Genomic DNA, 115,343 nt, shown 5'->3' with positions numbered 1-115,343 from the left:
CAAGCTTTAATCACTCAGGTGGCTCAGACTGCGGTGTGTAACCGACATCATTCGATTGATCAGCAACTTTGTCGCTGGCTTCTGCTGTCGATGGATCGTTTAACCCACAACAACTTGTCAATGACACAGGAGTTTATGGGCAATATGCTCGGTGTTCGCAGAGAAGGAGTGACTCATGCGGCAATAAAACTGCAACAACAAGGAGCTATTACGTATTCGCGTGGCAGTATCAAAGTGCTGGACAGAAACCAACTCGAAGCGCTGAGTTGTGAATGTTATGGCGTAGTTAAAAAAGAAACAGAAACCTTATTGCCTTACCTGCCTCAGCGGCAGGTGCTGACCAATCTAGCCGATATTCCTGTGGTGGTATTACCCACCACAAATGCCTGAATCGAAAAGCAGTGCCAGACTGTGGTGCTGTTTTTTACAAAAGGATGCCTGTATCGCCAAAATCAAATTCTATAGTTTCGCTGAAAAACTCTATGTAGCAAAAACTCAACTTCGCCGCATCACGGCGAGTATAACCTGAGCAGCAGTAACGTTTGACCTCTATCAAAACTCATACTCCAGCGCAAAACGTAAGGTGCGGTCTACTGTGTCGTTGTCGATGGCCACTATCACCGCAAATTCCCATTTCAGCTGCTCTTGTTTATCAAACTTATGCACGCCCATTAAGCTTGGGCCTGCACCTTTGTAGTTTTCGCCGGCATATAATTCAATGGCTGGCTGCACTGCCGGTAACCAGCGGTAGCGGTATTGGGCGCGGAACTCGCCTTCCCATTCGGCGTCCAGCGTCTGACCCCATTCATACACGGCCAAAGCGTTTAACGTCAGGCTGGTTGGGCCAAATTCTTTTTCCATTAAAAGGCCAGTGGTGAATTCGTAGTTGTCCTGATTATTTTGCCGCTCCAGTTCAAACAGCATACCCCAGTCGGCGCTGTACTGGCCTTGCTCTGTCAGCATCCAGCGTAGCTCCAGCTCATAACCTGTCAGTTTGTAATCTTCAGGGCTGATGCGATCTGCAATCACATAAATTTCCAATGCGGCACGTTCAGCGACTGAAAAGCCGTAACCTAGTTTCTGCCCCATGGTGTTGTTATCCGGGTGATCAGCCTGACGCTGATAAAAGTAGCGGTACTCAAATTCACGCTCCAGCGGCTGCACATAAGGATGGTAGACCTTATCCACCACGCGCCCATCCGCCAAAGCCGACATGCTGCTGCACAGACAAACAAAACACAAAGCCTTCACCACCGCTTTTTTGCTGTAAAGCTTCATCTTTTTTTCTCCATCAAGCTGCAACACCAGAACAACAACGTAAAACACAACACATACAACAGAACTTGCGACAGGCTGGGTGTGGCTTCATAACCCATCAGCGCCTGCAAAAAGAACCCCAATTCAGATTGCTCCGACAACAACTGTTCGGTTTGCCAAAGCTGCGGACCTGCCACAAGCCAGTCGGACTGAATAAGTAAAGCCGATGCCATCATCACCTGACGAGCACCTGATAAGGACAACAGCAAAGCAAAACTGCTGATACGCCACTGTTTCAGCTCGCTCAGCAAGTAATACCAAAGCACAGCTATGCTGGCCCCTATGCCTACACCTAAAGCTGAACCTAACACCAAATCGGCCGGTGTGTTTTCTGCCTGACCCGGTAACCAGATATATAACAATAAGTTACTGCCACCGATACTAAACAGACAAGCAGCAGCAAGCGCTGATCTCAACAGCGCCCACTGAGCTTTCAGGGCCGACAAACAGAGCAACACAAAACAGCTCAGATATAAAAAACTGTATAAAAGCTCCAGCCCAAGACCATCCAGTTGCTCTGAGATCCATACCATCTGCAGGCTGATCAGGCTTAACATCAGCACTGAAGGTAAAGCGAAATACAACACTAAACTACGCCAGACACTTCTGTGCCATACCAGCAAAGTCGCCAGCAGCAAACAAAGCGGTAACAGCTCGCGTAAAAACATCAGCACCGTATTAATAAGCATGATTAGCCTTATGCTGTAGCCACTCTGCTTCAGGCAGAGCTATTAACACCCCCTGCGCGCTGTCCGGATTATATTCGCCAAAAAATTCGTACTTGCCTGGTTCTAAAGGCCCAACAAATAAAGTGGCTTTGCCTTTGCCTAAAATCACTTTTTCGCGATTTAAGCTAAAGCTTTCGAACTCTTCAGGCGAAGGGTCCTGATTCAGCACCAGCAACTTCACTTTTTCGCCAGCGGGCACGTACAGCACGGACGGCTGAAACAGATGATCTTTAATTTGCAGCTCAAATACGCTTTGCTCCGCAACAACAGGCAGAGTCAGCACTAACAATGCGGTAATGGGCAATGCTTTTTTACTGTTTTTTCTCAACTGTCTTTTTTCAACTCTATGTTTTTCAAAGGGGCAGTTCCACTGTCACTTTTAATCCGCTGCTAAAATCAGAGGCCCCAAGGCTGATGCGGCCCTGATGCAAAACTACTATATCCCGTACTATAGCCAGGCCCAAACCTGAACCTATAGTGCCGGATTGGTGCCTGTCGCCTCCCACCCGATAAAAACGGTCAAACACTCTGGTGTATTCTTCCGGCGCTATACCAGGGCCATTATCCTGCACCACCAGTATGGCTTGCTGTTGTTCATTAGATTGCTCAATAGACAGCTCCAGCTGGATAGAACCACCTACCGCACTGTATTTACTGGCATTACCCACCAGATTGCTGACTAATAAACGCAACGCAAAAGCGTCCCCTTTCAGTGACAAATGCTCAAGCCCCAATAGCTCAATTTGTTGCTGTTTACTGTCAATTTGTGGATACCAGTCGGCCACCACCTGGCGGCATAACCCAGCTAAATCCAGCTGTTCAGTGCGGGCCTGAAAATGCTCGGGGTTGGTGCGGTTCAAAAGCATAATTTGTTCGATCAGCGCGCTCATACGCTCAACACCAGCCTGCAAGGCCAACATAGAACCTTCAGGGTCGCTGATGCCAGAGCGCTGCCACTGCTGAGAAGCATTGTGTAAATTCACCTGCAATACGCTTAGAGGGGTGCGCAGCTCGTGCGCCACGTCAGAGGCAAAACGTTTCTCCCGCTCAAAAGCATCGGCTAAACGGGCAAATAACTGATTGGTAGTTTTGAGCATCTGATCCAGCTCTGCCGGCACCTGGTCCAACTCGACCGGGCTTAAATCATTGGCTTTTTTAGACGACAACTGCGCAGAGAAACGTTTTATCGGCGACAAAGCTTTACTGACGACTAACCAAATCAATAAGGCTTGCAGCGGTAAACTCAGCACTACAGGATAAATAGAGGCCGTTATCACTTCATCCGCCAGTTGCTGCCGCTGTTTCAGCGGTTGTGCCACTATCACAGTCAGCAGATCGGTTGGCGTCTGACGAAACACCCGCCATCTTTTACCCGCAAAATTATGCTCACTAAAACCTTCAGCTTCCGACATCGAAGTTTCTGGCGCCAAAGCACTGCGATACACGAGCTCGCCTTTTTGCCAGACTTGCAGCGCCAGCCCCAGCTCCTGCTGTGAACCGGCCTGATACTGCTGCGACAAACTGGACGCCAGCACCTGCAAATCCTGATCAAACAAAGCTTCGGCCCTGATAGCGCTTTGTTTATAGCTTTGTAAAGCCGCAACAAAGCTTATCAGCGTAAAAAGCGCGATCAGCACTGTGACTAAGTAGCGGCGCAAAGATCTCATAGCAGACTCATAGCTGGTTCATATAGTTAGGCTCATGCCACATTCACACTCACGCTATAACCAACCCCTCGCAGGGTTTTAATAAAATCTTTTGGCAACTTTTTACGCAAATTGGAGATATGCACTTCCAGCGCGTTGCTGGCCACTTCTTCACCCCAGGCGTACAAACTGGCTTCAAGTTGCTCCCGGGTTTTTATCCGCCCAGCCGACTCCATCAATTCTTTTAGCAACATATATTCGCGGCGGGACAAGCCGACAGATTCACCTTCAACCCGCACTAAATGCGCGCTGGTATCCAATTCTACTTGTTGTAACTTAATTAGGTGCGTAGCCGCTGTGCCAAGCCGCCGCTCAATCACCCGCAAACGGGCGAACAATTCAGGCATAGCAAAAGGTTTGACTAAATAGTCGTCGGCACCTAAATCCAGTCCACGGATCCTGTCATCAACCCCATCTCGGGCAGTCAGTACGAGGACTGGTAAATGGCCTTCTCTTTGACGACTTTGTTTGAGGACATCCAGACCGTCCATGTCGGGCAGACCTAAATCGAGGATCACAGCATCACAGTCTTTGGCTTTGATGCTGCTTAAGGCATGTTGACCTGTACTTACGTGATTGACCGCAAACCCCTGACTGGACAACGCCAGCACCAGGCCTTTTGCTAAATCCAGATCATCTTCGACTAACAATAGCCGCATAACATCACCTGTTTATTTGTCCACACCAAGTCTTAGATACCAATTAACGTTTTAGCTTTTTCGCTACTTTGGCTTCCAGCGCAGCGATGTCCTGCAACCGGCCTTGATCGGCAGTTGGACGATCCGGACGAGGTGCTGCCTGTTTTGCCTTTTCAATGTAACTCATGGCTGCTTTATAGTCGCGCTCTTCAGTTAAAAATTCTGCATAAAAATAATTAGGATCAATACCTTGAGGATTAATGCTCAGCGCTTTTTCCAGCATCTTTTTGGCATTTTTGTCGCTACCAAAACCAATAGGCCAGCCTGGTACTTTGTAGTACAGCACACCTAAACTGGTGTAAGCCGAACCTTGTAAGGCATGGCTGTCAATTTTAAGCGCAGCTTCGAGGTCGGCTTTGGATTCTTCTGCCAGCGACATAGCGCCCAAACCACCTTTGACACCGGCATAACTGGATTTAATAATGCCACGCCAAATCAAGGCTTCGGCTTTCTCTGGATTAGCAGCAACCACTGCATTGGCTTGTTTGACCAGCTCTGGAAAGGCTTTTTCTTTCTGGTCTTCGCTCATACTGTAATTCACTTCAGCCCAGCGGTCCTGCAAAGGTTTAATATCCTGCAGTACATCGGCCTGAGCAACCAGACTCAGCAGTAACAGCGGAACCAATGCTAATTTTTTCGATAATATGTTCATCTTTACCTCGTTAGTGGTTTTTGCCCACAGCAAATAATTCGATCAGTGTTAATTTACTTTTTAAACCCATATCCACCAATGCCGGGAACACCCCATTCAGGCGAACAAAAATCCGTTCAGGCCAACCGAGAAAACGGCGAAGCTCGTTCGACTTCAGCTGCTTAACAAGCTGCTCTGCGACCCACTTTGGGCTATCCATGCTGTTGCCAAGCTGTTGATTTAACTGCACTACATCGCTGGAGTTAATACTGGTTTCTGTAGCTCGTGGTGCAAAGTACTTTACCTGCACACCACTATCGGCCAGTTCACGTTGCAAGGCTTCAGTGAAACCACGTAAACCAAACTTGGTCGCGCAGTAACCGGTAAAACCAGGATGACCAATACTGCCAAAGGCAGATCCCACGTTGACAATTTGGCCTTGATGCTTACGCAACATGGGCAGAAAAATCTGGCACAGTTGCATAGGCACCAGCAGATTAATGCTGACCAAGTCACTAAATTGCTGTTGCTGACACAAGCCAAATTGACTGATCCCCGCATTGTTAATCAGCACATCAATGCCACCCTGCTGCTGGCAATACTGCAGCAAGCCCTGTTGCTCTGCTGTATTGGTTAAATCACAGCAATACACCAAAGTTTCTGCAGCCAACTGGTTTTGCAGCGCACGCAGTTTTTCAATAGAACGACCGGTTAAAATCAACCGTGCGCCCTCGCCGCTTAATTGCCTGGCGACTTCAGCACCTATGCCACCCGTCGCACCAGTCAGCAGCACAGTTTTGCCTGCTAACAAGCTCATGCTATCGCCTCCTCAACCACAACTTTTTTAGTCAGACCATGCGGCTGTTCCAGGCTACGAAATACATCGCCGTATAAGTGGAAAAAGCGTTTAGCGCTATGGATGATCAGCACCTGATCGGCAGGATCTGTGATCTTATCCATCAGGCTTTCGAAGAACTTGATATGGTCCTGATCCAAAGCACCGTGTGAATTCAGGTAGCTAAATGCTTTACGGGGTAACTGCAAGGTGCCGGCAATTTTGCTGGCTGCTTGTTCTGCCAGGGCTATAGAGGTGCCTTCCAGCACCAGCACCATGCCAAAGAAGCACAAAGGATTCACACGACGCACCGAATCATAGGCGTAAGACACCATCAGCTCAGTGGCAAAAGCCGGAGTGCTGGCACGAGCCTGCTCTTTATCATAACCACAAGCTGCAATGTCGTTTAATACCCATTCCTGATGGCCTAATTCCTCTTCAATATATTCAGCTACAGCTTCACGTAACCATTCTTTGGATTCTGGTAACAAAGCGCCCACCGACATCAACAGTGGTATTGTGTGTTTGACGTGATGATAGGCCTGAGTTAAAAAAGCCACATAATGGTCCAGCGTAAAGTCGCCGGCGAAAGTACGGCGGATCATCGGAGCTTCCAGTAAATAAGCACGCTCTTGTTCGGTGGCATTAACCAGCGTCTGATAAAAACTCATAGGATTCTCCAGTTAGAACATTAGAAACAAATAAATCATTGATTTCGCTTTGGTATTTTTTAACTACTTCAGCACGGCGCGGCCGGCCATTGGCCGTTAAAGTGCCTTCGGCTACAGACAAAGGTTGAGTTAACAACTGATAAGCTTTGATTTGCGCGTAATCAGGTAACTGCTGGTTGACCTGGGCCAGATAAGCAGGCAACTGCGCTGCTGCTTTAGGATCCGCGAGATACAACAAGGCGGCACAATAAGGTTGAGCATCGCCCACCAGCACCGCCTGACGGATTAAACCGCTTTGGGTTAACAAAGCCTCTGGCCATTCAGGCGAGATGTTGCGTCCCAAACTTGAGATCAGTAAGTTTTTGCGACGGCCCAGAATACGTAACCGACCTTGTGCATCCAGTTCGCCTAAATCACCGGTAAAGACTTTATCGCTTAGCGACGCCGCATCGCCCAAATAGCCGAGAAATGGCTGTTTCACTACTATTTCGCCATCGACAATCTCGATATCACGATGGGCTAAAGGCATGCCGACCAACTCCAGTTCTGCAGTCGTACTTTGACGTGCATCCACACTGGATAAAGCCACCACAGAAGCACATTCGCTCAGGCCGTAGCCCTGATACACAGGTAAGCCAAGACGTGCAGCCTGTTGCAATAAAGCTGCGGATACATGAGCACCACCTACAGCAATAAACTCCAGTGATTCTGGTGCTTGCCAGCCTTGAGTTCGCGCCATCACCAGTAATTGCAGCAGCTCAGGCACTAAAATCAGACTTTTTGGGGCTGTGCTGCTGATAAGCGCCAGCAAAGCCTGTGGATTGCTCAACTGACTACCACTAAAACCACGCAAAGAGTCCGGAGCGATCAGCACTTCGCCACCTGCCAATAAAGGCGCATAAATACCAGCGATATTTTCCAGCAAGGTGCTTAAAGGCAATAAACACAGATGTTTAGGCGCATTTTGGTTGATGCGTTCCAGCAGGCTGTGCGCAACATCAAGCTGACTTTGCACTGATAAACAGACACCTTTTGGTTGGCCCGTAGACCCAGAGGTAAAAGTAATTTTCTGGCAAGTCGCAGGGATAACAGCACCAGGGCTTTGTAACTCGCGCCTATACAACAATAAATCGCCCACTTGTTCCAATAAGGTAAATTCTGCTGCGTTTTGTTCCTGATCTGAGATGTAAAAATCAGGCTCCAGCTGCATCATGATATGAGCGAGCTGGCTTCCAGATAAATAAGTGGGCAGCGGCACCAAGAGTAAATCCGCATCCAGACAAGCTAAGTCCAGCAAGGCCCACTGCGCTGAACTATTGGCCGCCAAGGCAATGCGCTGTGCGCCATACCCCAGCAATAGTTCCTGCCATATCGCCATTTGCTTTTTGATTTGAGCTTGTGAATAAGCCAAACCTGTCGCTAGATCTTTTAATACCGCTGTGGTTGGTAATTCAATACGCATCAGCAGTCTCCTTGTGGTAAACGAGCCACTAACTGATGCAACTGCGGCCAGTGCTGATGCGCTAAAGCTGTTAATTTTTCATCGCTGTGAATAAGGCGGGTCACGGCGGCTAAATCCATCACACAAACTTTTGGATTGGTGTCGTAGTAGCTACCCCAACTGGCAGCCTCTTCACCTAAAGCTTCAGCTTTTGCTGCGCCAAGCTCAGTCAGCTCAATACCATGGCGGCTTAAAATACCGCGCACTTGAGTGGTCGCTGCGCATAACAAATAACGATAATTCAGCTGATCCAACGCATAAGCCATCAGTACAAACAGCTGCAATAAACTTTGTCTGTTGATGGCATATAAGTGACCAATTTCAATCAGTTGAGTGCGCTCAGCCTGCATGCCATAAGTAGCTAGTAACTGCTCTACAGGAGCTGGCAGGTAGTGTTCGATAAACAAATCTGTATGAGCAGCACAACGTAATCCAAGCACAGCCTGCCATTCACCTGCACGGCTTACGCCTAACAAATTTGGCATAAAACTATGTACATCGGCCTGATAAGCTTTGGCAAAACCTGAAGCAATAAACTGCTCAATAGAAGCACGCTGCAGATCTGATGCTTTCACCAACTGCAGCAGCGCTTTGGTGTCAGCGTCTGATTGCGCTGGCAATCGAACCGCAACAGACTGGTCGAACTGATAAGAAGACAACATAAGCACACTCCTGCATACCGATTTAGCATGCAGTGTGCGTGAGGAAGCTTAAAGAAAGCTTAAGGAAAAGAGGGTTTCAAATTTTATTAAAATCGTATTAAAGCCAAGGGGTTTAGCCGAAGGTTAATCGCTACGCCGTTTAACAACCAAAAGTACAGCACCAAACACCAACTCTATAGCTGCACCAGTTAATGCTGTGACATAAGGCGGAAGGGCAAGCTGATAGGTGATCACAGCTGCAGCGCCAAGACTGCCCCCCAACAGCCAATACAAAGGAGTGCCATAGACGCTGGCAAAAATTAAATAGCGACCGCCAATAATCATCAATACAGCAGGGAAAAACCATTCCATCCGGAATAACGACAAGCCATAAGCCAGTGGCAGACACATCAGCATAAAGACTGTGCTTTCCATTGCCAGTGGTGCGAGCTTGTTTCCGGCCGAGTGTTTGCCTGCGGCTCCCAAAGCACGGTCTATTAAGTTCGCCACAGGAACTATAAAAGAAGCACCAATAAATAATGTCCAGATCCCATGCTGTGGCAAACTAAAACAGGCCACCAAACCAGCTGTTAGCCAGACCAAACCTGAAGTGATAATACCGGTTGCGCCCCATAAATAACCACGACGCATATCTTGTTGAAAGTCAGTCAGAGTGTTCATGCAAAACCTCATGTGCGGTAAGAAGGGCGCTGCCGAACCTGATGCAGCAGTCTTATTGTTTTAAGCTAGCCATAAATCTAATCTTGGGATTAAGGCTTAACCCCGCCAATCTCTATCCAGCCAGTCGTACATCAATATGCTGTAACTTGCGGCTATCATAAGCGCCTGCTCCGCGTCAGCCGCCTGTTGGTTAATCCAAAGTCTTGGCACTTTACCATCAAAGGCTAACGCGGCCTGTTGAAGTTGATCGGCACTGATCATGACGCCGGTTATTTGTCTGCTCCAGCTGGGACCTGGGATCCACTGATTATTAATAAGCTCCAGCCTATCGGTTACAGCATTAATCTGAAGGCTCTGTTTGTCAGTTCGTAATTGGATTCGGGCCGGACTATTGTTTTTTGTTTCGACGACAAGCTGCCAGTTCTGACTGGTCGTACTTAAACTGCAGCCAAGGTAGCTGTGTTCTCGTTGTTGCTCAGTGGAAACCACCTCTTCTGAGTGTTCAGCATCACGAAATTCTGTCACTGCATTTAAATACATAATACGGCATTGGGAGTGCACCAAAACCTGACCTGTGAAGTTCAGGTCAAAAGCAAAATCGCGCTTTCCTGATTCCTCTAACTGCTTCACAAAGTCACTTTGGTTGTTGGTCAAATCGTCCAGAATAAAGTTCAACAGTCCATTTGACTGCTGTTGCTGACCTGGAATTTCTGATTTGACAAGGCCAGGGCTGGAGGTGGTGCTATTTTGCCAGCTCACCTGGGTGGAAGTGATACTAAATGGTCCTAACTGCTGTTGATAGGCTTTGTCAGTCAATTGCCAGACCGGCCGTTTCAGCTCATATCTGTCGCTGTTTTTTTCGAAGTCAGGGTCCAGCCGGATCTTGCTGTCCTGCACATTCTGGCAGGCAGCTAACAGAACAAAACTGATTAGAGTAAAAACAAACCTGAAGCGACCAATGAACAGTTGAACGGCCATATAGAATTCTCAGCACCAATGCTTTTTATTAAAGTACTTCGATTCTAAGTGATTGATCATAAAAATTCATTTGTTTGATTCAGGCTTCAGAAAATTTCTTCAAAACCCACTAAGGTTTAGCTCACCAACTCATAATAGTGATCTTTATGCGCCAGATAATGGCGCCAGATACTGTCCAGTTGCGCCTGATATAAAGCCGGTATGTCTTTATGCTGCAGACCATGTTCAATCAGTAAATCGGCCAGTTGCATAGCTGTTGCCATAGCGTTAAAGATGCCTTGCGAAGACAGTGGGTCAAAACTCATAGCTGCATCACCAATAGCAAACCAGCCCTCTCCACAGCCTTGCTCCAGTTTCGAAGAATTCGCAGCGACTACGCCATGCAAAGTTTCAGTACCCGGAATAATCTGTTGCACCAGGGTATTCAATCCGGGAGCATTCGCCGCTGCCTGTAAAAATGCAGCGCTGGACAGACTTAAGTTTTTATCGAACTTCCCTGCTTGCATCTGTAAAGCAAAAAGCCGGGCCTGACCTTCTGATTGCTCTGTATCTAACAGATCTGCGTCTATCAGAGCTGTGTCAATCAGAGGTAATTCAGGCAAAGGAGCGCTATACCACCAGCCTTCTGGCACAGAGCTTAATACACTGATATGTTTTCGTACTTTCACCAAAGCCGTCAGCCAGACCGACAGTTGTTGATCCAGATTCTGCCGACGAACACCAAGAGCACGGGCAAAGCGGCTGTGACGACCCGTCGCATCGATCATCAATTGACTGTGCAGTTGCATCGGTTTGTTTTTGTGCTGTATATCCAGCACCCAGCCATTCGGTTTTTGTTCGCATTTGCTAAAAGACGCAGGCCAAAGACAACGAATGCCTCGTCTTTGCACTCTATCCCTTAACTGTTGTTCAAATAATTGTCTGTTTAAATGCCAGCCATGACCATCAGGGTTTGTTAATTGATCAACCAGTGTTGGGGTCTCAGTGCCCCAATAGGACAACAGGCCATGAGAGCTTATATGCCCCTCCGTTAATAGATCCAACAGCCCCAGCTTATGCAAAATGCGACCTGCAGCAGGAGCCAGACACTCACCCACTCTGGCTTGTGGTTCAGTCTGTTGATCAACCAGCACCACTGAATAAAAAGGCGCCAAAGCAAGGGCGGCAATACAGCCGCCAATGCCAGCGCCCAGGATCACAATTTGTGTGTTGTAATCCGTCACTGTTAACGCCTGCCTAACCTGTTGGCTTTGTCGGTCTGACTTAGATCCGGTCTGCGCTGCGCCCGGGTAAGCCCTTGTAAATCTGCCTGTTGATTGGCTTTGGTTTTTAGCAACTGCGCAGGTTTTTCCGGTGTGATACCCACTTGCATCACAGTGGGAAAATGACTGACACCCGCTTTCGTTTGTGGCAACACCACAGCTAAATCGGCAAAATGATCAATCATGCTGTTAATTTGCGCCAAATAATCTGTGGTTGGGCCTATAGGTAAATCATCCAGCCAGAATTCACGTTCATTAAAGGCTTTCTCTCGCTCAGTTAAAGGCAAACTCTCGTTAATCACTTTGGCGTAGTTGGCCTGATTCAGCATATTGTTTGGCACACGGGCTGGCCAGAAGGTTGGTAAATAAGGGTCGTAAGCAAGGTTATACCCATCACGGCAACTTGCGGTGTCGGTCTGCCACGGAATTGCCATCCAACGCGTAATACCACCAGCCACCTGACCACTGCAGATAGGCCCGTTGATTTGTAGCGCAATTTGCGAAGTCATTTCAGGGCCATAGTTAATGCCATGAGTGGGCGCTGTATCTTCCGCATGGCGTAAGCGAAACGCCTCCGAATATAGACCTGCGGTGCGCATAGGCCAGGTCATTTCACAGCCTGGGTGAAAAGCATCCGCCAGACAAAACTCCATAGCGGCCCGGGTTAACATATCGGGTTGTTCGCAAAGTGGCACTTGTTCCAGTGTCTGTGGAGGCAGCTTGTGGGGTTCATAATCAGCAATAAAGTTGCCATTGACCCAATCTGCTAAAGCACGTAGCTGCAACGAGGTTAAAGATACAAACTGACGTGGCGACGCACTGGCGCTGACGCCCATCGCATCACCATACAACCAGGGCCATAACTGAGGCGACGCTGCCGCATAAGTTGGATCCCAGCTTTGTTTACTGCCCTGACCATTGGGCGCACTAAATACGGTATCCAGAGAACGGAAATTATGCGCCAAAGTACGGCGGGCTTCCTGCCAGGTGCTGGACGGATCAGACAAACGCTTCAGCCACTGTTCTGACGTAAAATCAAAAGCACTGTTCCAGCCAAAGCCTGCAGCATAACCGGCGTTGACCCACTGTAAATCCGTTAAACGTTGAAAAATTGGCAAAATATCATTGCTAAAAGAAGGACGACCCGGTAAAGGCAGTTGACCAGCGCTGACGGCCACATCACGCATTAAATCCCACATGGTACGCACCGACTTTTGCATAGGCGCATAGTCAGGCGGCGCACAAACGACCCATGCCGGCTTCACCGCCAGCGTTTTTCCGCCGTATTGCACCTGCGCAGTAATCGGACCATCGGATGTATCATCGTACCAGCCTTCGTTATTGCCAAAGGTGATGGCGGGTTTACCTTCGGGGTTGGCCGATTTGCCATGGCCACCTAACATCAGTAAACGCCCTTCCTCATCAGTGCGCATTTCGCCTAAATAAACGGACACTCCGGTAAAAGTACCAACAAACTGACTGCTGGCACCATCCACATTTTTGCCTGAAACGCTGTTTGCCCCACCATCAATCAATAAAGTACTGCGATCCGCAACTTTGGCATTACGCAGCAACGAAGGATCAGCTTCTGCCGCTTCAGGAATATCCAAAGCCAGCTGAAACTCGTACCAGGAGGCTTTTTGATTCGCCAGTCGCGCAGACCACTCTATAGTGGCATTATTGGCAGTTAATTCTTTAACTACTTGACCTGATGCATCTAAACCATAAACCCGAAACCGTGCGGCCTGACGTTTCAGCGCCCCTGTTGCATCCCGATAAAACGCAGGATTGGCCGCTACAGGCTGATTGACCTCAGGGCCAATAAAAAACTCTTTCGGGCTATTCCCTACCCGCATCACACCTATAGGTGGATAAATAGCGGCGCTGACAATTTCGGCTTCTGGTTCGTTGCAGGACGAAGAAAAAAGCTGGCTCATAACGATATTCCTTTCACTGGGCTAGTTAGATTCAGGCTGCTGCGTACGGCTGATGCAGTGCTTTGTTTGGATGATGGAAACACGAAAACCAGCCTAGCCCAATAAGGAACAGATGTAAATGCAAGGTGATATTTTTAAAACATTCTCTGTCGAGAGAGCAGAAGATCTATAAGCATTTCAATGTACTGAGCAGCAAACCGCCATGCTGAAGATAATCTTTTACAGCAAGCTGCTGTGCTGCCCCTGCCGGACTGTGGGTTGTATGAGTTGCAGTCACCACGACCAAAGTACCACCAGAAGACAAAGCTGCAGCTATACCTATTTCTGCATCTTCAAAAATCAGACAGTCGCTGCAATTCACACCAAGCCGTTGTGCTGCCAGTAAATAACAATCAGGTTTGGGTTTACCCTGTTCAACATCTTCGGCCGTGATTAATAGGTGTGGAATTGGCAAGCCAGCTGCTTTAAGCCGGGTTAAGGCCAGTTCGCGTGGAGCCGAAGTCACTACAGCCCATTTGGACGGCGGAATTTGCTTTAAAAATGCCGCTGCGCCTGGTATTTCCTCAATACCCTCCACTTCAGCTATTTCGGCCTGGGTGATATAAGCCGCTTCTCTAACTGCATCCACTCCGGGCAGATTTAAACTGGCGATAGTGTCTATGGCTCTTCTGCCATGAATAGTAGGCAAAAAGGTTTCAACATCAATACCATGAGATCTGGCCCACTTGGCCCAGACGTTTTCTGCAGCGGCAATAGAATTGATGATAGTGCCGTCCATATCAAACAACATAGCGGCAAAACCTTTACCCGAAAGCAAATCAAAATTCATAAGGCTGCATCCCTTGTCAAAATGGTTTAAAACTCAGCGAGTTACTTTGCCATAAAACGAAGATGAACGGACAAAAAAGTCACAGCAATACGGCTGCTCACCGTGACTTAAATTCACTGTTTTAAGCCATAGATAAAGCCAGTGCGTCGGCACCAGCAGGAAAACGGTGTTGACCCGACGGATCATTAGCAGCACGGAACACAGCTTCAGCCACATCAAGCTCTTTGGTAAATTGCTGCGCCTGCGTAAAGTTAGCAAATACACTGTGGGCATAGCCAGCATAATCCGCTGTGATCAACCCTTGCATACGCTCAGCCCCATTGCTGGTAAAGCTGGTGGTTGGGCCATAACCTGGCTGCACCAATTTCACCTCAATACCAAAGGGCTTTAACTCCAGCGCCAAAGACGAGCTAAAACCTTCAATAGCGGTTTTACTGGCGGTGTAAACAGCCACCAATGGCATGGGCATTAATACAGCGCTTGAAGTCAGATTAATAATAAGACCAGATTTTTGCGCCCGAAATTGTGGGATCACAGCCTGAGCCATAGCGATCATTCCAAAGGTGTTAGTTTCAAATACCTCACGCACTGTCGTCATGGGCGTGGCTTCACAAGCTCCAAACAACCCTATTCCGGCATTATTCACCAATACATCTATAGGACCAGCCTCTTTCAGTGCGGCCTTGATACTTTCGGCCTGAGTCACATCCAGAGCTAAAACTTTTAAGTATTCCGACTGAGGAAAACCATCAGTTGTTGGCGTGCGCATTGTTGCCACGACCTTCCAGCCTTTTGCCAAAAAATACAAGGCGGTTTCCCGGCCATAACCAGATGAGCAACCCGTGATCAGTACAGTTTTCATAGCATCTCCATAAGTTAGTTTCGCTGTGGTAAAAGTAGCGAATAATGACTGTACTATCTATAATCGATAGTTCACATTTCATTACTTAGAGTTCAAATCTTATGGATCCGCTGACGGAAGTGATCAGCTTGCTACAACCCCGCACTGTATTCTCAAAAGGCATCAGTGGTGCCGGAGCTTGGGCTGTACGTTATTCTGATTTTGGTTTTCCAAGCTTTTGCGCTGTGCTGGAAGGCGGTTGTTTGCTTGCCGTAGATGGCCAGGACCCCGTTACTTTACAAGCAGGTGACTTTATCCTGCTGCCCACAACTCCGGGTTTTACCATGTCGGGTTTTGATAAAGTTACGCCACAACTGATTGACTCCAAAGCTGCTGCTTTAGCTACAGGAGAAATTCGTCACGGCCGCACAGAAGGGCCTGCCGATGTGCGCTTATTAGGGGGATATTTTGAGTTTAATTCGCCCGACTCCGCTTTATTAGTTTCTCTGATGCCAGGCATAGTGCATCTGCGCCAAAGTAAAAGCCTGCCTGTGCTGGTGAGTTTAATTAATGACGAATGCCAAAGTGTTCTGGCTGGTCAGGATCTGGTGTTAAGCAGGCTGGTGGAAGTCTTGTTGATTGAGGCATTGCGCTCCACAGCCACAGAGCATGCACCACCTGGTTTATTGCGGGGTCTGGCAGATGAGCGCGTTGCTTTGGCGATTCGGGAAATTCACCGCGATCCTGCTCGCTCCTGGACTGTTGCAGCCATGGCACAGTTATCGGCTTTATCGCGTACTGCATTTTTTCAGCGTTTTTCCCACACCGTGGGTGTATTGCCGATGGAATACCTGCTGCGCTGGAGAATGGCACTGGCCAAAGATTTATTAAGACGCCTGGATTTAGGCTTAACAGAAGTGGCAGACCGCACCGGATATCAGTCAGCCAGCGCATTCAGCACTGCCTTCAGTCGCTATACGGGCCAATCTCCCAGCAGTTACGCTAAGGAAAACAGGCTGGTAAAAACACAATAACAGCTGCTATCAGCGCAGAATTTTTTCCATGTTTTTCCCCTTAGCCAGTTCATCAATCAGCTTGTCTAAATAACGGATTTTTTGCATCAAAGGATCTGCAACTTCTTCCACCCGAACACCACAGACCACACCTTTAATCAAAGCAATCCTGGGGTTTATCGCAGGAGCCATATTAAAAAAGCTTCTAAAATCAGTGCCCTGATCCAATTGCTGCTGTAATTCGGCAGCACTATAGCCTGTCAGCCAACTGATAATTTGATCCACTTCTGTTTTAGTTCGGCCTTTGCGCTCAGCCTTTTGCACGTAAAGCGGATAAACAGAGCAAAATTTCATGCTGAAAATGCGGTGTTCTGACATGCTGAATCCTGCCATAGATGTAATTTACAACTCTTCCACCAGCTTAATATTCTTTTGGTGCTACTTCGAGCAAATGTTCAATCAGCAAACGTAAGCGCAACGGCTGATTGTCACGGTCGCGGTATAACAAGTATGTGTCGCGTTTTGGTCCTTGCCAGTCAGTGGCAAGCGCAACCAGCCGGCCTTGTTGCATATATTCCTGCACTACCCTGCGAGGCAAATAGCCAATACCTACACCAGCTTCAATGGCCTGCATCGCTATATTCATATCATCCACCGAAAGCCGGATATTGCCCTGCGGACTATAGTCGATCTGCTGCTGATCCTGCTGATGAATAAAGCGCCATACATTGATAGGGCTGCTGACGACCAGAGGGTAATTGATTAGCTCTGAGGGATGCTGAATATGATGCCATTGTGTTGCCTGACTACTGGCGCAAAGCAAAGATTGCACCAGGGTCAAAGGCCTCGCTATCCATCCCTGCAAAGTGGGTTCGCCAACCCGGATCGCTAAATCTATCGCATGTTCGCCCACATCAATCACCCAGTTCGACATACGTATATCTAAATCAATTTTGGGATAACGTAACTGAAATTGATTTAATGCAGTCGCCAGCCAGCGGTACATGGTATTGACAGGCACTGCAATTCTGAGCACACCAGCTGGCTGGTGTTTTTCGGCATGGAGCTCACCGGAAATATCATTCAGTTCACTAAAAAGCGGCCCACAACGCTCAAAATACTGACGGCCGGTTCCGGTTAAATTAATACGATGGGCGTCACGATGCAGCAGCCGCAAACCCAAAGCTTGTTCTAAAGCGTTAATACGACGACTTAAAGTAGAAGGCGGAATGCCAAGCACAATCGCAGCCTGACGAAAGCTGCCCGCCTCTGCCACAACCCAAAACAGCCGCATATCATCAAGAGAGTAACTAGGTTTCATTTTTGGAATTTAACCTGCTAATTGTCATTATTTATTTTGTTTATGAAATATATAAACTGTAAGGCAAGTTCACCTGCTAAATCAATCTTATGAAACAGCAATCCACTTTTATTACTATTTTATTGTTATTAATCAGCGTCTTTTGTTGGGGAAGTGTGTTTCCTGTGTCAAAAGTAGTACTGGAGCATATGTCGCAAAACTCACTAGTGGTGTGGCGCTTCAGCATTGCTGCATTTTGTCTGGTGCTGTATTTACTACTCAAAGCCGAACGCTGGCCCAAACTGACCTTACAGCAATACGCCTGGTTGATTGGGATCAGCCTGATAGGTGTCGGCGGTTTTAATTTGCTGCTATTTACCGGAGTGAAACATACAACAGCCACCAATGGTGCTTTGGTGATGGCGCTAAGCCCACTGGTGACGCTATTGATGGTTTCCGCCATGTCCCGCAAGTGGATCAGCCGGGCTCAGGCTTTTAGTTTGATGATTGGTTTAGCCGGTGTATTGCTGGTGATCACTAAAGGTAGCTGGCAGGCGCTGCTGCAGTTTGAATTTAACCAGGGCGATATCACTATTATCACGGCCATGCTGCTATGGTCGGCTTACACCACGGCGTCGCAAAAAATGAGCCACTGGTTACCTGTGCTGCCTTTTACTTTGATCAGCATGTTATCCGGAGACGCTTTTATTTTGGCTGCCAATAGCTTGCAAGGAGATATTCACCCTATCACCGAACTGCTCAATCTTTCTCTGAACGAGCTTTTGGCGATGCTTTACATAGGTGTATTTGGCACTGTGGTTGGGTATCTGTTTTTCTTAAATGGCGTGCAAAAACTGGGCTCTGCTTCTGCTGCATTGTTCTTTAATTTAATTCCGGTGTTTGCCGCCTTAACCGCAGTAATGATGGGGCAAGAAGTTACAGCTATTCAGCTGACAGGTATGGCGATCGTTATGCTTGGTCTGATGTTACCGCAACTGCTGAAAATGATTCGTCAGCGCTCTGAGCCTCAAGGCTGTGGGGCATAGGGCTAGTTTGTATATATCTGCTTAAGTTTTATCCTGCTGTAAACATAAGGAACGTTTAAGCTGTTTAGGACTAGAACCGGAGGGCACTGCGCACAGTGCCCTTATATCTCTATAGTGCATTCGCAACGCACGACGGGTAAAGCCGCTATCTCCGGGCTCCAGGCTTTCTACTTTGAAAAAGCAGAGGCAGCCGCAAAAAGTACCTTATATTCCTCCTCCAACAAGCTATGCACCCGCCAGAACGCCGCTGGGGTTTTGCCTTCCAGCACATCACGTAATATGTTGAGGTGGGTGTGCCAACCACCAGCTACGCTCAATCGGTCGTCCGGATTGGTCAGCAGACGGTGGACCACTGTAAGTTTCACCTGTTCGCCCTGCTCTTCCAGAGTAAAGCTGACTTCAGACTCAGCACCAGAGCCCTCGTTCCATATGTAACTGAGCTGATGCATTGGATCCCAGGTCGTCACCTTACCCAGCATGGACACAGCTCCGGCGCAATCCGCGTATTTAGGCGGAGGAAGATCATGCTCAGGGCTAAGTTCTGAATTGCGAAAGGTATGTTCCACTTTGCCGCCAATACAAGGTTCAACCTGACCTTCGGCTAACCATTTCGCACGTTTATCGGATTCAGTCAGGTACTGCCATACACGTTCAAGCGGGCCTGGCAGCAAACGCTCCAACTTGAGTACATCGGGAGCAAGGAGTACACCATAGTCAGACATTTCGAACATCCTTCTGTGAAGTGGCTCAAGCCCTGTTGCCTGAACCAAGGGGTGACAAACTAACCAAAATGCTCGCGTCTACTAAGCTAAACCCATGATAAACAGCCAGATTTTATGCTGTTGTATCTTCGGTATTCAGCACTGTAACAAGAGCGTCCAGCCGTTGATTCCAGAACTTCTCATAATGACGCAACCATTCCATACCACCGTGCATAGGCGCAGTGTTTAACTGGCAGGTGTGATTACGCCCTTCAATACTGCGCACCAGCAAGCCTGCGCCCTCCAGCACTTTGATATGCTTGGAGATAGCAGCAAGTGTCATGTCAAAAGGTGCTGCCAGCTCGCTGATACCACAAGGCGCTTGAGCTAACCTGGCGATAATAGCCCTTCGTGTTGGATCAGCCAGAGCATGAAACACGGCATCCAGTTGTGTACTTTTATTGTTTACCATATGGTTAAGTATCCTCGTGTTATCATTAATTGTCAACCATTTGGTTAAGTATAATGCATAGGCCAGAGATAAGCTGCGTCATTTCAGAATTGAGTATTTGAAGACGTAAACTCGCAGAGGAAAGAACACGAGAGATTTTAAATATTTAAGGGGTTGGGAGCAAAGTAAGACTTGACCCCTTCAGCCGCTTTTTATTTGTGAAAATGATGCAGTGGTTCTATCGCTCGAAGTACGAATCTAAGATTGAGAATTACAAGGTGTTGCCCATGATTCTGCGAGCATCACGTTCTTTCTCTGTCATATAAATAGACACAGAAAAATCTGCGAAACTCGCATCTCTCGTCATCTGTTTCAGTTCCTCAATCAGCAGTGATACAGTATTTACCAAGTGCCGTTGATGAATGATAGATCTAGACCCACCATCCTCTACATGTGCTATGGCTTGGTCCCGTGCAACCTTGAAGGTATTTCGAACAAATATCCACTTCTCTTCGCCACCGACTGAATTAAAGAGCTTTTGTTTAAAACCATCTACGTCGACAACTGATTTCTTCCAATGGAACTCATTAGTATGCGATCCGAACAGTTCACACCACTTTAATATCGCCACACTCAATAGGCTAGTTGCTGTGAAATTTACAAAATGGCTACTGTCACAAAGGTTCAGACAGTCATCTTCGGAGTAATAAGCTCTGCGATATGCACAGGACTCCAAGACCAGCTTACATAATGAAAAAGTTACTTCTATTTTCTTGCTCATTGAGTCTCCAAACCAAACGCAACAAAGCCAGTGAGTTGTAGTTTAAAAATACTTGTACAGAACAATATAGAGCAGAACAAGATAAAAAAACCCGTCACAAGGACGGGTTTTTTAGCAGAAATTACTAAAGGTTGGATTACCAGCCAGTCAGTTCTTTCAGTGCTTTACCGATATCGGCTAAGCTTTTCACTGTTTTCACGCCTGCGTCTTCCAGTGCAGCGAACTTCTCGTCAGCTGTACCTTTACCACCAGAGATGATAGCGCCTGCGTGGCCCATGCGCTTACCAGCTGGTGCAGTTACACCGGCAATGTAAGACACAACTGGCTTAGTCACGTGTTGCTTGATATAAGCAGCAGCTTCTTCTTCAGCTGAACCACCGATTTCACCGATCATTACGATGGCTTCAGTTTGTGGATCGTCCTGGAATAATTTCAGGATGTCGATGAAGTTAGAACCTGGGATTGGGTCACCACCGATGCCTACACAAGTAGACTGGCCGAAACCGTAGTCCGTAGTTTGTTTTACTGCTTCATACGTCAGAGTGCCTGAACGTGAAACAATACCAACTTTACCTGGTAAGTGAATGTGGCCTGGCATGATACCAATTTTACATTCGCCTGGAGTGATTACGCCTGGGCAGTTAGGGCCAATTAAGCGTACGCCTAATTCGTCACAACGTACTTTAGCATCCAGCATATCCAGTGTAGGAATGCCTTCAGTGATACAAACGATCAGCTTGATGCCACCGTTTGCAGCTTCCAGGATAGAATCTTTACAGAAAGCTGCAGGTACGTAAATGACTGATGCTTCTGCACCAGTCGCTTCTACTGCTTCTTTAACTGTATTGAATACTGGTAAACCTAAGTGAGTTTGACCGCCTTTACCAGGAGTCACACCACCAACCATTTTAGTGCCGTAAGCAATGGCTTGTTCAGAGTGGAAAGTACCCTGAGCACCAGTGAAGCCCTGACAAATTACTTTGGTATCTTTATTAATTAAAACGCTCATGGATTACCCCTTATGCCTTAGCCGCTGCAGCAGCAACTACTTGCTTGGCAGCACTAGTCAGGTCTGTGTCAGCGATAATATTCAGGCCGCTTTCAGACAGCACTTTAGCACCCAGTTCTGCATTGTTACCTTGCAGACGAACAACAACTGGTACTTTCACGCCGACTTCTTTCACTGCGCCGATAACACCTTCAGCAATCATATCGCAACGAACGATACCGCCGAAAATGTTGATGAATACCGCTTTAACAGCGTCATCAGACAGGATAATTTTGAAGGCTTCAACTACACGTTCTTTAGTCGCACCGCCGCCAACGTCCAGGAAGTTAGCTGGTTGGCCACCGTGTAATTTAACGATGTCCATTGTACCCATAGCTAAACCAGCACCGTTAACCATACAGCCGATGTCGCCACCTAAAGCTACGTAGTTCAATTCCCATGAAGCAGCATGTGCTTCACGTGGATCTTCCTGTGAAGGATCCTGCATAGCTTTTAAATCAGGGTGACGGTACAGAGCGTTGCCGTCGATAACCAGTTTGGCATCTAAGCAGTGCAGATCGCCAGCAGGAGTGATAACCAGAGGGTTCACTTCCAGCAGAGCTAAATCTTTGTCTTTAAACAGTTGAGCCAGACCCATGAAGATTTTCACGAATTGGTTCACTTGCTTGCCTTCCAGGCCTAATTTGAATGCTAATTCACGACCCTGGAATGGCTGAGCGCCTACCAGTGGATCGATTGCAGCTTTCAGAATTTTTTCCGGAGTTTCGTGGGCAACAGTTTCAATTTCCACGCCGCCTTCAGTAGACGCCATAAACACGATACGACGTGAAGAACGGTCTACTACTGCACCTAAATACAGTTCTTTAGCGATGTCAGTACAAGGTTCAACCAGGATACGACTTACAGGCTGACCTTTTTCGTCTGTCTGGTAAGTAACCAGTTGCTTACCAAGCCATTTTTCAGCAAAAGCTCTGATGTCTTCTTTGCTCTTAACCAGTTTAACGCCGCCCGCTTTACCGCGACCACCAGCGTGAACCTGAGCCTTGACAACAAACATGTCGCCGCCGATTTTATCTGCAGCTTCTACCGCTTCTTCAACAGTTGCTGCGGCGATGCCTTTCGATACAGGCAAACCATATTGGGCAAACAGTTGTTTACCCTGATACTCGTGCAAATTCATGGCTATTTTCCGTTCATTTTGACATTGAAGGCTACACCGGAGGTGCAACCTGACCTTTAGATCGGCGCGTATTATAGTGCCAATCAGTCTGATAAAAAATGCTGTTGCTATAAAACAACAGCATTTTTAGTTACTTTTTCCAGATATTAGATATCCAGCAGAATACGGGTTGGATCTTCCAGTAATTCTTTGATAGTCACCAGGAAGCCTACTGACTCTTTACCATCGATGATACGGTGGTCGTATGACAGGGCTAAGTACATCATCGGCAGAATTTCCATCTTGCCGTCAACAACCATAACGCGGTCCTGGATTTTGTGCATACCCAGAATAGCGGATTGTGGCGGGTTGATGATTGGAGTAGACATCAGAGAGCCAAACACACCACCGTTAGTGATAGTGAAGTTACCGCCCGTTAAGTCGTCCATAGACAGCTTACCGTCACGGCCTTTTAAGGCTAAGTCTTTGATAGCTTTTTCGATTTCAGCCAGGTTCATTTTGTCACAGTCACGCAGAACTGGTGTAACCAGACCACGAGGTGTAGACACAGCGATGCTGACGTCGAAGTAGTTGTGATACACGATGTCATCGCCATCGATAGCAGCGTTCACTTCAGGGAAACGTTTCAGCGCTTCTGTTACGGCTTTCACGTAGAAAGACATAAAACCTAAACGGATACCGTGACGCTTTTCAAACACGTCCTGATACTGCTTACGCAGTTCCATAATTGGTTTCATGTTCACTTCGTTGAAGGTCGTTAACATGGCTGTAGAGTTTTTCGCTTCTAACAGACGGTTCGCGATGGTTTTACGTAAACGTGTCATAGGCACACGTTTTTGTGAACGGTCACCTTGTACCGGAGCAGGAGCTGCAACAGCTGCAGCTTTAGCAGGAGCAGCTGGTGCACTGCTTAAGAATTTCTCTACGTCTTCTTTAGTGACACGGCCATTTTTACCAGAACCCTGGATTTTAGCAGCGTCTAAGCCTTTTTCAGCGATCAGGCGACGAACAGATGGAGTTAACACGTCATCTGATTCTGCAGCAGGAGCAGCAGCGGCCGGAGCAGCGTCAGCTTTAGCAGCAGGTGCGGCGGCAGGAGCTGCAGCGCCAGCGTTCATGTGACCAATCACTTGTTCAGCTAATACAGTTGCACCTTCAGCGTGAACGATTTCACCCATGACGCCATCGGCCTGAGCCACGACTTCAAGTACAACTTTATCGGTTTCAATGTCAACCAGGACTTGATCACGGCTAACGGCTTCACCTGTTTTTACATGCCAGGTGGCGATTGTTGCGTCTGCAACTGATTCTGGTAGTACCGGGACTTTAATTTCCACTTTGTCACCTTTTTTTTAAAAATTGGGTTCTGGTTCTTTACTTAAACTAAAGTCAGAGCGCCTTGCGGCAGCACTGACTGAATACAAAGCGGCACAACCGAAGTTGTGCCAAATTATTAAGCAATAGTTAAAGCTGCGTTGACTAAAGCCTGTTGCTGTTTGTTGTGCACAGACAAGTAACCTACTGCAGGTGAAGACGAAGCTTCACGGCCGGCATACGTCAGTTTTCCAGTTGCTGGTATTGAAGACCAGAAATGGTGTTGACTGCAGTACCAGGCGCCCTGGTTCTGAGGTTCTTCCTGACACCAGACAAAATCTTTTACATGCTGGTAGTCTTTCATGATGGTTGCCATCTCTTCCGCCGGGAAAGGATACAACTGTTCAATACGGACAATAGCAATGTCAGTGATATTACGTTTGCGGCGTTCTTCCAACAGATCGTAGTACACTTTACCGCTACACATCACCACACGCTTCACATCAGCTGGCTTGATTGGATCAATTTCAGCGATAGCGTTCTGGAATACACCAGAAGCGATTTCTTCTAATGAAGAGGTGGCTAACGGGTGACGTAATAACGACTTCGGTGACATCACAATCAGAGGACGACGCATTGGGCGTACCATCTGACGGCGGATCATCGCATAAACCTGAGCCGGAGTGGTTGGAACCACAACCTGCATATTGTGATCAGCACAAAGTTGCAGGAAACGCTCTAAACGGGCTGAGGAGTGCTCCGGGCCCTGACCTTCATAGCCATGAGGCAACAATAATGTCAGACCACATAAACGACCCCACTTCTGCTCGCCTGAGCTTAAGAACTGGTCAATCACAACTTGAGCGCCGTTGGCGAAGTCGCCAAACTGACCTTCCCAAATGACTAAAGCACGAGGTTCAGCTGTGGCATAACCGTATTCAAAAGCTAATACCGCTTCTTCAGACAAGGCTGAGTCGTACACCTGGAAAGGACCTTGTGAGTCGCTGATATGTTCCAGTGGCGTATAGGTGCTTGCATCGTTTTGATTGTGCAGTACAGCATGGCGGTGGAAGAAAGTACCACGGCCTGAATCCTGACCTACGATACGGATACGACTGCCGGCTTCAACAATAGAAGCGTACGCCAGAATTTCAGCGAAACCCCAGTCGATCTTTTTCTCGCCTTTGAGCATTAAAGCGCGGTCTTCATACACTTTACCAACCTGACGTTGCAAAGTATGAGATTCCGGCACAGCAATGGCTTTTTCACCTAAAGTGACTAAATCCGCTACTTTCATGCTGGCATCGTAAGCTGCATCCCAATCATGGCCAATGTATGGAGTCCAATCGACTGACACTTCAGTCATAGGACGCCACTCTTCAACCACGCAGTCGCCTTTATCTAAGGCATCACGGTAACCGTCAATCATCTGCTGCACTTGTTCAGCAGTCACCACGCCTTCAGCAATCAGCTTCTGAGCGTATAACTCACGTGGAGTTGGGTGTTTTTTGATTTTCTGGTACATCAGCGGCTGAGTTGCATTTGGCTCGTCCGCTTCGTTGTGACCGTTACGACGGTAACAAACTAAGTCAATCACCACATCACGTTTGAAGGTGTTGCGGTAGTCTACAGCCAGCTGAGCAACAAAAATCACAGCCTCCGGATCATCACCATTGACGTGGAAAATTGGTGCCTGAACCATCTTAGCAATGTCAGTACAGTATGGCGTAGAACGGGTGTCTTCAGGGTTAGACGTGGTGAAACCGACCTGGTTGTTAATGACCAGACGGATAGAACCACCTACTTTGAAAGCACGGGTTTGAGAGATGTTAAAGGTTTCAGCTACAACGCCCTGGCCAGCAAAAGCTGAGTCACCGTGAATGGTGATAGGCAGAGCTAAAGTCCCGTCAGTGCTGCCACGGCGGTCTAAACGGGCACGTACAGAGCCCATCACCACAGGGTTAACAATTTCTAAGTGTGACGGGTTGAAGGCTAACGCTAAGTGAACATTGCCACCTTTGGTTTCGAAGTCTGATGAGAAACCCATATGGTATTTCACATCACCTGCGCCAACTACTTCATATTTACCGGCAAATTCATCAAACAGCTTGCCCGGGTTTTTACCCAGTACGTTGATCAGTGTATTTAAACGACCACGGTGCGCCATACCGATAATACAGTCTTTTGCTCCCTGCTCGCCTGCACGGTGGATCATGGCTTTAAGCATTGGCACCATAGCGTCACCGCCTTCTAAACCGAAGCGCTTGGCGCCAGGGAATTTAGAAGCCAGATATTTTTCCAGACCGTCTGCAGCCACTAAACCTTGTAACAGTTTGGTTTTTTCTTCTTTTCCGAACGCACGTGAAGCCTGTTGGCTTTCTAAACGTTGTTGGATCCAACGCTTTTCGTCCGTCGAAACAATGTGCATATACTCAGCACCGATAGAACCACAATAAGTGGACTCCAGCGCTTTGTATAAGTCGCCTAACTTCATACTGGTTTCGCCACCAGCAAAAGAGCCGACATTAAATTCGGTATCAAAATCTGCCTGAGTCAGGTCGTGAAAGGACAACTCCAAATCACGTACACGAGGCTGCTTCCACAGGTTCAGCGGGTCAAGATTAGCTTGCTGATGACCACGGAAACGGAAGGCATTGATTAATTGCAGAACTTTCACCTGGCGCTGATCTGAACCACCTGCATTCACCGTAATGACTTCACGGTGTTTGTTTTTGGCGAGTTCAGCGAATTGCTGGCGAATGTCGCTGTGACGGGATTCGAGTTCTACGCCGTCAATTTTGGGCAGACTGGCAAAAAATTCACGCCACTCATCACTGACGCTGGTCGATTCAGCTAAGTAGGATTCATAGAGTTCGTCTACATAGGCCATGTTGCCACCGCCTAAATGAGAAGACTCTAACCACGCCTTCATTACACCTTCGTGCATTTAGTTTCCCTTATTCGAAGCACCTGGAAAAAATTAGCAAAAAGCGCCCCAGGTTTTGGGCGCGCTTCATTTTATACCAATCAGCGCCTTTTAGCTCTGACAAAGGGCGCTTAAAGCGCCCGGTTTAACAGCATAGATTTGATCTGACCTATGGCTTTGGTCGGGTTCAAACCTTTTGGACATACGTTGACACAGTTCATGATGCCATGGCAGCGGAACACGCTGAATGCATCATCTAAATCGTTTAAACGCTGTTCAGTGGCAGTATCACGGCTATCTGCTAAGAAGCGGTAAGCGTGTAATAAACCAGCTGGTCCGATAAATTTATCCGGGTTCCACCAGAATGAAGGGCAAGAAGTTGAACAACATGCACATAAAATACATTCGTACAGGCCGTCTAACTTTTCACGTTCTTCAGGGGATTGCAGGTATTCGCCTGCAGGTGGTAACTCGTCATTGATCAGGTAAGGTTTCACCTTTTCATACTGAGTGTAGAACTGAGTCATATCAACAACTAAGTCACGCACTACAGGTAAACCTGGTAATGGACGGATCACCAGCTTGCCGCCTTTCCCCTTGCCAAGAGCCGACAATGGAGTAATACAGGCTAAACCGTTTTTACCGTTCATATTCACACCGTCTGAACCACAGACACCTTCACGGCAGCTGCGACGGAATGATAAGGTTGGGTCTTGTTCTTTTAATTTCAACAGTGCGTCTAACACCATCATGTCACGACCCTCTGGATTATCCAGAGTATAGTCCTGCATACGTGGCGCTTTATCAACGTCAGGGTTGTAACGATAGACAGAGAATACTAACTTCTTCATTCTGCATCCCTCTTAGTACGTACGTGCTTTAGGCGGGAAAGCTTCACGGAACTTAGGTTCCATATTCACTTTACGCTTAAACATTGATTCAGTATCAGGCGTGTAGACGCTATGGCATAACCAGTTTTCGTCGTCACGGTCCGGGAAGTCAAAACGAGCGTGGGCACCACGGCTTTCTGTTCTGTAGTTGGCAGCAACTGCAGTAGAGAATGCGGTTTCCATCAGATTGTCCAGTTCTAAACATTCAATACGCATGGTATTGAAGTCTGAGCTCTTGTCATCCAGACGTGCATATTTCAGACGTTCACGGATTTCTTTCAGCTCTGCTAAACCTTCAGCCATAGCAGCACCTTCACGGAATACCGAGAAGTTCAGTTGCATACATTGCTGTAAGTCTTTTTTGATTTGAACCGGATCTTCACCCTGACCTGGCTTAGTCGCTTCCCAACGTTGAGTACGAGCTAAGGCAGCTTGCAGATCGGAATCAGAGGCAGCACGGTATTCAGAAGTTGCAGACAGAGCTTCACCCAGGTGTAAACCTGTAGCACGGCCGAATACAACTAAGTCTAACAAGGAGTTACCACCCAGGCGGTTGGCACCATGTACAGATACACAAGCGATTTCACCACAAGCGAATAAACCTGGAACCACAACTTCAGAACCATCGGCTTTCGGATGAATCACCTGGCCATGAACGTTCGTTGGAATACCACCCATCATATAGTGACAAGTTGGGATGACAGGAATTGGCTCTTTCACCGGGTCAACGTGAGCGAATGTCTTCGACAGTTCACAGACACCTGGTAAACGGCTTTCTAAAACTTCAGCACCTAAGTGATCCAGTTTCAGTTTGATGTGTGGACCCCAAGGACCATCACAACCACGACCTTCACGGATTTCAGTCATCATAGAACGAGCTACAACGTCACGACCCGCTAAGTCTTTGGCGTTTGGCGCATAACGCTCCATGAAACGCTCGCCGTCTTTATTTAATAAGTAACCACCTTCACCACGACAACCTTCAGTCACCAGCGTACCGGCACCTGCAATACCTGTCGGGTGGAATTGCCACATTTCCATATCCTGCAGCGGCACACCGGCACGTAAGGCCATACCTACACCGTCACCAGTGTTGATGTGCGCGTTTGTGGTAGAGGCGAAGATACGACCTGCACCACCAGTAGCTAAAACTACTGCACGGGATTTGAAGTAAACAATTTCACCGGTTTCGATTTCAATGGCAGTACAACCTACCACCGCGCCGTCCTGGTTTTTCACCAGATCCAGTGCATACCACTCAGAGAAGACCTGAGTTTTGTTTTTTACGTTTTGCTGGTACAGCAGGTGCAATAAGGCATGACCAGTACGGTCTGCAGCAGCTGCGGTACGGGCGGCCTGTTCGCCACCAAAGTTTTTAGACTGACCACCAAAAGGACGCTGATAAACACGGCCGTTCTCAAAACGAGAGAAAGGTAAACCCATGTTTTCCAGTTCAGTAATGGCTTCAGGGCCAGTTTTACACATGTATTCGATAGCGTCCTGGTCACCGATATAATCGGAACCTTTGACGGTATCAAACATGTGCCATTCCCAGTTGTCCGGGTGAGAGTTACCTAACGCAACAGTGATACCACCTTGCGCAGATACAGTGTGAGAACGGGTTGGGAATACTTTGGATAACAAAGCACAGGTTAAACCTGATTCAGTAATTTGCAGAGCGGCACGCATACCCGCACCACCTGCGCCTATTACCACGGCATCAAATTCGCGTACTGGAATATTCACTTAAACACCCCACAGAACAAAGAGACCAACAGCCACATAGCCAAAAGCTAAGGTGTATAACAGGAACTGTAAAACGCCACGCAATGCTGCGTTTTTGACGTAGTCAGTTAATACCTGCCACAGACCAATTTTGGTGTGAACTGCGATACAAGCTAAGGTTAATAAAGTGAAGGCTTTCATCAGCAGACTGGAAAACAGTGCTTTCCAGACATCGTAGGTTACTTCAGGAGTAACCAGAAAGAATCCCAGAATAAACAGAGTGTACAGCGTCAGAATAACAGCTGTGGCACGTAACGAGACGTAGTCCTGGACACCGTCGCGCTTTAAACTGGCTTGATTCAGAACCATAACCAAACTCCTGCTAAAACAGCTAATACAATCCACAGTGCGATAGTGACGACTGCGCTGGTGTTACCGGACTTAAGTTCTTCCCAGTGGCCCATGTCCATAATTAAGTGACGGATGCCACCAATCATGTGATACAGCAACACTGTAATAGTACCCCAGGCGATAAACTTGGCGATGAAGGATTGTAATACCAGTCTGACTTGCTCAAAGCCTTCCGGAGAAGACAAAGAGACTGCCCAAGCCCAGATCACAAACACCAGAGCGAAAAACATGGCGACGCCAGTTACGCGGTGCAGGATCGACGCTAACGCAGGAGCAGGAAAAGATATTGTTGTAAGGTCTAGATTTACAGGTCTTTGCTTTTTCACAGTTTCTTGCCCATCGACGCTCTTTATAGAGCTTTGTTGTCATTATTTGTTGCTGAATAATCAGTCAACGCCCAATGGATATACAGGCTACAGCTAAGTGTGGTTCAGCCTATTTTTTTATCTATCAAACGCTGAACAGGTTTAAAACCCGCGACAGTATATAATTCACCACTTCGGATTACAATTTATGTTTGATTTGGTTATCGAATTTCTGCGAACTCTACCCTACAGCATTCCTCTTTGATGACAATACGACCAGAGTCGAATACTTATTATCCAATCGCGCATTAAAATTGACTTTTAGGCAGCACTTGACGTTAGAATAGGTGCGATGAAGGTTTAACCCAATTAAAACAACAGGAGAAATCCAATGGCAGATAAAAAAGCTGTCGTGCAGATCGAAGGACAGGCACCATTTGAACTTCCTATCTATTCTGGCACTGCAGGCACTGATGTTATTGATGTTCGTGCTTTAGGTCAGCAAGGATACTTCACCTTCGATCCGGGCTTTATGGCTACGGGTTCATGCGAATCAAAAATCACCTATATCGATGGTGACAATGGCGTGTTGTTACACCGGGGTTATCCAATTGAGCAATTAGCAGAACATTCAGATTATCTGGAAACCTGTTACCTGCTCCTGGAAGGCGAATTGCCTGCTAAAGCTAAATACGATGAGTTTGTGCATACCATCACGCGCCACACTATGGTGCATGAAAAAATTGCCTCATTTTTCCAGGGCTTCCGTGTTGATGCTCACCCTATGGCAATGCTCTGTGGTGTGGTTGGCGCTCTGTCTTCTTTCTACCATTCAGACCTGGACATTAACGACCCTGAGCAGCGTAAACGCAGCGCTCACCGCTTAATTGCCAAGTTACCAACTATCTCTGCCATGGCGTATAAATACACTGTAGGTCAGCCTTTTGTGTATCCGCGCAATGACTTAACTTATGCAGAAAACTTCCTGCATATGATGTTCTCTGTGCCAGCTGAAGATTACAAAGTCAGTCCAATTGTTGCCAAAGCAATGGACCGTATATTTATGCTGCATGCTGACCATGAGCAAAACGCTTCAACTTCTACAGTACGTTTAGCCGGTTCTTCAGGCGCAAATCCTTACGCTTGTATCGCTGCTGGCGTAGCGTCTTTATGGGGCCCAGCACATGGCGGCGCCAACGAAGCTTGCTTAAAAATGTTACAGGAAATCGGCTCTGTTGATCGTATTCCTGAGTTCGTAGCTCGTGCTAAAGACAAAAACGATAGTTTCCGTCTGATGGGCTTTGGTCACCGTGTGTACAAAAACTTTGACCCTCGTGCCAAAGTGATGCGTGAAACCTGCCACGATGTATTAAAAGAGCTGAACATCAAGGATCCTCTGCTGGATGTCGCTATGGAACTGGAGCGTATTGCGCTGTCAGACCCGTACTTCATCGAGAAGAAATTGTATCCAAACGTTGATTTCTACTCAGGCATCATTTTAAAAGCCATTGGTATTCCAACCAGCATGTTTACTGTGATTTTCGCAATGTCACGTACTGTCGGCTGGATCTCTCACTGGGACGAAATGCTGTCAGACAAAGGCCACAAAATTGGTCGTCCGCGTCAGCTGTACACCGGCTACACCAAACGCGACTACAAAAAAGCCTAACCTGCTGATGAGGCCGGATGTTATGATCCGGCCTCATTTGTTTTTGCTTTAGGTTGGCAACCTTGAACTTCAGTCTCCCCTCTTTACGTCAGCAATTCCCGTTTTTTGGCGCTCATCCGGATTGGATCTATCTGGATAACGCAGCCACTTTGCATAAGCCCCAGGCAGTGCTTGATGCAATGAATGTGTTTTACAGCCAACAAAACAGCAATGTACACCGCTCTGCCCATGGCTTAAGCCAACAAGCCACAGCTGCTTTTGAAGCGGCCAGAACCACTGTAGCTCAATTTTTAAATGCCCGTTTTTCGCATGAAATCATCTGGACCAGTGGTACCACAGCAGGTTTTAATCAGCTGGTATTTGGGCTAATGGGTTCTGTGTTGCAGTCCGGTGATCGGGTATTAATTTCAACTATGGAACATCACGCAAATATAGTGCCCTGGCATATTCATGCCCTGCCTTTTGGCGTGGAGCTGGACGTAGTGCCTTTGACAGCCGAACATCGATTTGATCTCGCCGCCTTCACAGAATTATTAAAGCTCAAGCCAAAAGTAGTGAGTATCAGCCATGTCTCTAATGCGCTGGGCCATATTCAGCCAATAGCAGACATAGTGCGTCTGGCTAAGGCTGCAGGCGCTATAGTGGTGCTGGATGGCGCACAGGGCATTGTTTGGGAGAAGGTCGACGTACAGGCTCTGGACCTGGATTTTTACTTATTTTCTGGCCACAAGCTTTATGGTCCAACAGGTATTGGCGTTTTGTATGGCAAAACACAGTATTTAGAGCTGCTGCGCCCGCTGCTGGGCGGTGGTGAAATGATTAAAACCGTCAGTTTTTCGGCCAGCAGTTGGAACGATTTACCTTACAGATTAGAGGCCGGAACGCCCAATATGGCGGGAGCTATTGGCCTTGCTGCCGCTATTTTATGGCTACAACAGCAGGATTTGGCTGCTTTTCAGCAACATAAAAAAGCCCTGGTTCGCCGCTTTTATGACGGTTGTCAGCAAATTCCGGCTTTAGAGCTGCTATCTGGTCCGACAACTAACGCAGGAATTGTTGCACTCAACCTGAAAAATGAGCACCCTGCCGACCTCGCAACCTTGCTCGACCAACAAAAAATCGCAGTTCGGGCAGGAACCCACTGTGCTATGCCTTTATTCCAGGCCATCAATAGCAAAGGTTCAGTGCGTTTTTCTTTTGCCTGTTATAACAGTTTCGACGAAATTGACCGAACTTTGACCGCTTTAGCTACAGCAGTGGAGTTACTTGCTGAATGATCCGACCAGATATCTTTACAGAAACCGCTACTGCGCTAAAAAATATTTACGATAAACAACTGCCCCAGTTGCTTCAGCTGAAAGATTGGCAAAGTAAATACAGAATTTTAATGACACTGGGCAAAGAATTACCGGCTTTTGACGCACAGTGGCACAAAGATGAGTTTCTGGTGCAAGGCTGTGAAAGCAAAGCCTGGCTGCTGCATTATCAGGATCCTGTCACAGCGCAGCATTTCTGGGCTTTTGACAGTGATGCCCGTATTGTAAAGGGACTGATTATTTTGATCTTAGTGCAGCTGAATGGACTGACTGCAGAACAGCTGGCAGAAGCTACACCAGAGTCATTATTGACTGAATTACAGCTGCAACAAAATATCAGCCAGTCCCGTAGCAATGGTTTGCTGGCTGTACTAAATAAAATAAAAGCCGTAATTTAAAGTTATAGATCAGACTTTATTAGCTTTTTCAGCAAGCTTTTTCAGCACTCTTGATACAGCAACAAAAGCAAAAGATCCTGTCACTACGGTGACAGCACCAAAACCACCGCTGCAATCTAAACGCATAGGGCCTTCCAGTTCAGGTTTGGTCTGACAGACTGTGCCATCACCTTTTGGATACACCAACTGCTCAGTTGAATACACAGCATCTATGCCAAAACGTCTTTTGGTATTGCGGCTGTAATTGTAGTCACGACGCAGGGTGTTACGAACCTTAGATAACAAAGGGTCATACACCGTCTGGCTTAAGTCAGCCAACTGAATTTGCGTCGGATCTACCTGCCCGCCGGCACCACCTACTGTGACTATCGCAATTTTATTGCGCTTGCAGTGTGCAATCAGCGCCACTTTGGCTTTGATAGAGTCGATGCAATCCACCACGTAATCAAAGTCTGTGCTCATCAGCTCAAATAAATTATCGTGCGTGACAAAATCTTCGACCTGATGCACTTTGCAATCCGGGTTAATGGCTTTAATGCGTTCAGCCATCACCGCCACTTTGTCCTGACCTATGCTGCCCGATAAAGCATGCAGCTGCCTGTTGGTGTTGCTGATACAAATATCGTCCAGGTCTATCAGGGTTATTTCGCCTATGCCGGAGCGCGCTAAAGCTTCAGCCGCCCAGCTACCGACACCACCAATACCCACCACACAGACATGAGCCTTCTGAAACGCATCCAGCGCTTTAGTACCATATAAACGGCCTATGCCGGCAAAACGTAATAAATAATCGGACACTTAGGTTACTCAACTTTTAAACTTGTTGGTTTTTGATAGGAAGGCCACTCCAGCAAAGCAGGTTCTGCCCAATTCTGATTGAGATGCTGTTGCAACGGCTCAGCCAAAAACTCCTCGCCATCAGAGGGCGGCAACACCAGTTTAATATCAGTACCACCCCAGCTAAAATACAATGCATAAGCGTGCAGGTAGAGACGATCTGCTGCTGTCCCCTGATACAACTCATCACCCAAAATCGCAGCACTGACACTTTTTAAGGCAACACGCACTTGATGGGTTTTACCGGTAAAAGGCTTGACGAGAAAAGCTCTACGCCCTTCCACTTCATAAAAAGCCGATACAAAATAACTGACAGCAGGATTCGTTAACGTACTGGTCAGCTTCCAGGCCGAGCGGCGCGCCTGCACCATGTCGCCTTTGACCCAGCCTTGTTTTTTCTTCGGTTTTTGATCGGTCAGTGCCAGATAAAACTTTTGGATCTGCTGGTTTTGAAACAACTGTGACAGTAATGCAGCTGCTTCGCTGCTTTTGGCCAGAAGTAATAAACCAGACGTGCCTTTATCCAAGCGATGCACGGCATAAAGCTTCAGCCCAAACTGAATTTCGGCCAAAGCCACCACACCAGGCTCAAACTCAGAATGAAAACTCAAGCCGGACGGTTTATCCAGCAACAGAAAATCAGCATGCTCAAACACCAGCTTCAAAACCACTGTCATTTATAAAGCGGCCATTTATAAAGCAGCCGCAACCAGACGGGCACGTTCTAAATCTTCTGGCGTATCAACGCCCACAGCCGGAACCTCAAGCGCCGTAGCGACATGAATAGCTTCGCCTTGCCATAACACTCTAAGCTGCTCCAAGCATTCAATCTGCTCGAGCTGAGATGCTGGCCAACTGACGTACTCTTTAATAAAACCAGCACGGTAGGCGTAAATACCTATATGACGACGATAGATATCAGCCAGTTGTGTTGTAAAAGCTTTATCTCTATCAAATGGGATCACAGAGCGGCTGAAATAGAGTGCATAACCATTTTTGTCGCTTTGTACTTTCACCACATTGGGGTTTTGTACTTCATCGTTATGTTCAATAGGCACAGATAAAGTCGCCATCCGCGCTTTACTTTGGCTGGCTAAGTTTTCAGCGACCTGACGAATAATGGCTGGCGGAATAAAAGGCTCGTCGCCTTGCACGTTCACTACCACTGTATCGTTCGCCAGCCCCAATAAAGACACGACTTCGGCCAGACGCTCAGTGCCTGAATTATGGGCAGGGCTTGTCATACAGACTTCAGCACCAAAACCTTCGCAAACCTGTTGCACCCGGGCATCGTCTGTGGCGATGACAACACGCTCTGCACCACTTTTAATAGCCTGACGGTACACCCGTTCAATCATGGTGAAACCTGCAATATCAGCCAGGGGTTTACCTGGCAGACGGCTGCTGGCGTAACGGGCCGGAATAACAACCAGAAACCCCGTTTTAACTAACGCCGCTTCTACTAACGCCATTTGTCAGCCTCATCCAGACTTAAAGTACGGGCTTCAGAGGTTAATAACACTGGAATATGTTGTTTGACCGGATAAGCCAGACGATCCGCAGTGCAAATCAATTCCTGCTTTTCTTTGTCCAGTTTCAGTTTGTTTTTACATAGTGGACAAGCAATGATGTCCAGTAAGGCGATATTTAAAGCCATTATTCATCTCTCCATTGACGCAGCTGTTGCTGCAGCCAGAATTTAAATTCGTCCGACAGGTCGGCTTCGACTGGCAGGTAGTACCAATTGGATTTAGCAAAAGCGCGGCATTTGACCGCATCTTTTTCTGTCATCAGTACTGGGCCTTCGATATCAGCCAGACTATGTTCATCAAAAGCAAAATGATCGCGGAAAAAAGCTGTGGCTTTAATCTCAATACCGACACTTTTTACCGTATCAACAAAACGTTGTGGATTGCCTATAGCTGCCACTAAAGTTACAGCCTGTGCTTGCTCTGACCATTGGCTTTGGCCATCTAATGCCAGAGGCTTAACAGCTTTTAATTGCATCTTGTGTTGAGCCAGAGCAAAATCACCGCTATTCACAATCACCGCATCAACAGATTGTAAGCGTGATATCGGCTCACGTAATGGCCCTGCGGGCAATAATTGCTGATTACCTAAACCGCGCTGACCGTCAATTAGTACCAGCTCCAAATCGCGTTGTAATCTGTAGTGCTGCAAGCCATCGTCGCTGATCACTATATCGCAGTCTGTGGTATCAAGCAGATACTGCGCAGCTGCTACTCTGTCCGGACAGACCACTACAGGGCAATGACTTTTGCTGGCGAGCAGTAAAGGTTCATCCCCGACATCACAAGCCTGATGCAAAGAGGTCACCCGCACAGGTTCTGTGATACGGGCACCATAACCCCGGCTGACAATACCTGGGGTAAAGCCTTGCTCTGTTAAAAACTTACAGAGCCACAAGGTAAAAGGCGTTTTGCCTGTACCACCTACTGAAATATTGCCGACAATAACAACTGGCTTTTCCACAGCAAAAGATGAAAACCAGCCACGCTGATAGCCAAAACGACGGATCACAGCGACCAGCCGGTACAGCAGACTCAGCGGCCAAAATAGCAATGTAAAAGGGTGCTGTCGGTACCAGCCTTTCTCCCACCAGTTCATCAGACTTCGCTAAATTGCATTTTATACAGCTGAGCATAGTAGCCATTTTGTGCCAGCAAGGACTGATGGTTACCCTGCTCTACAATCTGGCCCTGATCCATCACTAAAATCTGATCGGCATTTTCAATAGTGGATAAACGGTGAGCTATGACAATACTGGTGCGGCCTTTAAATAATTCATCCAAAGCCCCCTGAATTTTACGTTCTGATTCGGTATCCAGCGCCGAAGTGGCTTCATCCAGAATAAGTACCGGTGCCTGGCGTAATAAAGCCCGTGCTATCGCAATACGCTGGCGCTGACCACCGGATAAAGTCACACCGTTTTCGCCAATTTCAGTGTCGAGTCCATCTGGCATCTGATGAACAAACTCCATCACATGGGCTTTTTCTGCCACTTCCAATAAACGTTCAGGGCTTAATTTGCCGCGGTAACCATAAGCAATGTTGTTGGCGATAGTGTCGTTAAACAGCACCACATGCTGTGACACCACAGCCATTTGTGAGCGCAATGAGTCCAGCGTACAGTCTTTGGTATTGATACCGTCCAGTAAAATTTCACCTTGCTCTGTTTCGTAAAAACGTGGCAATAAACTGGAAATGGTGGTTTTACCACTGCCGGAGCGGCCGACTAAAGCGACAGTCTGGCCTGGTTCGACTTTGATATTAATATGCTTTAACACCTGCTTTTGATGGCCTGGATAGTTAAAACTTAAGTCTTTAATTTCAATAGCGCCTGTGACCTGTTTCAGTTCAATAGTACCAGTGTCCTGCTCTGGTTTTTCATCCAGCACCATAAAGACATTGGTAGCTGCGGCCATACCACGCTGAAAATCACTGTTAACAGTGGTCAGCTGCTTCAAAGGTTTTAATAACAACATCATGGCGGTGATCATTTCACTGAAAGTGCCAGGTGTTAAGGTGTCCAGCATAGCCGGGAAGCTCGCCAGATAAATCACAAAAGCCAAGGCAAAAGAAGCAATCAGCTGGATCAGCGAAACGCTGATGGCGCGGGTCGCTTCCATTTTGACATCCAGCTGACGGTTGCGGTTATTCACCGCTTTAAATCTGTTGTTTTCCAGCTCGCCTGCGCCAAAGGATAAAATCACTTTGTGGCCATTCAGCATCTGCTCTGAGCTGGTGGTGACATCGCCCATCGCATTTTGCATATTGCTGCTGATTTTACGGAAACGTTTAGACACCTGCGCCACTATGATGGCAATCAGCGGAGCTATGACTAAAAAAATCAGCGACAAATGCCAGCTGTTGTAAAACATCAGACCTAAGCAACCTAAAACAAACACACCTTCGTGGATAAGTACCACCAACGCTTTGCTGGACGCTTGTTTAATTTGTTCTGCATCATAAGTAATTTTGGAAATCAGCTCGCCAGTCGAATGTTTGTCATGGTAACTGACAGGCAAAGCAATCATCTGACGGAACAGTTGCTGGCGTAAGTCTTTGACTATATGAGTACCAGCCCAGTTCAGGCAGTAGCTGGAGATAAAATGAAACACACCACGCAGGAAAAACATACCGACGACAAAAACCGGAGCCCAGGCTAAATAAGCTGTATCTTTTTGCGTGATACCACGGTCAATAAAGCTGGAAAACTGAGAAATAAAGTAAATATCCACACAGGCGTAACCCGCCATACCAAACATCGCCAGAGCAAAACCCGCTTTGTAGGGTTTTAAATACCGCATCAGACGCTTAAAGGTGCTAATTGAACCCGTTGTTTGTGAAGACAAATTTAACCTCAAAGAATAAGAAAACCGCCGCCATTCTACCTTGTTGTTCAGGCGCTTTCAGCAATTGTTCACTGCTTTTGCAGCCAAAATGGCAAAGGCTGCTGCCGATAGGGCCAGATATGGAGCTGTTGCTCTGTTATTTCAATCCGCACAGCGCCCTGCTCTGCAGTATTGAGTAGTGGAATTTGCAGCAATGCCAGTCGCCCCAACACCTCTGCACTTGGATGACCGTAGGCATTATTGGCGGCGGCACTGTTCAGCGCCAGCAGAGGTTGTACCCTGCTTAAGAAATTCAGCTGACTGGAGCTTTTACTGCCATGATGGCCCAGCAATAGCAGGTCAGTCTTGAGGTTGGGCTGATCAATTAATAATTCAGCTTCTACACTATGGCCTATATCGCCGGTCAACAGCGTTTGCCATCCGGCGGTTTTTATTGCCAGCACACAAGAGCTATCGTTGCCCTCCTTCAGCTGGTTTTTACTTCTAAACGACCAAAGCTCTGCATCCAGATAACGATCAGGTAAATATAAACAGGGTCGCTGCGAAAAGCCGGTTTCAAAATCGGCTATCAATTGCACTTTAGGATATGCCTTCAGTACTTCGGCAAAAGCACCTGTATGATCGGTATCCGCATGACTTAACACTAAATAATCCAGTTGGCGTATGCCCTGATAATGCAAATAAGGCAACACATAAGCTTCGGTGGCATTAAAACTGCCATACACTGGGCCAACATCGTACAACAGCCCTCTATCGCCTTTTTGCAACAGCACGGCCGTGCCCTGCCCGACATCAATCAAATGCAATTGCCACTGCGGCGTTTTAGGCCATAACAAAACGGTAAAAGGCAGCAACAACAGCGCAATTCTGTGTTTTGGTGCGGCAGCGGGCAGAAAAAACAGCGCGAGCAATAATGAGGCAACACAAAGAGCAGAAAATACCGTTTGGGCGGGTAACAACCACCAGTAATCCATTGCCGCGCCGTATAGCAACCAATGATGAAGGGGCGCTAATAACAAGTCCGCCAGTTGCCAGTGCCACAGCATTTCTGCAGGTAAAACCAGCTCCAGCAGCAAAGCAATCAGCAGATAAGGGATCACCAAAAGCGAGCACCAGGGCACAAAAATCAGGTTCGACAGCAAAGCCAAAGGTGCTATACCGTGAAAAAACAACAAGGTGGGGGCACTCATTAACAACGTCATCACCGCCTGAAATTTCAGCCCCTGTTTTATCAGGCCCCGGTAACTGCGGTCTGTCAGTGGATAAGACCAGACAAATAAAAAGATCAAAGCCACAGCATAAAGCGTCAGCCAAAAACTGATGCTCATCACCCATAGGGGATTGAGCAATAACAAGAGCCCACAGACTAAGAGCCAGCTTTGGCTATAACTTAAACGTCTATGCTGCTGCATCAAATAAACGGCTAAAGCCAAAGCGAGCAAAGCCCGTAACGTGGGAATGGCAAAACCTGCTAATAAGCTGTAATACCAGGCTGCAGTGAAGGCGACAAAAGGGGCTGCTTTTCTGCACCACAGCAGATTGATATGAAGTTTGGCGAAGCACAGCATCAGGCCATAGACCCAACCAAACAGCAGACCAATATGAAAACCGGATATCGAAATTAAATGCCCTAAAGCTGTGGCTTGTAAACCTAACCACAGCTCGTCACTAAAAGGCCGTTCGCCTAAGGTAAAGGCGGTGATCAGTGAAAACGATGGCTGGTCACCAATTTTTTGCTGCAAGCGCTGATACAACTGCTGACGATGATCCCAAACTGAGTCCAACACCAGTGCGTCTTTCACCACACAATTGCCAATAATACCCACCACATAAGCATTAGCTTCAATATGCACTGAGCCAGGATTGGCTGGCGCCCGAACAGCTTTACAGCGTACTTTAAGCCACCAGTCTTGTCCTTGACCTAAAAGCTCTGGCGCGTCCTGCCAACGTAGCCTTAATAAGTAACCTTGCTGTGGCCCTTCATTTATTTGCCATAAAAATCTGCTGAAGTCCTGATCCTGTTGTCTGATACTGACGACTTGCCCTTTCAGCCATGGATCGGACAAGCCAAGTAACTGCGCTGTATGCAACTGATGCTGCTGCACTTGCCAAAGCCAGAGGCTTAAAGCACAACAAAGACCAGTGAAAAATAACAAACGGTAATAAATACAGATCAAGATCAAACACAGCAGGAAAATAAGCCACAAAAGGGCTGGCACTATTGGTGAAAATAATGACAATAGGCATCCGCTGATCACACCGATGAAAAAACGGTTCACGTTAATTTTTCATTAATGAGTTGTAATGGCAAAGAATCTAATTAAGAAATATCTACCAGATACAGAAAAAATCAAGCAGCACCCTTCGCTAAAGATCTTTGGCACTTTGTTGCATGACAACAATTTGTGGCACTTTAACCGTCGTTCTGCCCGTGGTGCTTTTGCAGTGGGTTTGTTTGTTGCCTTGATCCCTATGCCATTTCAGATGGTATTAGCCGCCGCTTTGGCCATTTTATTCAGAGTAAACTTACCTTTGTCAGCCGCTTTAGTCTGGTTGACCAATCCACTGACCATGGGACCGATATTTTTTATCTGTTACCAGTTGGGGGCGTTGATTTTGGGCCATCCTGGTCATCATGTAGAACCACAGGTCAGTTTAAGCTGGTTGATTGATAGCCTGGATACCATAGGTAAACCTTTCCTGCTCGGTAGCCTGATCGTAGGCTGTACCTTGTCGGCCTTAGGTTATGTGCTGGTGGATTATTTCTGGTGTTTGTCGGCGAAAAAAGCCTGGCAGAACCGCATTAAAAAACGCCAGAGTGAGACAGAACCCGACTAACTCTGACGTGTTTTCCAATTCAGATGTACTGGCTTAGCGTTGACCTAATACAAAAGCAGGCTGCACTTTGCTGGCGCTAAGAGCAGGATAAATAGTTGCCAGTAAGCTCATGATCAAAGCTATACCTATGGTCATCACCACTTGCATAGGCTCGATGTGGGAAGGCACATAATCGACAAAGTAGATACTGGAATCGAGCAAGCTAAAGCCAGTTAAGCTGGTGATCAAACGAAACAGCGGCTCTATTTGCCAGGCCAATAACAACCCCACAACACCACCGACCAAAGTACCGGTTAAACCGTTTAGCCAACCGAGCCACATAAAAGCTTTAACAATGCGACGTCTGGGCATGCCCATGGTCAATAAAATAGCGATATCACCTTGTTTTTCCCGCACCGCCATCACTAAAGTCGCGACAATATTAAAACAAGCGACGGCCAGTACCAGTACTAACACCAGATACAAAATACTGCGCACCATCTGAATATCATTGTATAAATGGCCCTGAGTGCGAAACCAGTCCAGCATATAAACATAATCAGTGGCCATATTGCCTAATTCACGGGATAGCGTAGGCGCTGTAAAAATATCGGCAATTTTAAAGGCAAAACCCTGCACTGCACCTTGTGGATAATTCAGCCATTGGCCTAAAGCTGCAATATCAACCCAGGCTTGCTGATAATCCAGCTGACCGCCAATACTGACGATGGCAACCACTGTTAAGCTGACATGTTTGTGGCTGGCGAGTTTACCGTCTGCTGTCACTTGTGGCAGCATCAGTTGCACTTCATCCCCGACTTTGGCTTGCACTTCGTCAGCTATGCCTTTGCCCAACACAATCTGATGTTCGCTGATTTGGCTTAAATCTCCAGCTACCACAAAAGAGCCTAAAGCACTGATGCCTTGCTCAAGCTGCAGATCAATACCCCGTAAACTGGCTGCTTTGACTTTAGCGCCACTGCGGATCATGGTATTGGTTTTGATATAAGGTGCGCCAGCTACGACGCCAGGATGCTGTTGCAACGGCTTAATTTTTTTCTGCCAGTTGCCAATAGGATCAGACACCGCCTGCAACTCGACATGAGGGATCACAGACAATAGCTTGTCTTTTAATGCCAGCTCAAAGCCATTCATCACTGACAAAGCCAGAATAAGAATAGCGACCCCCAGGCCTATACCTATAGTGGAAGAAGCCGCGATAAAACGAATAAAAGCGTTGCTGTTACGGCTTTTGCGATAACGCTGCGCCAGTTGCCAGGACAAACTAGCCATGACTTAAGCCATCCATCGTTTTGCCTAAATGGCCATCACGCATCCAATACTGCTGATCCAGCTTCTTCGCCAGTGCCAAATCATGGGTCACCACAATAAAGCTGGTTTTGAGCTCACGGTTTAATTCACGCAGCAGCTTATAAATACTTTCAGCGGTTTGATGATCCAGATTACCTGTAGGCTCATCCGCCAAAACAAGTGCAGGCTCCCCCACTAAAGCCCGGGCAATAGCGACACGTTGACGTTCACCACCACTCAACTCAGCAGGTCTGTGTTTGATACGATGCGCAAGACCCACACGAGTCAGCATAGCGGCGGCTTTTTGCTCGGCCTTTTCATTGGATTCGCCCCGGATAAGCAACGGCATAGCCACGTTTTCCAGCGCGGTAAAATCCATCAATAAATGGTGAAACTGATAAATAAAACCCAGTTTTTCATTACGCAGTTTGGCTTTGGCATTTGCAGATAACTTAGCGACAGATTGCCCTAACAGCATCATTTCACCGCTGTCTGGCTGATCCAAAGTACCCAGTATATGCAACAACGTACTTTTACCAGAGCCTGAGCTACCCACTATCGCCAGCATATCGCCAGCTTTGACTTCCAGACTGACCTGATGCAACACCGGAGTGACATTAGCGCCATCTGTGTAACTTTTACTGATTTGACGGGCCGTTAAAATACTGGTCATTGTAATACTGTCATCCTACTATTATTCGTCACGGAGAACTTCTGCTGGTTGTACTTGCACTGCACGCCAGGCTGGATACACCACAGCCAAGGCGGTCAGCACTAAAGCACAGACTACGATAAAGAAAATTTGCACTGGCTGAATATCCACAGGCAAAGCCACACCAGCGACTACACTAATGCCCAAAAGCGATAAAATACCGTTCAGCTGCCACGCGATAAGAATACCTGCCACAGCACCAGTTAATGTACCGAGCAAGCCGTTATTCATGCCTTGCACGGCAAAAACGGTAAAAAGCTGTGCATCTGTCATGCCCTGAGTTTTTAAAATGGCCACTTCACGTTGTTTTTCAGTCACCATCATTACCAGCGCAGAGACAATATTAAAAGCTGCCACTGCCACTATCAGTAATAACATCAGCCACATCATGGCTTTTTCCATCGCCACTGCAGAAAATAATTTGCCATGACTGTCGCGCCAGTCTGTCACTTTAGCAACAGCCGGGAATTCAGCAATTTCATTGGCTAAAGCCGGTGCAGCAAAAGGCTCAATCAGACTTAAACGCCACTGCGGTGCATCTTTGGCTTTGCTGCCAAGACGTTGTAAATCAGGCAAATGCAATAAAGCCACGCCGTTATCCACTTCTGAGCCGGTATTAATTAAGCCCGCTACGGTAAAGAGTCGTTGGCGTGGTAACCAGCCCATAGGCGTAAAACTGCCGCCTTCGGCCAGCAATAAACGGATTTGCTGACCAGGCCCTACTTTTAATTCATCCGCAAGGCCAGCACCTAAAATCACTGAATAAGGTTGTTTTGTTAAATCAGACCAATCACCCGCCACCAAAGACTGCTGCAAAAAAGCCGGGATTTGGGTTGGTTCAATGCCTTGCAATAACACAGCCGTCAGTTGACCTGGGCTTTGCGCTAAGGCTTCAAGCTGTAAATAAGGGGTAGCCTGCAGAATTTGTGGGTACTGCTGCTGCAAAGCCGCTATATCAAGTTGGTGAGTAGGCTCACTTTGCACTATTAAATGTGGGATCACGCCGAGAATGCGTTTTTTAAGCTCAGCTTCAAAACCGTTCATTACGGAGCTGACAATAGTCAGAGCCATCACACCTAAAAAAATACCTGTGACAGAAAACAGCGTAATAAAGGATAAAAAGCCATGGCCTTTCCGGCTTTGGCTATACCGCAAACCAATACGGACACTCAGGGGGAATTGCAGGCTTTTCACAGACTTCCACTTGGGTTTGAAGAAATTGCTGCGATAATAGTGATTATCCGTTAAGGTTACAAGCTTGCTACCCGAGGTATCCTTATGCAACAGCCAGGCAATACAACCATAGCCGCAGATTTAGCAGACGAATTTGCGGACTACTTTCAGATTGAGCATCAGACGACTGTGAATTTAGTGCCATTTTCCGGGCCTCTGCCGGATCAGGATGGATTTTTACGCCTTATTCCAGACGCCTTTAAAATGACCAGCGAATTAAGTCAGTTGAATAACTCCTCTATTCGTACTTTTAATGCAGTTAAAGATTTATCTAGCGACTTAGCTCTGTATTTGCAACAACAAGCCCGTAAACTGGACGCTTTAACCCATTACGTGCTGCGATCGCAAGACGACCCGAAACAACGTTTTCATACATTCAGCTATGGTGGTTCAGGCATACAGGTTTGGATGGACGAGACCGTAGCACAAGGCCAGGTTTACGAAGTAAAACTCTTTCTGGATAATAATGACGGTGCTTTATATTGCTTAGGCCAGGTACTGGAAGTGATAGAGCAACAGCGGTCAGAGCCTGAACAAAAGCCCGGTTATCTGGTAAAAATATTGTTTCGCCGCATTCGCGATGAAGACAGAGATATGGTGGTCAGAGCCAGTTTGCATGAGCAGTCCAGACAACTGAAACGTAAGGCTGAACAACGTCAGCAGCAAGCACAGCAAAGCCAGCAATAAATAAGATGTGCCGGTGCTAAACCTAAATCAAACAACAGACCGTACTAACAGACGGTCTTTTTATAACGAGTAAAGAATTTCCCTGATGATCCGCATTGAAGCATTACCAGTCCCCATCTCCAGCACCGATCAAAAACAATGGGGCCGCCTGTCCGGCGCTGCCTTGCCCTGGGCTATTTATCAGCTGTATCAACGCCAGAAAGGCCTTTATGTTGTCATAGTACCGGACACGACCACAGCGCTGCGCTTAGAGCAAGAGCTGATGGTGTTTTTCCATGAAAACGCTGCGGATGTCTGGACTTTCCCTGACTGGGAAACCTTGCCTTATGATGTATTTTCACCCCATCAGGATATTATTTCCCAGCGCATAAAAACCTTGTACAGCCTGCCACGTTTGCAACACGGCATAGTGATAGTGCCACTCAATACTGCGCTGCTGCGTTTAACAGATGCCAGCTATTTGCAGCAATACAGTCTGGTATTAAAAAAAGGCCAGCAACTGGATTTAACAGCGCTGCGCCAACAATTGGCCGCAGTGGGTTATCGTGCTGTGGATCAGGTGATGGAACATGGCGAATTTTCGGTGCGTGGATCCTTACTGGATCTCTATCCTATGGGCAGCACCCTGCCTTATCGCATTGACTTTCTAGACGATGAAATTGACGGCATTCGCCTCTTTGATCCGGATAATCAGCGCACTGTGCAACAAGTTCATGAAATTGAACTGCTGCCTGCCCACGAATTCCCACAGGATAAAGCAGCGATAGAACGCTTCCGTATTCGTTATCGTGAACGTTTTCCGGCGCGTAGCGAAAAAGAATCGCTCTATATGCAGGTCAGCCAAGGCCTGATGCCTGCTGGTATCGAATATTACCTGCCGCTGTTTGCTGAGCAAACAATGCCGTTATTTTCGATGTTACCCAAACAAACAATGATGCTGGCTGTGGGTGATTTGGAAGCTGCAGCTGAACGTTTCTGGCATGACTTACAACGTCGTTACCAGGACAGAGCTATTGATTTACTGAAACCTATTTTAAAACCTCAGGAATTGTATTTAGCGGTTGATGAGTTTTTCGCTCAGTTAAAACAGTGGCCACGCTTGCGTTTAAGCCGCGCTGAATTGCCGGAACGTGCCGGACAATCCAATGCCGCTGTGGCTGATTTACCAGAGCTTACGGTTAATCATCAGCTGAAAAACCCGCTGGAAAAGCTGCAGCAATTTATTGTCGATATCAAAAAGCAGCAAGGCCGAGTGCTGTTTTTCGTAGAATCCGAAGGCCGGCGCGAAAGCTTATTGCAGCTGATGCAGCGTAATCAAATTCGCTTGCAGCAATTTGCCTCGGTTGAAGAGTTTTTAACAGACCAGGTTGATTTAGGCATAGTTATAGGCTCGTTGGAACAAGGCTGCTTATTGCAAGGCAAAGCCAAGGCCAAAGCAGGTGAAGAGCCTTTAGCTTTAGTCAGTGAAAACGAGTTATTTGGTCAAAAAGTTACCCAAAGACGTAAACGTAAACACAGCCAACAAATCTCCGGCGATACCATCATCCGCAATCTGGCCGAACTCTCAGTCGGTCAGCCTGTGGTGCATTTACAGCATGGTATAGGCCGTTATCAGGGTTTGCAGGTGCTGGATGCCGCTGGTATCAGCGCTGAGTTTGTGACCATTGAGTACGCAGGAGGCAGTAAGTTGTATGTGCCTGTGTCGTCCTTGCATTTAATCAGCCGTTACACCGGTTCTGATCAGGACAATGCACCGCTGCATAAGCTTGGCAACGACAGCTGGGAAAAAGCCCGGCGTAAAGCAGCGGAAAAAGTACGGGATGTCGCGGCAGAACTGCTGGACGTGTATGCGCAGCGTGCCGCCCAGACAGGCTATGGCTTTAAAATCGAAGCCGACCAATACGAAATTTTTGCCGATGGTTTTCCTTATCAGGAAACTGTCGACCAGCTGGATGCTATAGCAGCAGTACTTGCCGATATGCAGGCCGAGCGTGCTATGGATAGACTTGTTTGTGGTGATGTAGGTTTTGGTAAAACTGAAGTCGCGATGCGCGCTGCTTTTGTCGCTGTGAATGACAATAAACAAGTAGCGGTTTTAGTACCGACCACACTTTTGGCACAACAGCATTTTGAAAACTTCCGTGACCGTTTTGCCAACTGGCCAGTCAAAGTCGCTGTGTTGTCGCGTTTTATCAGCGCCAAAGAGCAAAAGGTGATTCTGGAAGAAGCCGAACAAGGCAAAGTGGATATTTTAATAGGCACCCATAAATTGCTACAGGACGATATTCGTTTTAAAGACCTCGGCCTATTAATTGTTGATGAAGAACACCGTTTTGGCGTGCGGCAAAAAGATAAAATCAAAGCCTTGCGTGCCAATATCGATATTCTGACCTTAACAGCCACTCCTATCCCACGAACTTTAAATATGTCGATGTCGGGTATGCGCGATCTGTCCATTATCGCCACTCCGCCAGCCAAACGTTTAGCCGTAAAAACCTTTGTGCGTGAGCATGAAGAAGGCTTAATTCGTGAAGCTGTACTGCGGGAAATCTCCCGTGGGGGTCAGGTGTATTTCCTGCACAATGACGTAGCGACTATAGAAAAAGCCGCTGCTGACTTAGCTCTGCTGCTACCAGAAGCCCTAATTGGCATAGCCCATGGCCAGATGCGTGAGCGGGATCTGGAACAGATCATGGCAGACTTTTACCATCAGCGTTTTAACCTACTGCTCTGTTCGACCATTATCGAAACAGGCATAGACGTGCCTACCGCCAATACCATTATTATCAACAGAGCGGATAACTTTGGTCTGGCGCAGTTGCACCAGTTGCGAGGCCGTGTTGGTCGCTCGCACCATCAGGCTTATGCCTATTTATTAACTCCGCCGCCAAAACGCCTGAGCAAAGATGCTGAAAAACGCCTGGAAGCCATTTCAGCCTTAGAAGATTTAGGTGCTGGTTTTGCACTGGCCAGTCAGGATATGGAAATTCGTGGTGCAGGCGAGCTGTTGGGGGATGAGCAAAGTGGCCAGATTGAGTCTGTCGGCTTTAGTTTGTATATGGAAATGCTGGAACAAGCAGTTGAAGCGTTAAAAGCGGGTAAAGAGCCAAGCCTGGATGCGTTACTGAATCAACAAACCGAACTGGATATGAAACTGCCTGCCCTGCTACCAGATTCTTATATTCCGGATGTAAGCTTACGTTTGTCCTTTTACAAACGCTTAGCCTCCTGTCGCGACGAGCAGGAACTGGATGATGTACAGGTAGAATTAATCGACCGTTTTGGCTTATTACCGGATGCTGCGAAAAACTTAGTCAAAATCACAGAGTTAAAAATGCAGGCGCAGCAGCTTGGAATTAAACGACTGGAAGCCAACAGCAAAGGTGGTGTGCTAGAATTCGCCGAACGGACTTCAGTGAACCCGTCTTATATTATTCAGCTTATTCAGACTCAGTCGAAAGTCTTTAAGCTCGAAGGTGGTAGTAAGCTGAAATTTATCAAAGATTTACCTGATACTAATAGCAGATTCGCCTTTGTCAGCTTAATGCTGGATGACTTTGCTAAACATCAGACAGGAGCATCATGAAACATCTGCGTTTAACATCGCTGGGATTGGCTTTAGTGGCATTGTTTACCACAGCTCCAACCTTCGCCAATAGTTGGTATGAAATTGAACTAATAGCTTTTAGCCGCACTACGGATAAAACTTTAAAAGAGCAGTTTGAAGCGCCGACAGCGCCGTTAAAAACCAGCAATGCAATGGATTTAATGCGCCCGCTGGTGCAACCTGCAGTTGCTGACTTAATTAAAGCTATTCCAGCTTGCGCACCAACACCAGCTGCATCAGATGCAACAGCGCCTGCAGCTGTTTCCGCACCTGTTTCGACAACAACACAGCAACAAATTCAGCAACTGTTAAGCGAGCATCAACAAACTATGCAACCAGTTGCAGCAGCTCCGGCAGATTCATTGGATGTGCAATTAGACGCAGAACCTGTAGTAGCGTCTTTGTACCAGCTGAATTTTCAGAACTGTCAGATGGAACAATGGGATGCGGATGGTCAGTTGATAAGCAGGGCTTTAAGTGCACAAGAGCTGGCTTTACAATTGCCTGCACCAGCACAAATTCCGGCCACTTTTACTGGCGATGGCGTGGAGAAAGACAATGCCTATTTGGTCGGTCCTGATGGTCTGCAACTGAAAAATCTGGCGTACCAGTTACAACGTGAAGCAGGCAAACAACTTTTATTGCATACAGCATGGCGTCAGCCTTTGGTATCAGGCAGAAATAGCCGTAGCCATTGGTACGCAGGGGTGTATCAGAATGAAGCGGCAACAGAGACTGAGCAAAGTATAGATTTGATGCAACAAGTGCAACAACAGTTAGCCGCGGTACAGCAAGGTCAGAGCAGCCTGCAATTATGGTACAGTCCGTGGCAATTTGATTCTTTAGTTCAATTACGTTTGGGTCGCTTTATCCAGTTTGACGGTACTTTTTATCTGCGCCAGCTTGACGATGCCAACCAGCCTGCACAAATTGCAGTGAAACAAAGTGCACGCTTAACTTTAGGCCAAATTCATTACCTGGATCACCCGCGTTTAGGGGTAATTATTCAGGTAAAACGTTTTACCCCGCCACAAGAAACACTGGCGGAAACACTTTAAACAGTTAAATAACACAAGGAATCTGTTATGAAAAAAATCGTGGTTTTGTTAGCAGCTTTGGCGTTAGTAGGCGCCTGCAGCAAACTAACACAAGACAATTACAACCAGGTCAAAGCTGGTATGACGTACGACGAAGTGACCAGCATTTTAGGCACTGCGACTCATTGTGACGAAGCTGTGGGCACTAAAAGCTGCCGCTGGGGTGATGATGCTAAAAATATCAAAATCACTTTCTTAGCCGACCGCGCTACCGTTTTCTCCAACCACGGTATTCAGTAATAACCAGCTTAAATAATCAAGGGGGCTGTTTTGGCCCCCTTCTTCCTGCGTAAACCATCCTTATGCTGCAACTTCGAGACTATCAACAACAGGCGGTTAAATCCGTTTTAGTGCATTTTCGCCAGAAGCCAGATGCAGCAGTGTTGGTATTGCCCACAGGTGCAGGCAAAAGTTTGGTGATAGCCGAACTGGCACGATTGGCCCGTGGCCGGGTTTTGGTATTGGCTCATGTCAAAGAGCTGGTGGAACAAAACCATGCGAAGTACCAAAGTTATGGTTTAGAAGCCGCCATTTTTTCTGCCAGCCTCGGTCGTAAAGAAACCGCAGCCAAAGTGGTATTTGCCTCAGTACAATCAGTGGCAAGAAACCTGGCTGAATTTACTGAACACTACAGCTTATTAGTCATTGATGAATGCCACAGAGTGGGTGACGACGAAGACAGCAGTTACTTAAAAGTCATTCGCTCACTGCAATCACAAAACCCGGATCTAAAAGTGCTGGGCTTAACAGCAACGCCTTACCGTTTAGGTTCAGGTTGGATTTATCAGTATCACAGCCGTGGCCTTATCCGCACCACAGAACCCCGCTTTTTTAAATACTGTATTTTTGATTTGCCCATCCGTTTTTTATTAGGTGAAGGGTATTTAACTCCAGCCGTATTGATGGATGCGCCGGTATTAAGTTACGACTTTGCCGGCTTAAAACCAACGGCCAGTGGCTATTTTAAAGAAGCTGATCTGGATTTACGTATTAATCAGCAACAGCGCGCCACACCTCAAATTATTCAACAAGTGATACAGCAGGCACAAAGCCGCTCTGGTGTGATGATTTTTGCCGCCACCACAGCCCACGCCCGCGAGATTTTAGGTTATCTCCCCGCCAGTCAAACCGCTTTGATTTTAGGCGACACGCCACAAAAAGAGCGGGATGCACTGATCCACAGTTTTAAGCAAAAACAGCTGAAGTACCTGGTGAATGTGGCTGTATTAACTACTGGCTTCGATTCGCCGCATATCGATTTAATAGCTATTTTACGCCCGACAGAATCTGTCACTTTGTATCAGCAGATTGTGGGGCGTGGGCTTCGATTAAGTCCTGGAAAAACCGATTGTCTGGTTTTAGATTATGCCGGGAACCGCTTTAATCTGGAGCAACCTGATATAGGCGAACTGCGGCCAGAGCCAGGCACAGAACTGGTGACTGTACCCTGCCCCTTGTGTGGTTTTTTTAATAACTTTTGGGGTAAAACAGACGACAGAGGCCTGGTGCTGGAACACTATGGCCGCCGTTGTCAGGGCTATAAAGAGGATGAACAGGCCAAACCGCTAGCCTGTGGTTATCGCTTTAAAGCCAAATTTTGCCCGGACTGTGGTGCAGAGAATGACATTGCCGCCCGTAACTGCGGTGACTGTGGTCTGGTGTTAGTCGACCCGGATAAAAAACTCAAAGAAGCTTTAAGCTTAAAAGATGCTTTAGTCCTTTATGTCACTCGAATGCAACTGCAAAGCCATCAAAGTAAAGAAGGCAAAACCTCACTCAAAGTCAGTTACTTTTCAGCTGATGGCGCAGAAATAGCCGAATACTGGAGCCTGCAAACTAAAGCGCAAAAACAAAAGTTTTTAACTTTGTTTGTGCCACCTCATCTGGTCGACAGACACCGACCCTTCACTGAAGCCACAGTCAATAAAGTGCTGCAACAAGCCCACAGATTTTTACCGCCGGAGGCCATCATAGCGCGCAAGGATGGTCGTTTTTGGCAAATTCGTGACAAGTTGTTTCAAATTCAGGGTAAAGAAGCCGAATAATTCCCAGCATCTGGACAAAATGAAAAATTCTTTTGTTTTACTACTGGGCAAAGCCAGTGGAATTCGCTAATAATCAAGATGTTCGTCTACAACAAAATAAAAAGACACCACACACAGATAGTTCTCCTTTTTTGTCACAGGGTTGCAGTTTATGTCAAACGAAAACGCGTTATTAAGCTTGCTGGTTGAAAAAATCCAGAATGATACCTTGGTGCTGCCAAGTCTTCCTGAAATTGCCTTACGAATTCGTAAAATGGCGGAAGATCCAAATGTTAATTTAAACCAGATGGCAGACATTATTTCTCACGATCCGGCCATGTCGGCCCGTATGATGAAAATCGCCAACAGCGCCTTTTTAGGCCGCTCTGTTCATGTGAATTCATTGCATCAGGCGGTGACACGTATTGGTTTGCGTTATATCAAAAACATAGTGACAGCTATGGCGGTTGAGCAGTTGTTTGTCTCTCATTCCAGTTTAATCAAAGGCATGATGAGCAAAGTCTGGCAAGACACTTTAGAAGTAGCGGCTATAGCGCTTGCCGCTATGCAGCTTTACAACAGCAACTTAAAAGTCAGCCCGGTGAATTTCGACACCATGACCCTCGCTGGTTTAATTCATAATATCGGCGCTTTGCCTATTTTGACTGAAGCCGAAAAACATCTGGATCAGTTTGGTGACAAAGACTTTATCGCTGGATGCATCACAGATTTAGCTGGTGGTATAGGTGGAAGCATTTTACGTAAGTGGGAATTCCCGGATGAACTGATTGAAGTGGCAGAGCAATGGAACACCAAATTGCCTCACACTGATAAAGTGAATTATCTGGACTTTATCCGTATTGCCACTATTCAAAAAGGCCACTGCAAAGACAAAACAGAACCTCGTCTGGCATTAAAACCTTTTGCTGACCGCGGCTTAATCACAGGTGTTGATTTCTACCGCTCTCCTGAATTCACTGTGATTTATCAGGATATGAAACAGCTGTTTGTGTAATTGAAAAAGGGGTCAGATCACATTGTTAACAGTTAACAATGTGATCTGACCCCTTTTTAGTTTTTAATTAAATAACTTCTGGTGCAGCTCTTTCACTACTGCAGCAGCCGACGCATCCTGTACTAAAAAGCACAGGTTATGACGTGAAGCGCCGTGACAAATCAGTCGCATATTAATTTGCTCCAAAGCACTAAATAGCTCACCTGTTACGCCTTTGGTGCTGTGCAGATGATTGCCTATCACAGCCACCAGACTTAAGCCCTGCTCTACTGATACTTCACAGAATACTTTCAACTCAGCAATAGCAGGTTCTGTTGATGTGCTGAACGCGCTGCCAGCAGATTCGTCCAGAGTTAAAGCCACTGAAATTTCTGACGTCGTCACTAAATCTACTGATATTTGATGACGGCTTAAAATATCAAAGACCCGGGCTAAAAAGCCTGCAGCGTGTAACATTTCCGGGCTTTTCACAGTGATCAGGGTTTGAGATTTACGCAATGCTATGGCGCGGTACGCTGGTTTATGTTCCACAGTTTTTGCAATCCAGGTGCCACCGGCTTCAGGTTCACGACTGGAGCCGACAAAAACTTTGATATTGCGGCGCATCGCCGGAATTAAGGTGGCAGGATGCAATACTTTGGCGCCAAAAGTGGCCATTTCGGCTGCTTCATCAAAGCTGATTTCATTGATACAACGGGCATCTGATGTCAGGCGTGGGTCTGTGGTAAAGATCCCCACCACATCTGTCCAGATTTGTACTATATGAGCGTTTAAAGCTTCACCTAACAAGGCTGCGCTGTAATCCGAGCCACCACGGCCTAGAGTCGTAGTTTGCCCTGCTTCATCAGCACCAATAAAACCCTGAGTGACCACAATACGTTCTGATAGCAAAGGCTGCAGATGGCTTTGCGCTAATTCAGCAATCAGATGAATTTGCGGCTCGCCTTTACCAAAACGGCTGTCGGTGCGAAGCACACGACGCACATCAAAACACTCTGCTGCTGCGCCTCGCTCCACTAACACCTGGGTAAACAACACCGAACTTAAACGCTCACCAAAGGACTGGATCAGGTCTTTGTGCGCGCCAGAATACACAGCGCCACCTGTCTCAATCAGGTTACGTAAATCAGCCAATAAGGTATTGATTTGGGCAGCCACAGCTTCTGGTTGCTGCAGAGCATTCAGCACAGCCAAAGTAATACGCTCTATGCCTTCAAAGGATGCGTAACGGGCCTGAACTTCGGTTTGTTTGGTGATATCGACCAATAAATTAGTCACACCTGAACTGGCGCTCACAGCCACCAGACGGATATTTGGATCGGCTAACACAATATCAGCACAACGGGACATAGCCTGGAAATCGGCCACTGAAGTTCCGCCAAATTTGGCGACGATAAGTTGATTAGACATTCGAGTCTCTCCTTATTCAAAAAGTCATAAGGCAGAGCATGGCATTTGCAGGCAGTAAATAAAGTTGTAAAGCAGGCACGATGCTGCAAACAACTGATCACAGACACACAAAGGCCAGAAGCTCTCCACCACAAAAAACAGGTGACAGTCGTAAGGATTCAGCCTTAACAACCGGACCATCTGCCGCTACAGCATCTGGTCCTCGGCGTTAATCCCCCTCAAACATCCTGCGGCTTGTAGCAGCCTGAGATGTTCTACCTGGTTAACGCTCCTCTTCTGGTCTATACCCGTCGTACTTGAAGCTGCAGCTTTGTTGACTGCGTGCCCTCGCCCCAGTCACATAGGACTACTATGCTCCTGGGGACTCACACACTTGTCGTCGCGCTGCAACTCCAATTACTTAGGGTAGATACCCGCCGTACTTGAAACTGCAGTATACGGGCGGGGATAAACCCAGCCCCTACGTTCCAATTACGTAAGGTATCTCATAATCACGTATGATTGACGGCGCTGAGCTTAAGTGACTTTTTTACAAAAGGCAACAGCCGTTTAGCCGTCTTTTCAAAAAAGCTGTAATTTAATTACAGCTTTTTGCCGTTAAGCCAGTGCAAACTGGCCAACAAAATAGACACCAACATAACCCAGGCTGTAACAGCCCAGCAGGTAACCGGCCATTTTAAAGTAAGTGCCAAAGGTGAGCTCTTTTACTTTACTCATGGCGATAATACCGGCTGCTGAACCTATGATCAGAATAGAACCACCTACACCAGTGGCATAAGTTAAGGTAAGCCATTCAGCAGTCGTCATGGTTAAATCCGCTTTTAATAAAGCAGCAGTTAAAGGCACGTTATCAATCAGGGCTGACATTAAGCCCATCAGATAGTTGGCTTGTACCGGCTCTAAATACTGATAAAGATGCGTAATATTGGTCAGCACACCAATTTCTTTCATAATGCCAACCAGCAGTAAAACACCTAAGAAAAACAGCAAGGTATCAAACTCGACTTCGCGGATATAACTTAAAATATTGACGCCGGTTTTCTTACGCAGCAGGTACTGAGCGGCCAGAAACATCACACCTAAACCAAACAGGAAAGTCAGCACTGGCGGGATCTGGAACAGAATATTAAACAGCAGTGTAGAACCTATAGTGGATGCAAAAATAATAGCGATAATTACGTCCGCTTTTTCAATCGGCTTAGGGGACTTTTCAAGAACTATACGGCCTTTCATTTTGCGGGATAACAAAATAGCCAGTACAGCGACTGCAAATAACGAAGGCAGAATGAGCAATAACAAATTAGTGATTGTCACTTTACCGGCTAAAAAGAACATTAGTGTCGTCACGTCACCTGTGATGAGCGATACACCACCACTGTTCACAGCAAAAATAATCAAAGTGGCGTACTGAATACGTTTTTTCACCTCCAGTTTGATACTGCTAATCACAGCAATAGCCACCAGAGTGGCTGTGACGTTGTCGGCAAAAGACGAGAAAATAAAAGCAAACACAGCGATAATAAACATCAGACGGCGCTCTGATAATTCAGCAGGCAATAAACGTTGTACCACCTGAGAGATAAAGCCTTTGCTATTGAGATAAGCGACAAAAGTCATAGTTGACATCAAAAACAACCACAAAGTGGCTATTTCTAGTAGGTTATGATTCAGCTGCTCGCTGATGTCGCTACTTGTAGCGCCGTGCATAGGAAAAATAAAAGCGAGGATCCAGCAAAGAGTACCGAAAAAAAGTGTCGTTTTTGCCTTGTTTACGTGGATAATATCCTCTATAACGATCATCACAAAGGCTATTGCCACCAGAGCCAAAATTACTGCGCTTAACATGATGTAGTACCAGCTTTAATGTTGTGGAAAAGGAAGGAATTTGCGGGGTCGTATTCTACCAGCCCCCGCCAGATGCCACTACCCACCCAAGTCACATTTGTGAAATATTTATGATAAGCATGAAAAGAAAGGACAAATGATAGCGCCACGTAAAATTATCCGCTGCTTAGATGAGCACTGGACTGTCATTGAGCAGTTAGTTGAACGAAGTGTCAGCGGTAACTTCAGTTTTCAGGATGTACAGCATCTGATCCTGCGCCACAATAGTGGCATGAGCAGTGAACAGGTGTTCCGTGAAGCCCAACGTTTTCTGCAACTGGAAATTCTGATCCCATTAGCTAAATCCAGCCAGTTGGAGCTGAATCGTTCCGTGCTGGAATTTGCTCAGCAACTGATGCAGGAACAGCAATTAGGCCTCGCTACCGATATTGAAAGCCGTATTCTGGAGCTGAAGCGTTTATCCGAACGTATGCAGGAGGCAGCTCAAAGCCGTGACAGTAGCGAACTGCGTCGTTTCTCCCGGGTGATGGACGAACGTATCCGTGAAGTACTAAAACACTTTGGTCAAAATGAAAGTGCCATTTTATCACTTGTCGAACGCGCCAAAGCAGACGAAGGCAAGCTGAGCTTAGCTCGACGTTATGCGGCTGTGATGGATGCTTTTGATGACTACATAGACCCGGTATTAGCGCTGGTCGATATCAATGGTCCTTTCCAGCTCACCGTCTCTGCAGTTGAGGCTATGCTCAGCGATTTACTACAAATCATTGAAGTGACGGGCACACTGAACACCGAAAAAGAAACACTTATCCAGTTACGCACCCGTTTGATTGAAATGAATCAGGTGGGCCGTGAGAGTTTAAGCCGTTGTGCCGACTTACTGATGCCACTTAGGGATGAGCTGCGCCGTAATACGCTGCTGTCCCGTAACGCCAGTTTCTTGTTAGGGCAGATGCGTAAAAAAGGCATAGATTTAACCTTAGAGCCTTTAGTGCCAGCCATCAGTTCTGATAGCCAGCGTTTCTCCTTAGGCTCGGCCAATCAAATCACCAGTTATATGGCTGAACTTTGTCAGTACGAACACGATGCCTATCAGTTGCCTGAGGAAATACTCAGCAATCACAGCATGTTGATGCAGGTGCCTGAACTCAAAGATGTAGTACACAAAGCCAAAGCGCTGAAAAAGCTGCCGGATTTAAGCCGTTGGCTAGCCGACAGTTATCCTGAATTACCAGTAGATGAGTTGCTGTTTTTATATCAGGAGTTGTCACGCTCGGATGAGCTGACATTGCAGCACAGCGAACACAACACAGAATTGACACTCAATGGCTATAAGCTGACCTTACACCCTTTTCAAAGCAGCGAAGCTGGGACTTTATAAATGCAATTAAACTTAGATGAACTGACCCAACTGGCTGAAATCAGCAAAAAGCTGTCGAACGGTTACCATATCAGCGAACAGGATTTTGCCTTGTGGCAGGAACTGGATCAGCAGGAAGACTCCTACACAGCTTTGTTTGGCGCTTTAGGCAATAGCTTAAAACGCGACAGCCGTGGTTTCTTTTATTTTGAAGTAGATGACGCCACCGCCAGCATGGGTAAAATTTCCAGGCTTTTTGCTTTGACCCTCTTTGCCTTGGTCGAGTTTTATGCCGATAAAGGTCAGGACCCGCTGCGGGCTTTGTTTGAACATGAAATCACCACAGAAATCTGGGGCCAGTTGCTGCAGCAGCAATACCACTTATTCGAACAATTGGAAATTTTCTCAGTCACCGATATGAAACGCGAAATTGCCAACCGCTTATTACGTTATGGCCTGGCACGGCCAAGCGGCGATCAGATCAAATTATTATCCCCTGTGTATCGTTATTTAGACGCGCTGATGGATGTGGATCACAGTGCTGTAACAGAGGAGAATGCAGATGTCTGAGCAGCTTAATTCAACAAAATCAGAGCTGTATGGCTTAACCAAACTGGCACTGCTGAACACAGCTGGCTACGCCAAATGCGTGATCCCACTGGATGATTCATCCTCTATTTGCGCCCCCAATAATACGGGCAAAAGTTCGGTGATAAACGCCCTGCAGTTCCCACTGATTAACGATTTGCGTTTAACTGAATGGGACGGCCACGACTTAGACGAAACCCGTAAGTTTTACTTCGGCACAGACCAAAGCTACATACTGCTGGAAGCTAATTTGCCAGACGGTCCTGTGGTCATTGGGGTAGCTGGCCGCGGTAAAATTGCAGGTTACGCTTTTCAGTATTTTTGCTACAAAGGCAAACTGGATCTAAACCATTATTTAGATGGCAAAAGTTATGTGCGTTACAACAAGCTGGACCATCATTTACGCAGTTTAGGTTTTGATCCTATTGAATTAAAACAGTCTGAACTGAATGCCATGCTAACAGGTGGTGCAACACCTTTTGACAGCCGCATTAATCTTCGCATGATCCCTCTTGCGAACGTCTCTGATGCACCAGTCTATAAAGATATTTTCCGTCGTATTCTGAACCTGCACCGCCTGACAGCTCAGGATGTCAAACGTCTGTTATTGCCTGTATTTGCACGGCATTTAGGCGACCCTAAGGTCGATTTTTATCAGGTCTGGCACAACGCCTTTGAAAAGGTCAATAAAGACAGACGTGAACTAAAAGCTTTGGAAAACCAACAGGAAGCTGTCACAGCTTTAGAGAGTCTGTTGGAAAACCGTTCTGTGCTCAAAGGCCGTTTAGCGACTTATGCTCCTAAGCTGGATGTGGCTTTAACTGAATTTCATAGCTACTTTGACGATCAGCAGGAGCTTCTGAACGAGCAACTGACCGGCTTATTGGCAGAGAAAAGCCAGCTGGAAGAACGTCAGCGTTTGTATGTTGGCCAAATTAAAGAACTGTCAGGCCGTCAGCAGCAGTTACAGCAATGGTTTGGCGAATTTGATGGTCTGTCACAAAAATTCAGCTTAAGTAACGAAGCAACCTTGCAGACGAACTTAAGCAATATACGCGCAGCCTACGAGCAGTTAAGCCATAGCTTACAAGGTGCCAGTCAGGTCAATGCCACTACTTTGGCGCATCAGAAAAGCCAGAGTGCCAAACAACTGCAGAGCTTAAAGCTACAGCTGAAAAACCTCGAATTTAACCTGTATTCCCGTCTGCGCGAAGATTTAAGCCTGCCGGAAGTACAGCAAATTACCCGCATTCTGAACCCGGATTTGTTGTCGCTTTCTACGACTGGTGGCGGTGACATTGAAATTCTGGACGATGCTTTGTTTTCAGAGCAACTTGAAAAAATTGCCGATTGCTTTAAACAAGGCAAATTGCATTTACCTGGCGTCGTTATTGACCTACACCATTTACAACCTGTTGAGCAAAATAGCTTAGAGAACAAAATCCAGCTAAAAGAGCAGATTGATGCACTACAGCAAACTTTACATACGCTGGAGCAGCAATTGGCTGTTGCAGGCGATTTAGCCGGTAAAACCCGCGAAAAAGACCGCTTGTATCAGGATCTGTTACAAGCCGAAGAAGACATTAAGAAGTTTGGCCGTTACCAGCAAATGCTGGAGTTCAGTGACGAGCAACAGGCCTTGCAATCAGAGCTTGAAATCGAAGAAGACAAGCTGCAGGAGCAGTTGGCTGAAGTGCAGCACAAGGCCTCTACCCTGTCTGATCGCCGCAACTTAGTCGGCAATAAGCAGGAACAGATTAAGCGTCAGGCTGAACGTATTGAGCAGGAGAAAAAAGAACGTATCGACTTCCAGCTCGATTTCTACTCAGGCAAAGTCACACCTTATCCTATTGAAGTGACGTTGGATTTTGATAATTTAGCCGACGTATTACGCGATTTTAATAAGCAGTGTAATGAGCTCAAACTAATCGACGTCAATATCAAAAATACCTACCTGTTTATCTTTAACGCCGGTATTACCAAGTTTGAAGTTGAATCTGATGAAGAGCTGAAATTCCAGAAACTAATAAGCGCCTTCCATCACCTGGACAAAGAGCGTGAAGCCATTGAACGTCGTGCCCGCGTCGCTTTGACAGAAGTCGCCTCCACACTCAAAGGCTTACGCGATGACTTAAACCGTCTGCATCGCGAGCTGAATAGTTTTAACCGCGGCATTTGGCGTCATCAGATCTCCAACCTGCAGGATTTTAAAATTGAAATTGTTGACCGCGCTTTATTGGTTGGCCATATCGATACCATTCTGACGACATCAGAATCTTATCAGCAAGGCGATACACTGGACTTATTAGCCCCCAACGCCAGCAGCAACGAGCGTGAAGTGCAGGCCGCGAAAGACTATTTAATTCAGGCGGCCAGCGAAAAAGGTGGTTTAACTTTATCTGACTTGTTTGATATCCGCTTTAAAGTGGTCAACCGTGCCGGTGAAATAGAGTTCTTCGACAAAATTGACTCAGCAGGCTCCAACGGTACCCGTATTACCATTAAGTTATTGTGCGGTATGTTGTTTATCCGCCAGTTATTGTCTGAGCGTGAACGCGGTAAATACCGTATTCCAATTTATATCGACGAAGCGGCCGATATTGACCCGCATAACCAGCAGGCTCTGATCGAAACCGCGCTGAACTTTGGTTTTGTGCCGATCTTTGCTTCGGTTAAACCTCAGACGTCATGTCGTTATATAGTGCCGATCCGCACTGTAGCTGGTGGTGCGCAAAACTGGGTCGATGAAAAAGACTGGATTTTATGTGAAAAAATCCCGGTAGCTGGTGATGAAACTACCGAAGTGACAGCAGCGGATTTAGCTGAAGCTGAAGCTTGATCTACCTATCAAAAAGATACGGTATTAACTCCAGAGCTTGCCAACTGGAGTTGATACCGAAAGATGCCGTGCCACCTGAGCCTGAAATAATTCAGCGCAGGCAATGGCATCTGTCACCGCATGATGAGGTTGATAAGCCGGTAGCTGATAACGCTGCCGGCAGTCTGCGAGTCGTAACGATGGCTTGGCTTGTGCTGTCATACTTCGCCACCAGCCTTTTAATCCAGACTGACTAAATCCCCGTTCTAACGCCAAAGTATCAATCATTGGAAAAACGATGCCTTCTTTTATCCGGCTCATGAATCCATGATACAAAAAGGCGCGCTCTATAGGCAGATGATGCACCAGCACCACGTTTCCTGCTAAGGCCCGTAATAAAGGCTCAATATACTGTTCTAAATCAGGAGCCTGGGCTATGGCGCTGTCGGTAATACCGTGCACTATCACTGAACTGTCTTTCAGCTGTATTCTGGGTTTTACCAGATAACTTTGCGCTTTACTGCTATGAATACGACCTAATGTAAGCGGCACCAAGCCTATACTGACAATGCCATCCCGTACCGGATCCAAGCCTGTGGTTTCAAAATCCAGAGCAACAAAAGACATGTCTTGCAGAGCTGTCTCAGCAGCTACTGATCCGGCCTGATAAAAGGTTTTTAACCTGGGATCTTTTGCATTTAATTCCAACTGCTGCATGGTTTTTTGCCAGTTGTTGCTCAGTAGTTGCAGCGGATCTGTTTTTAATTCCTGCTTTTTCAGATAAAACATAACACCTCTGTTACTGTCGCCCGCCGGGGTAACGAAACTTCAGAAACTTTTGCGCGAAGCTTAGAATTTGAAAGGCTTCTTTTAAGGTTTTACGCTCAAATGCAGAGAGTTCTTCAGGTTTGACTTTGTTATCCGCCGCTCTGCCCGCTTGTATAGCTTTGGCTTGCTGGCGAATTCGCACCATAGCTATCACTTCCAGCGCATCCAATAAATCGTCGGCCCGGCCTTTAGGTAAAATTCCGGCCGCTTTGACCGCCAACAATCGCTCATAGGTATTGGTTGCAGCGCAGCCAATAGATAAAGCATGCACCCTGACCAGGTCGGCCAAAGGCGCTGTACCTCTGCGTTTGATATCCAGTGAGTTGTTTTGCTGACCGTCATTTTCCAGCACAAAATCTTTAAAGAAACCTAATGGTGGCGTCCGGCTGATGGCATTGCGCGCCATACAGGCTAAAAAATCCGGATTGGCTTTGACCTGACGTCTGATTTGCTGATTCAGTTGATCGGCCCAACGAACCTGACCCCAGACCCCTTCTAAATCAAAAAATATACCGCTGTTCAGCAATCGCTGCGCATCAGGTTTTTCAATCCAGTCGGTGAAATACTGCTGCCAGACTCGCAGCGGCTGCCGCCATTGGCTGTTGGTGGCCATAATATCGCCGCTGCAATAGCTGTAACCACAAGCGGCCAGACCATCACACACAAACTGAGCCAGCGCAGCAAAATAATCCTGATGCAACACAGGGTCGTAGTCATTGTGCAGCACCAGCGCATTGTCCTGATCCGTCACTATCAGCTGCTCATCCCGCGCCATAGAGCCCAAGGCCAGAAAACAATAAGGCACAGGCGGTGGCCCCAATTGTTGCTCCGCCAGCTCGAGTAAACGTTGTTTAAAACTACGGCCTGTGACCGCCATAGCAGCGCCAATCATTCTGGAGTTGGCATCTTCATTGACCATGCGGACAAAACAGGAGGCTAATTCAGTGCTCAGGCTTTGCAGCTCAGCTACAGTCTGCTGGCGGAAAATGCTGCTGACAATGTACAGGCTGTTTTGCGATTCATAGCGGATCACATCGGCGATAGAGATAATGCCAAGCACCTTGCCGTCTTCCAGCACAGGTAAATGATGCACATTGTGGCGCAGCATCAATAACATGGCCTCAAACACAAACTGGTGCTGTTCAATGCACACCAGTTCGGTCGTCATCACCACTGCGACTTTTTGCTGATAATCCAATCCTGCTGCTATTAGTCTGTTGCGTAGATCCCGGTCTGTGACTATGCCAACCAAAGCCGCATTCGGTGATTGGTCCGCCACAATTAACAAGCACGACACCGACTCTTGCTGCATCAATTGTGCAGCCTGCTGCACAGAGGCATCTGCGGCTAAAGTCACAGCAGGCCTGCTAATCAACTGACGAACTTCGGAACTCATCAACTCATTATTGCTTTTGTCAGCAAGAACCCCGCCTTTTTTTCGTTGGGTGTCGCCAATCTCAACATAATCGGCAAAGACTTCATCAGATTGATACAGCAGTTCAAAGCAGTCCACAGGGATAAAGTAGATCAAACTGTCTTCTATGGCTGTAGCAGGGAAAATAACGCTTTTATCACGCAACAAACCCTGCTCAGCAAAAATGCCACCTTCACTGAGTCTGTTGTACAACACACCATTACGTCTGTAGGTTTCGACTGCGCCGCTGCGCACCAAATGCAAAGCCTGTAACGGCTCACCAAAACGCAAAATTGGCGTACCGGCTTTAAAATAGCCAATATCTACCTGCATTGCAGTGTGGTGCAACAGGTCATCCGGCAACTCTTTAAAAGGGCTAAAGCGTTTTAAAAAATTCAGGATCTCTATTTGTTCTATCTGCATCCGCTTGCCTTAAAACTTAAATGGGGAGGCTAAGCCCTCCCCTTATTTAGTTGTTAACCTCGAGGCTCTGATCGAAGCCCGATAACGACAGAGACACACGAAGCCAGCAATACCAAGGCAAAAGGAAAGCCAGTCGATACAGCCATGGCTTGTAATGCGACTAAGCCACCACCCAATACTAGTGCTATGGCGACCAGTCCTTCGAAAGTACACCAGAACACCCGCTGTGCTACAGGTACATCGACTTTACCTCCTGCCGCTATGGTATCTATCACCAGTGAGCCAGAATCAGAGGACGTGACAAAAAACACCACCACCAACACTATGGCAACAAAGGAGGTGATATTAGCCAGCGGCAACGCCTGCAGCATCTGAAACAATTGCAGTGGCAATTCAGCCGACGCTGCGGCCTGATAACCGTCTTGCACCAATTGATGGATAGCCGTAGAACCAAAAACAGTCATCCAGAGTACACAAGCTAAAGAAGGCACCAGCAGCACCGAAATTAAAAACTCGCGCACTGTACGACCTCTGGATACACGGGCGATAAACATGCCAACAAAAGGCGACCAGCTGATCCACCAGGCCCAATAAAAGGCCGTCCAGCCTTGCAGAAAATTGCTGTCCTCGCGCCCGACCGGGTTGGCAAGAGCAGGTAAATACTGCAGATAAGCGCCCAGGTTATCCAGCACACCACTTAAGATCACTAACGTTGGCCCTAACACAATCACCGACAACAGCAGCAATGCTGCAAGTGCCATATTGATTTCAGATAAACGTTTTACGCCTGCATCCAAACCTGCAACTACTGAAACTAATGCAATCAGCGTAATCACTACCACCAATACTATTTGGGTAGTCTGACCTTCAGGCACACCAAACAGCAGATGCAAACCGGCCGCAGCCTGAGCAGAACCCAGCCCAAGCGACGTAGCCAGACCAAATAAAGTGGCAAATACCGCAAGAATATCAATGCAATGGCCCGGCCAGCCCCATACACGCTCCCCTAACAAGGGATAAAACACTGACCTGATGGTCAGTGGCAAACCTTTGTTAAAGGAAAACAGCGCGAGGCCTAACGCTAAAATGGCGTAAATAGCCCAGGGATGCAGCGCCCAGTGGTAAATAGTAGCAGCCATGCCCAAACGTGCAGCTTCGACAGGATCGCCTGCAGCACCAGCAAGCGGCGCCCAATCGGTGCGACTGCCGTTTTCCAGCACTGGTCCGCTTAAGGCACTGCTGAAATGGGATAAAGGTTCTGACACGCCATAAAACATCAGCCCTATGCCCATACCGGCGGCAAATAACATCGAAAACCAGCCTACGTAGCTGTAGTCGGGTTTTGCTTCAGTGCCGCCCAGTCGTACTTTGCCCAAAGGCGATACAATAAGCGCCAGACAAAGCAGCACAAAGATATTGGCGACACTGATAAAAAACCAGTCCAGATTGCTGGTCAGCCAGCCACGCATGGTAGAAAACACAGGTGCTGTCTGGCTCTGAAATAACAAAGTAATAATGACAAAAGCCACAATACTCAAGCCTGAAATCAAAAATACTCTGTTATGAATATCCAGACCAAAAGGGCCAAGTTTCACCAGTATATTGTCCTGCCCAACCTGGTAGTCGGTGTCGATGGCATTGACTTTGCCATCTGGGATCATTGGATCTTTTTGTTCGTTCATTCTGTACCTGCTGTAATTTTAGTTTGCGCTAATGCGGTTAAAAATGTCGGGAAAAAAGACCGGCTAAAAGTAATAGCCAATATTGATATTAAAGCGTTGTTCCTCCTCCACACTGTCGCCGGCCATACTGCCACCGACAAAAGGTTGGTTGCGGGCATGCACATAGTCCACGTAAGTAAAAAGTGAACCTGCAGCAATAGAAAAGCCTGTGACATTCATCAAAGTGGTGCGGCTTTGATCCGATTTGTCATACACCAGACTGTAGTTGTTATAAAACTGCAAATCAGTGACAGGGCCCCACTGCACTGGTACATCATAGGCCAGGTTGGCTGTGGCTGATTTTGCTTCTGCAGCTATCGAGTCATAAAAACCATAAGCCCCGACAGCGATACGCTCTATACCGTCCAGATCATACTGATATTGACTATGTTGCAGCTGCAGCTGCCAGCGCTGATAACGGCTGTTCAGATGTAAAGCATAGGCCTGGTAATCACCGGCATTACGCACACCATCGTGCAGCTTGCCGGACAACACGGAAAAACCAAGTTCGGTATTTAACTGGCCTTGTGTCAGGTGATAGCCAAAACGACTGACCAAGGTATTGGTTTCGGCCAGCGCTTGAGTGGGTTCGCCGTAAATATCTTCAGTAGCGCTGCGAGCGCCGACTATATCGTAGGAATAGCGGTCGGTTTTATCTGAGACATAACCATCTATGCCACCGAGTTCATCGTTTTTGAAAAATCCTATATCTAATTGCCACTGATCAGAAATCTGCCTTTTAAACAGCAGGCCCAAATCGTGGTCGTCTTCTAAACCCAGGTAATAATTACTGCTGAAAAAGTAGTTATTTGAATTGTAAGGCCAGTTACCAAAAGGCACCTGTGTAATACCTAACTGGGCTTGCCACAGCTCGTCTAGCTGATAAGCCACATAAGCTTTTTTTACTGCCGTCATGTAATCAAAAAACCGGATTTCTGCATTTAAGCTGACATCCCCTACAGTGCCGCGGAAATCCAAGCGCAGCAGGTCGAAGTCAAAATCACCACCGCGGTTTTTATTGCCTTCATCATAGGAGGTGTAGCTAAAGTTTGTCCGTACAGCACCACCGACTTCGATACCATTTGTCGGTGTTTCAGCTGCCGGTTTTTCAGATGCAGCTGCTATGGTATTTTGCTGAATTTCCGCTTCAGGTTTTTGTTTAGCCTGCTCTGCTAAACGGCTTTCCAAAGCCTCAACCTGAAGTTTAAGTTGTTGTAGCTGTGTCGCTAAGTCCTGCTGCTCTGCAGTATTTAAACTATCCATTGCATACACAATAGAAGGACAGGCCGCTGCAATAGACAGAGCCAGAAGTGTGGGCTTAACCATTGAATAACCTTTGGTAAGTGGTGAGAAGAAACACCCAGGTACAGAAACAGCCGAGTTGACCAAGCCGTTATTGTTTGCTTTAAACAAACATTACTTTGGGCATAAAACGCTTTTAAAGGGTAACGCAACACAAAGCTCAGGCCAAACTGGAATCGGGAAAACGGGATAAAAGGGTAACTCAGCAGGATAGATGGCTAATTAGAGAATTATTGTTTATGGAAATTAACTCTTAAATTTAAAAAAATTCAGCAGTTTTGATGCTGTTCGTTGCAAAAAGCACTAAGGGGTCAGAGCCAAAGCTCTGACCCCATCACTTACAAACCCAACACAGCTTTGCCCTGATTAAAGATAATATCCACCGGGATATTAGCGCTGGTTAAACGAGCCAAATCATCAGCCAGCTGAGCTTTGATCACGCCTTTATCCGCCATCAATGACGCCACACCTTCGTAGTTACCGTCACCTTGTAACGTCAGGATCAGTTGCGATAACGAGGTCATGGCTTCTTTCATTTTGACGTAATCGACCTGATAGGTACCATCGTCATTACGGACAAAAGCGCCCTGCTCGGCAAAATAGTTAAAACAGACCATATTGGCTTTACCATGTGCGCTGGACGCGCCAAAACGTACTGAGCGGAAAATACCGGCCATAAAGGTGGTATAAAAATCTTCCATTTTGGCATCAGGCAATAACCCCTGCTCCGACAACTGAGAAATCATATACAAACCTAAAATATCGGCTTTACCTTCTTCCAGCCCACCCGACAGCTCTTTTAAGCTCTGACGCACTGTGCCTTTGTTATTGATAGTGTTTTTAATACCTAAACCATGCGCCACTTCGTGGAACATTACGTTGTTAAAAAAGGCATCAAAAGTGACATGCTGGCGCTGCGAAGGCGCGATCAGTAAGTCCGCGATAGGCGACATAATATGTTCAAACTTGGCCTGCATCGCATTTTTTAACTGCAAACGGCGGGTGCCTTTTTCCAATTGAACCTGCTCATCGTTTGGCAGGTTAATGGCGATAGTTTTACCACCTGAGTTGGAATGACCAGCGTAATAAATCACATCATAAGCGTTTAAGTCCGCATCCGAACCCGGGCTTTCAGTTTTGTATTGCTCTGGCACCGGTAGGCCTTTTTGCAGCGCAGGCAAAGTGGCAGCGTATTTGGCCAACCGCTCACTCCAGGCTAAATCTTTCACCAGTACATAAGCTTCAAAAGCGGCGCGGTAACCAAATAATTGATCTTCATAGGTTTCGATAGGACCAATCACCAGATCTATAGGATTGGTTTTCATCGCCATCCAGGCAAAATCTGACGGCTGATAGTTGTCGTTTAAAAAGGCTTCAGCGCGCATCGTCAGGTAGTTCGCAAAGTCTTTATCTTCCGATAAAGCCGCCGCTTGTTTTAACAACTCAGCTGCTGCTGTCAGTTCAGTTTTGTAGACTTGTGAATAAGGCACGGCCACTAACTTGCCGTCTTTGTCGCGCTGCACTATCGAATAAAGGCCGTCTTTATCGGCAAAGTCGGCTTTTTCAAACTCTTCTTTGCTCATATCAGCTGGGTAAAACTGAGCGCCCAGAGGCTTGGCTGCATAACCAGTTAAAAACACCTCATCGCCTTGCAATCTGTCCCATGGGCCATAGTTTACATCGGCAAAAGCTTTGGTTTTAGCGTCCGTTATTTTGCCTAAAAAGCTGTGTTTATCCTCTGAAAAGGCTTGTTTCCAGAATAACTGATCCATGATTTCTGCTGCTTCAATCAGCTTGACCAGCATTTGTTTATGTTGGGCTGATACAGCGGATAAATCTGCGGTTAAATCTACAGTGCGGTAGATATCCAGGCGTTTTTCAAAACCTGCCACTAATGCAGACGCTGCTGCCTGTTCTGCAACTGGGGCTGCAATTTGTTGTTCTGTCTTTTGCTCAGGCGCAGGCTTACAGGCCGTTAAAGCCAAAGCGCCGCCAAGGCTTAACGCCAGCATTATTTTGTTGTAGTTCATCCGAAGTCCTCTCTGGGTTGGTTCACTTGATATTTTTATAGTTGTTCTGCTATCCGCACTACTTTTACAGACAAGTAGTGGATTAACACTGTGGTGATGATACTTCAGTTCGGGCTTGGTCTGTAGGCCAAAAACTGATGTTTTTACCTGGATTCAAAGCTGTTAACGCCGTCAATATCCACATCACCTTCGTCTATTTGAAGCTTAACCTGAAGACAAAACACCTTACAAAGGCACAAAAATGACCAGCGCTGTCATAAAAATCATCTTTTTTTGAAATTAAAAAATGACATCAAATATTTGATTATTAATAACTTAATAAAACCATCATAAATATATCATTATTTTGTAAAGATCATAAATTGACAGCGATGTCATTTAAATCAACTGTTATAGGCGCTGATAACGCACTGGGAACAGGATGGTCCGTAGTCGGTGTTTTTTAGCAAAACAACAGGGTATTGCTTACAACACAGAACCGGAGATTTCATGTTGACAACATTCATCACTCAGGCCGATCGACCATCGCGCCGCAGCGCTTTGCAAACCAAATTACGCCATCCTGCTTTTGTAGTGGCTCTGACCAGCCTGTTATGCTCAATGCATCTAAGTGCAGCCCCGGCAGCTCCTGGCAAGCCTCAGATCGCATGGCAGGAAAGCAATGTCAGTCTGGTCAATGGCCAGTTTAGCATCCCAGTGCAATGGGATATGTGGTGGGGTACCAACGGCAACGAGTGGAGCCTAACCCGCAATGGAACCGTAGTTTACAACTCCACCCTAACGCCAAATGGCCAGAATGCACAAAGTGGCAGTACAAGTTCAGTGGTCACCAGCGCGGGCAGTTATGAATTTGTCGTGCAACTCTGTAATCAACAAGGTGCCGAAAAAACCTGTACCGCCAGCGATAAACGAGTGATCACAGTGACAGGCGCCGGAGGTGGCGACACAGGCGGTGGTGATACCGGAGGGGGTGACGATGGTTTTGATCCCTGGACAGATATCAATGCCAGTAACTACCCTCAACCCCTGAAACAAAACAACATCGCACACACCAATAGCACAGGCAAAATGGTTGGTGGTTATTTTGTCGAATGGGGTATTTATGGCCGCAACTACCATGTCGCTGATATACCAGCAAAAAACCTGACCCACCTGTTTTATGGATTTATTCCGGTCTGTGGCCCAAATAGTTCGCTCAATGATGCCAATCCACAAGGTTACGCCGCATTAATGGCGCAATGTGCTGGCAAACCTGACTACACAGTAGTAGTGCATGACAAATTTGCAGCTTTGGAAAAATCCTATCCGGGTGATACCTGGGATCAGCCAGTACGGGGCATTTTTGCCGAACTGTACCGGCTGAAAAAAACGCATCCTAATCTGAAAATCTTACCTTCAGTAGGCGGCTGGACCTTGTCTGATCCGCTGTACACCATAGGGGTAAATCCGCAGGCCCGCGCTACTTTTGTGGCCTCTATTGTCAATATGATTAAAACCTACGACTTCTTTGACGGCGTTGATATCGACTGGGAATTCCCGGGCGGTGGTGGCGCTCACCCTACGCTTGGTTCAGCTCAGGACGGTGCAGGTTTTGCGCTCCTGATGCGTGATTTACGTCTGGCAATGGATGCGTTAAGTGTGGAAACAGGCCGCACCTACCAGCTGACCGCAGCCATGAGTGGTGGTGTACAAAAACTGCAACTGGTCGACTGGGAAGCCGCTCATCCTTACATGGACTACATCAACCTGATGACGTACGACTACTACGGTGCCTGGAACGGTACTTTAGGCCACCAAGCCACGTTGTATCCTAATCCAAATTCACCTATGACAGGCTTTAGTACCCATGAAGCAGTGCAGCACTTACTGGCCCGTCAGGTGCCTGCAGGCAAAATCAGTATAGGCGCTGCTATGTATGGCAGAGGCTGGAAAAATGTCAGCAATGTAACTAACAACAACCCTTTCACCGGCACCGGCGGTGCAGGCATCAACGGCAGTTGGGAAGCTGGTATTGAAGATTACAAAAAAATCGAAACCAACTATATGGGTGGTGTCAATGGCACAGGAACCAATGGCTACAGCTTGTTATGGGATGACACAGCCAAAGCCAGCTATGTCTGGAATTCAGCAATAGGCACCTTAATCAGCTTCGATACCAAACGTTCTGTGCAGGCCAAAGGCAACTATGTGCTGCAGTACAACTTAGGTGGCATTTTCGCCTGGGAACTGGATGCGGACAACGGCCATATCCTCAATGCCATGCATGAAGGTTTGGGCCATCCGGCGCAATAACTGTCTGTCAGCAGCGGCCCTGCCCTTTAAAAGTCAGGAGCCGCTGCTTTTCACTGCATTCTTCAGGACCAAAAATAAGAGAATCATTATGCAACAAGTACAAAAACTATATCTGTCCGGCCTGCTGAGCCTGAGCAGTTTCAGTAGTCTGGCCATAGACTGCGCTCCGCTCGCCGCTTGGGATGCTGGCGGCACCTATGTCGCCAACGCTCAGGTCAAGCAACAAAACAAGGCTTACAAAGCCAACTGGTGGAACCAAAACCGCGACCCGGCTTTGTATTCAAATCCTTATCAGGAGTGGACTTTACTCGGCAACTGCGATGGCGTTACCCAAAATCAATTACCCAGTGCAACCATCACCAGCCCTGCTGCGAGTGCCAGCTTTAGCACTGGTACAGCAGTCAGCTTCGCCGCCAATGCCACAGACTCAGACGGCAGTATCACTAAAGTCGATTTTTATCTGAATAATCAGCTGTTAAGTTCTGATACCAGCAGCCCTTATCAGTCGCCATGGACTGCAGTAGCAGGTAATCATCAGCTGTATGCTGTGGCTTTTGATAATCAAAATGCCAGCAGCCAAAGCAGCGTTGTCGCCTTTAGTGTGACAGCTTCACCTGGTAATCAGGCTCCGGTGGTGAGTCTGTCCTCTCCTGCCAATAACAGCCAATACAGAACAGGCGAAACTATTTTAATCAGTGCCTCAGCCAGTGACAGCGATGGCAGTATCGCTAAAGTGCAGTTTTATCTTGGCAGCACTTTATTGGCAGAGCAGACAGCCGCCCCTTTTGCCACCAGTTGGACAGCTGTTGCAGGCCAACAGCAACTGAAAGTCATAGCCACTGATAATCTGGGTGCGACCAGCCAGGTATCAGCTTTAGTTAATGTGACAGATGAACAAAGTGGCCACGCTGCTTGTCGTCCTGATGGTTTGTATGCCACGCCAAATCTGGATGTGCCTTATTGCACAGTGTACGACAGCAATGGTCGCGAGCTGATGGGGGCCGATCATAAACGCCGCATCATTGGTTATTTCACCAGTTGGCGTAATGGTGCTAATGGCCAGCCGACCTATTTAGTGCCCAATATTCCATGGAGTAAAATCAGCCATATTAACTATGCCTTTGCCCATGTAAATGCCAGTAATCAGATTGGGATAGGCAATACACAAAGTGCCGGCAATCCGGCCACTGGGATGGAATGGCCTGCTGTGACAGGTGCCGAAATGGATCCGGAGTTTAATTACAAAGGCCACTTTAACCTGCTGAATAAATACAAAAAACAGTATCCCCATGTCAAAACCCTGATCTCCATTGGCGGTTGGGCAGAAACGGGTGGTTTCTTTAATGATGCAGGTGAACGTGTTGCCAGCGGTGGTTTTTACAGCATGACCACCAATAGCGATAACAGCATTAATTACAGCGGTATCAATACCTTTGCCGACTCAGTGGTCAGCTTCCTGCGAACTTATGGTTTTGATGGCGCAGATATCGATTACGAATACCCTTCCACCATGAAAGACTCGGGCAACCCGGATGATTTTGTTTTATCCAACGCCCGCCGCGCTGGCTTAATGGCCTCCTATGCGGTGCTAATGAAAACCTTAAGAGAAAAGCTGGATGCTGCAGCAGTGGCGGACGGTAAACACTATTTACTGACCATAGCCTCGCCTTCATCCGGTTATCTGCTGCGTGGTATGGAAGCCTTTCCTGTCACTCAGTATCTGGATTACGTCAATATCATGAGTTACGACCTGCATGGTGCCTGGAACCAGTATGTTGGCCCTAATGCGGCTCTGTTTGACGATGGACAAGACAACGAGCTGGCGACCTGGAACTACTACAACTCAGCGCAGTACCAGAACATTGGCTACTTAAATACCGACTGGGCTTACCATTATTTCCGTGGTGCTATGCAAGCGGGTCGGATCAATATTGGCGTGCCTTATTACAGCCGCGGCTGGAATAATGTGACAGGCGGAACCAACGGTTTATGGGGTAAAGCCCCCTTACCAAACCAGAATCAATGTCCCGCGGGTACTGGTGGCTCGGCGCAAAACCAATGTGGCAGTGGCGCTGTCGGCATAGACAACCTCTGGCATGATTTGGGCAAAGATGGCGATGAAATGCCAGCTGGCTCCAATCCACTCTGGCATACCAAAAACCTGCAGGCTGGCATCTTAGGTAGCTATGCCGCTATTTATGGTCTGGATCCGGTCAACCAACCAGCGGATCAACTGATTGGCACCTATCAGCACCACTACGACAGCACGCTGGTCGCGCCGTGGCTGTGGAACAATACCAAAAAAGTCTTCCTGTCGATTGAAGATGAAACCAGTATTGCCGCCAAAGCCGATTACATTATCGAACGAGGCATAGGCGGCGTAATGTTCTGGGAGTTGGCCGGTGATTACAGCTACAACAGCAGCACAGGCGAATATGGTTTTGGTGATGACTTAACCAGTATCTTCTACAACAAATTTAAAACCGCATCCTTGTATGGCAATCAGCGAGATCCACGGTCTTTACCAGCCAGCAGTCTGGATCTGAAAGTCAGCCTTGGCGGCTTTAAATTAGGTGATTCAAACTACCCGCTTAATCCTAAACTGACCTTGGTCAATAACAGCGGCCAAACCTTACCTGGTGGCACAAAAATCAGCTTTGATGTGCCTACTGCAACGGGCAATAACGTCACAGACCAAAGTGGTTTAGGCACCACTGTGATTGAAAATGGCTCCAATAGCTCAGGTAATAATATTGGCGGGCTGGACAATGATTTCCACAGAGTGGAATTTACTTTGCCAGGCCACAGTCCTTTAGATGCAGGTGCGACATTGGAAGTCACATTGAATTACTACTTACCCATTCCTATGCCATCGAACTGGCGTGTCACTGTAGGTACAGAATCCTTTGCGCTGAAACAGGATTATCCACAATTACCGGCTGGCACCATCAGTGGCGGTACAGGTGGTGACGGTGGCGGTAGTTGTGCTGGCGTCCCTGCAACTGTAGTGACCTACCCTGCATGGCCTCAAGGCAATCACGCTGCAGGTGGGAACTATATCCGCTATCAGAACCTGATTTACAAAGCCAATTGGTGGACTAACTCAGTGCCGGGTTCAGACAGCAGCTGGACCTTGGTCTGCACCGCATCCTAACAGCAGTACCTCTTTGTTCTCTGCCCTGGTTTGCGCCGGATCTATTCCGGCGCCTTTTTAAGGAGATGTCTTATGAAGACTTCAAAACTCTTGTTTAGCAGCGGCCTCACTCTGCTGAGTCTATTTTGCTCTTTTGCGACTCATGCCCATGGTTATGTGGAATACCCCAAAGCCCGCCAGCAGATTTGCAAAGAAGATGGCGGCTACTGGTGGCCCGCAGATGGCTCAGGCATACCCAATCTGGCTTGTCGTGCCGCTTTTGTGCAGTCCGGTGAGTACCCCTTGAGTCAGCACCATGAATTTTCCAGTAATGTCGCCAATTATCAGGATATCAACGCCGTCAAAGCCAAGCTGACAACAGGTTTACTCTGTGCTGGTGGCGATGCCCGCAAAGCTGGTATGGATACACCTTCAACACATTGGCAATACAGCACTGTCGATTTAAGCCAGCAAAACAGCCTGCAACTGAAATTTAAAGCCACCACACCCCATAACCCCAGCTACTGGCAAGTGTATTTATCCAATGCTGATTTTGATCCGACCACAGAGCCATTAAGCTGGGATAAATTACAGCTTATTCATCAGCAAGCTGATGTTACTGCACAAGCCGGGTATTACTTACTGAACATCAGCTTGCCTGCGGATCGTCAGGGTAAAGCCGTGCTCTATACCCGCTGGCAACGCGAAGACGCAGCTGGGGAAGGTTTTTATAACTGTTCTGATCTTTTATTAGTGGATGGCGGCACTGAACCACAGCCAGACCCTGTCTGGTTTGATAAAGGTGGCTATTTAACTTCAGGTCAGCTTGGATCAGCAGGCGAAACTGCGGTACTACGAGTGTTTGATATCTCTGGTCTGGAACTGCTGGAGCAAAGCCTGTTGATCACAGAGGCCTCAGCACTCAATCAACAATGGGCACTGGATTTAGCTACGCAAGTGAATAACCAACAGAGCAACCTGCTGCGCATTGGTTTGTTAGAAAATGCGCAGATCACAGTGCAGCCAAATGCCAGCCAAAACCGCTTTTATCTGAGTAATAACACCTATTTTGTTAATCTGGATTTAAAACCTGCAGACACCACAACTCCGGGGTGTGGTGGTGTAGATAAAGCTCAGATTTTTGCCTACCCCAACTGGCCACAAAAAGACTGGAGTGGCCAAGCCAGCCATGCCAGTGAAGGCGACTACCTGTCTTATCAGAACAACCTCTATCGCGCTAACTGGTGGACCCAATCTGTACCTGGTTCAGACAGCAGTTGGACTTTGATTTGCAGCTTCTAAAAACAAAGGCCCTGAACTAACACCCAGGGCCTCTTTTCTTTTATCGATACAGCAAAAGTTAAACCAGCAAACCCCAATCGTCATAAGCTGCTTTTGCCAAGGGCTCGCGAAATTGTGGAGCAGCTATCTCAATTAAAGCTCTGGCTCGTTCGGTTAAACTACGTGCACGCAAATTCGCCACACCATATTCAGTCACCACATAATGCACATGAGCACGGGTGGTCACCACGCCTGCACCAGGCGCCAATAAAGAACTGATACGGGACACTGTGCCACCAGCAGCTGTGGCAGGTAATGCAATCACTGAACGGCCGCCTTCAGATAAAGCCGCGCCACGCACAAAATCCATCTGACCACCTACGCCTGAATAAATACGGGTACCAAGCGAATCAGCACAAACCTGCCCGGATAAATCCACCTGCAGAGCGCTATTGATCGCCATCACCTGCGGATTTTGCCGGATCACAGCGGTGTCGTTGGTATAAGCCACATCCAAAAATACCACTTCCGGATTGTCATCAACAAAGTTATACAACGCCTGGCTGCCCATTGCAAAGGTCGTCACTATTTTGCCCGGATGTTTTTTCTTATTACGATTGGTGAACACGCCTTTTTCCAGCAGTGGCAATACGCCATCGGAAAACATCTCGGTGTGAATACCTAAATGTTGTCGGTCGCCAAGGCAAGCTAAAGTCGCGTCAGGAATAGCGCCTATGCCCATCTGTAGGCAATCGCCGTCCCGCACTAAACTTGCGACATGACGGCCAATTTGCGCAGTGACCGGATCCTGCGCTGCAGGCAGATGCAAAGGAATTGGACTCTCAAGTTCAACATAAGCAGCAAAGTCAGACAGATGCACAAAGGAATCGCCATGAGTGCGGGGCATATTCGGATTGATCTGCGCTATGATTTTTTTCGCCGATTGCAAAGCAGCTCTGGTCGCTTCCACTGAAATACCAAGGCTGCATAAACCATGTTTATCGGGTGGCGACACCTGAATAATAGCGGTATCGAGCTTTTGTTCGCCGCTGCGGAATAACTTAGGAATTTCCGATAAAAAGGCCGGCACATAATCGGCCAATCCGGCATTGACCGCAGGACGGCTGGGCCTGCCAACAAAAAACACCCGCTGGCGTAAATGCCCTTGCAGTTCCGCCTGGCACAACACTTCACTATGTTCTGTATGTAAACTGAGCAAAGTTAAATTCTGCTTATCAAGCGCAACTCTGGCAAGACTGCCAAGCATGGCATAAGGGGTTGCAGCCATCGAATGACACCAGATCGTTTCGCCATTCTGGATCAGTGAAAGTGCTTGTTCGGCTGAGTGACAACGCATAAAAGTCCTGTGCTTTAGATAAATGACGCCTGTAGTTTAGTCGGTTTTATTTACGCCAATACTGATACGGATCAACAGAAAGCATTGATAAAAGTAAATTTTTTGTTATCTTAGTCAGGTCAGTTCAAGCTGAAACACATTACAAAACCACACTTAAATTTACAAAGCCTTCAACGACGAAGGTCTGCTGTTCAACACAAGGATGAATGAAATGAAAGTTGTTCTGTTATATCCCCTGCTGCTGGCTACTCTGGCTGGTTGCGCCGTACAACAAGCTCCACTATACGCCAAACCAGGCTTGACGGCCTGGGATGCCATAGTGATGTCGGAACAATCAGCGCCCGAATCTGTTCCGGGTGTCTTTTCTTTGCAGATAAAAAATGCAGCAAAGATAGGTGATGTTGTTTATCTGAATACAGAATACGATTATCGCGACAGACGGAATGTTACTTTGGTATTAACACCCAAGCTATTAAAGGAATTTGCGGCAAGTTATCCGGACCAACAAGCTGACCAGTACTTTTTAGGACGTACTATTGTGGTCAACGGCGCAGCTTCACGTCAAACCATCTGGTTTTTCAGCCAGGGTAAACCAACCGAAAAGTATTATTTCCAGACCCATATCCCCATCTGGTATGCAGGTCAGATCCTGTCACCATTAACCGCAAAGGCCTATTGGCAACAAAATAAAAAAGCGTCTGAACAGTCTTTCACTGCAGAACCCACAGCACCGCAAAAAGCGACCACCGAGCAGGAATAAATACCAATGGCTCAGATGGCTGAAAGTCTGAGCAACCTGAACTTTGAACCAAAGGCATCAGGCTAGGCGGCATAAGTCTGCTGCGATTTTAATGAGTTTGAAAATACACAATTAAAAGCACTATTTTCCTCACTTATGTTCATCACTGATAAACAACAAAATAAGGATATCTATGAAAAGTCTTGGTACTTTACTGATCGCATTACCATTTATCACTTTATCTCCCTTAGTGGCTGCCCATGCCGATGCCTTAGATCTGACAGTTGATATTGGCTCAGCAAAGCAAAAAGGCGACCGCTTTTCAGATAGCGATACCTCTGTTGGTTTAACTCTGGGTTACGAGCTGACGTCCAACTGGTCACTGAATTTAAGTTATACAGATTTTGGTGAAGCACAAATGACGTCCGGCATACTGGTCACTGGGGATGGTGAGGTTTTTGACTTCCATAGTTTTATTGAGACCAAAGGTTTAGGTTTATCAGTTCAATATCTGACCAATACTTTATGGGGAGGCTGGGCTTTTGGTGGCCGTTTTGGTCTGATGCATGTGGATTCAAAAATGAACTATTTTGCTCCCGATTACCAGGACGGTTTATTGTCCGCCACTAAAGATTCTGACACGGCGCTAACAGCAGGCTTACTGGCATCTTATAGCCTGACCACGCAAATGAATTTAATCTTCAGTGCAGACTATATGGCGCCCGACGCACAAACGACAGGCATTGGCACAGAAGATATTAAAACCACTCGTTTTGCAGTGGGTCTGAATTACCACTTCTGATCTGTTCCCTGGAACTCCGGTTCGGTGTGTTGATGTCCGCACACCGAACTGGTTTTCTTTTTACAGAAGCCGCTTTAGCCCGGAAAATAAGGACTAGCAAGCTCTGACAAAACTCAGGACAGACGCTCAATCAACAGCGCAATGCCCTGCCCGCCGCCAATACACATAGTAATAAGGCCATAACGCCCTGCTGTTCTTTGTAACTCTGCCAGAGCTTTTACCACCAATATGGCACCAGTAGCGCCAACCGGATGTCCTAAGGCTATAGCGCCACCGTTTGGGTTCACCTTGGCACTATCAAAACCTAGGGTTTGACTGACCGCCATTGCCTGGGATGCAAAAGCTTCATTAGATTCAATCACATCAATATCACCAAGCGCTATTCCCGTCTGTGCCAGTAATTTCTGTACCGCAGGTATAGGCCCCAATCCCATCAAGGATGGTTCAACACCAGCAAAACTGTATCCTACAATCCGGGCTTGAGGCGCTACACCAAGACGATTGGCTTCAGTCTGACTAGTTAATACCAAAGCAGCTGCACCGTCATTTAAACCCGAGGCATTACCGGCTGTGACCAGTCCGTCTTTTTTAAAAGCGGCTTTTAGCGTGCTTAGGCTCTCGACTGTAGTTTCAGCTCTTAAGTGTTCATCCTTGCTGATCCAGAGTTCAGACTGGCGTGATTGCACCAAAACCGGAGTAATTTGTTCGTCAAAATAACCTTGTTGTTGTGCATAAGCAGCCCGGCGCTGACTTTCAGCAGCAAAACAATCCAGTTCACGGCGGCTAAAACCATACTGAGCAGCGATAGTCTCTGCAGTCAACCCCATATGACCAGTACCAAAAGGGTCGGACAAAATACCTAAGGTTAAATCTGTGACAGTAGCATGGCCTAATCGCAAGCCTTTGCGCACAGCAGGCAGCAAATAAGCACCGTTGCTCATACTTTCAGCGCCTCCAGCCAAAGCGATCTGGCTTTGGCCTAACTGGATCAACTGAGCGGCAGAAATAACAGCCTGCAGCGCCGAACCACATAAGCGATTAACATTAAAAGCCGCGCTACTAACGGCTAAACCAGAATTCAGCGCTATATGACGAGCCAGATACGCATCTTCAGCGCCTGTGGTAATAATATGACCAAAGACTGCATGATCAATCTGTGCTGCATCCACCCCACTTCGGTGAATAGCAGCCTTAGCCGCAGCAGTGCCAAGCGCTGCAGGACTTAAGGATGAAAGCGCACCACCAAAACTACCAATAGCAGTGCGGGCACCAGCAAGAATAACCACATCAGAAAGTTGCATAAAACCCTCAGCGTAAAGACGATAAAACCGCAGCTTATCTTAGTTTGTTGTACAGCCGCCACTTTGGTGCAACATGGCACCTTGTTGGATCCCATTACCTGTTCCATAGTGATTAAACCAGAACAGGGATCTCGGCAAGGAATAAACGCAGAGAATGAACTACCACGGACATTTTAAACTTTGGCAGGAAAATCAACTGTTGTTTGCAGAGATCCATGGTGCATGGAGCATGGAAACAGCGCTGGATTATGCGGCTCAACTCAAACAACGGGTACAGTCTATGGACGGCAAACCATGGGCTCGCATCGTGTACTTAGATCAGTGGCAACTGGGCACACCGGATTTTGAACAAGTGATGAAAGATTTGATGACATGGTGTGCGTTGCATCAGTTGAAGTACACAGCTTATGTATTCCACCCAAACAATATGAAAGAACATCAGTTGGATAAATTTATCAATTCGGCAGACTACAACGACCAAAAAAAGATATTCACCAACCAGCAAGAAGCCTTTGAATGGCTAAAAAGTGTCGGTTTTTCTATGGCTTGGCAATATAACACTACAAGAGATGGTTGAAACTGACTGTTTACGACTTAAGCTCTGTTTATGCTCGTTAATAGCTAATGAGGTATATCAACCCATGCCATGAGCGAGCGGCAGACAATAACGTAGAGCTAACCAGCGCTGCGCGGCTTTATCGCACAGCGACCGAAGGGAGCGAGGTTGAGCGCCATGTTAGATTTCTTCGCGCTCGAACCGTTCTTCAATTAACCTCATGTGGGTTAATACGGTTTGGGCCTTGGCGCGATGAACTCCCCGTTCCTTGTGGGCAAAGTAGAGTGTCGCGAAACCAGTGATTGAACAAACCGCAACAACAGCCCAAGCGACTACGTTCGCATTGGGGACGGTGGTTGTTGAAATTGCTCCGGTCCAGATTGCGATCAGGGTAGCAAGCGCGGCTCCCAATAGCAGTGAGGCTACTGTGTGGAAAAACCAAGGCTCTGTTGTTAGGGCTTCAAGTTGTTCTTTCAGTACATCCCATTCGTTACATGGAATAGGGAATGCCTTGTCACTTTTTGGCTTGAGAACTTCATAGCCTTGAGACATCTTGAGGCTTGTGCTCATGGCTTTTTCTCCTGCTCAGATTCACCATGAGAAATCGCTCCGGAGATCAGTGCATTAACCAAGACCGTGTGGCCGCAGTTGCCACATGAAACTGGAATAACTGGAACAACTGGTCCCCCAATTACCATGCCGCCTTGGTGAAATTCAGTGAGCTGGAATACCTTGTCCTGAACACTCCAAGGCCCATGCCCACACATTGGACAATCGCGGCCCTTCCACTTTTCGGAAAGGAAGTCGATCATCTTTTTTGAGTCAAAGTCTGACAATGCACTCTCCTAGAAATCTAACAGTTGTATACTGTGCCGGCACGCTTTCTCTGGTTTATCCAGATCACAAACCAGCGTTAACTTATTGATAAAACGCAATTAATTACAAGCATCCACAGATAACAGCGAGCAAAAACGTGCTGGCACATTATTACTTTTCTCTGGCCTGTTATTTTTTGTTGGTCCATTCTAAGTTTCTAAATTAGAGTGTTTTTCCTTCTTCAACAAAAAGCAATAGCGGGGTCTGGTCTTGCACAGTGGCCCCCAGCATTTTTACTTTTCTACTGAAAACTAAGCCTATGATCTTCAATGACAAAGATCAATTCAATCAGTATCTGACAGACGTGTTTGAGTTTCAAATTATGAAGATCTAATAAGGGGCACGGGACAAGACGTGACCCCATTGGTGGGTGTGTAAGTAAAAATCAAATTGAAAATCATGTTCCGCCCCTCAAACGCCCAGCATATAACCAGCCTTTTTCTTCCAAAAATCTGAGTATCTCATCTCCTTTTACTTTGTTCTCTGTCCCAAAGTACCCCCTTATTAAGCACCATCCATAGTTCAACGCACCGACATTTAAATCCCCTAATTCATATGATTTTTTATAATAATTGCAGGCCTTGGGAATATCTTTAGCTACTACATGACCTTCCATATAAAAATCTCCAAGTTTAATTGCTGCATGAGCTTCTCCTTTTTGTTCACGAGCCTGGTACTTCATCAGAAGATTGTCAGTAGAGAAGGTTCTTTCATATTCTTTTTCATATATCAAACATACTTTATCAGACAATACATTAGCCAAACTACACCATTGCTCCACATAGAATTTAAATCGACTTTGAGTTGTTGGATGAGTTGCATAGATATTTTTTTTAAAACCGTAAAATCGTTCAAGTTCATTGATGTACCCTATTGATATCAGTTTTCCAAGACCACTGGTATCGTCAAGGCTCCGCCCTGCTTCTATAGCCCAATTATCAGCCCTAATTTCTTGCGCTATCTTGTAGGCATTGGAACTGCTCTCTTCATATGTTGCATCTAAAGCAATGTGTCCGAGTTCATGCAATAACACGTCAATGATTGCGAGAGTGAATAAAGTGCTTACTGGAAATGCGGAGTTGTTTATCGCCTTATTAGTTTCCTCTTCATTTAGGCCGAAAAACTCCGCAGGCTGAACGGGTATGTCACCGTTCCAATATGTTGGATGCCGCCAAAGCAGGTAGTGAAAATACCACTCTCTAAAGTGCTCATTTTCTGTGTATCCTTCTATCACAGTTGCCTCGGAGTAAAGCCAAATTCCCCACATAAAGCCGCTTGATATTATTATTTCTTTTGTATCTGAGTTTGCTGCTGCTACATTTCGCCCATAAAAGTCTGTTACGAATACTACCTTAACGTCTTGAGTTCGAAGCCGTTCTGAATGAGGTCGATCCGCTATAACCAATGGAAATATATTTTTCTGAATATCATTTAGTAAGAGCTTAAAGTTTTCTTCGGAAGCTTCTGCATTTACCGTAGTTGAATAAGAAATTATAAGTATAATGGTAAAAGCCAAACCGAATCTTTGTTTGTTGTGTTTTCCAAACATTTGCTAGTTCTCTCTATACTTTATTTACTTACTGCCCCTTGGTATTCTTTAAATAACTCACAGTTATCTTGCGTATACCCTTCTGGTACCTCAACGCCATTCTTACAAGCTTCACGCAATAATGGGGGAAACGCTTCCATTAAAAAAATTTTCCTAGACATAGCGAGTTCTGATATTGCTGACTTTAGCTTCCTTATTTCCTCAATATTTGGGTTTTCAAGCTTTGACAACGCTTCATTTAATAAAACATGCTGTAGTTCAAGCTGTTTAGTGGCTGAAACGAATTTAAGTTGCCAAGGCTCTTGGGCACTTGATAAGAAAGCAAGTTTTACACTTGAGGTACAGCTCTTAGTTGCAGTGTCGTTCGATTTGAAAGATGTGTTGATTCCCTCTAAAGATGCTTGTGTAGTCGAAATATTAATGACAACCCACGCCCCAAATAAAGCAAAAAAAACTCCAGGCCCAACTTTTTGCATGCTTACTTTAATCGTTTGAGTTGATATGCCTGCAGACTGTTCTTGAACAATACCTCTTAAGAACAAATGCCAGCCAGCTGCTATTGAAAGCCCACCGATCAATATAGAAATCACCCGCTCAACAGAGCGCCATTGAATAAGTTCTATGTATAAATTTTCCATTTTAATATTCTCGAATTTTATTACATCGACAACAATCCAATTAATTCAGAGATAAACAGTCTGCAAAACAATCACAAATAGATATAAATATAGTTAATATTCATATGCCTTTACGCCGCCCACTCCCCCTAGCGTACATTTCTGTGGTGTATGAAATGTTGAAGTATGTTTTCAATCACTACCTATAATACTTTAGGGCTTGCCGCTTACAGAAAGTTATCAATCGCAAACGCACGTTAATATGTATTGACATACATCATTGGCTTTAAATTTAATACCGTAAGACAAAGCATTCAAACCACACAGCTACGTTAATACGCCCTGCCCCAAGCGCACGCCTTTAAGTCTACACCCAGGATCAGTTTTTGTTCCTGTTTCAAAGTAGTATGTTGTCCACATTTTGACAATGCTGAAATAAAGATTTGAGAAGACGGCTTGAAGATAGCCCAATAAACAAAGCATGGAAGCAATACTTATGCTTCCAATGTTAGCTGCAGATGGTATTTGGTTTGAGGCTGGGAAGACGGAGCATTCCCAAAGCCATTCAAGAGCTTTCTAGAGCCTATCCGCAGGCCCACAAAGAGGTAACTTTTTCATCTCCTGCTCTGTTGCACTGTCGTTACATTCACCAATAATGCGCTCGTAACCATGCTCAAAACTGCTGTCGAGTTCAAAGTAGCCTTCTTTACAGAATTGTTTTGTTTCCATCAGTTCGGCTAACTCGTCGTATAAAGGACCTTCGCCAGGTTCTTTATCATACCTGTCGGTATTGGCTGGCCGGGCTCGCCTTTGCATAGACCGCTCTTCTGCCATACGTTGCATCATGACCTTTTGTTCTATTTGCATAGGACGGCCTTTGCGGTAGCTGAATTGTTTACTTTGATCCGGATGCACGCAGGCTTTAAAAATTGCCTTCGCCTCAGAGCGCTGATGCGGCGTGGATGAACATCCGGCCAGAAGCACTACAACACTCACAAGCCCTACCCAATACTGTTGTTTCACCTGACTATTTTCCTTTTACTGGAGCGTGAATACCCTGGCCCTGAATCAACCAGACTCTGGCTAAACTATTAGGTTCCTTGTAACACAAAATAACCCTGATGAGCAGCCAAAAAAACAGCCACCTGTAGGTGGCTGTTTCGTTATTCTCTGGCCGAACTCAAATACAAGTTAACCAAATAACCAACCTAACACAGCTTTAATCACAGAAATCACCCACTGCACCACTGCATTACCTTTGCTATCTTTGACTTCAATCACATAAGTCACAGTAGTACTGACGCCTAAGGAGTCAGTCGCCTTGATGCTGAACTTAAGTTCTGGCTGATGCTTAGAATTCAGTTTCTTTTTCAGTGCCAACTGACCATTCTTGAACGTCAGGTACTTATCACCATCGATCAGTTGAACGCTCTGGATACTGGCGTTGTTGCCTGTAGCTTGCGCTTTGACTGTCGCCAGTAAAGTACCAGGGCGAATGCTGTCAGAAATCACTGAGGGTAAACCTTCCAAAGTAACAACGGGTAACTCAGGCAAGTTATTTAGTTGTACTTCAACTGTGGCTGGTTCTGACACCAGACCAGTTTCAGTTTGTACTGTCAGTTCAAAACGCAGTACCTGACGGCTTTCAAAGTCCAGCTCTGCACCAGCGGCTACGACTAACTGGCCAGTGGCATTGATACTGAACAAGTCAGCTTGCTCACCCGATAATTGGTAGTCGGCTATAGCTACAGCAGAACTGGTGACAATTTGCCCCACTACAGTACCAGCTGCAGATTGCTCATCCAGCAGGAAAAACTGGTCTTCGACTAATGGTTTGGCAAAATAAACCGACATCACCATAGGATCATGATCAGAAGAGCGGAACGGGCCTGGCGCATAGAAGTTTGCCTTAGCAAGCTCAGACTTATACTCTTCGTTGTAATCCAGGATCACAGGTTCATCAGCGTTGATGGCCCACTCTGTCACTTCTGCCACACGGTTTTTAATTTCACCTGCGGCAAATACATGGTCCAGCGTGCCCGACTCGCCATTAAACACGTAAGAGCTGACTTTATTGCCATAAAGCTGCTGACTAACCTGAACATAACCTGCGTCATTCATAGCGCGGATTGGGTCTTCCTGCATATAGGCATTAAAGTCACCTACAATCACGCTGTTGTCTGTTTCTACACCTGTTGGGTAACCGGCCAGCCAATTGTGCATCGCTTGCACGGCCTGAAGACGTACTCCATTCCAGCAGCCCTGACCATCGCCTGAGTCAATGTTCGCTAAATCCGCTTTATCACTTGGGCAGCTGCCTTTAGATCGTAAGTGCGCCACGGTGAAATTCAACAATTCAGCGGATTGTGGCAGTTTAAAACTCTGGCTGATCAGTGCTCTGTTACCATAATCAAAAGGCACAGCTGTAGTGACAGCAGCGCTACCCGCCTGAACTACTTTGTCCTTGCGATAAATCATGGCTGACGTAATAGCATCAGTCCCAACTTGTGGCATCGCAAAATCGACAAAAGCCCAAACATCAGCACCCGCTTTTTCATTCAAACCACGCACTAAATCTGCAATAGCGGATTGCTCGGCAAAACCGTCGTTTTCAATCTCCAGTAAACCCACTAAATCAGCGTTCATCGCAGAGATGGCAGCAATAATTTTGTCGCGTTGTTTGGCAAATTCAACAGCAGTTGAAGCACCACGGGAGGTAGGGAAACCATTTCCTGCGCCATCACCGTTGAAATAGTTCAGCACGTTGATGCTGGCGATGCGGTAATCGCCTTTGCTGATCACAGGCTGTTCAGTACGTGGATTGCTGCTGACAAACACAGGTTCAGTTAATGGATGAACACGGTATTTACTAAAACCGTAACCAAGCACTGCCTCAAAAGGTAAAACTTCATCGCCAACCCGCACAGTGTTAGTGGCAGATAAACCAGGAGCCGGATACACAGTGTCTTTATTTTGCAGGTTAGAGCCATCATCCAAGACCAGCTTGTTCAGGCTATTCGCTGCCATCACAGCTTTGGCTGCATCACCTGGCAAAGCCACCTGAGTTGGCTGATACAAACGCTCAGACGACAAACCCAGCTCGTTATAGCGGCCTAAACCATAGTTATCCGTCACCACCAGACGTTCGGTTAAGCGCACTTTCATGCCTTCAACCGCTTCAAACTGACTTAAACTGGCCACAGGTAAAGTCACAGGTACAGCAGCAATGCTCTCACCTGCGCCACAAGAGGTTAAGTCAACCAGTTTAGCCAGTTGCGTCTGACCAAAAGACTCTTCCACTACAGCGCTGACCCGAACCTTGTCACCCACTAACGCGGCTTTACCAGACAGGTTGTCGTACACAAACACAGCTTCAGAGCTTTGGGCGTCTAAGTCCTGATCCGCAGCTTCTTCCTGAATAAAGAAACCTTTTAAGCCAGTACTATCCTGAAAACTTGCTGTCACTACAGCTTCTACCGAAACCGTCTGACCTTTCAGAGGGGACTCCTCTGTCTCGCCCTGAATGGCAGAAATCAGTGTGGTTGCATCACCACATTGACCGTGCACATAAACAGGATCTTCCGGTGTGCCAGGACCAGTGCCGTTATAGCTGCCGATATCACTGAAATCATCCTGAGCAAACTGCTCATACTGCAATGAAGGGTCAAATACATCAGTCGTTGTGATATCCCCTGTAGTGACTGAAGCTTTGCGTCTTAAGCTTTTATCGACAGTCGAAACACCACCGCTATTCCATGCGCTACCTGGATCAACACCAACCTGGCCAAAGGAATCTATCACCTGGTCGCCTTTGGATAACACCAGCGCATCATCACCGTTATACCAGGACGAGCTATTGAGCAACTGGGCTTTATCTTTTAGCGCAGCCACAGAATTGCTATTAGCGATCACATAAACAGCGCCAGGGGCCAGGGTACCGGTTAAATTAATAGTGGTGGCTGCTGTGGTATTGCCATTAAAAAACATCTGCAGTTTGTACTGGCTTAAATCAACGGCAGTGCTGCCCAGATTCGCCAGTTCTATGGCTTTGTTATTAGACGAACCTTCAACGTATTCAGAGATCAGTAATTCAGCCTGCAATTGCGGACTTAACGCCAACGCAACAGCGACTGCACATAAATTTTTTATGCTCATGGAGTTCACTTTTAGGGTTATTTATAATTTTAACGGGTAAACATTAGAGGTTAACAATGTTACAACCATATTAATAAACCAAGGCTTTTATTTAATCAATCGCAATATTTGTGACATCAGACTGAATTCAGCGGCTATTCATCGTCATTTTTAAACTTTTTAACCAATCAGCGGAACAAAGCCAGCCGAACTTTTGTCAGAGCCATTGCATGAGAACTCCTCCCGGAGTGAGAGAAGTAGTACACGACAGGGAACATTATTAAAAAGCGCTAAACCGGAGCTCAATCCATGATGACCACTATCCGTAATCGTATTTTGGCTTTTTTAGATCTGGCGCACTGCCACTACAAAGTGGAAGGCAATACCATCACCACTTCTACTGCTGTGCTGGCCTTTACCGCTGATCATTTATCTATTATGCGTGAAGGTAAACCTGAACGTTTAATGCCTTATGAAAAGCTGAATATGGATAAAATTTTGTTTTTACTGACGGCTCAGGCGGACAAAACACCGACACATTAAAGCTGCAAAATAGTGTTTTGGTGACCACTGGTAAGTAAAGCGTAAGAAAACAGCCAGTAAGCTGACTCCTGTTGAATTCGCTCAGATGGAGTCAGTTAATGAATTTGCGTCCCGTTGCACAGCTCACTTTACTAGTGGCGTTGATCTGTTTTATCTCCCCTTTTCGCCCCGTCGCTGCAGAACATGGTCAGCAAGCAGTGGACGCGGGATATAAGTTAAGCAGTCTTTACTCTTTTTTCGCCATCAACTTGCCGTGACAGAAAGAGGATCCGGGGCATTATATGAGCAGAATACTGCTGGTCGAAGACCATGAACGCCTGAGTGAACTGGTATGCACCGCACTACAAAGAGCAGGTATAGCAGCTGATACTTTTTCTGACGCAAAATCAGCATTACAGGCCATACAGATCCAGCCTTATGAATTATTAATTCTGGACAGAGGTTTACCTGATGGTGACGGTCTGGATTTGCTGCGCCATCTGAGAATGAACCGGCAGAATCTGCCTTGTCTGGTACTGACCGCCCGCAATGCCCTGCATGATCGCATCGACGGATTAGAAAGTGGCGCCGATGATTATCTGATCAAGCCTTTTGCCATGGACGAGCTGGTCGCCAGAGTGCGGGCTTTGTTGCGTCGTCCGGGCCAGCTACAACTCAATGAACCTGAATACGGCGGCACCCGTTTATGCCTGCATTCGGCTTCAGTGCATTATGGTTTGCAAAGCAGTCTTTTAGCCCCGGCTGAGCTGCAAATACTACAAACCTTGATGCAGGAACAAGGCAAAACAGTACGCAGACAAAAACTGGAGCAAACTGCCTGGGGTTTAACTGATGCCGTCACTCCAAATGCACTGGATGTGGCATTGCACCGGATCAGAAAAAAACTCAATGCTATAGGTTCTCCGCTTGTTATCAATAATATCAGAGGCTTAGGTTATGCTATCAGCCAATCGCAAACGTAATCTAACCTTTCGTTTAATCATCACTTTTGTCGCAGCCTTAGCCCTGACTTTAGCCAGCATCTTTTTTTACATTTTTGTGTTGAACCCTGATCTGATACTGCAGCGCACTCTGGATAAGCAGATTTATTATTTAGCTGAAGAAATCATACCGGACGCAGAAGGCCGCCCTGCCAGCAAAGCCTACGACGACGAATATGATTGGGTCTACAAAGTATTAAGTTCGGAGTTGCAGTATCAGATCACCGACAGCAAGGGCCTCGCCATACTGCAATCTACCCCGGATGCTGGCCAACTGCTCAATCAGGTAAACCAGCAATTTTCCACTGAAAAGCGCTTGTTTCAAGTGAGCTATCAGGGCCTGCTGTATTATGTAAACAGTGCCCCTTTGCCAAACTATCCTGGCTATTATGTGCAGGTTGTTGCCAGCGACCGGCTGATGAGTATCTTCCAGCTGACGAACCTCAAACCTTTGTCTGTCGTAGCCGTGTTGGTTTCCCTTCTCTGTTTGCTGCTAATAAGTCTGGTCGTTTGGCTGACTATTGGTTATATGCTCAGGCCGCTAAAAAACGCATCTGCCACTGCCGCTCAAATTGAACCCCATAGCCTGACCCAACGCCTGGCTACTCATAAACTGCCTCAAGAGGTGTTGCCGCTGATTAATGCTTTTAATCAGACGCTGGATCGGCTGGAAAAAGGTTTTAAAGTGCAGCAGGAGTTATTGGCAACCACTGCACATGAGTTAAAAACACCGCTAGCGCTGCTTAGAGGCGAAATTGAAATGGCCGAACATTTCCCCAAACGTGAGGTATTACTCAAAGATATCGATCAGATGGCCCGGTTAATCCACCAGTTGCTGCACTGGGCTGAAGCCAGAGAAAGTCAGAACTATCAGTATCAACCATTGTATTTGACCGATGTGGCAGAAGAAGTCGCACTGTATTTAAACCGGCTGGCGGTCATTTTTCAGGTGCAGATAGCCGTTGTGGAAAAGTCACAAGCCCCTCTGTTACATGCCGACCGCAGCACTTGTTTTGTACTGTTGAAAAACCTGCTGGAAAATGCGATTCACCATGCCCCTCCCCATTCTGTGATTGAACTGACCATCACAGACTCTGGTATTAGTGTGCGTGATTATGGCCCAGGCATATCACCTGAGCATTTACCCTGGCTTTTTACCAGGTTCTGGCGGGGTCCTCACAGGCGCCATCAGGGAGCAGGCCTTGGACTGGCCATTTGTTATGAAATTGCCACTACCCATGGCTGGCAACTGAAAGCATCCAATAGCTCACCCGGTGCTTGTTTTTCCTTGCAAACCAGCCCTTGATTCAGCCTGTTAATGCAGCCTGCTGTGGTAAATCGAAGCCCAGCTGCTGAATAAAGAGTTTAAGATGCCATGCCGCTTGTGCTGGTATGGCTTGCAATAAAAAATGCGGCGCGTCCAGTCGAACCAGTTGCATTTCAGGTTGAAGCTGCAACAAGGATTTGGCATTAAAGGCCCAGATCAGCCGGTCTTGCCGCGCCTGAAGATACATCAGAGGAAGAGTTAAAGTCGCAAATTCAGGCAGTACATCAACCTGCAACACCTGTTTAGCCCGGTGTTTAATCACTTGTTCCGGCACCATAGTCAGAGCCTTTTCCAGCAAAGCGGATAACTCTGTATTGGCATAACGGCCCTGCAACCATAAAGCTGTCCAATGATGCACCAGTTCATTCCACGGCAGTTTATCAACAGCCCCCGCCAGCCCTTTGATTGCAGGTAAAGGGTTACGACCAAAAGTACAACACAGTACCAGCGCTTTTAAATGCTCTGGTTGTTCTGCCGCCAGTAAAATACCCAAAGGACCAGAAAAAGACTCGGCCAGCAGCAGATAAGGATGCTGTGGTAGTTGTGGCCGGATAAAATCCAGCAACTGCAGATAACCCCATTGCTGGTCCAAAGGATAAGCAATCACCTGAAGTTCATAGTCAGGTGCTAACTGCTGCCCAAGCTGCTGATACAAAGTACCAGTTCCATCCAGTCCTGGCAGCAACACTATGGTTAGTGCAGTTTTTACTTTCATCGCTCTGCTCTGCCTCAGATATATCTTTATGCTCAGTGTACCCGAGTCAGATGACAAAGGGCTGACAAAAACCTGCACGCCAACAAGTTAATAAATTGTCACACTTTTCTGTTGTTGTGAAAGCTACAGCATTGATATGCTTGGACAACCAGAGTTACGCCATACCCCATAAGGACAGATCATGCTTAGGATTTCTGCATATCAAATAGAAAAAAGTTACAGCACAGTCAAAGCCGTCAACCGCATCAGTTTTGATGTTCAATCAGGCCAGATTTTTGCGCTGTTAGGTCCCAACGGTGCCGGAAAATCTTCCCTTATTCGAATGCTGGTTGGCTTAACCCGCCCCGATGCAGGCAAAATCCGTATTGAGTACAAAGGCGAAGAACTCAGTGCATTACCTAAACGTTGTTATGGCTATTTACCGGAAGACCGCGGTTTGTATCTGGATAAAACTGTGCGGCAAAACCTGACTTATATAGCTAAGTTAAGGGGCATGGCCGCAGCGGACATCAGTGCCGCGTTAGTGCAGTGGTGTACCCGACTCGATTTACTGGAAAAAATGGACGACACCTTAAATAAACTGTCAAAAGGCAATCAGCAAAAAGTACAACTGATTAGCTGCGTGTTGCATAAACCCGACCTGCTGATTTTAGATGAACCCTTCTCCGGTCTGGATCCTGTCAATCAAGAGCATGTGTTAGCTATCCTGACTGAGTTAAAACAAAGTGGCACTACTGTTATTTTAAGTGCTCACCAAATGGCTTTGATTGAGCGTTTAGCGGATCAAATGTTGCTGCTGAACAAAGGTGAACTGGTGGCTCAGGGCAGTCTGGCGCAAGTCAGCTATCAGTTGGATCCAAAACAATGGTTTGAAGTCAGCTTTGAACAGCAGGTTAACTCTGAAGCGCTTGAGCGCTTAACTGCAGTAGCTGAATTCAAAACCCTGGCCCCCTCGAAAATTCAGCTGACCTTAAAAGCTGGTTTTAGTGTCAGTCAATTGCTGCAGCAGTTGACCAGCGTAGCTGAACTCGCTGATTTCAGTCGTATCCAGCCCAGTTTGCATCAGTTGTATCTCACTGCGGTGCAGCAACATAATCAGCAAACCACTGCAGATGCACAAGGAGATGCAGCATGAATTTATGGACTATAGCTGTATTTGAATTCCAACGTTACTTCAAGTGGAAACAAGAGCTTATTAGCGCGGGCATACTGGTCACATTTTTAGTTCTTTCCGCCATCTGGCCTGTGCTGGAAGCTTGGCTCGACAATGACTATAAAGTCGCGCTGGTCAGCAGCGCTGCTGCACCTAAAATCAGCGGCTTTACCATCAGTCAAATTCCGGACAACTCGGCAGAAACTGCATTATCAGGTCTTGGAGATGTCTGGGATTTAGTCGTTCAGGTCAAGGACGATAAGCTGGTGATGACGGCAGAATCCAGTGCCAGTTGGCAGGATAAAATCACACCGGAACTGCAGAACTGGTTGCAAAAACAGCGAATTAATCAGTTGCCACTGAGCGCAGAACAAAAAGCTATTGTGAATATTCAGCCTGACGCAGAGCTGGTTTTTCTGAAGAAAGACTCAGCCAAACAAAACAAGGAACAAAAAATTGTTAGTGGTGGCTTATTATTGCTGATGGCTATAGGTGTATTTTCAGGTTTTGGTTTTATGTTTACCGCCATTACCACAGAGAAACAACAACGGGTTACAGAACAACTGCTAACCCTGATCAGCACCAAAGAATGGATTGACGGCAAAATTTTAGGCATTTCATTATTTTGTCTTAAAAGCATGATCACCACTGGCCTGTTCTTTTACATCATGATCCAGGCCATAGCTCTGGCTAAAGGCAATGGCTTGTATGTTTTACCTATTACTGTATTGGAACTTGCCAGCACCTTGATTTTTGTCAGTTTAGGTTTGCTGTTAATCAACAGCTTTATGGCGGGTTTTGCCGCCACTATTGACGACCCCAACCATTCCAGCCGCTCTATTATGATGTTTTTACCTACAGTACCTCTGGGTGTGGTGTTCAGCGCTATGGACAATGCTGAAGGCACCTTGATGCACGTATTAAGTCTGTTTCCGCTGACGTCTTTTGCCGCTATGCCAATGCGCATGGCATCAGTTTCAGTGCCATGGTGGGAATGGATTTTATCGCTCATTTTGCTGATTGCCTGTCTGTTCTGGCTTAAAAATGCAGCCAGCCGGGTATTTGAATTGGGCATTCGTATGTATGGTAAAGAACCAGAGTGGTCCTTGCTAATGAAAACCTTTTTGTTTGCGAGGGTTAAAGATTAAGAAATAAGCAAACTGGTCCATTAAGTAGTTGAAAACGTACTGAACTCTATCAGACTGTTATACTCTTAGAGCCAAGCCGGACCTTGCTGGTCCGGTATTAACACAAAGGATAGTTCGCATTTTGTTGTACAGGACTCTGGCCATTCTGGCGCTGCTTGCCGCCTCTGCCGCAGCAGCGCATCCCCAAATTGAACTCAAGGGTGTTTCGGGCCCCCTTGCTGATAACATTGAACTTTATTTGGACAGGTTGCCCGCTAAAAACAACCTTGGTTCCAGACGTTTTCAAAACAAAGTCATGGAGGATGTCAAACTCGCAGGCCGGGCAGTTGGTTATTACCGCATGGCTATAGAGCCGAGCCTTGTCGGTAAAGAAAAAAAACAAAAGCTACGACTGACCATTAAACCTGGTGAAGCTTTACGACTGAAATCCGTCAAAGTGGAAATTCTGGGTGAAGCTTCGACCGATCCTGAGTTTGCCAAACTGGTGAAACAAGTTGGCCCTAAGGTCAATCACAGGGTGCATCATGGCCGTTATGAAGAAATCAAAAATCAGCTGAACTCGCTGGCTTTGCGCCGTGGTTATTTTCAGGCAAAGTTTGTTAAACAAGAACTGTCCGTTGCCCCACGCCTGCTGCAGGGCTTTATTCATATTCAATTTGACTCTGGCCCACGTTATCACTTTGGTGAAGTCGCCTTTGAAGGCAGCCAAATCCGTGACGAACGTTTACGCTCCATGTTGCCTTTTAAGCCGGGCGAACCTTATCTGTCCAGCCAACTGGGTGAACTGAATCAGCGTCTGGCTGAAACCAATTGGTTTCGCAGCATAGATGTCACAGTGGATGAACCTGAAAATGCTGAACAGCAACTGGCTGTGAAGATTAAAGTCGAACCGCAAATTCGTAACACGGTGGAGACTGGTGTGGGTTATTCCACCGACCTGGGGCCACGTATTAAACTGAACTGGAACAAACCCTGGCTCAATGACAGAGGCCATAGTTTAAACAGTAAAATGGCGTTATCGGGCCCTGAACAAACGGTTGAGGCAGGTTATAAATGGCCGAAGAAAAATGTCAGCGAAGATTTTTATAAACTCAATTTTGGTATAAAAAATAAAGATTTAGAAGATACCCGTAGTCAGGAATACAACACCTCTCTGGAGCGGCACTGGTTACTGGACGATGCCTGGTACAGAACCGCTTCTGTGCGCTGGTTATATGAAGATTATGTGCAGGGTACGGATTCAGGCAGCGCCAATCTGATTATGCCAGGCATTAGCTTCAGCCGCAGTTGGGACAGTGGTGGCAGTATGCCCTCTGAAGCCACCCGGTATTTAATTGGCACTGAAGTCTCAGATCCGGCCTGGGGCTCAGACAGCAGTTTTGTGCGTTTGCGCAGTCGTGTTGGCTGGATCGGGTCTTTTTCCGATGATCAGCGTTATCTGGTTCGGTTTGATGCCGGTGCCGTGCTGATGGAAGCCATCACTGAGCTGCCGCCTTCTCTGCGCTTTTTTGCGGGTGGTGATAATAGTATTCGTGGTTATTCGTACGAATCCATTTCTCCTGTGGATACAGAAGGCAGCTTGATTGGTGCCCGTTATATGGCGACTGCCGCACTTGAGTATCAGCACAGGGTGTCAGGAAACTGGTGGGCTGCTGCATTTTTTGACGCCGGTAGTGCCTGGAATGATAAGGCCGATATTTACCGTGGTGTAGGTTTAGGTGTGCGCTGGGCTTCCCCTGTTGGCCCTATTCGTATTGATGTTGCATGGGGATTGGATGTGCCCTCCGATCAGGCCCTGCAGTTGCATTTTAGTTTGGGGCCGGAATTATGAGTGTGAATGGCAGCGAAGAGCGCACTACCATGCCTGATGTGAAAAACGTCAGCTCAGCTTTTAGTTGGAAGAAATTCTTTTTAGCCTTCAGTTTATTGCTGTTGCTCAGTCTGATTGTGCTGTTTTATACCAATAAACCTCTGCAACTGCTGAACCGGTTGCTACCAGATAACAGCCCTGTTCAAATAACCCAAATCAGCGGCACGCTAGCCGAAGGTTTTACGCTGACCGGATTGCAGTTTGAGCAAGATGGAGTACAGCTACAGATCAGTAGCCTTGCAGCTAAAGTCAGCTGGTATTGTTTAGGCCGATTTGAGATTTGTCTGGACAGCGCAACAGCAGAAGGTGTGCACCTGGTACTTAGCCCGTCCACTCTACCCGAAGTAGCACCAGAGCATGAAGATACAGTACTGGAACTACCCAAAGTCAGTATTACACAACTACAGATCACTGATCTGACGGTACAGCAAGGTGAACTGCAGCTTAGTCTCAATAGCCTGAACACAGAGCTAAAATTAGGTGGTCAGCAAATCCAACTGGGTGACACGCTACTGGACCAATTACAGTTGCATTTACCGGAAGCTTCAGAACAAAACAGTGTCCCATCTAACACAATAAAAGCCACCACAACAGCCAGCACCGCAACGAACAGTGTGGCCTGGTGGCATTATCAGATGCCACAACTAACGCGAATTGAATTGCCGTTGTGGTTGAGTGTAAAAAAGCTCAGATTACAGCAGCCTAAAGTCACAGGAGCGCAGCAACTTTCTGCAGAGCAGCTTAGTTTTTCCCTCGAAGCCAATCCGGATCAGTTTGAGCTTACGGAGTTTAAACTTACTCAACTGCAAATAACCCAGCCGGATTTGCAAGGCAACCCAATCAATGCCGAAGCACAACTCAGTCTGACCAATTCCACTCCTTTTGCATTGCAGGGCTTTGTCAAAGCCGAAAGCTCTGGGTTAGTACTCAATAGCAGCATAGCCGGTTCATTAGATCAATTGCAGCTAGGCCTTGAACTGACAGGTACCCAGCAGGCTAGCGCCCAGATAGAAGTCGCACCGCTGACCGCCGGACTACCAATACAACTGCAATTAAAAGCCACCAGCCTGCATTGGCCACTACAAGGTGAGCCCTTATATAAAATGCAGCAATTGCTGATTGATGCTGAAGGTTCATTAGCTGATTTGAAGCTCACTTTACAAAGCCAGCAACAACTTCCTCAGTTGCCAGATAGCCAACTGCAACTGAATGCGCATTGGCAAGCCCCGGTGTTGAGCTGGTCTGCATTAACGCTGAATTCCGCATTGGGCAATCTAAGCAGTACTGGTGCTTTGGATTTAACCAAAGAGCTGGCGCTTGATGCGGCCCTTTCGCTTGATCAAATGCAACTGGAGCCATGGCTAAAAGATTATCCGGGACAACTCAGTGGGGATATCAAACTCAAAGCCAGTTACCACCAGCAACAATGGCAGCTTGAGCTTCCGACTTTAGCGATTCAGGGGCAAGTGCGCCAGCAACCGCTGTCTTTATCGGGTCAGCTGCAGGCCAAAGGCAAAGCTCTGGACGTAGAGAAGTTAAGCAGTAAGACACTGGTGCTACAGCATGGCAACAATAAAATCACCGCTGAAGGGGAAGTGACAGACAAATGGCAAATGGCTTTGTCTGTAGCTGCTCCCGATCTGGCCAGCTCTATTCAGGGCGCTCAAGGCAGTCTGATGGCCGATGCAAAAGTCACAGGTCCACAACAACACCCGGCTCTGGATATCAAGCTGCAGGGTGAGAAACTGCGTTATAAAAAGCTAATGCGTCTGCAAAACCTTAGCCTGAATGCACTGATTAACAGCAATAATCTGGATCATCAACTGGAACTGACCTTAGGTAAAGGCACGCTTTCAGGACAACAACTGAATTCTGCACAGTTGCTGCTGACAGGCAATAAAAACAGCAGCGATTTGGTACTGCAGCTGGATGGGGCCGACTACAAAGCACAGCTACAGGCAGCAGCCACAGCAAAACCTAAACAACAGTGGCAAATAGAGCTGCAACAAACTCAATTACAGACTCCTGTCGGTCATTGGGCTTTAGCCGATACGATACTGATGACGCTGGATTGGCCAAAACAACAACTCAGTTTGCCAGCTCATTGCTGGTCATCAGAGCCGGGTAGACTCTGCCTGGAGAAAGCCAGCAAAATCAGCGGCAGCCAGGGCGACTTAGCAGTGCGGTTGCAACAGTTTCAGCTGGCTTTGCTGGAACCTTTTATTGGCGAATCACAACGATTAACGGGCGAAGCCGATGCAGATGTGCAGCTGAGCTGGGGTAAAAAACAAGGTCTGAATGCAGCGATTAAGCTGACAGGCACCGCAGGTAAATGGCAGCAAACCGACGTCAATCCTTTACAACTGCCGTGGCAAAGCTGGAATGCGGCACTGACATTGACGCCAAAACAGCTTTCCAGCAACTGGCAAATGCAGTTCAGTGAAGACCGTTCACTCAAAGGTTCAGCCTCCCTGCCCGATTTAACTGCAGAGGATAAAAAGCTCGAAGCAGAGCTGACTTTAACCCGATTGGATTTAAGTTTTTTACGCACTTTATTGCCAGAGCAAAGTGAATTTATCGCCACTTTAAATGGTCAGGTTCGCGCTAGCGGCACCTTGGGCCGGCCTTTATTGTCAGGTCAACTCAAAGTCAGTGAGGTGAAATTGCAGGGGAATAATGCCCCGCTGGATATAGAACAAGGCAGTCTGCAGCTGGATTTTTTACAACAAAAAGCTCTGCTAACTGCGGAAATTCAAAGTGGTGAAGGTAAAGCACAATTATCTGGTTATGCCGACTGGTTTGATTTAGCCAACTATCAGGCTCGTTTAGCGTTAAGCGGCCAGCAACTGCCGCTTACCCTGTCGCAAGGTGTGGTCTATATCAATCCTGAAGTGACAGTGTTGGCGCAAAATCAGGTGGTTGCAGTGCAAGGCACTGTGCAAATTCCAAAAGCTGATATAGCGATAGACGATTTACCGCAAAACGCGGTGCAAATCTCAGATGATGAGATATTGCTAAATAAAGAACTGGAAGTGCGCCGTGGTGCCGTCACCAGTTCAATTAAATTAGTTACCGAAATGCGGCTGATTTTAGGGGATGAAGTGAAGTTGCAGGCTTTTGGCTTAAAAAGCCGCTTAAAAGGTCAGTTATTGTTTAGTCAGAATGGGCCGCAACAACGTTTAAAAGGTGAAGTGAATATTCTGGATGGTACCTTTCGCTCTTACGGCCAGGATTTGCTGATCCGTAAAGGCAAACTGATATTTAATGGTCCTGCCGATCAGCCATTTTTAAATATTGAAGCGATACGTAACCCCTCCTCTACTGAAGATGATGTGATTGCAGGTATTCGAGTGAACGGCCCTGCGGATCAAGCTTCAGTGGTTATTTTTTCAGAGCCGTCTAAACCTCAGGCTAATGCTTTGTCTTATCTGTTGATGGGACGGGATTTATCCGGTAGCGCTGATACTAAAAGTAATCCGTTAACCAGCGGTTTAATCGGCCTTGGTATTGCCAACAGCAACGGCATGGTCAGCCAGTTAGGTCAGGCGTTGGGGTTTGAGCAATTTACATTGGATACAGCGGGCACTGGTGATGACTCACAAGTCACGGTCAGCGGCTATTTATCACCGAAACTACAGCTGAAATATGGTGTGGGGATATTTAACTCCTTGGGGGAATTCACCTTAAGATACGAGCTGATGAAAAACTTCTACCTTGAAGCTGTGCAAGGAATAGACAGCGCAGTGGATGTACTTTACAAGTTTGAGTTTGATTAGGGTTTAAGCTGATATAGAGATTGCATCTCTGAACATTCTCAAGAAAGGACTTAGCATGCCTGTTCAACCCAGATCCATTGCGTGGCGCTTCATTCGTTTTATCCCTTTGGCAATCGTCTTTACTTGCTAAACCAATGAGAACACGAGTGAAGCACCTCTCCAAATGCTATAGATCATACCTATGGTTTGAATTTACACTTTATCAACTAATTACTAATGTAAGACAAATACCATCCATCGCTTAATGGCATATCGAAAGCAACACTTTTGTTTTCAACATCATCACTGAGTGACTGGTTTGTATTTTCTAAAATAGTTGGAGATTCGATCTGAAAGCTATAATCATATATAGTACCGTTACCAGCAAAACCACGAGCAAAGTAGCCAATAATCAGACTACAATTCCCGGCTTTTGTTTTTTTGTAGATCAATGCGTAAGCACCAATTTTTTTTAATAGTGAATCAATACCTTCAATTCTTTGATCATCTGGAACCTTATCCAAATGGTAACCATAGCCATTCTTATCAGTACCAAATTTTTGTTTTTCTTGCCCTAAAGCACATGCCAGTTTTTCCAGTTCATTAAATGATGATGTATTTTTATAAAAATTATCTTTAACATCGTCAAGTGTTGGTGGACGCTCACAGGCTGTCATTGATAAAACAAATGTAATGAAGATTAATCTTTTCAATTGTAGTAACTCCTATTCCATACTATGGAGAAGAAAGACTATTAGTATTCCTTCCAACAATAGACAGCTTGCCCTTCCTGAACAAAACACCACCAAGTTCCAACACCTGAACCGCCACCGCCACCAGCTACATAACCGCCACCTAAACCACCACCACCAGAGCCACCACCTGATCCACCGCCACCTGTGCTACCACCAGATGAACCATTAGCAACAGATGCTGCATCAATACAAGATACTGAGGCAGTATCGGACTGGTTTTCCATAAACACTTCATCATGATAGCGAATACCAGACAGTGTTTGCTCAGGGTCACCTGGGTTATCACCAGAATTAGAGAGAAAGTTATAGATACCACGGGGAAACGCCGTCCAACCATTTTTTCCTATTGGTTGGTAAAATGCAGCGCCTCTTAATATTGCGTCTTCAGAGAAACCCATAGCTCTTGCGTTTGCACCAAACAAAAAATTGCCCATGGAAGCGGAGCCAACATAATCAGGCAATTTAGCATGTGCTACATCCAAAGCCCCACCTATTTTGTGCATTACAATTAAACGAGTCATGGCTGCAGCAAACTGGGCGGTATATGCTGGGTGAGTACTCTCAATATTTTCCATCCATGCTCTTGACTCTCTTAAAACAGCATTAATATTTAGCTCTGAACCAGAAATCTGATTTTTAGGAGGACTTTCTGGTGGCCTATTGTCGTCATTACATTGGGATGCTTCATTTGTTGAGGTAGCAGCTAAAGCTGTTAGTGTGGTTTCACCTATGTTTAAAGTGGCACTCTGTTGTTTATTCAGATTGCCTACTCGTTGAATTTCACAACCATTACATGTCGGTGGTTCAACAAATGGTTTTACTGCTTTCGAGTGTAAGCCTATGTAAATAACTGTCTCTCCTGAGATAGGATTACTATCATGTACAATAGTAAAATTGTACTCAATATTTGGAGTCAAGGGGGTTAATGTAATTTTGAACTCTGTATTATGAAGAGTATTCAGATGCGAATTAACACTAGCACTCAATGCGGATTGCTTTTTATTTAAAATTACAGTGCCTGATACAGAGGTTATTCTAATGTTGTAATCCGCATTTCTCTGAAAGCTAGGGTCGGCAGTAAAATACGTTTTCGCAGAGTTCGCGTTTTTTATACTAATACATTTCGACTGCGTTTGAGTGCTTATTTGTACCATTGAGTTTTGGATAGCGTTGCTGCATGCATTTGCCTGCGAATTAAACGAAGCAGTAAACATAAAAACAAATAAAAAAAATAAAAAACTAGATTTCATACCAATCATCCCTCTTTTAACAAAAATATAGTCCATATAGGTTATCAATTATGATTTATTTAAATAGAAGCACCAACTGCATCAATATCAAATAAGATCTAGTACCCTGAAGTAGCGATTAAATACAACATAGGGTAATCAATTTACTCACACTTAAAATAAAGTTTATTCTAAATGTTGCCTGGCTTGGCCGTAACACAGAAATAAGTGAATTACCGACAACTTAACTGCACTCTGTTCCATCTGACATTGAGTATCTCAATTGGGGTCAAGCTATCATATCAACCTCAAATAAAAAACATACTTATTACATATTTATCACGCACGGTGAAAAAATGATCACTTCTTGAACAGCATTGACGCTTTCAATCTTGAATTGTGCGTTATTCATACGATTACGTCCTTTAGCAGATTGTTTTATTGGAGCTACTTAGTCGGTATACCGTCCACCCCACTGCAGCCACAAAATCCCAATTGAGGCCGTGACTTAGCTCGTACCTCTTTTTCTCCAACGCAAGCATTATCCATGGGAGCGGGGTCGTCTTTTCTGAAATGCTTTCAAACCTGCTTTGACGTACTCAACAAATCGTACCGCTCAAAATAAAAAATGCCCGGCTGATAAGGCCGGGCCAGAACGTGGTCTTTGGATGGGCAAAGACTTCGGAGTTCGACAACAACAGCAGAACAGTTGTTGTCTTAGGGTCACAACATGTAACACAACAATTACCCGCCTACGAAATCAAGGTGCCTTCCTGGCAGGGTGCAGACTTCCCACTTGATTGCATATTTTGCAAATGATAACCGTTCGCATTACGGAATTAATCATAACAGCTTTATTCCACACTGCAACTGTTTTTTTACTTTAAATTCTCAGCAAATAAAAACGGGGTCAGCTCATATGGTTAACCATATGAGCTGACCCCGTTTTCAGGTTTTAGTTATACAGCGCGAAGCAGCAGGTGCTGATATCGCCCTATAGAGGCATAAGGCTCTTGCCTGTTGTATTGCAGTTCTACCTGTAACAACTTGTCAAACTCTGTTTCTTGTTCTGAGCGGTCACGCAGGTAATCATGAAAACAACGCACGCCGGTTTTACCTTCAATAACAAAACCAGCTTCTTTGCACCAGCGATAGACATCTTCAGGTTGCAGCGGATTTTGTGGGCTTAAACTGACTTTTTTCTTAAAGGCTAAATCGCGCAGCACATAGTTAAAATTGCCATAAATGATATTACTGAGGCGTTTGGCATCTTTGTTATAAAACATCAGCGACACCAGCCCGCCTGTTTGCACTAAGGCTCGCAGTTGTTTGATGGCCTCTGCAGGCTCATGCAACCATTCAAGTACAGCATGGCAAAGTACCACAGGAAACGCTGGCCATTGTTGCTCTGATAACTGCTGTAACGCCAGGGCATGACACTGGATTTGCGTATCGACACCACGCTCTTTTGCATCCTCAAGCGCCATATCCAGCATATCCTGCGACAAGTCAGTTAAGGTCACCTGATGGCCTTGCTCTGCCAATGCCAGCGCCAATTGGCCCTGCCCTGCGCCTACATCCAGAATACGGCTTGGTGTTGCTAAATCGGCGCATTCGGCAAAATCACGCAGCAATACCGCCTGACGTAAACGGCCTTTGGTGGTCTGATAAATATTCTTCTGAAATTTGCCCGCTATGCCATCAAAATTGCGGTCCTGCTGTTTTTTACTCACCACTGATTACTCACTACTTATAGACCTAAGCCGGATTATCGATATCAATAAATTCACAGACAACACCTGTACGCTGCTGCACAAATTCAGCCAGCGCTTTGATGCCATACCGTTCTGTGGCGTGATGGCCTGCGGCAATAAAATCGATGCCAAGCTCACGTGAGCTATGAATAGTTTGCTCCGACACTTCACCGCTGATAAAAAGCTCTGCACCAGCCGCATAAGCCTGATCGATATAAGACTGGCCGCCGCCCGTGCACCAGGCCAGTTCAGTCACTGGTTTATCCAGCACAGCATGTAACAGAGGTAAGCGGTTAAGCTCCCTATGCAGACGATCGGCAATCTGCTGACTGGTCATAGGATGTGCTAAAGTGCCACGCATGAGTACGCCGGATGGGCTGACACCAGGCACAGCCTGCCAGCTGGTTAACCCCAGCTTTAAGGCCAGCTGAGCGTTATTGCCAAGCAGCGGATGTACATCCAAAGGCAAATGGTAGGCTATCAGGCTGATATCGTGTTTAAGTAAGGTTTGTAAGCGGCGTTTTTTAATACCGGTAATGGCATAGTCTTCGTTTTTCCAGAAATAACCATGATGCACCATGACGGCATCAGCACCAGCAGCGAGCGCCGCATCCAGCAATGCCTGAGAGGCGGTAACACCAGCGACAATCTTTTTAATCTGGCTTTTGCCTTCGACCTGTAAGCCATTGGGGCAATAGTCTTTGATCAGACTACTTTGTAGCTCCTGATCAAGAAGTTGAATTAACGCCTGACGGCTGATTTCACTCATGTTTTGTCTCCTGCGTGGCAGAACTTCGTTTCAGCTCTGCCAGTTTAGTTTTTGCTTCAATCCACTGCGCCATAAACTGCGTGCTGCGATGCTGATGATGTCTGAGCATAGCGCCGGTGAAGTTGGTTAATCTATGCTGTGACAGCTGTTGCTGCATATCCATCAATTGTTGCCAGACGCGGGGCTGATGCTCATGGATGGAAAAACGTTTTGCCAAAATAACAAAACCTTGTTGCTGCTTTTGTTGCCATAAGGTTTGGTCCTGATACAAAAGCACTGCGGCATCGGCTATCTCTTGTGCGGTTTCGCACGTCAGTCCGGCCCATTCGCCTTGATGCAACATGCCTTCAGCGCCCACAGCTGTGGTTACATTGGGTGTACCCTGTGCCATTGCATCAATAAATTTACCTTTTAAGCCAGCTCCAAAAGGCAAAGGAGCCAATAACACCCGGGCACTTTTAATGACTTCTGCCGCATCTTCTGCCCAGCCTTTGATCAGAAATCCATCCTTCGGCTGATGCAACTGAGTGGCTTTAGGCGGTGGATAAGCACCATAAATATGCAGTTCTGCTTTAGGCAGTTGCTTACGGATCAACGACCAAATCTGCTGTTTGAGCCACAGAACAGCTTGCCAGTTGGGCTCATGGCGGAAATTACCAATAGAAACAAAATGCTGGCGCTGCGCAAATTCTGGTAAATCAGCTGCTATTTCTGTGTCCAGCCAAAACGGGCTGTAACATAAAAGCTCTGCTGGTACTTTAAAATGCTCAGTCAAAAGCTGCATTTCAGCTTCTGAGATAATCAACGTCAGATCAGAGCGATAAATAGCGGCAATTTCACGCTGCGCCTGTTCAGAATGCAAGTCCTGCAGTGTCACTTCCCTGCCTGCTTTAAACGCCTGCTGACGGGCTAAACGTAAAAAATGCAGATCTTCAGTATCCAATAGCCGTAAAGCTTTCGGGCACTGTTGCTCTACCCGCCAGCCAAACTGTTCTTCGAGCATAAAACGATCAAACATCACCATATCGGGTTGCCACTCTTTGAGTTGCTCGTCAAAACTGCTGTCGTTTAACTGAATTTGCTCTTCACTGATCTGCCACTGGCTTAAATCAAAACGGTGTGGGCTTTTTTCGGCTGGACTTGCAAAAATAACGGTCCAGCCCTGAGCGCGAAACATTGAGAGCAAAGACAACATACGGCTGCCAGCAGCAGAGGATTTAGGTTCAGGCCAGACGTAACCCACAACAAGAAGCACACTCATAAAAACTTAATTTCACCACAAGATCACAAAGGCCGTTAGTTTACCTTTATCCATAGAAAATAACGAATTGCTCTGGTTGCTTTAATCAGGCCAGTGTTACCATGGCGTTTTCAACACCTTAGTGCGTTTTCAGCAGGTCAGAACACAGTGCAGAGTATTAAAACAGCCACCAGCTACAGTTCATCAGAAGAATTAAGCCATGCCATCAGCCATGGGCTTGGAGTTTTAGCCAGTCTAGTGGGCTTATATCTGATGGTGGAACTGACTGCCACTACCGACTTTTGGCGTCAGGTCAGCAGTTGGGTATTTGGTTTGAGTTTAATTTTGTTATACGGCAGCTCCACTGTGTATCACTCAGTTCAGAACATTAAGCACAAGTTATGGCTGCGAAAACTCGATCATTCGGCTATTTTTATTCTGATCGCCGGTACCTACACTCCTTTTACGCTTGTCAGTTTAAGAGACAACTGGGGCTGGTGGTTATTTGCTCTGGTCTGGAGTATTGCTTTTGCTGGTGTGCTGTTAAAACTCTTTACCGGCGCTAAATATCAGAAATTATCTATAGCTCTTTATCTAATCATGGGCTGGATAGTGGTTGTCGCCATTGACCCTATGTTGACCCATGTGCCGGCAGCAGGCATGTGGTGGTTACTGGCTGGTGGCTTATTTTACTCAGGTGGCGTGCTGTTTTATGTGCAAAAAACTTTGTTTATGCATCACCTGATCTGGCATTTATTTGTGCTCGCAGGCAGTGTTTGTCATTTTCTGGCAGTGTATTGGCATGTTCTGCCACAGCCAATTCTTTAAATCTGCTGCATCGGTAACTCAAACCAGAACAAAGCGCCTTGTTCTGGTTTACTTTCAAAACCTATCTCGCCATGATGAGCTCCGATAATAGTCTTGCAGATATTTAAGCCAAGCCCAGTGCCTTCGGCTTTGCGGCTAGTCGAGCCATCCGCCTGAGAAAATTTTTCAAAAATACGATTACGGAAATTATCGGGAATACCTGCCCCCTGATCCTGTACTTCAAAACGAATACGATCCCCAAGCCCCGTTAACTGCACCACCACCGTCTGACCGGCACTGGAAAATTTAATGGCATTGGATAACAGGTTATCGACCACTTGCCTGATCCGGGTTGGATCCGCCATCACCTTACAGTCAGCAAGCTTCGTCTGGAAACTCACCTGATACTTGGCTGCAAATGGGGCTATGCCATCCAGAGCCTGCAGTACCAACTGCTTCATATCCACTGCATCAAAGGCCAAACTAAAATTACCGGATTCAAACTTTTGTAAGTCCAGCAAGTCATTAATCAGTTGCGACAAACGTTCACTATTGCCAAGTGCTGTTTGCAATAGCTGCTGATAATGCTGAGAATCTTCAGACACAGCTTTACTGGCCAACAAGCCTACAGCACCACGAATAGAGGTCAAAGGTGTACGCAGCTCGTGACTGACGGTAGAAATAAACTCGTCTTTTAGATTATTCAGCCGTTTTAATTCCCTGTTATTTTCGGCCAGTTGCGACAAGCTAATCTCTAACTGTCGGGTCCTTAATGATAAAGTCGCGGAGCTATCCTGTAGCGCTTTCGTACGTTCCTCTACCATAGTCTCCAGTACAGTCTGGTTGTATGCCCTTTCCTGTACTGAATGCTGTAGCAGTCTATTGATTTGCCGCATATGACGTAGCCGGTAGGCGTGTCCGCACAGCAAGAGCAATAACAACAGAGCAGCAAGTCCTGGCAAGACCCAGCTGTGTTGCCACCACAAAGGCAAGACTTCGATGGTCAAAATTTGTGGCTCATCCGCAAACAAACCATGTTGGTTAGAACCCAGTACTTTAAACTGATAAGTACCAGGCTCCAGCTGACTGTAATTCACTTTGGTATAGCCGGTGCTTTGTTGCCAGCTGTTATCTACACCTTCCAACTGATAGATAAACTGATTACGTTTAGGGTCGTGAAAATCAAGACTAGCAAGCTCCAGGCTAATACTCTCACCTGGTTTTAATTCAATATGAGACCAGGGGCCCTGCATAATAGTTGTTTTGAGTTTTTTCTGATCAATCCAAATAGCAGAAACACGGGTGTTGCTTTTGTAATGATTCAACCACAGTCGTTCTGCATGGACTATGGCTAAACCTCCGGCCGTACCTAAATACAAGTTACCTCGTTTAGACACCGAAAATGCCTTAAAAATCATTTCCCTGTTACTCAAGCCATCTTGTTCGGTGAAGGTAATTAAACGCTCCTGCTGGTAGGGTTTTAAACTCAAACCATGAGCAGAAAACAACCAGATATTTTTTTGTGCGTCTGTATAAGCCCCCAGCAATTCAGTTTTAAGCACATTGATGCCATCTCTTTGCCCGGATACGATTCGGTTCTGCAGGTCCAGACTGAGCAGCCCGCTTCGGCTACACACCAGTACAGTGTTATCAGGCCCTGGCGCTATACATTGAATATCCAGTGCCTGCTCAACGGGCACTAAGTCGTTTAACGACTGTAGTTCCAAACTGGATGGGTCCAGAACAAAAATGCCCGAATAGCGCGTCCCTAACCAGATTTTCCCCTGTATTTCCTGAACCACCTGTACCGCATCGCCTACTTTATGCTGCGCCATATCCTGCAACCAAAATTGATGATTGCCACTGGGGTCCCAACGCATCAATCCGTTTTGCCATAAGCCCAGATACAAGCTGCCATCAGCTAAGCTGATCAGATCCCGCACATTTTGCCATTGAGTACTGTTGGGCCCTTGACCCGAATCAAGCTGTATCAGCTGCTGTTTGTTTTCGTCAAATTGCCATAAGCCATTGTCAGAGCCTATAAACAGCTCACCCCGACTGGTTCTTGTGATGGTATTCACGCGGGCAGGCATCGAAAACGACGCCACAGCAGCTGTTTTTCTGTTGAGCTGATGAAACTGGTCCGCACTGCCCAGCCATAAATAATCGTCTTCCACTTTCACCGCTGTCAGTTGCTGTTTTGCCAAAGCAGCAGCTTGTGCCCCCCAACTGGTTAAGTCGGTAAATGCCGATGGCTGGTGCCTGCCATAAAATAATCCTCTTTCTCTGCTGCCTACCCACAACAACCCGCTGCGGTCGACCAATAAAGAACGCACATTAATACCAGGCAATAGCTGTCTGCCATCCGCAAAAGGTTCAAATAAACCTGAGGTTAACGATACTTTATAAATACCGTCAAAAGTTCCGACCAGTAAATTCCCTTGCCGATCACTTTCCAGCACATTGACGATAGGGCTTAGTGCTTCGTCATAAAAAGGTATGGCCCGAAACATAGAAGAGGAGCGCTCAAACTGAAACAAAGAGCTGCGCCCTCCCACCCACAACTGATTACCATGAGCAAACAGGGTTCGCATTTCATTGTTGACACTTTGCTGACCAAAAGCCTGATAGGCAGTACTAAGCCCATCCTGAACAGTCCACTGATGAAGGCCACTACTGGTTGCAATCCAGATTGTGCCATCTTCGGTTTGAGCCAGAGCCCAGATACGTTGATTAATCAGCGGCTGAGCGGCATCAGCGGCTCCTACTGTCTGCAAAGTTCCGTCAGGCAACAGTCGCTGTAAGCCTTTGTTGGTGCCAATCCATAACACACCTGATTGATCCAGTAACAGGCTCTGAATGTAATTACTGGTCAACACCAAAGCACTGTCAGGTCGATCGGAGTAATGTGAGATTGTCCCGGTTTGGGTATCTACTTTGCTTAAGCCCATGCCCCAACTGCCAATCCACAACTGATCGTTCTGATCCATCAGCAAGGCATCAATATCAGGCACCAGTATGTTGTTGCTGACCGAGGCTGGCAGCACATCAAAGGACTCCAGTTCGTAACCGTTGTAACGCAGTAAACCAGTGTTGGTGGAACCAAGCCAGATATAACCCTCTTTATCCTGCACAATACGGTAAATGCTGGCATTGGGTAAGCCATCATCAACACTGAGCCGGGTAAAATGAGTTTGTGCCGTCACGACAAAACTGCAGCACAACAGCCACAACATGAGCAGAATATGCCAAAACCTGATCATCATTCTTTCAGATCTCCAGGTTGGCCAAAGGCAGGGAAAAATAGTGCAATGTAAACCTCAGCCGAGGGTTAATAGCAAATATGTGTAAACAAACAATACCATAGCTTGGATTCCTTACCAGAGCCTGAATTGGAAAAAATGCGGTTGTGCTTTATCTCGCTATTGCAATGCCATAAAATCGGCCCCATTAACGACTCAACTGAATACACCATTGAAAAATGCCGGAGTAATGCATGTCCACTATTAAACACAGCCGTTTATTGATTTTAGGTTCTGGCCCAGCGGGCTACACTGCGGCTGTTTACGCTGCACGCGCCAATTTAAACCCGGTGCTGCTGACAGGTATGCAGGCGGGCGGCCAATTAACCACCACCACTGAAGTAGAAAACTGGCCGGGTGACCCGCATGGTTTAACAGGCCCTGCACTGATGGATCGCATGAAAGCTCATGCTGAAACTTTTAATACTGAAATTCTGTTTGATCATATCCACACCGTGGATTTCCAGCAGCGTCCATTTATTCTGACCGGTGATAACGGTCAGTACAGCTGTGACGCGCTGATTATAGCCACAGGCGCTTCAGCCAAGTATTTAGGCTTACCTTCAGAAGAAACTTACAACGGCCGTGGTGTCTCTGCCTGTGCCACTTGTGATGGTTTCTTTTACCGCAATCAAAAGGTTGCAGTAGTAGGTGGCGGTAATACCGCAGTCGAAGAAGCGCTGTATTTAGCCAATATCGCCTCAGAAGTGCATTTAGTGCACCGTCGCGATACCTTTAAAGCAGAAAAAATTCTGGTTGACCGCTTAATGGCCAAAGTCGCTGCAGGCAATATTATTCTGCACACTCACCGTGAGCTGGAAGAGATTCTGGGTGACGATATGGGCGTCAACGGCATGCGTTTAAAATCCACCAATGGCCAGCCGACTGAAGATGTAGCTGTTGCTGGTGTATTTATCGCTATTGGTCATAAACCAAATACCGACATTTTTGCCGGTCAGTTGGAAATGAACGGCGGTTACCTGAAAGTGCAAAGTGGCACTGAAGGCAACGCCACTCAAACCAGTATTGAAGGTGTATTTGCTGCAGGTGACGTGTCGGATCATATCTACCGTCAGGCTATTACCTCGGCTGGCACAGGCTGTATGGCCGCTTTAGATGCTGAGCGTTATTTAGACGCTTTGGCTAAATAAGTTTCCTGAACTTTTAAAGGGTAAATAGTGGTGATTTATTTACCCGAATTATCAGAGACATCGCTTGAATTCCCTCCGGTCAGTCAGGCTCTGACTGAACCGGATGGTTTATTAGCCATGGGCGGTGATTTATCGCCTGAACGTCTATTAAAAGCCTATCAAAGCGGTATTTTTCCCTGGTTTAGCCCAGGCGATCCGCTGCTGTGGTGGAGCCCGTCACAACGCGCCATTTTTAAACCCGGTGTTTTAAAACCCAACCGCAGTTTGCGAAAACTTCTGCACCACTCCAGTTTTCAAATCAGTATCAATAAAGCTTTTCCGCTGGTGATCAGAGCCTGTAGTGCGCCACGCGCTTCGCAGCAAGGCACCTGGATAGTACCTGATATTCAACAGGCCTATATTGCATTGCATCAACAAGGCCATGCTCACAGTGTTGAAGTCTGGTCTGATGGCGAACTGGTCGGTGGTTGTTATGGGGTTATGGTTGGCCAGCTGTTTTGTGGCGAGTCGATGTTTAATACTCAGCCCAATACGGCAAAAATTGCGCTTGCGGCTTTACAGCAGCATTTATCCTCCTTTGCGACAGGCTATATTGATTGTCAGATGATGAATCCTTTTTTACAGCAGTTAGGAGCAGAGCCTTTGTCGCGCAGAACTTACCTGACCTTACTGGCAAATCATAAAGCCCTGCTCTGCCCAGTTGATATCTGGCGTGTGCAGGATATTCAGTTGGAGCTTTAAGATGTCAGGCTTAAAACTTGGAGTCAGTCAGCAACAACAATGCAATTATCTGCCCGACCGCCAGGAACGGCTGCTTTTTACTCTGCCGGATGAGCCCTTAGATGCACAGTTTTATCAGCAACTACTGACGCTGAATTTTAGACGCAGCGGTGAGCAGATTTATACTACGTACTGTGAAGGCTGTCAGCAATGCCAGTCGGTACGGATCGAAGCGACAGCATTTCAATTAAACAGCAATCAACGTCGGGTCTGGAATAAAGCAAAACGCAGTAGCTGGCGTTATCAGTTGACAGAATTCAGTGATAACGAAAGTTGTACAGAAAAGTATTATGCTTTGTACCAGTCTTATATCGACAGCAAACATGCCGGCAGCTCAATGTCCCCGACAAGTCCGGAGCAAATGTCCTATTTATGGCAAGCCAACTGGTTAAAAATACAATTTTTAGAACAATACATAGATGACAAGTTAGTCGCTGTGACTGTAGTCGACTGCACAGCCGATGCCTTTTCTGCTGTCTATACTTTTTATCAGACAGGCCATGTGCTGGCCTTTGGCACCCTGGCTATTTTGGCATTGATTGAACAAGCTAAAACAGAAAACATCTGTTTTGTTTATCTGGGTTACTACATCCAGCACTGTCAAAAAATGAGTTACAAGGCAAAATTTTTGCCACAACAACGCTTTATAGCCGGAGAATGGCTCTCATTTAGCTAAATCTGACTATGTTGCTTTACTTATCTGCCCTTTTTCGGCAAAATCTGCGGCAGTTTTTTGAACTAATGAATTTAAATAAGAGGCTGGCACGCTGAATGGCGAAAGAAGACGTAATTGAAATGCAAGGGACTATCTTAGATACCCTGCCAAATACCATGTTTAAGGTCGAGTTAGAAAACGGCCACGTAGTTATTGCCCATATTTCAGGCAAAATGCGTAAAAACTACATTCGCATTCTGACAGGTGACAAAGTCACTGTTGAATTAACTCCTTACGATCTGACCAAAGGTCGCATCGTGTTCCGTCAACGTTAAGATTTGACGGAACCAGATAGCGCTAACGCTATTTGCTTCATGCGTTATAAAGAAAAACCCGGCCAAGCCGGGTTTTTTCGTATTTGAAGAGCTTAGCTAAGCTTGATACTTATACCAAAGCTTCTTCTTCGTTATAGTCAAATTCTAATTCATCGCCTTTCAGATCAATACGCACATCACCACCGTGCGCCAGTCGTCCAAACAAAATCTCGTTGGCTAAAGGCTTTTTCAGTTGCTCCTGAATAACCCGCGCCATAGGACGGGCCCCCATCGCCTGATCGTAACCTTTGTCGGCCAGCCATTGACGGGCTGCACCACTCAATTCCATCGACACTTGTTTTTTATCCAGCTGCACCTGCAGATCACAGACAAACTTATCGACAATTTGCAGAATAATGTCGCGGGATAAATGTTTAAACCAGATGATGCCATCCAGACGGTTTCTGAACTCAGGACTAAAGGTCCGGTTAATTTCGGCTAAAGCGTCGTGGCTGTGATCCTGTTGTTTAAAGCCAATGGTTTTACGCACCGTCTCCTGTACACCAGCATTGGTGGTCATCACCAAAATCACATTACGGAAATCCACTTTACGGCCGCTATTATCGGTTAAAGTGCCATGGTCCATCACTTGCAGCAAAATGTTGTAGATGTCGGAGTGCGCTTTTTCGATTTCATCCAACAGCACGACAGAGTACGGATGCTTCGATACAGCATCTGTCAGCAAACCGCCCTGATCAAAACCAACATAACCGGGAGGCGCACCAATAAGGCGGCTGACCGCATGACGTTCCATATACTCGGACATGTCAAAACGCAGCAGCTCAACACCCATAATTTTAGCCAACTGTTTGGTGACTTCGGTTTTACCTACCCCTGTTGGGCCTGCAAATAAGAAGTTACCAATAGGTTTTTCTTCGTTGCCAAGACCTGAGCGGGATAAACGAATAGCCGAAGTTAAAACTTCAATAGGCTCGTCCTGGCCAAAGACCACCATTTTCAGGTTACGGTCTAAATTCGCCAGCACATCTTTATCAGAGGCTGACACTGACTTCTCAGGAATACGCGCCATCTTGGCAATAATGTGTTCAATTTCCGGCACATTAATGACTTTTTTACGTTTAGACACAGGCAATAAACGCTGGCTGGCTCCCGCCTCGTCTATCACGTCTATGGCTTTATCCGGTAAATGCCGCTCGTTAATGTATTTCGCTGACAACTCAGCTGCAGCACGTAGCGCTTTTTGGGTATAACGCACACCATGGTGGGCTTCGTAACGTTCTTTTAAACCCTGCAAAATTTGGGTGGTGTCATCAACGCTTGGTTCAACCACATCAATTTTCTGGAAACGGCGCACCAGCGCTGTGTCTTTTTCAAAGATGTTTTTAAATTCCTGATAGGTGGTTGAACCTATGCAACGTAAACGACCACTGGATAACAGTGGTTTAATCAGATTGGATGCATCCATCACACCACCGGACGCAGCACCTGCGCCAATGACTGTATGAATTTCGTCAATAAAGAGCACTGCATCTTTTTCGTTTTCGATTTCTTTCAGCAAGGATTTTAAGCGTTTTTCGAAGTCACCGCGGTATTTGGTTCCAGCCAGCAAAGAGCCCATATCCAGTGAATAAATAGTGGCATTGGCAATGACTTCAGGCACTTGCTTATTGACGATACGATAGGCCAAGCCTTCGGCAATAGCGGTTTTACCGACGCCAGCTTCTCCCACCAGTAACGGGTTGTTTTTCTTACGACGGCACAACACCTGGATCGTACGTTCCAGCTCCATATCACGGCCAACCAGAGGATCGATCTGACCATTTTTTGCCAGGACGTTCAGATTGGCGGTGAAGCTTTCCAGGTATTTGTTTTCTTCAATCTGCACATCACCGTTTTCATCTTGCTGCTCGTCCTGCTGCTCGATTTTTTCGGTTTTAATGACACCATGAGAAATGTAGTTGACGATATCCAACCGGCTGATATCGATTTTTTTCAGTAAATAAACCGCTTGAGATTCCTGTTCACTGAAAATAGCGACTAACACATTAGCGCCTGTGACTTCAGATTTACCTGAGGATTGCACATGAAACACCGCTCTTTGTAATACACGCTGAAATCCGAGCGTAGGCTGCGTGTCGCGGTCTGCGTCGTCTTCTGGCAATAAAGGGGTGGTGGAATCAATAAAATGCGACAAATCGAGCCGCAGGCGGTCTATATTGGCACCGCAGGACTTTAACGCTTCACCTGCAGCCGGGTTATCCAATAAAGCTAATAATAAATGTTCGACCGTCATGTACTCATGACGTTTTTCCCGCGCAAACCGAAACGCCAGATTTAAGGTTAACTCAAGATCTTTGTTCAACATACAACATCACTCCTAATCCACCTGAGTTACAACAGCAGTTGTTTGGCGTTAAGCCCGCTCCATAGTGCATAACAATGGATGTTCGTGCTCTTTCGCATAAATGGACACTTGCTGAACTTTGGTCTCCGCAACCTCGGCTGTGAACACACCACAGACCGCCATACCTTCGTAATGCACCTGCAACATAATTTCACTGGCTTTTTCATACTGCATATTAAAAAACCGGGTTAACACATCAATGACAAAATCCATCGGGGTGTAGTCATCGTTGTGAAGTATGACTTTATACATAGAGGGAGGTTTCACCTGTTGCCGGGTTTTCTCCACCACTCCATGATCTGTTCCATTGTTTTCTTTATAACCGCTCATAAACTATAGCCACGCCTGTTCAAAGCATCAAAATTGCATTGATGAATTTTTTCGCCGGACCCAAAGCCACTACAGGCTTTGCAGCCACTCTGTATCCCGTATCTTATAGATAGTATCTGCAACGCCTCTTTACAAGTGGGTAAAAAACTTGACTAGCTGCACAAATTATCTACAGTAAATGGTGGAGTCTGCCCGCAGCTCCCTGTTGCTCCGCCTTAGAATACAGAATTTAGCTAACTTAGAGAAGGAAGTAGTATGGCTACCGGTAAAGTGAAATGGTTCAATAATGCCAAAGGATTTGGGTTTATTCGTGAAGATGGTCGTGACGAAGACATCTTCGCCCATTATTCAACCATTAACATGGATGGCTACCGTACGCTGAAGGCCGGCCAGGATGTGGTGTTTGACCTGTCTGAGGGCCCAAAAGGTTTACATGCAGTAAATATCGCTCTGCCAGAAGGTCACAAACCTGAATAACCACCTGAAGCTCACATATCCATATGAAATGCCGGCATAAGCCGGCATTTTTCTTTGCTCTCAATTAATCAAAATGCGATA

Annotated in this window: 98 protein-coding genes and 1 riboswitch (1 of these 99 only partly in view); of the genes, 35 read left to right on the top strand and 63 right to left on the bottom strand. The window is 46.6% G+C overall.

The annotated features are described in order from the left end of the window. Positions 1-390, top strand: partial view of a Crp/Fnr family transcriptional regulator gene (locus LSG34_RS01025; protein WP_233006968.1) — the final stretch only. 393 nt of this gene lie to the left of the window's left edge; 390 of the gene's 783 nt are visible here — the last part of the coding sequence; the start codon falls outside the window, past its left edge; the stop codon is at positions 388-390. 162 nt (positions 391-552) lie between these two features. Here the strand turns inward: LSG34_RS01025 and LSG34_RS01020 are convergent, their stop codons facing one another. From LSG34_RS01020 to LSG34_RS00945, 16 genes are all read right to left on the bottom strand, one after another. Beyond that, positions 553-1,278, bottom strand: a complete 726-nt coding sequence (locus LSG34_RS01020; protein ID WP_233006967.1) for a hypothetical protein — start codon at positions 1,276-1,278, stop codon at positions 553-555. Beyond that, positions 1,275-2,006, bottom strand: coding sequence for a hypothetical protein (locus LSG34_RS01015; protein WP_233006966.1), 732 nt, complete (start codon positions 2,004-2,006; stop codon positions 1,275-1,277). Before LSG34_RS01015 ends, LSG34_RS01020 begins: the two co-directional genes overlap by 4 nt. Beyond that, positions 1,996-2,373 carry a cupredoxin domain-containing protein gene (locus tag LSG34_RS01010; protein WP_233006965.1) on the bottom strand — a complete coding sequence of 126 codons (378 nt, stop codon included), beginning with the start codon at positions 2,371-2,373 and terminating at the stop codon, positions 1,996-1,998. The genes LSG34_RS01015 and LSG34_RS01010 overlap by 11 nt, the downstream gene beginning before the upstream one ends. Positions 2,374-2,398: 25 nt before the next feature. Beyond that, on the bottom strand, positions 2,399-3,712 hold the full coding sequence (locus LSG34_RS01005; RefSeq protein WP_233006964.1) for an ATP-binding protein: 1,314 nt from the start codon (positions 3,710-3,712) through the stop codon (positions 2,399-2,401). Positions 3,713-3,744: 32 nt separating this feature from the next. Beyond that, positions 3,745-4,410, bottom strand: coding sequence for a response regulator (locus LSG34_RS01000; protein WP_127022253.1), 666 nt, complete (start codon positions 4,408-4,410; stop codon positions 3,745-3,747). Between the two features lie 43 nt (positions 4,411-4,453). After that, a complete protein-coding gene (locus LSG34_RS00995) occupies positions 4,454-5,101 on the bottom strand; it encodes a tetratricopeptide repeat protein (protein ID WP_233006963.1) in 648 nt (215 codons plus the stop codon). A 10-nt stretch (positions 5,102-5,111) separates the two neighbouring features. Further along, positions 5,112-5,897 (bottom strand): SDR family oxidoreductase, encoded by a 786-nt coding sequence (locus LSG34_RS00990; RefSeq protein WP_233006962.1) that lies wholly within the window; start codon positions 5,895-5,897, stop codon positions 5,112-5,114. Next, positions 5,894-6,586 (bottom strand): TenA family transcriptional regulator, encoded by a 693-nt coding sequence (locus LSG34_RS00985; RefSeq protein WP_233006961.1) that lies wholly within the window; start codon positions 6,584-6,586, stop codon positions 5,894-5,896. The genes LSG34_RS00990 and LSG34_RS00985 overlap by 4 nt, the downstream gene beginning before the upstream one ends. Further along, entirely contained in the window at positions 6,561-8,048 is a 1,488-nt protein-coding gene (locus tag LSG34_RS00980; RefSeq protein ID WP_233006960.1) for an AMP-binding protein, read from the bottom strand. Before LSG34_RS00980 ends, LSG34_RS00985 begins: the two co-directional genes overlap by 26 nt. Then, the gene (locus LSG34_RS00975) at positions 8,048-8,749 is read right to left on the bottom strand and encodes a thermostable hemolysin (RefSeq protein WP_233006959.1); all 702 of its coding nucleotides are present in this window, start codon (positions 8,747-8,749) and stop codon (positions 8,048-8,050) included. The genes LSG34_RS00980 and LSG34_RS00975 overlap by 1 nt, the downstream gene beginning before the upstream one ends. A 123-nt stretch (positions 8,750-8,872) precedes the next feature. Beyond that, positions 8,873-9,409, bottom strand: coding sequence for a DUF7010 family protein (locus tag LSG34_RS00970; protein WP_233006958.1), 537 nt, complete (start codon positions 9,407-9,409; stop codon positions 8,873-8,875). Positions 9,410-9,505: 96 nt separating this feature from the next. Further along, complete coding sequence (locus LSG34_RS00965) at positions 9,506-10,387, bottom strand: hypothetical protein (RefSeq protein WP_233006957.1); 882 nt, start codon at positions 10,385-10,387, stop codon at positions 9,506-9,508. A 116-nt stretch (positions 10,388-10,503) separates the two neighbouring features. Next, entirely contained in the window at positions 10,504-11,610 is a 1,107-nt protein-coding gene (locus tag LSG34_RS00960) for an NAD(P)/FAD-dependent oxidoreductase (protein ID WP_233006956.1), read from the bottom strand. Positions 11,611-11,612: 2 nt separating this feature from the next. Beyond that, complete coding sequence (locus LSG34_RS00955; protein WP_233006955.1) at positions 11,613-13,586, bottom strand: LodA/GoxA family CTQ-dependent oxidase; 1,974 nt, start codon at positions 13,584-13,586, stop codon at positions 11,613-11,615. 166 nt (positions 13,587-13,752) lie between these two features. Continuing rightward, positions 13,753-14,415: an HAD-IA family hydrolase gene (locus tag LSG34_RS00950; RefSeq protein WP_233006954.1), complete on the bottom strand. Its 663-nt coding sequence runs from the start codon at positions 14,413-14,415 to the stop codon at positions 13,753-13,755. Between the two features lie 121 nt (positions 14,416-14,536). After that, entirely contained in the window at positions 14,537-15,277 is a 741-nt protein-coding gene (locus LSG34_RS00945; RefSeq protein ID WP_233006953.1) for an SDR family oxidoreductase, read from the bottom strand. Between the two features lie 101 nt (positions 15,278-15,378). Here LSG34_RS00945 and LSG34_RS00940 point away from each other — a divergent pair, with 101 nt between their 5' ends. After that, positions 15,379-16,290, top strand: a complete 912-nt coding sequence (locus LSG34_RS00940; protein WP_233006952.1) for an AraC family transcriptional regulator — start codon at positions 15,379-15,381, stop codon at positions 16,288-16,290. 9 nt (positions 16,291-16,299) lie between these two features. Here LSG34_RS00940 and LSG34_RS00935 read toward each other — a convergent pair whose 3' ends face one another. Beyond that, the gene (locus LSG34_RS00935; protein ID WP_233006951.1) at positions 16,300-16,647 is read right to left on the bottom strand and encodes a DUF2200 domain-containing protein; all 348 of its coding nucleotides are present in this window, start codon (positions 16,645-16,647) and stop codon (positions 16,300-16,302) included. Positions 16,648-16,690: 43 nt separating this feature from the next. Continuing rightward, entirely contained in the window at positions 16,691-17,590 is a 900-nt protein-coding gene (locus LSG34_RS00930; RefSeq protein WP_233006950.1) for a LysR family transcriptional regulator, read from the bottom strand. 89 nt (positions 17,591-17,679) lie between these two features. Between LSG34_RS00930 and LSG34_RS00925 the strand changes: the two genes are divergently transcribed. After that, on the top strand, positions 17,680-18,615 hold the full coding sequence (locus LSG34_RS00925; protein ID WP_269822737.1) for a DMT family transporter: 936 nt from the start codon (positions 17,680-17,682) through the stop codon (positions 18,613-18,615). A 167-nt stretch (positions 18,616-18,782) separates the two neighbouring features. Here the strand turns inward: LSG34_RS00925 and LSG34_RS00920 are convergent, their stop codons facing one another. The 11 genes from LSG34_RS00920 to sdhC form a co-directional block, all read right to left on the bottom strand. After that, positions 18,783-19,337 (bottom strand): SRPBCC family protein, encoded by a 555-nt coding sequence (locus LSG34_RS00920; protein WP_233006948.1) that lies wholly within the window; start codon positions 19,335-19,337, stop codon positions 18,783-18,785. Positions 19,338-19,449: 112 nt separating this feature from the next. Beyond that, entirely contained in the window at positions 19,450-19,788 is a 339-nt protein-coding gene (locus LSG34_RS00915; protein ID WP_233006947.1) for an ArsR/SmtB family transcription factor, read from the bottom strand. A 250-nt stretch (positions 19,789-20,038) separates the two neighbouring features. Further along, positions 20,039-20,548, bottom strand: coding sequence for a hypothetical protein (locus LSG34_RS00910; RefSeq protein ID WP_233006946.1), 510 nt, complete (start codon positions 20,546-20,548; stop codon positions 20,039-20,041). A gap of 136 nt (positions 20,549-20,684) precedes the next feature. Then, on the bottom strand, positions 20,685-21,557 hold the full coding sequence (gene sucD / locus LSG34_RS00905) for a succinate--CoA ligase subunit alpha (protein ID WP_008899439.1): 873 nt from the start codon (positions 21,555-21,557) through the stop codon (positions 20,685-20,687). 10 nt (positions 21,558-21,567) lie between these two features. Further along, complete coding sequence (sucC, locus tag LSG34_RS00900; RefSeq protein WP_233006945.1) at positions 21,568-22,737, bottom strand: ADP-forming succinate--CoA ligase subunit beta; 1,170 nt, start codon at positions 22,735-22,737, stop codon at positions 21,568-21,570. Positions 22,738-22,883: 146 nt separating this feature from the next. Further along, positions 22,884-24,074, bottom strand: a complete 1,191-nt coding sequence (odhB, locus tag LSG34_RS00895; RefSeq protein WP_233006944.1) for a 2-oxoglutarate dehydrogenase complex dihydrolipoyllysine-residue succinyltransferase — start codon at positions 24,072-24,074, stop codon at positions 22,884-22,886. A gap of 116 nt (positions 24,075-24,190) precedes the next feature. Further along, entirely contained in the window at positions 24,191-26,998 is a 2,808-nt protein-coding gene (locus LSG34_RS00890; protein WP_233006943.1) for a 2-oxoglutarate dehydrogenase E1 component, read from the bottom strand. A 110-nt stretch (positions 26,999-27,108) separates the two neighbouring features. Continuing rightward, positions 27,109-27,828 (bottom strand): succinate dehydrogenase iron-sulfur subunit, encoded by a 720-nt coding sequence (locus tag LSG34_RS00885; RefSeq protein ID WP_233006942.1) that lies wholly within the window; start codon positions 27,826-27,828, stop codon positions 27,109-27,111. 12 nt (positions 27,829-27,840) lie between these two features. Next, entirely contained in the window at positions 27,841-29,613 is a 1,773-nt protein-coding gene (sdhA, locus tag LSG34_RS00880; protein WP_233006941.1) for a succinate dehydrogenase flavoprotein subunit, read from the bottom strand. Beyond that, complete coding sequence (gene sdhD, locus LSG34_RS00875; RefSeq protein ID WP_233006940.1) at positions 29,614-29,961, bottom strand: succinate dehydrogenase, hydrophobic membrane anchor protein; 348 nt, start codon at positions 29,959-29,961, stop codon at positions 29,614-29,616. Continuing rightward, positions 29,952-30,329 (bottom strand): succinate dehydrogenase, cytochrome b556 subunit, encoded by a 378-nt coding sequence (sdhC, locus tag LSG34_RS00870; protein ID WP_408636145.1) that lies wholly within the window; start codon positions 30,327-30,329, stop codon positions 29,952-29,954. Before sdhC ends, sdhD begins: the two co-directional genes overlap by 10 nt. A 370-nt stretch (positions 30,330-30,699) precedes the next feature. Between sdhC and LSG34_RS00865 the strand changes: the two genes are divergently transcribed. The 3 genes from LSG34_RS00865 to LSG34_RS00855 all read left to right on the top strand — a co-directional run bounded on the left by LSG34_RS00865 (position 30,700) and on the right by LSG34_RS00855 (position 33,691). Continuing rightward, complete coding sequence (locus LSG34_RS00865; protein WP_233006939.1) at positions 30,700-31,977, top strand: citrate synthase; 1,278 nt, start codon at positions 30,700-30,702, stop codon at positions 31,975-31,977. A gap of 62 nt (positions 31,978-32,039) precedes the next feature. Continuing rightward, a complete protein-coding gene (locus LSG34_RS00860) occupies positions 32,040-33,254 on the top strand; it encodes an aminotransferase class V-fold PLP-dependent enzyme (RefSeq protein WP_233006938.1) in 1,215 nt (404 codons plus the stop codon). Next, the gene (locus tag LSG34_RS00855; RefSeq protein WP_233006937.1) at positions 33,251-33,691 is read left to right on the top strand and encodes a SufE family protein; all 441 of its coding nucleotides are present in this window, start codon (positions 33,251-33,253) and stop codon (positions 33,689-33,691) included. The genes LSG34_RS00860 and LSG34_RS00855 overlap by 4 nt, the downstream gene beginning before the upstream one ends. 9 nt (positions 33,692-33,700) lie before the next feature. Here LSG34_RS00855 and tcdA read toward each other — a convergent pair whose 3' ends face one another. The 7 genes from tcdA to LSG34_RS00820 form a co-directional block, all read right to left on the bottom strand. Beyond that, positions 33,701-34,489: a tRNA cyclic N6-threonylcarbamoyladenosine(37) synthase TcdA gene (gene tcdA, locus LSG34_RS00850; protein ID WP_233006936.1), complete on the bottom strand. Its 789-nt coding sequence runs from the start codon at positions 34,487-34,489 to the stop codon at positions 33,701-33,703. A gap of 5 nt (positions 34,490-34,494) precedes the next feature. Next, positions 34,495-35,205 (bottom strand): TIGR01621 family pseudouridine synthase, encoded by a 711-nt coding sequence (locus tag LSG34_RS00845; RefSeq protein ID WP_233006935.1) that lies wholly within the window; start codon positions 35,203-35,205, stop codon positions 34,495-34,497. Positions 35,206-35,220: 15 nt separating this feature from the next. Continuing rightward, positions 35,221-36,000, bottom strand: coding sequence for a 3-deoxy-manno-octulosonate cytidylyltransferase (kdsB, locus tag LSG34_RS00840; RefSeq protein WP_233006934.1), 780 nt, complete (start codon positions 35,998-36,000; stop codon positions 35,221-35,223). Further along, on the bottom strand, positions 35,991-36,185 hold the full coding sequence (locus LSG34_RS00835) for a Trm112 family protein (protein ID WP_233006933.1): 195 nt from the start codon (positions 36,183-36,185) through the stop codon (positions 35,991-35,993). The genes kdsB and LSG34_RS00835 overlap by 10 nt, the downstream gene beginning before the upstream one ends. After that, positions 36,185-37,156, bottom strand: coding sequence for a tetraacyldisaccharide 4'-kinase (gene lpxK, locus LSG34_RS00830; RefSeq protein ID WP_233006932.1), 972 nt, complete (start codon positions 37,154-37,156; stop codon positions 36,185-36,187). The genes LSG34_RS00835 and lpxK overlap by 1 nt, the downstream gene beginning before the upstream one ends. Next, positions 37,156-38,904, bottom strand: a complete 1,749-nt coding sequence (msbA, locus tag LSG34_RS00825; protein WP_269822736.1) for a lipid A export permease/ATP-binding protein MsbA — start codon at positions 38,902-38,904, stop codon at positions 37,156-37,158. Before msbA ends, lpxK begins: the two co-directional genes overlap by 1 nt. A gap of 68 nt (positions 38,905-38,972) precedes the next feature. Beyond that, positions 38,973-41,144: a DNA internalization-related competence protein ComEC/Rec2 gene (locus LSG34_RS00820; RefSeq protein WP_233006930.1), complete on the bottom strand. Its 2,172-nt coding sequence runs from the start codon at positions 41,142-41,144 to the stop codon at positions 38,973-38,975. A 64-nt stretch (positions 41,145-41,208) separates the two neighbouring features. Between LSG34_RS00820 and LSG34_RS00815 the strand changes: the two genes are divergently transcribed. After that, positions 41,209-41,742, top strand: a complete 534-nt coding sequence (locus LSG34_RS00815; RefSeq protein WP_233006929.1) for a DUF2062 domain-containing protein — start codon at positions 41,209-41,211, stop codon at positions 41,740-41,742. Between the two features lie 33 nt (positions 41,743-41,775). Here LSG34_RS00815 and LSG34_RS00810 read toward each other — a convergent pair whose 3' ends face one another. From LSG34_RS00810 to LSG34_RS00800, 3 genes are read right to left on the bottom strand one after another with little or no spacing between them, the layout of a single operon-like run. Next, positions 41,776-43,014, bottom strand: coding sequence for a lipoprotein-releasing ABC transporter permease subunit (locus tag LSG34_RS00810; RefSeq protein ID WP_233006928.1), 1,239 nt, complete (start codon positions 43,012-43,014; stop codon positions 41,776-41,778). Further along, positions 43,007-43,705: a lipoprotein-releasing ABC transporter ATP-binding protein LolD gene (lolD, locus tag LSG34_RS00805; protein WP_233006927.1), complete on the bottom strand. Its 699-nt coding sequence runs from the start codon at positions 43,703-43,705 to the stop codon at positions 43,007-43,009. The genes LSG34_RS00810 and lolD overlap by 8 nt, the downstream gene beginning before the upstream one ends. A 21-nt stretch (positions 43,706-43,726) precedes the next feature. Then, positions 43,727-44,938, bottom strand: a complete 1,212-nt coding sequence (locus LSG34_RS00800) for a lipoprotein-releasing ABC transporter permease subunit (protein WP_233006926.1) — start codon at positions 44,936-44,938, stop codon at positions 43,727-43,729. Positions 44,939-45,022: 84 nt separating this feature from the next. Between LSG34_RS00800 and LSG34_RS00795 the strand changes: the two genes are divergently transcribed. The 6 genes from LSG34_RS00795 (at position 45,023) to LSG34_RS00770 (ending at position 53,407) form a co-directional block, all read left to right on the top strand. Beyond that, a complete protein-coding gene (locus LSG34_RS00795) occupies positions 45,023-45,664 on the top strand; it encodes a PilZ domain-containing protein (RefSeq protein WP_233006925.1) in 642 nt (213 codons plus the stop codon). An 85-nt stretch (positions 45,665-45,749) separates the two neighbouring features. Beyond that, positions 45,750-49,250 (top strand): transcription-repair coupling factor, encoded by a 3,501-nt coding sequence (gene mfd, locus LSG34_RS00790; RefSeq protein WP_233006924.1) that lies wholly within the window; start codon positions 45,750-45,752, stop codon positions 49,248-49,250. Beyond that, on the top strand, positions 49,247-50,329 hold the full coding sequence (locus LSG34_RS00785) for a CsiV family protein (RefSeq protein ID WP_233006923.1): 1,083 nt from the start codon (positions 49,247-49,249) through the stop codon (positions 50,327-50,329). The genes mfd and LSG34_RS00785 overlap by 4 nt, the downstream gene beginning before the upstream one ends. Positions 50,330-50,356: 27 nt before the next feature. Continuing rightward, complete coding sequence (locus LSG34_RS00780; RefSeq protein ID WP_233006922.1) at positions 50,357-50,608, top strand: outer membrane protein assembly factor BamE; 252 nt, start codon at positions 50,357-50,359, stop codon at positions 50,606-50,608. Positions 50,609-50,670: 62 nt separating this feature from the next. Further along, on the top strand, positions 50,671-52,413 hold the full coding sequence (locus LSG34_RS00775) for a DEAD/DEAH box helicase (RefSeq protein ID WP_233006921.1): 1,743 nt from the start codon (positions 50,671-50,673) through the stop codon (positions 52,411-52,413). Positions 52,414-52,564: 151 nt separating this feature from the next. Continuing rightward, positions 52,565-53,407, top strand: a complete 843-nt coding sequence (locus LSG34_RS00770) for an HDOD domain-containing protein (RefSeq protein WP_233006920.1) — start codon at positions 52,565-52,567, stop codon at positions 53,405-53,407. Positions 53,408-53,470: 63 nt separating this feature from the next. Here the strand turns inward: LSG34_RS00770 and lysC are convergent, their stop codons facing one another. Beyond that, positions 53,471-54,817, bottom strand: a complete 1,347-nt coding sequence (lysC, locus tag LSG34_RS00765; protein WP_233006919.1) for a lysine-sensitive aspartokinase 3 — start codon at positions 54,815-54,817, stop codon at positions 53,471-53,473. A gap of 110 nt (positions 54,818-54,927) precedes the next feature. Beyond that, positions 54,928-55,101, bottom strand: a riboswitch (Lysine riboswitch). A gap of 313 nt (positions 55,102-55,414) precedes the next feature. Continuing rightward, positions 55,415-56,662 (bottom strand): sodium:proton antiporter NhaD, encoded by a 1,248-nt coding sequence (gene nhaD / locus LSG34_RS00760; RefSeq protein ID WP_233006918.1) that lies wholly within the window; start codon positions 56,660-56,662, stop codon positions 55,415-55,417. Positions 56,663-56,798: 136 nt separating this feature from the next. On the opposite strand from nhaD, the gene LSG34_RS00755 reads away from it, so the two are divergent. The 3 genes from LSG34_RS00755 to LSG34_RS00745 are packed head-to-tail and all read left to right on the top strand — an operon-like array spanning position 56,799 to position 61,449. Continuing rightward, positions 56,799-58,043 carry a hypothetical protein gene (locus tag LSG34_RS00755; RefSeq protein ID WP_233006917.1) on the top strand — a complete coding sequence of 415 codons (1,245 nt, stop codon included), beginning with the start codon at positions 56,799-56,801 and terminating at the stop codon, positions 58,041-58,043. After that, on the top strand, positions 58,044-58,592 hold the full coding sequence (locus LSG34_RS00750) for a condensin complex protein MksE (protein WP_233006916.1): 549 nt from the start codon (positions 58,044-58,046) through the stop codon (positions 58,590-58,592). Further along, complete coding sequence (locus LSG34_RS00745) at positions 58,585-61,449, top strand: coiled-coil domain-containing protein (RefSeq protein WP_233006915.1); 2,865 nt, start codon at positions 58,585-58,587, stop codon at positions 61,447-61,449. Before LSG34_RS00750 ends, LSG34_RS00745 begins: the two co-directional genes overlap by 8 nt. Positions 61,450-61,473: 24 nt before the next feature. On the opposite strand, the gene LSG34_RS00740 is transcribed toward LSG34_RS00745, so the two are convergent. The 5 genes from LSG34_RS00740 to LSG34_RS00720 form a co-directional block, all read right to left on the bottom strand. Then, complete coding sequence (locus tag LSG34_RS00740) at positions 61,474-62,217, bottom strand: 3'-5' exonuclease (protein WP_233006914.1); 744 nt, start codon at positions 62,215-62,217, stop codon at positions 61,474-61,476. Between the two features lie 10 nt (positions 62,218-62,227). Beyond that, positions 62,228-64,093 carry a DUF294 nucleotidyltransferase-like domain-containing protein gene (locus LSG34_RS00735; protein ID WP_233006913.1) on the bottom strand — a complete coding sequence of 622 codons (1,866 nt, stop codon included), beginning with the start codon at positions 64,091-64,093 and terminating at the stop codon, positions 62,228-62,230. Positions 64,094-64,146: 53 nt separating this feature from the next. After that, positions 64,147-65,775, bottom strand: coding sequence for a BCCT family transporter (locus tag LSG34_RS00730; RefSeq protein WP_233006912.1), 1,629 nt, complete (start codon positions 65,773-65,775; stop codon positions 64,147-64,149). Positions 65,776-65,838: 63 nt separating this feature from the next. Then, positions 65,839-67,140 (bottom strand): OprO/OprP family phosphate-selective porin, encoded by a 1,302-nt coding sequence (locus LSG34_RS00725; RefSeq protein WP_233006911.1) that lies wholly within the window; start codon positions 67,138-67,140, stop codon positions 65,839-65,841. Between the two features lie 314 nt (positions 67,141-67,454). Next, positions 67,455-69,146 carry a dipeptidyl-peptidase 3 family protein gene (locus LSG34_RS00720; RefSeq protein ID WP_233006910.1) on the bottom strand — a complete coding sequence of 564 codons (1,692 nt, stop codon included), beginning with the start codon at positions 69,144-69,146 and terminating at the stop codon, positions 67,455-67,457. Between the two features lie 489 nt (positions 69,147-69,635). On the opposite strand from LSG34_RS00720, the gene LSG34_RS00715 reads away from it, so the two are divergent. The 3 genes from LSG34_RS00715 (at position 69,636) to LSG34_RS00705 (ending at position 75,873) form a co-directional block, all read left to right on the top strand. Continuing rightward, complete coding sequence (locus tag LSG34_RS00715; protein WP_233006909.1) at positions 69,636-71,438, top strand: glycosyl hydrolase family 18 protein; 1,803 nt, start codon at positions 69,636-69,638, stop codon at positions 71,436-71,438. 88 nt (positions 71,439-71,526) lie between these two features. Continuing rightward, positions 71,527-74,592: a chitinase C-terminal domain-containing protein gene (locus tag LSG34_RS00710; RefSeq protein WP_233006908.1), complete on the top strand. Its 3,066-nt coding sequence runs from the start codon at positions 71,527-71,529 to the stop codon at positions 74,590-74,592. A 72-nt stretch (positions 74,593-74,664) separates the two neighbouring features. After that, a complete protein-coding gene (locus tag LSG34_RS00705; RefSeq protein ID WP_233006907.1) occupies positions 74,665-75,873 on the top strand; it encodes a lytic polysaccharide monooxygenase in 1,209 nt (402 codons plus the stop codon). Positions 75,874-75,931: 58 nt separating this feature from the next. Here the strand turns inward: LSG34_RS00705 and LSG34_RS00700 are convergent, their stop codons facing one another. Further along, a complete protein-coding gene (locus LSG34_RS00700; RefSeq protein WP_233006906.1) occupies positions 75,932-77,209 on the bottom strand; it encodes an acetyl-CoA hydrolase/transferase family protein in 1,278 nt (425 codons plus the stop codon). A 211-nt stretch (positions 77,210-77,420) separates the two neighbouring features. On the opposite strand from LSG34_RS00700, the gene LSG34_RS00695 reads away from it, so the two are divergent. Further along, the gene (locus LSG34_RS00695) at positions 77,421-77,969 is read left to right on the top strand and encodes a hypothetical protein (RefSeq protein ID WP_233006905.1); all 549 of its coding nucleotides are present in this window, start codon (positions 77,421-77,423) and stop codon (positions 77,967-77,969) included. Positions 77,970-78,141: 172 nt separating this feature from the next. Next, the gene (locus tag LSG34_RS00690) at positions 78,142-78,750 is read left to right on the top strand and encodes an outer membrane beta-barrel protein (protein ID WP_233006904.1); all 609 of its coding nucleotides are present in this window, start codon (positions 78,142-78,144) and stop codon (positions 78,748-78,750) included. A 113-nt stretch (positions 78,751-78,863) separates the two neighbouring features. Here LSG34_RS00690 and bktB read toward each other — a convergent pair whose 3' ends face one another. Next, positions 78,864-80,051: a beta-ketothiolase BktB gene (gene bktB / locus LSG34_RS00685; RefSeq protein WP_233006903.1), complete on the bottom strand. Its 1,188-nt coding sequence runs from the start codon at positions 80,049-80,051 to the stop codon at positions 78,864-78,866. Positions 80,052-80,205: 154 nt separating this feature from the next. Here bktB and LSG34_RS00680 point away from each other — a divergent pair, with 154 nt between their 5' ends. Beyond that, positions 80,206-80,628, top strand: coding sequence for a hypothetical protein (locus LSG34_RS00680; protein ID WP_233006902.1), 423 nt, complete (start codon positions 80,206-80,208; stop codon positions 80,626-80,628). 159 nt (positions 80,629-80,787) lie between these two features. On the opposite strand, the gene LSG34_RS00675 is transcribed toward LSG34_RS00680, so the two are convergent. The 6 genes from LSG34_RS00675 to LSG34_RS00650 form a co-directional block, all read right to left on the bottom strand. Next, positions 80,788-81,177, bottom strand: coding sequence for a hypothetical protein (locus LSG34_RS00675; RefSeq protein WP_233006901.1), 390 nt, complete (start codon positions 81,175-81,177; stop codon positions 80,788-80,790). Continuing rightward, positions 81,174-81,443, bottom strand: coding sequence for a hypothetical protein (locus tag LSG34_RS00670; RefSeq protein WP_233006900.1), 270 nt, complete (start codon positions 81,441-81,443; stop codon positions 81,174-81,176). The genes LSG34_RS00675 and LSG34_RS00670 overlap by 4 nt, the downstream gene beginning before the upstream one ends. A 437-nt stretch (positions 81,444-81,880) precedes the next feature. Further along, positions 81,881-82,999: a hypothetical protein gene (locus LSG34_RS00665; protein WP_233006899.1), complete on the bottom strand. Its 1,119-nt coding sequence runs from the start codon at positions 82,997-82,999 to the stop codon at positions 81,881-81,883. A 53-nt stretch (positions 83,000-83,052) separates the two neighbouring features. Then, positions 83,053-83,670, bottom strand: coding sequence for a hypothetical protein (locus LSG34_RS00660; protein ID WP_233006898.1), 618 nt, complete (start codon positions 83,668-83,670; stop codon positions 83,053-83,055). Positions 83,671-84,225: 555 nt separating this feature from the next. After that, positions 84,226-84,672: a hypothetical protein gene (locus LSG34_RS00655; RefSeq protein ID WP_233006897.1), complete on the bottom strand. Its 447-nt coding sequence runs from the start codon at positions 84,670-84,672 to the stop codon at positions 84,226-84,228. 168 nt (positions 84,673-84,840) lie between these two features. Then, the gene (locus tag LSG34_RS00650; RefSeq protein WP_233006896.1) at positions 84,841-87,804 is read right to left on the bottom strand and encodes an ExeM/NucH family extracellular endonuclease; all 2,964 of its coding nucleotides are present in this window, start codon (positions 87,802-87,804) and stop codon (positions 84,841-84,843) included. A gap of 288 nt (positions 87,805-88,092) precedes the next feature. On the opposite strand from LSG34_RS00650, the gene LSG34_RS00645 reads away from it, so the two are divergent. From LSG34_RS00645 to LSG34_RS00635, 3 genes are all read left to right on the top strand, one after another. Next, positions 88,093-88,326 (top strand): hypothetical protein, encoded by a 234-nt coding sequence (locus LSG34_RS00645; protein WP_233006895.1) that lies wholly within the window; start codon positions 88,093-88,095, stop codon positions 88,324-88,326. A 281-nt stretch (positions 88,327-88,607) separates the two neighbouring features. After that, the gene (locus LSG34_RS00640) at positions 88,608-89,288 is read left to right on the top strand and encodes a response regulator transcription factor (protein WP_233006894.1); all 681 of its coding nucleotides are present in this window, start codon (positions 88,608-88,610) and stop codon (positions 89,286-89,288) included. Next, a complete protein-coding gene (locus tag LSG34_RS00635; RefSeq protein ID WP_233006893.1) occupies positions 89,263-90,612 on the top strand; it encodes a HAMP domain-containing sensor histidine kinase in 1,350 nt (449 codons plus the stop codon). The genes LSG34_RS00640 and LSG34_RS00635 overlap by 26 nt, the downstream gene beginning before the upstream one ends. A 1-nt stretch (position 90,613) precedes the next feature. Here LSG34_RS00635 and LSG34_RS00630 read toward each other — a convergent pair whose 3' ends face one another. Beyond that, entirely contained in the window at positions 90,614-91,348 is a 735-nt protein-coding gene (locus tag LSG34_RS00630) for an alpha/beta fold hydrolase (protein ID WP_233006892.1), read from the bottom strand. Positions 91,349-91,529: 181 nt separating this feature from the next. Between LSG34_RS00630 and LSG34_RS00625 the strand changes: the two genes are divergently transcribed. The 4 genes from LSG34_RS00625 (at position 91,530) to tamB (ending at position 99,295) form a co-directional block, all read left to right on the top strand. Then, complete coding sequence (locus tag LSG34_RS00625) at positions 91,530-92,483, top strand: ABC transporter ATP-binding protein (RefSeq protein ID WP_233006891.1); 954 nt, start codon at positions 91,530-91,532, stop codon at positions 92,481-92,483. After that, positions 92,480-93,649, top strand: coding sequence for an ABC transporter permease (locus LSG34_RS00620; RefSeq protein WP_233006890.1), 1,170 nt, complete (start codon positions 92,480-92,482; stop codon positions 93,647-93,649). The genes LSG34_RS00625 and LSG34_RS00620 overlap by 4 nt, the downstream gene beginning before the upstream one ends. A 121-nt stretch (positions 93,650-93,770) precedes the next feature. Then, a complete protein-coding gene (gene tamA, locus LSG34_RS00615; RefSeq protein WP_233006889.1) occupies positions 93,771-95,480 on the top strand; it encodes an autotransporter assembly complex protein TamA in 1,710 nt (569 codons plus the stop codon). Then, complete coding sequence (gene tamB / locus LSG34_RS00610; RefSeq protein WP_233006888.1) at positions 95,477-99,295, top strand: autotransporter assembly complex protein TamB; 3,819 nt, start codon at positions 95,477-95,479, stop codon at positions 99,293-99,295. Before tamA ends, tamB begins: the two co-directional genes overlap by 4 nt. Positions 99,296-99,501: 206 nt before the next feature. Here the strand turns inward: tamB and LSG34_RS00605 are convergent, their stop codons facing one another. The 5 genes from LSG34_RS00605 to LSG34_RS00585 all read right to left on the bottom strand — a co-directional run bounded on the left by LSG34_RS00605 (position 99,502) and on the right by LSG34_RS00585 (position 105,042). Next, on the bottom strand, positions 99,502-99,987 hold the full coding sequence (locus LSG34_RS00605) for a hypothetical protein (protein ID WP_233006887.1): 486 nt from the start codon (positions 99,985-99,987) through the stop codon (positions 99,502-99,504). Between the two features lie 41 nt (positions 99,988-100,028). Beyond that, positions 100,029-101,315 carry a polymorphic toxin type 44 domain-containing protein gene (locus tag LSG34_RS00600; protein ID WP_233006886.1) on the bottom strand — a complete coding sequence of 429 codons (1,287 nt, stop codon included), beginning with the start codon at positions 101,313-101,315 and terminating at the stop codon, positions 100,029-100,031. A gap of 902 nt (positions 101,316-102,217) precedes the next feature. After that, positions 102,218-102,991 (bottom strand): methyltransferase domain-containing protein, encoded by a 774-nt coding sequence (locus LSG34_RS00595; RefSeq protein ID WP_233006885.1) that lies wholly within the window; start codon positions 102,989-102,991, stop codon positions 102,218-102,220. A 25-nt stretch (positions 102,992-103,016) separates the two neighbouring features. Continuing rightward, the gene (locus LSG34_RS00590; RefSeq protein ID WP_233006884.1) at positions 103,017-103,781 is read right to left on the bottom strand and encodes a Nif3-like dinuclear metal center hexameric protein; all 765 of its coding nucleotides are present in this window, start codon (positions 103,779-103,781) and stop codon (positions 103,017-103,019) included. Further along, a complete protein-coding gene (locus LSG34_RS00585; RefSeq protein ID WP_233006883.1) occupies positions 103,774-105,042 on the bottom strand; it encodes a glycosyltransferase in 1,269 nt (422 codons plus the stop codon). Before LSG34_RS00585 ends, LSG34_RS00590 begins: the two co-directional genes overlap by 8 nt. A gap of 147 nt (positions 105,043-105,189) precedes the next feature. Here LSG34_RS00585 and trhA point away from each other — a divergent pair, with 147 nt between their 5' ends. Further along, positions 105,190-105,849: a PAQR family membrane homeostasis protein TrhA gene (gene trhA / locus LSG34_RS00580; RefSeq protein WP_233006882.1), complete on the top strand. Its 660-nt coding sequence runs from the start codon at positions 105,190-105,192 to the stop codon at positions 105,847-105,849. On the opposite strand, the gene LSG34_RS00575 is transcribed toward trhA, so the two are convergent. Next, on the bottom strand, positions 105,846-109,094 hold the full coding sequence (locus LSG34_RS00575; RefSeq protein WP_233006881.1) for an ATP-binding protein: 3,249 nt from the start codon (positions 109,092-109,094) through the stop codon (positions 105,846-105,848). The genes trhA and LSG34_RS00575 overlap by 4 nt on opposite strands. A 230-nt stretch (positions 109,095-109,324) precedes the next feature. On the opposite strand from LSG34_RS00575, the gene trxB reads away from it, so the two are divergent. From trxB to infA, 4 genes are all read left to right on the top strand, one after another. After that, entirely contained in the window at positions 109,325-110,281 is a 957-nt protein-coding gene (gene trxB, locus LSG34_RS00570; protein ID WP_008899359.1) for a thioredoxin-disulfide reductase, read from the top strand. Between the two features lie 27 nt (positions 110,282-110,308). Further along, positions 110,309-111,022, top strand: a complete 714-nt coding sequence (gene aat, locus LSG34_RS00565; protein ID WP_233006880.1) for a leucyl/phenylalanyl-tRNA--protein transferase — start codon at positions 110,309-110,311, stop codon at positions 111,020-111,022. A gap of 1 nt (position 111,023) precedes the next feature. After that, a complete protein-coding gene (locus tag LSG34_RS00560; RefSeq protein ID WP_233006879.1) occupies positions 111,024-111,737 on the top strand; it encodes an arginyltransferase in 714 nt (237 codons plus the stop codon). Between the two features lie 95 nt (positions 111,738-111,832). Next, on the top strand, positions 111,833-112,051 hold the full coding sequence (infA, locus tag LSG34_RS00555; protein ID WP_008610216.1) for a translation initiation factor IF-1: 219 nt from the start codon (positions 111,833-111,835) through the stop codon (positions 112,049-112,051). 109 nt (positions 112,052-112,160) lie between these two features. Here the strand turns inward: infA and clpA are convergent, their stop codons facing one another. Together clpA and clpS are read right to left on the bottom strand one after the other, a co-directional pair. Further along, positions 112,161-114,416, bottom strand: a complete 2,256-nt coding sequence (gene clpA / locus LSG34_RS00550; protein ID WP_233006878.1) for an ATP-dependent Clp protease ATP-binding subunit ClpA — start codon at positions 114,414-114,416, stop codon at positions 112,161-112,163. Between the two features lie 48 nt (positions 114,417-114,464). Further along, positions 114,465-114,785: an ATP-dependent Clp protease adapter ClpS gene (gene clpS / locus LSG34_RS00545; protein WP_233006877.1), complete on the bottom strand. Its 321-nt coding sequence runs from the start codon at positions 114,783-114,785 to the stop codon at positions 114,465-114,467. Between the two features lie 255 nt (positions 114,786-115,040). Between clpS and cspD the strand changes: the two genes are divergently transcribed. Next, positions 115,041-115,262 carry a cold shock domain-containing protein CspD gene (cspD, locus tag LSG34_RS00540; protein WP_046518730.1) on the top strand — a complete coding sequence of 74 codons (222 nt, stop codon included), beginning with the start codon at positions 115,041-115,043 and terminating at the stop codon, positions 115,260-115,262. Positions 115,263-115,343 lie beyond the last annotated feature (81 nt).

Origin of the sequence: Rheinheimera faecalis (genome assembly GCF_021290965.1) — a bacterium.
Classification (GTDB): Bacteria; Pseudomonadota; Gammaproteobacteria; order Enterobacterales; family Alteromonadaceae; genus Pararheinheimera; species Pararheinheimera faecalis.
Note: the sequence above shows the minus strand (reverse complement) of the source record. Positions and strands in the feature narration are given on the sequence as shown.

What these genes read in the sequence shown, in the direction of transcription:
- LSG34_RS00980 (WP_233006960.1), bottom strand. Translation starts at nt 8,048, where the DNA reads ATGCGTATTGAATTACCAACCACAGCGGTATTAAAAGATCTAGCGACA.
- LSG34_RS00950 (WP_233006954.1), bottom strand. Translation starts at nt 14,415, where the DNA reads ATGAATTTTGATTTGCTTTCGGGTAAAGGTTTTGCCGCTATGTTGTTT.
- LSG34_RS00995 (WP_233006963.1), bottom strand. Translation starts at nt 5,101, where the DNA reads ATGAACATATTATCGAAAAAATTAGCATTGGTTCCGCTGTTACTGCTG.
- LSG34_RS00770 (WP_233006920.1), top strand. Translation starts at nt 52,565, where the DNA reads ATGTCAAACGAAAACGCGTTATTAAGCTTGCTGGTTGAAAAAATCCAG.
- LSG34_RS00640 (WP_233006894.1), top strand. Translation starts at nt 88,608, where the DNA reads ATGAGCAGAATACTGCTGGTCGAAGACCATGAACGCCTGAGTGAACTG.
- LSG34_RS00990 (WP_233006962.1), bottom strand. Translation starts at nt 5,897, where the DNA reads ATGAGCTTGTTAGCAGGCAAAACTGTGCTGCTGACTGGTGCGACGGGT.
- LSG34_RS00585 (WP_233006883.1), bottom strand. Translation starts at nt 105,042, where the DNA reads ATGAGTGTGCTTCTTGTTGTGGGTTACGTCTGGCCTGAACCTAAATCC.
- LSG34_RS00975 (WP_233006959.1), bottom strand. Translation starts at nt 8,749, where the DNA reads ATGTTGTCTTCTTATCAGTTCGACCAGTCTGTTGCGGTTCGATTGCCA.
- LSG34_RS00620 (WP_233006890.1), top strand. Translation starts at nt 92,480, where the DNA reads ATGAATTTATGGACTATAGCTGTATTTGAATTCCAACGTTACTTCAAG.
- LSG34_RS00660 (WP_233006898.1), bottom strand. Translation starts at nt 83,670, where the DNA reads ATGGAAAATTTATACATAGAACTTATTCAATGGCGCTCTGTTGAGCGG.
- lpxK (WP_233006932.1), bottom strand. Translation starts at nt 37,156, where the DNA reads ATGAACTGGTGGGAGAAAGGCTGGTACCGACAGCACCCTTTTACATTG.
- LSG34_RS00945 (WP_233006953.1), bottom strand. Translation starts at nt 15,277, where the DNA reads ATGAAAACTGTACTGATCACGGGTTGCTCATCTGGTTATGGCCGGGAA.
- cspD (WP_046518730.1), top strand. Translation starts at nt 115,041, where the DNA reads ATGGCTACCGGTAAAGTGAAATGGTTCAATAATGCCAAAGGATTTGGG.
- LSG34_RS00865 (WP_233006939.1), top strand. Translation starts at nt 30,700, where the DNA reads ATGGCAGATAAAAAAGCTGTCGTGCAGATCGAAGGACAGGCACCATTT.
- LSG34_RS00680 (WP_233006902.1), top strand. Translation starts at nt 80,206, where the DNA reads ATGAACTACCACGGACATTTTAAACTTTGGCAGGAAAATCAACTGTTG.
- LSG34_RS00650 (WP_233006896.1), bottom strand. Translation starts at nt 87,804, where the DNA reads ATGAGCATAAAAAATTTATGTGCAGTCGCTGTTGCGTTGGCGTTAAGT.
- LSG34_RS00625 (WP_233006891.1), top strand. Translation starts at nt 91,530, where the DNA reads ATGCTTAGGATTTCTGCATATCAAATAGAAAAAAGTTACAGCACAGTC.
- LSG34_RS00695 (WP_233006905.1), top strand. Translation starts at nt 77,421, where the DNA reads ATGAAAGTTGTTCTGTTATATCCCCTGCTGCTGGCTACTCTGGCTGGT.
- LSG34_RS00635 (WP_233006893.1), top strand. Translation starts at nt 89,263, where the DNA reads ATGCTATCAGCCAATCGCAAACGTAATCTAACCTTTCGTTTAATCATC.
- LSG34_RS00965 (WP_233006957.1), bottom strand. Translation starts at nt 10,387, where the DNA reads ATGGCCGTTCAACTGTTCATTGGTCGCTTCAGGTTTGTTTTTACTCTA.
- LSG34_RS01005 (WP_233006964.1), bottom strand. Translation starts at nt 3,712, where the DNA reads ATGAGATCTTTGCGCCGCTACTTAGTCACAGTGCTGATCGCGCTTTTT.
- LSG34_RS00855 (WP_233006937.1), top strand. Translation starts at nt 33,251, where the DNA reads ATGATCCGACCAGATATCTTTACAGAAACCGCTACTGCGCTAAAAAAT.
- LSG34_RS00710 (WP_233006908.1), top strand. Translation starts at nt 71,527, where the DNA reads ATGCAACAAGTACAAAAACTATATCTGTCCGGCCTGCTGAGCCTGAGC.
- tamB (WP_233006888.1), top strand. Translation starts at nt 95,477, where the DNA reads ATGAGTGTGAATGGCAGCGAAGAGCGCACTACCATGCCTGATGTGAAA.
- LSG34_RS00600 (WP_233006886.1), bottom strand. Translation starts at nt 101,315, where the DNA reads ATGGACTATATTTTTGTTAAAAGAGGGATGATTGGTATGAAATCTAGT.
- LSG34_RS00775 (WP_233006921.1), top strand. Translation starts at nt 50,671, where the DNA reads ATGCTGCAACTTCGAGACTATCAACAACAGGCGGTTAAATCCGTTTTA.
- LSG34_RS00920 (WP_233006948.1), bottom strand. Translation starts at nt 19,337, where the DNA reads ATGTCTGACTATGGTGTACTCCTTGCTCCCGATGTACTCAAGTTGGAG.
- LSG34_RS00730 (WP_233006912.1), bottom strand. Translation starts at nt 65,775, where the DNA reads ATGAACGAACAAAAAGATCCAATGATCCCAGATGGCAAAGTCAATGCC.
- LSG34_RS00935 (WP_233006951.1), bottom strand. Translation starts at nt 16,647, where the DNA reads ATGTCAGAACACCGCATTTTCAGCATGAAATTTTGCTCTGTTTATCCG.
- LSG34_RS00985 (WP_233006961.1), bottom strand. Translation starts at nt 6,586, where the DNA reads ATGAGTTTTTATCAGACGCTGGTTAATGCCACCGAACAAGAGCGTGCT.
- LSG34_RS00755 (WP_233006917.1), top strand. Translation starts at nt 56,799, where the DNA reads ATGATAGCGCCACGTAAAATTATCCGCTGCTTAGATGAGCACTGGACT.
- LSG34_RS00575 (WP_233006881.1), bottom strand. Translation starts at nt 109,094, where the DNA reads ATGATGATCAGGTTTTGGCATATTCTGCTCATGTTGTGGCTGTTGTGC.
- LSG34_RS00970 (WP_233006958.1), bottom strand. Translation starts at nt 9,409, where the DNA reads ATGAACACTCTGACTGACTTTCAACAAGATATGCGTCGTGGTTATTTA.
- LSG34_RS00915 (WP_233006947.1), bottom strand. Translation starts at nt 19,788, where the DNA reads ATGGTAAACAATAAAAGTACACAACTGGATGCCGTGTTTCATGCTCTG.
- LSG34_RS00885 (WP_233006942.1), bottom strand. Translation starts at nt 27,828, where the DNA reads ATGAAGAAGTTAGTATTCTCTGTCTATCGTTACAACCCTGACGTTGAT.
- sdhD (WP_233006940.1), bottom strand. Translation starts at nt 29,961, where the DNA reads ATGGTTCTGAATCAAGCCAGTTTAAAGCGCGACGGTGTCCAGGACTAC.
- LSG34_RS00750 (WP_233006916.1), top strand. Translation starts at nt 58,044, where the DNA reads ATGCAATTAAACTTAGATGAACTGACCCAACTGGCTGAAATCAGCAAA.
- mfd (WP_233006924.1), top strand. Translation starts at nt 45,750, where the DNA reads ATGATCCGCATTGAAGCATTACCAGTCCCCATCTCCAGCACCGATCAA.
- LSG34_RS00845 (WP_233006935.1), bottom strand. Translation starts at nt 35,205, where the DNA reads ATGACAGTGGTTTTGAAGCTGGTGTTTGAGCATGCTGATTTTCTGTTG.
- LSG34_RS00780 (WP_233006922.1), top strand. Translation starts at nt 50,357, where the DNA reads ATGAAAAAAATCGTGGTTTTGTTAGCAGCTTTGGCGTTAGTAGGCGCC.
- lolD (WP_233006927.1), bottom strand. Translation starts at nt 43,705, where the DNA reads ATGACCAGTATTTTAACGGCCCGTCAAATCAGTAAAAGTTACACAGAT.
- LSG34_RS01020 (WP_233006967.1), bottom strand. Translation starts at nt 1,278, where the DNA reads ATGAAGCTTTACAGCAAAAAAGCGGTGGTGAAGGCTTTGTGTTTTGTT.
- LSG34_RS00815 (WP_233006929.1), top strand. Translation starts at nt 41,209, where the DNA reads ATGGCAAAGAATCTAATTAAGAAATATCTACCAGATACAGAAAAAATC.
- bktB (WP_233006903.1), bottom strand. Translation starts at nt 80,051, where the DNA reads ATGCAACTTTCTGATGTGGTTATTCTTGCTGGTGCCCGCACTGCTATT.
- LSG34_RS00645 (WP_233006895.1), top strand. Translation starts at nt 88,093, where the DNA reads ATGATGACCACTATCCGTAATCGTATTTTGGCTTTTTTAGATCTGGCG.
- sucC (WP_233006945.1), bottom strand. Translation starts at nt 22,737, where the DNA reads ATGAATTTGCACGAGTATCAGGGTAAACAACTGTTTGCCCAATATGGT.
- LSG34_RS00910 (WP_233006946.1), bottom strand. Translation starts at nt 20,548, where the DNA reads ATGAGCAAGAAAATAGAAGTAACTTTTTCATTATGTAAGCTGGTCTTG.
- nhaD (WP_233006918.1), bottom strand. Translation starts at nt 56,662, where the DNA reads ATGTTAAGCGCAGTAATTTTGGCTCTGGTGGCAATAGCCTTTGTGATG.
- LSG34_RS00590 (WP_233006884.1), bottom strand. Translation starts at nt 103,781, where the DNA reads ATGAGTGAAATCAGCCGTCAGGCGTTAATTCAACTTCTTGATCAGGAG.
- clpA (WP_233006878.1), bottom strand. Translation starts at nt 114,416, where the DNA reads ATGTTGAACAAAGATCTTGAGTTAACCTTAAATCTGGCGTTTCGGTTT.
- LSG34_RS00930 (WP_233006950.1), bottom strand. Translation starts at nt 17,590, where the DNA reads ATGAAACCTAGTTACTCTCTTGATGATATGCGGCTGTTTTGGGTTGTG.
- LSG34_RS00740 (WP_233006914.1), bottom strand. Translation starts at nt 62,217, where the DNA reads ATGTTTTATCTGAAAAAGCAGGAATTAAAAACAGATCCGCTGCAACTA.
- sucD (WP_008899439.1), bottom strand. Translation starts at nt 21,557, where the DNA reads ATGAGCGTTTTAATTAATAAAGATACCAAAGTAATTTGTCAGGGCTTC.
- kdsB (WP_233006934.1), bottom strand. Translation starts at nt 36,000, where the DNA reads ATGGCGTTAGTAGAAGCGGCGTTAGTTAAAACGGGGTTTCTGGTTGTT.
- LSG34_RS00725 (WP_233006911.1), bottom strand. Translation starts at nt 67,140, where the DNA reads ATGGTTAAGCCCACACTTCTGGCTCTGTCTATTGCAGCGGCCTGTCCT.
- LSG34_RS00690 (WP_233006904.1), top strand. Translation starts at nt 78,142, where the DNA reads ATGAAAAGTCTTGGTACTTTACTGATCGCATTACCATTTATCACTTTA.
- LSG34_RS00735 (WP_233006913.1), bottom strand. Translation starts at nt 64,093, where the DNA reads ATGCAGATAGAACAAATAGAGATCCTGAATTTTTTAAAACGCTTTAGC.
- infA (WP_008610216.1), top strand. Translation starts at nt 111,833, where the DNA reads ATGGCGAAAGAAGACGTAATTGAAATGCAAGGGACTATCTTAGATACC.
- LSG34_RS00720 (WP_233006910.1), bottom strand. Translation starts at nt 69,146, where the DNA reads ATGAACTACAACAAAATAATGCTGGCGTTAAGCCTTGGCGGCGCTTTG.
- LSG34_RS00925 (WP_269822737.1), top strand. Translation starts at nt 17,680, where the DNA reads ATGAAACAGCAATCCACTTTTATTACTATTTTATTGTTATTAATCAGC.
- LSG34_RS00835 (WP_233006933.1), bottom strand. Translation starts at nt 36,185, where the DNA reads ATGGCTTTAAATATCGCCTTACTGGACATCATTGCTTGTCCACTATGT.
- LSG34_RS01000 (WP_127022253.1), bottom strand. Translation starts at nt 4,410, where the DNA reads ATGCGGCTATTGTTAGTCGAAGATGATCTGGATTTAGCAAAAGGCCTG.
- LSG34_RS00890 (WP_233006943.1), bottom strand. Translation starts at nt 26,998, where the DNA reads ATGCACGAAGGTGTAATGAAGGCGTGGTTAGAGTCTTCTCATTTAGGC.
- LSG34_RS00715 (WP_233006909.1), top strand. Translation starts at nt 69,636, where the DNA reads ATGTTGACAACATTCATCACTCAGGCCGATCGACCATCGCGCCGCAGC.
- LSG34_RS00630 (WP_233006892.1), bottom strand. Translation starts at nt 91,348, where the DNA reads ATGAAAGTAAAAACTGCACTAACCATAGTGTTGCTGCCAGGACTGGAT.
- LSG34_RS00745 (WP_233006915.1), top strand. Translation starts at nt 58,585, where the DNA reads ATGTCTGAGCAGCTTAATTCAACAAAATCAGAGCTGTATGGCTTAACC.
- LSG34_RS00795 (WP_233006925.1), top strand. Translation starts at nt 45,023, where the DNA reads ATGCAACAGCCAGGCAATACAACCATAGCCGCAGATTTAGCAGACGAA.
- LSG34_RS00705 (WP_233006907.1), top strand. Translation starts at nt 74,665, where the DNA reads ATGAAGACTTCAAAACTCTTGTTTAGCAGCGGCCTCACTCTGCTGAGT.
- lysC (WP_233006919.1), bottom strand. Translation starts at nt 54,817, where the DNA reads ATGTCTAATCAACTTATCGTCGCCAAATTTGGCGGAACTTCAGTGGCC.
- LSG34_RS00675 (WP_233006901.1), bottom strand. Translation starts at nt 81,177, where the DNA reads ATGAGCACAAGCCTCAAGATGTCTCAAGGCTATGAAGTTCTCAAGCCA.
- trxB (WP_008899359.1), top strand. Translation starts at nt 109,325, where the DNA reads ATGTCCACTATTAAACACAGCCGTTTATTGATTTTAGGTTCTGGCCCA.
- LSG34_RS00560 (WP_233006879.1), top strand. Translation starts at nt 111,024, where the DNA reads ATGTCAGGCTTAAAACTTGGAGTCAGTCAGCAACAACAATGCAATTAT.
- LSG34_RS00940 (WP_233006952.1), top strand. Translation starts at nt 15,379, where the DNA reads ATGGATCCGCTGACGGAAGTGATCAGCTTGCTACAACCCCGCACTGTA.
- LSG34_RS01015 (WP_233006966.1), bottom strand. Translation starts at nt 2,006, where the DNA reads ATGCTTATTAATACGGTGCTGATGTTTTTACGCGAGCTGTTACCGCTT.
- LSG34_RS00810 (WP_233006928.1), bottom strand. Translation starts at nt 43,014, where the DNA reads ATGGCTAGTTTGTCCTGGCAACTGGCGCAGCGTTATCGCAAAAGCCGT.
- clpS (WP_233006877.1), bottom strand. Translation starts at nt 114,785, where the DNA reads ATGAGCGGTTATAAAGAAAACAATGGAACAGATCATGGAGTGGTGGAG.
- LSG34_RS00785 (WP_233006923.1), top strand. Translation starts at nt 49,247, where the DNA reads ATGAAACATCTGCGTTTAACATCGCTGGGATTGGCTTTAGTGGCATTG.
- LSG34_RS00955 (WP_233006955.1), bottom strand. Translation starts at nt 13,586, where the DNA reads ATGAGCCAGCTTTTTTCTTCGTCCTGCAACGAACCAGAAGCCGAAATT.
- LSG34_RS00700 (WP_233006906.1), bottom strand. Translation starts at nt 77,209, where the DNA reads ATGCGTTGTCACTCAGCCGAACAAGCACTTTCACTGATCCAGAATGGC.